At 61.5% G+C, this 115,343-nt stretch carries 97 protein-coding genes, 1 other RNA gene, 1 pseudogene and 1 riboswitch (1 of these 100 running past the window's edge); of the genes and pseudogenes, 64 read left to right on the top strand and 35 right to left on the bottom strand.

The features are described from left to right. On the top strand, nucleotides 1-1,364 hold the 3' portion of the coding sequence (locus GVL04_RS19510; RefSeq protein WP_159707592.1) for a gluconate:H+ symporter. Its footprint begins 40 nt before the window's first position; 1,364 of the gene's 1,404 nt are visible here — the last part of the coding sequence; its start codon lies off the left edge, out of view; its stop codon occupies nucleotides 1,362-1,364. Between the two features lie 90 nt (nucleotides 1,365-1,454). Here the strand turns inward: GVL04_RS19510 and GVL04_RS19505 are convergent, their stop codons facing one another. The 4 genes from GVL04_RS19505 to GVL04_RS19490 form a co-directional block, all read right to left on the bottom strand. Further along, complete coding sequence (locus GVL04_RS19505) at nucleotides 1,455-2,288, bottom strand: anti-sigma factor (protein ID WP_159707590.1); 834 nt, start codon at nucleotides 2,286-2,288, stop codon at nucleotides 1,455-1,457. A gap of 1 nt (nucleotide 2,289) precedes the next feature. Then, nucleotides 2,290-3,006, bottom strand: a complete 717-nt coding sequence (sigK, locus tag GVL04_RS19500) for an ECF RNA polymerase sigma factor SigK (RefSeq protein WP_159707588.1) — start codon at nucleotides 3,004-3,006, stop codon at nucleotides 2,290-2,292. Nucleotides 3,007-3,083: 77 nt separating this feature from the next. Continuing rightward, a complete protein-coding gene (locus tag GVL04_RS19495) occupies nucleotides 3,084-3,551 on the bottom strand; it encodes a tRNA (cytidine(34)-2'-O)-methyltransferase (RefSeq protein ID WP_159707586.1) in 468 nt (155 codons plus the stop codon). A 62-nt stretch (nucleotides 3,552-3,613) separates the two neighbouring features. Further along, complete coding sequence (locus GVL04_RS19490) at nucleotides 3,614-4,558, bottom strand: J domain-containing protein (RefSeq protein WP_159707584.1); 945 nt, start codon at nucleotides 4,556-4,558, stop codon at nucleotides 3,614-3,616. 120 nt (nucleotides 4,559-4,678) lie between these two features. Between GVL04_RS19490 and GVL04_RS19485 the strand changes: the two genes are divergently transcribed. From GVL04_RS19485 to GVL04_RS19470, 4 genes are all read left to right on the top strand, one after another. Continuing rightward, the gene (locus GVL04_RS19485; RefSeq protein WP_159707582.1) at nucleotides 4,679-5,608 is read left to right on the top strand and encodes a diacylglycerol kinase family protein; all 930 of its coding nucleotides are present in this window, start codon (nucleotides 4,679-4,681) and stop codon (nucleotides 5,606-5,608) included. Nucleotides 5,609-5,668: 60 nt separating this feature from the next. Continuing rightward, on the top strand, nucleotides 5,669-6,346 hold the full coding sequence (locus tag GVL04_RS19480; RefSeq protein ID WP_235036361.1) for a hypothetical protein: 678 nt from the start codon (nucleotides 5,669-5,671) through the stop codon (nucleotides 6,344-6,346). Between the two features lie 73 nt (nucleotides 6,347-6,419). After that, nucleotides 6,420-7,097 (top strand): metalloregulator ArsR/SmtB family transcription factor, encoded by a 678-nt coding sequence (locus GVL04_RS19475; RefSeq protein WP_159707580.1) that lies wholly within the window; start codon nucleotides 6,420-6,422, stop codon nucleotides 7,095-7,097. A gap of 22 nt (nucleotides 7,098-7,119) precedes the next feature. Further along, entirely contained in the window at nucleotides 7,120-8,352 is a 1,233-nt protein-coding gene (locus GVL04_RS19470; RefSeq protein WP_159707578.1) for a cysteine desulfurase family protein, read from the top strand. A 9-nt stretch (nucleotides 8,353-8,361) separates the two neighbouring features. Here the strand turns inward: GVL04_RS19470 and GVL04_RS19465 are convergent, their stop codons facing one another. Continuing rightward, nucleotides 8,362-9,597: an NAD(P)/FAD-dependent oxidoreductase gene (locus GVL04_RS19465; protein ID WP_159707576.1), complete on the bottom strand. Its 1,236-nt coding sequence runs from the start codon at nucleotides 9,595-9,597 to the stop codon at nucleotides 8,362-8,364. Nucleotides 9,598-9,775: 178 nt separating this feature from the next. Between GVL04_RS19465 and mnmA the strand changes: the two genes are divergently transcribed. Together mnmA and GVL04_RS19455 are read left to right on the top strand one after the other, a co-directional pair. After that, the gene (gene mnmA, locus GVL04_RS19460) at nucleotides 9,776-10,897 is read left to right on the top strand and encodes a tRNA 2-thiouridine(34) synthase MnmA (RefSeq protein WP_235036366.1); all 1,122 of its coding nucleotides are present in this window, start codon (nucleotides 9,776-9,778) and stop codon (nucleotides 10,895-10,897) included. A 93-nt stretch (nucleotides 10,898-10,990) separates the two neighbouring features. After that, nucleotides 10,991-12,616: a hypothetical protein gene (locus GVL04_RS19455; RefSeq protein ID WP_159707572.1), complete on the top strand. Its 1,626-nt coding sequence runs from the start codon at nucleotides 10,991-10,993 to the stop codon at nucleotides 12,614-12,616. Nucleotides 12,617-12,655: 39 nt separating this feature from the next. Here the strand turns inward: GVL04_RS19455 and GVL04_RS19450 are convergent, their stop codons facing one another. Further along, entirely contained in the window at nucleotides 12,656-13,483 is an 828-nt protein-coding gene (locus GVL04_RS19450) for a caspase family protein (RefSeq protein ID WP_159707570.1), read from the bottom strand. A 247-nt stretch (nucleotides 13,484-13,730) separates the two neighbouring features. Here GVL04_RS19450 and GVL04_RS19445 point away from each other — a divergent pair, with 247 nt between their 5' ends. From GVL04_RS19445 to GVL04_RS19430, 4 genes are all read left to right on the top strand, one after another. Then, nucleotides 13,731-15,359 carry an ABC transporter substrate-binding protein gene (locus GVL04_RS19445; protein WP_159707568.1) on the top strand — a complete coding sequence of 543 codons (1,629 nt, stop codon included), beginning with the start codon at nucleotides 13,731-13,733 and terminating at the stop codon, nucleotides 15,357-15,359. Nucleotides 15,360-15,488: 129 nt separating this feature from the next. Beyond that, nucleotides 15,489-16,580 carry an ABC transporter permease gene (locus tag GVL04_RS19440; protein WP_159707566.1) on the top strand — a complete coding sequence of 364 codons (1,092 nt, stop codon included), beginning with the start codon at nucleotides 15,489-15,491 and terminating at the stop codon, nucleotides 16,578-16,580. Between the two features lie 2 nt (nucleotides 16,581-16,582). Beyond that, the gene (locus tag GVL04_RS19435; RefSeq protein ID WP_159707564.1) at nucleotides 16,583-17,596 is read left to right on the top strand and encodes an ABC transporter permease; all 1,014 of its coding nucleotides are present in this window, start codon (nucleotides 16,583-16,585) and stop codon (nucleotides 17,594-17,596) included. After that, the gene (locus GVL04_RS19430) at nucleotides 17,593-19,299 is read left to right on the top strand and encodes an ABC transporter ATP-binding protein (RefSeq protein ID WP_159707562.1); all 1,707 of its coding nucleotides are present in this window, start codon (nucleotides 17,593-17,595) and stop codon (nucleotides 19,297-19,299) included. The genes GVL04_RS19435 and GVL04_RS19430 overlap by 4 nt, the downstream gene beginning before the upstream one ends. Nucleotides 19,300-19,371: 72 nt before the next feature. Here GVL04_RS19430 and GVL04_RS19425 read toward each other — a convergent pair whose 3' ends face one another. Continuing rightward, the gene (locus tag GVL04_RS19425; protein WP_159707560.1) at nucleotides 19,372-20,028 is read right to left on the bottom strand and encodes an NADPH-dependent F420 reductase; all 657 of its coding nucleotides are present in this window, start codon (nucleotides 20,026-20,028) and stop codon (nucleotides 19,372-19,374) included. A 150-nt stretch (nucleotides 20,029-20,178) separates the two neighbouring features. On the opposite strand from GVL04_RS19425, the gene GVL04_RS19420 reads away from it, so the two are divergent. Beyond that, nucleotides 20,179-20,568 carry a chorismate mutase gene (locus tag GVL04_RS19420; RefSeq protein ID WP_159707558.1) on the top strand — a complete coding sequence of 130 codons (390 nt, stop codon included), beginning with the start codon at nucleotides 20,179-20,181 and terminating at the stop codon, nucleotides 20,566-20,568. A gap of 3 nt (nucleotides 20,569-20,571) precedes the next feature. Then, nucleotides 20,572-21,606 (top strand): hypothetical protein, encoded by a 1,035-nt coding sequence (locus GVL04_RS19415; RefSeq protein ID WP_159707556.1) that lies wholly within the window; start codon nucleotides 20,572-20,574, stop codon nucleotides 21,604-21,606. 44 nt (nucleotides 21,607-21,650) lie between these two features. On the opposite strand, the gene GVL04_RS19410 is transcribed toward GVL04_RS19415, so the two are convergent. Genes GVL04_RS19410 through GVL04_RS19385 form a run of 6 tightly spaced genes read right to left on the bottom strand, consistent with a single transcriptional unit; the run spans nucleotide 21,651 to nucleotide 27,674 of the window. After that, the gene (locus GVL04_RS19410; protein ID WP_159707554.1) at nucleotides 21,651-22,376 is read right to left on the bottom strand and encodes a DUF4166 domain-containing protein; all 726 of its coding nucleotides are present in this window, start codon (nucleotides 22,374-22,376) and stop codon (nucleotides 21,651-21,653) included. Between the two features lie 25 nt (nucleotides 22,377-22,401). Then, nucleotides 22,402-23,694, bottom strand: coding sequence for a DUF58 domain-containing protein (locus GVL04_RS19405; RefSeq protein ID WP_159707551.1), 1,293 nt, complete (start codon nucleotides 23,692-23,694; stop codon nucleotides 22,402-22,404). A gap of 32 nt (nucleotides 23,695-23,726) precedes the next feature. Beyond that, nucleotides 23,727-24,830 (bottom strand): MoxR family ATPase, encoded by a 1,104-nt coding sequence (locus GVL04_RS19400; RefSeq protein WP_200846904.1) that lies wholly within the window; start codon nucleotides 24,828-24,830, stop codon nucleotides 23,727-23,729. Further along, the gene (locus GVL04_RS19395) at nucleotides 24,827-26,023 is read right to left on the bottom strand and encodes a DUF4350 domain-containing protein (RefSeq protein ID WP_159707549.1); all 1,197 of its coding nucleotides are present in this window, start codon (nucleotides 26,021-26,023) and stop codon (nucleotides 24,827-24,829) included. Before GVL04_RS19395 ends, GVL04_RS19400 begins: the two co-directional genes overlap by 4 nt. Further along, nucleotides 26,020-26,703 (bottom strand): DUF4129 domain-containing protein, encoded by a 684-nt coding sequence (locus tag GVL04_RS19390; protein ID WP_235036360.1) that lies wholly within the window; start codon nucleotides 26,701-26,703, stop codon nucleotides 26,020-26,022. The genes GVL04_RS19395 and GVL04_RS19390 overlap by 4 nt, the downstream gene beginning before the upstream one ends. Nucleotides 26,704-26,708: 5 nt before the next feature. Continuing rightward, nucleotides 26,709-27,674: a hypothetical protein gene (locus GVL04_RS19385; RefSeq protein ID WP_235036359.1), complete on the bottom strand. Its 966-nt coding sequence runs from the start codon at nucleotides 27,672-27,674 to the stop codon at nucleotides 26,709-26,711. A gap of 535 nt (nucleotides 27,675-28,209) precedes the next feature. Between GVL04_RS19385 and mtrA the strand changes: the two genes are divergently transcribed. The 7 genes from mtrA (at nucleotide 28,210) to secA (ending at nucleotide 38,600) form a co-directional block, all read left to right on the top strand. Further along, the gene (gene mtrA / locus GVL04_RS19380; protein ID WP_014922244.1) at nucleotides 28,210-28,884 is read left to right on the top strand and encodes an MtrAB system response regulator MtrA; all 675 of its coding nucleotides are present in this window, start codon (nucleotides 28,210-28,212) and stop codon (nucleotides 28,882-28,884) included. Nucleotides 28,885-29,026: 142 nt separating this feature from the next. Beyond that, nucleotides 29,027-30,823, top strand: a complete 1,797-nt coding sequence (gene mtrB / locus GVL04_RS19375) for an MtrAB system histidine kinase MtrB (protein WP_235036365.1) — start codon at nucleotides 29,027-29,029, stop codon at nucleotides 30,821-30,823. Beyond that, on the top strand, nucleotides 30,820-32,532 hold the full coding sequence (locus GVL04_RS19370) for an LpqB family beta-propeller domain-containing protein (RefSeq protein ID WP_159707541.1): 1,713 nt from the start codon (nucleotides 30,820-30,822) through the stop codon (nucleotides 32,530-32,532). Before mtrB ends, GVL04_RS19370 begins: the two co-directional genes overlap by 4 nt. Before the next feature lie 85 nt (nucleotides 32,533-32,617). Further along, nucleotides 32,618-33,610: a ComF family protein gene (locus GVL04_RS19365; RefSeq protein WP_159707539.1), complete on the top strand. Its 993-nt coding sequence runs from the start codon at nucleotides 32,618-32,620 to the stop codon at nucleotides 33,608-33,610. Between the two features lie 158 nt (nucleotides 33,611-33,768). Continuing rightward, a complete protein-coding gene (raiA, locus tag GVL04_RS19360; RefSeq protein ID WP_159707537.1) occupies nucleotides 33,769-34,497 on the top strand; it encodes a ribosome-associated translation inhibitor RaiA in 729 nt (242 codons plus the stop codon). Between the two features lie 29 nt (nucleotides 34,498-34,526). After that, on the top strand, nucleotides 34,527-35,816 hold the full coding sequence (locus GVL04_RS19355; RefSeq protein WP_159707535.1) for a winged helix-turn-helix domain-containing protein: 1,290 nt from the start codon (nucleotides 34,527-34,529) through the stop codon (nucleotides 35,814-35,816). A 42-nt stretch (nucleotides 35,817-35,858) separates the two neighbouring features. Next, nucleotides 35,859-38,600 (top strand): preprotein translocase subunit SecA, encoded by a 2,742-nt coding sequence (gene secA, locus GVL04_RS19350; RefSeq protein ID WP_159707533.1) that lies wholly within the window; start codon nucleotides 35,859-35,861, stop codon nucleotides 38,598-38,600. A 109-nt stretch (nucleotides 38,601-38,709) separates the two neighbouring features. Here the strand turns inward: secA and GVL04_RS24725 are convergent, their stop codons facing one another. Both GVL04_RS24725 and GVL04_RS19345 read right to left on the bottom strand, forming a co-directional pair. Beyond that, nucleotides 38,710-39,132: an Rv3235 family protein gene (locus GVL04_RS24725; RefSeq protein ID WP_235036358.1), complete on the bottom strand. Its 423-nt coding sequence runs from the start codon at nucleotides 39,130-39,132 to the stop codon at nucleotides 38,710-38,712. 159 nt (nucleotides 39,133-39,291) lie between these two features. Then, nucleotides 39,292-40,065: a LysM peptidoglycan-binding domain-containing protein gene (locus GVL04_RS19345; protein ID WP_159707531.1), complete on the bottom strand. Its 774-nt coding sequence runs from the start codon at nucleotides 40,063-40,065 to the stop codon at nucleotides 39,292-39,294. 149 nt (nucleotides 40,066-40,214) lie between these two features. On the opposite strand from GVL04_RS19345, the gene GVL04_RS19340 reads away from it, so the two are divergent. Then, on the top strand, nucleotides 40,215-40,802 hold the full coding sequence (locus GVL04_RS19340; RefSeq protein WP_159707529.1) for a hypothetical protein: 588 nt from the start codon (nucleotides 40,215-40,217) through the stop codon (nucleotides 40,800-40,802). Here GVL04_RS19340 and GVL04_RS19335 read toward each other — a convergent pair. Next, the gene (locus GVL04_RS19335; protein ID WP_159707527.1) at nucleotides 40,799-41,020 is read right to left on the bottom strand and encodes a helix-turn-helix domain-containing protein; all 222 of its coding nucleotides are present in this window, start codon (nucleotides 41,018-41,020) and stop codon (nucleotides 40,799-40,801) included. The two genes, GVL04_RS19340 and GVL04_RS19335, sit on opposite strands and share 4 nt — an antisense overlap. Nucleotides 41,021-41,176: 156 nt before the next feature. Here GVL04_RS19335 and GVL04_RS19330 point away from each other — a divergent pair, with 156 nt between their 5' ends. From GVL04_RS19330 to GVL04_RS19315, 4 genes are read left to right on the top strand one after another with little or no spacing between them, the layout of a single operon-like run. After that, nucleotides 41,177-41,821, top strand: coding sequence for an SAF domain-containing protein (locus GVL04_RS19330; RefSeq protein ID WP_159707525.1), 645 nt, complete (start codon nucleotides 41,177-41,179; stop codon nucleotides 41,819-41,821). After that, entirely contained in the window at nucleotides 41,818-43,128 is a 1,311-nt protein-coding gene (locus GVL04_RS19325) for a P-loop NTPase (protein WP_159707523.1), read from the top strand. Before GVL04_RS19330 ends, GVL04_RS19325 begins: the two co-directional genes overlap by 4 nt. Nucleotides 43,129-43,185: 57 nt before the next feature. Continuing rightward, the gene (locus GVL04_RS19320; RefSeq protein ID WP_159707521.1) at nucleotides 43,186-48,042 is read left to right on the top strand and encodes an NAD-glutamate dehydrogenase; all 4,857 of its coding nucleotides are present in this window, start codon (nucleotides 43,186-43,188) and stop codon (nucleotides 48,040-48,042) included. A gap of 32 nt (nucleotides 48,043-48,074) precedes the next feature. Continuing rightward, complete coding sequence (locus tag GVL04_RS19315; RefSeq protein WP_159707519.1) at nucleotides 48,075-49,544, top strand: sensor histidine kinase; 1,470 nt, start codon at nucleotides 48,075-48,077, stop codon at nucleotides 49,542-49,544. Between the two features lie 68 nt (nucleotides 49,545-49,612). On the opposite strand, the gene GVL04_RS19310 is transcribed toward GVL04_RS19315, so the two are convergent. Further along, nucleotides 49,613-49,861 (bottom strand): WhiB family transcriptional regulator, encoded by a 249-nt coding sequence (locus GVL04_RS19310; RefSeq protein WP_003804966.1) that lies wholly within the window; start codon nucleotides 49,859-49,861, stop codon nucleotides 49,613-49,615. Between the two features lie 368 nt (nucleotides 49,862-50,229). Here GVL04_RS19310 and GVL04_RS19305 point away from each other — a divergent pair, with 368 nt between their 5' ends. Then, complete coding sequence (locus GVL04_RS19305) at nucleotides 50,230-50,601, top strand: hypothetical protein (RefSeq protein ID WP_235036364.1); 372 nt, start codon at nucleotides 50,230-50,232, stop codon at nucleotides 50,599-50,601. Here GVL04_RS19305 and GVL04_RS19300 read toward each other — a convergent pair. Then, a complete protein-coding gene (locus GVL04_RS19300) occupies nucleotides 50,598-54,764 on the bottom strand; it encodes an FtsK/SpoIIIE domain-containing protein (protein WP_159707515.1) in 4,167 nt (1,388 codons plus the stop codon). The genes GVL04_RS19305 and GVL04_RS19300 overlap by 4 nt on opposite strands. Before the next feature lie 221 nt (nucleotides 54,765-54,985). Here GVL04_RS19300 and GVL04_RS19295 point away from each other — a divergent pair, with 221 nt between their 5' ends. The 10 genes from GVL04_RS19295 to GVL04_RS19250 all read left to right on the top strand — a co-directional run bounded on the left by GVL04_RS19295 (nucleotide 54,986) and on the right by GVL04_RS19250 (nucleotide 66,237). After that, a complete protein-coding gene (locus GVL04_RS19295) occupies nucleotides 54,986-55,576 on the top strand; it encodes an acyltransferase (protein ID WP_235036363.1) in 591 nt (196 codons plus the stop codon). Then, the gene (locus tag GVL04_RS19290) at nucleotides 55,573-56,664 is read left to right on the top strand and encodes a DegT/DnrJ/EryC1/StrS aminotransferase family protein (protein ID WP_159707513.1); all 1,092 of its coding nucleotides are present in this window, start codon (nucleotides 55,573-55,575) and stop codon (nucleotides 56,662-56,664) included. Before GVL04_RS19295 ends, GVL04_RS19290 begins: the two co-directional genes overlap by 4 nt. Continuing rightward, complete coding sequence (locus GVL04_RS19285) at nucleotides 56,664-57,650, top strand: Gfo/Idh/MocA family protein (protein ID WP_159707511.1); 987 nt, start codon at nucleotides 56,664-56,666, stop codon at nucleotides 57,648-57,650. The genes GVL04_RS19290 and GVL04_RS19285 overlap by 1 nt, the downstream gene beginning before the upstream one ends. 186 nt (nucleotides 57,651-57,836) lie before the next feature. Continuing rightward, nucleotides 57,837-59,021, top strand: coding sequence for a UDP-galactopyranose mutase (gene glf, locus GVL04_RS19280; RefSeq protein WP_159707509.1), 1,185 nt, complete (start codon nucleotides 57,837-57,839; stop codon nucleotides 59,019-59,021). Further along, nucleotides 59,018-61,015 (top strand): glycosyltransferase, encoded by a 1,998-nt coding sequence (locus GVL04_RS19275; RefSeq protein ID WP_159707507.1) that lies wholly within the window; start codon nucleotides 59,018-59,020, stop codon nucleotides 61,013-61,015. Before glf ends, GVL04_RS19275 begins: the two co-directional genes overlap by 4 nt. 2 nt (nucleotides 61,016-61,017) lie before the next feature. Continuing rightward, on the top strand, nucleotides 61,018-61,875 hold the full coding sequence (locus GVL04_RS19270) for an ABC transporter permease (protein ID WP_159707505.1): 858 nt from the start codon (nucleotides 61,018-61,020) through the stop codon (nucleotides 61,873-61,875). Next, nucleotides 61,876-62,607 carry an ABC transporter ATP-binding protein gene (locus tag GVL04_RS19265; protein ID WP_159707503.1) on the top strand — a complete coding sequence of 244 codons (732 nt, stop codon included), beginning with the start codon at nucleotides 61,876-61,878 and terminating at the stop codon, nucleotides 62,605-62,607. A 73-nt stretch (nucleotides 62,608-62,680) separates the two neighbouring features. Beyond that, the gene (locus tag GVL04_RS19260) at nucleotides 62,681-64,789 is read left to right on the top strand and encodes a DUF6541 family protein (protein ID WP_159707501.1); all 2,109 of its coding nucleotides are present in this window, start codon (nucleotides 62,681-62,683) and stop codon (nucleotides 64,787-64,789) included. Between the two features lie 2 nt (nucleotides 64,790-64,791). Then, on the top strand, nucleotides 64,792-65,277 hold the full coding sequence (locus tag GVL04_RS19255; RefSeq protein WP_159707499.1) for a GtrA family protein: 486 nt from the start codon (nucleotides 64,792-64,794) through the stop codon (nucleotides 65,275-65,277). A gap of 3 nt (nucleotides 65,278-65,280) precedes the next feature. Further along, complete coding sequence (locus tag GVL04_RS19250; RefSeq protein WP_089595595.1) at nucleotides 65,281-66,237, top strand: glycosyltransferase family 2 protein; 957 nt, start codon at nucleotides 65,281-65,283, stop codon at nucleotides 66,235-66,237. Between the two features lie 67 nt (nucleotides 66,238-66,304). On the opposite strand, the gene GVL04_RS19245 is transcribed toward GVL04_RS19250, so the two are convergent. Next, nucleotides 66,305-69,562, bottom strand: a complete 3,258-nt coding sequence (locus GVL04_RS19245) for a chitobiase/beta-hexosaminidase C-terminal domain-containing protein (RefSeq protein WP_159707497.1) — start codon at nucleotides 69,560-69,562, stop codon at nucleotides 66,305-66,307. 349 nt (nucleotides 69,563-69,911) lie between these two features. Between GVL04_RS19245 and GVL04_RS19240 the strand changes: the two genes are divergently transcribed. The 3 genes from GVL04_RS19240 (at nucleotide 69,912) to GVL04_RS19230 (ending at nucleotide 72,937) form a co-directional block, all read left to right on the top strand. Continuing rightward, a complete protein-coding gene (locus GVL04_RS19240; RefSeq protein ID WP_159707495.1) occupies nucleotides 69,912-70,754 on the top strand; it encodes a hypothetical protein in 843 nt (280 codons plus the stop codon). Nucleotides 70,755-70,840: 86 nt separating this feature from the next. Further along, a complete protein-coding gene (locus GVL04_RS19235; protein ID WP_159707614.1) occupies nucleotides 70,841-71,377 on the top strand; it encodes a hypothetical protein in 537 nt (178 codons plus the stop codon). 213 nt (nucleotides 71,378-71,590) lie between these two features. Continuing rightward, on the top strand, nucleotides 71,591-72,937 hold the full coding sequence (locus GVL04_RS19230; RefSeq protein WP_159707493.1) for a hypothetical protein: 1,347 nt from the start codon (nucleotides 71,591-71,593) through the stop codon (nucleotides 72,935-72,937). 98 nt (nucleotides 72,938-73,035) lie between these two features. Here GVL04_RS19230 and GVL04_RS19225 read toward each other — a convergent pair whose 3' ends face one another. Further along, a complete protein-coding gene (locus tag GVL04_RS19225) occupies nucleotides 73,036-75,777 on the bottom strand; it encodes a GH25 family lysozyme (RefSeq protein WP_159707491.1) in 2,742 nt (913 codons plus the stop codon). A 286-nt stretch (nucleotides 75,778-76,063) separates the two neighbouring features. On the opposite strand from GVL04_RS19225, the gene GVL04_RS19220 reads away from it, so the two are divergent. The 14 genes and pseudogenes from GVL04_RS19220 (at nucleotide 76,064) to GVL04_RS19155 (ending at nucleotide 87,524) form a co-directional block, all read left to right on the top strand. Then, on the top strand, nucleotides 76,064-77,287 hold the full coding sequence (locus GVL04_RS19220) for a CpaF family protein (RefSeq protein ID WP_159707489.1): 1,224 nt from the start codon (nucleotides 76,064-76,066) through the stop codon (nucleotides 77,285-77,287). After that, complete coding sequence (locus GVL04_RS19215; RefSeq protein WP_159707487.1) at nucleotides 77,287-78,141, top strand: type II secretion system F family protein; 855 nt, start codon at nucleotides 77,287-77,289, stop codon at nucleotides 78,139-78,141. The genes GVL04_RS19220 and GVL04_RS19215 overlap by 1 nt, the downstream gene beginning before the upstream one ends. Continuing rightward, nucleotides 78,138-79,088 (top strand): annotated as a pseudogene (locus GVL04_RS19210) (type II secretion system F family protein). The gene GVL04_RS19215 and the pseudogene GVL04_RS19210 overlap by 4 nt, the downstream one beginning before the upstream one ends. Before the next feature lie 68 nt (nucleotides 79,089-79,156). After that, nucleotides 79,157-79,396 carry a hypothetical protein gene (locus GVL04_RS19205; protein ID WP_235036367.1) on the top strand — a complete coding sequence of 80 codons (240 nt, stop codon included), beginning with the start codon at nucleotides 79,157-79,159 and terminating at the stop codon, nucleotides 79,394-79,396. Nucleotides 79,397-79,399: 3 nt separating this feature from the next. Further along, nucleotides 79,400-79,825 carry a TadE family protein gene (locus GVL04_RS19200; RefSeq protein WP_159707485.1) on the top strand — a complete coding sequence of 142 codons (426 nt, stop codon included), beginning with the start codon at nucleotides 79,400-79,402 and terminating at the stop codon, nucleotides 79,823-79,825. Further along, a complete protein-coding gene (locus GVL04_RS19195) occupies nucleotides 79,806-80,342 on the top strand; it encodes a hypothetical protein (protein ID WP_159707484.1) in 537 nt (178 codons plus the stop codon). Before GVL04_RS19200 ends, GVL04_RS19195 begins: the two co-directional genes overlap by 20 nt. Next, a complete protein-coding gene (locus tag GVL04_RS19190) occupies nucleotides 80,339-80,812 on the top strand; it encodes a pilus assembly protein TadG-related protein (protein WP_159707482.1) in 474 nt (157 codons plus the stop codon). Before GVL04_RS19195 ends, GVL04_RS19190 begins: the two co-directional genes overlap by 4 nt. Before the next feature lie 65 nt (nucleotides 80,813-80,877). Continuing rightward, nucleotides 80,878-81,996: a peptide chain release factor 2 gene (gene prfB / locus GVL04_RS19185; RefSeq protein ID WP_159707480.1), complete on the top strand. Its 1,119-nt coding sequence runs from the start codon at nucleotides 80,878-80,880 to the stop codon at nucleotides 81,994-81,996. A 190-nt stretch (nucleotides 81,997-82,186) separates the two neighbouring features. Further along, a complete protein-coding gene (gene ftsE, locus GVL04_RS19180; protein WP_017198501.1) occupies nucleotides 82,187-82,951 on the top strand; it encodes a cell division ATP-binding protein FtsE in 765 nt (254 codons plus the stop codon). Beyond that, complete coding sequence (ftsX, locus tag GVL04_RS19175) at nucleotides 82,948-83,862, top strand: permease-like cell division protein FtsX (RefSeq protein WP_159707478.1); 915 nt, start codon at nucleotides 82,948-82,950, stop codon at nucleotides 83,860-83,862. Before ftsE ends, ftsX begins: the two co-directional genes overlap by 4 nt. Before the next feature lie 57 nt (nucleotides 83,863-83,919). Next, nucleotides 83,920-85,335, top strand: a complete 1,416-nt coding sequence (locus GVL04_RS19170; protein ID WP_159707476.1) for a M23 family metallopeptidase — start codon at nucleotides 83,920-83,922, stop codon at nucleotides 85,333-85,335. 74 nt (nucleotides 85,336-85,409) lie between these two features. Beyond that, entirely contained in the window at nucleotides 85,410-85,880 is a 471-nt protein-coding gene (gene smpB / locus GVL04_RS19165) for an SsrA-binding protein SmpB (protein WP_026540087.1), read from the top strand. 113 nt (nucleotides 85,881-85,993) lie between these two features. Next, nucleotides 85,994-86,362, top strand: a transfer-messenger RNA (tmRNA) gene (gene ssrA / locus GVL04_RS19160). Nucleotides 86,363-86,537: 175 nt separating this feature from the next. Beyond that, a complete protein-coding gene (locus tag GVL04_RS19155) occupies nucleotides 86,538-87,524 on the top strand; it encodes a S1C family serine protease (protein ID WP_159707474.1) in 987 nt (328 codons plus the stop codon). Nucleotides 87,525-87,531: 7 nt separating this feature from the next. On the opposite strand, the gene GVL04_RS19150 is transcribed toward GVL04_RS19155, so the two are convergent. Beyond that, entirely contained in the window at nucleotides 87,532-87,906 is a 375-nt protein-coding gene (locus tag GVL04_RS19150; protein WP_235036357.1) for a hypothetical protein, read from the bottom strand. Between the two features lie 31 nt (nucleotides 87,907-87,937). Here GVL04_RS19150 and GVL04_RS19145 point away from each other — a divergent pair, with 31 nt between their 5' ends. Beyond that, on the top strand, nucleotides 87,938-89,392 hold the full coding sequence (locus GVL04_RS19145) for an MFS transporter (RefSeq protein ID WP_159707472.1): 1,455 nt from the start codon (nucleotides 87,938-87,940) through the stop codon (nucleotides 89,390-89,392). An 18-nt stretch (nucleotides 89,393-89,410) separates the two neighbouring features. Here GVL04_RS19145 and GVL04_RS19140 read toward each other — a convergent pair whose 3' ends face one another. The 7 genes from GVL04_RS19140 to GVL04_RS19110 all read right to left on the bottom strand — a co-directional run bounded on the left by GVL04_RS19140 (nucleotide 89,411) and on the right by GVL04_RS19110 (nucleotide 96,686). Next, complete coding sequence (locus GVL04_RS19140; protein ID WP_159707470.1) at nucleotides 89,411-90,124, bottom strand: metal-dependent transcriptional regulator; 714 nt, start codon at nucleotides 90,122-90,124, stop codon at nucleotides 89,411-89,413. A gap of 9 nt (nucleotides 90,125-90,133) precedes the next feature. Beyond that, nucleotides 90,134-90,871, bottom strand: a complete 738-nt coding sequence (locus GVL04_RS19135) for a class I SAM-dependent methyltransferase (RefSeq protein WP_200846906.1) — start codon at nucleotides 90,869-90,871, stop codon at nucleotides 90,134-90,136. 199 nt (nucleotides 90,872-91,070) lie between these two features. Continuing rightward, nucleotides 91,071-92,480, bottom strand: coding sequence for an aminotransferase class V-fold PLP-dependent enzyme (locus tag GVL04_RS19130; protein ID WP_159707466.1), 1,410 nt, complete (start codon nucleotides 92,478-92,480; stop codon nucleotides 91,071-91,073). Nucleotides 92,481-92,512: 32 nt separating this feature from the next. Beyond that, nucleotides 92,513-92,626, bottom strand: a riboswitch (SAM riboswitch). A 185-nt stretch (nucleotides 92,627-92,811) separates the two neighbouring features. Next, on the bottom strand, nucleotides 92,812-93,624 hold the full coding sequence (hisN, locus tag GVL04_RS19125) for a histidinol-phosphatase (RefSeq protein ID WP_159707464.1): 813 nt from the start codon (nucleotides 93,622-93,624) through the stop codon (nucleotides 92,812-92,814). A gap of 54 nt (nucleotides 93,625-93,678) precedes the next feature. Continuing rightward, nucleotides 93,679-94,794, bottom strand: coding sequence for a ribosome small subunit-dependent GTPase A (locus tag GVL04_RS19120; protein ID WP_159707462.1), 1,116 nt, complete (start codon nucleotides 94,792-94,794; stop codon nucleotides 93,679-93,681). Nucleotides 94,795-94,796: 2 nt separating this feature from the next. Continuing rightward, entirely contained in the window at nucleotides 94,797-96,164 is a 1,368-nt protein-coding gene (gene aroA / locus GVL04_RS19115) for a 3-phosphoshikimate 1-carboxyvinyltransferase (protein WP_200846903.1), read from the bottom strand. 6 nt (nucleotides 96,165-96,170) lie between these two features. Then, the gene (locus tag GVL04_RS19110) at nucleotides 96,171-96,686 is read right to left on the bottom strand and encodes a DoxX family membrane protein (RefSeq protein ID WP_159707460.1); all 516 of its coding nucleotides are present in this window, start codon (nucleotides 96,684-96,686) and stop codon (nucleotides 96,171-96,173) included. A gap of 182 nt (nucleotides 96,687-96,868) precedes the next feature. Between GVL04_RS19110 and GVL04_RS19105 the strand changes: the two genes are divergently transcribed. Both GVL04_RS19105 and rsrA read left to right on the top strand, forming a co-directional pair. After that, nucleotides 96,869-97,666, top strand: a complete 798-nt coding sequence (locus GVL04_RS19105; protein ID WP_159707458.1) for a sigma-70 family RNA polymerase sigma factor — start codon at nucleotides 96,869-96,871, stop codon at nucleotides 97,664-97,666. After that, on the top strand, nucleotides 97,663-97,923 hold the full coding sequence (rsrA, locus tag GVL04_RS19100) for a mycothiol system anti-sigma-R factor (protein WP_159707456.1): 261 nt from the start codon (nucleotides 97,663-97,665) through the stop codon (nucleotides 97,921-97,923). Before GVL04_RS19105 ends, rsrA begins: the two co-directional genes overlap by 4 nt. Nucleotides 97,924-98,198: 275 nt before the next feature. On the opposite strand, the gene GVL04_RS19095 is transcribed toward rsrA, so the two are convergent. From GVL04_RS19095 to GVL04_RS19075, 5 genes are all read right to left on the bottom strand, one after another. Next, the gene (locus GVL04_RS19095; RefSeq protein WP_159707454.1) at nucleotides 98,199-98,804 is read right to left on the bottom strand and encodes a PadR family transcriptional regulator; all 606 of its coding nucleotides are present in this window, start codon (nucleotides 98,802-98,804) and stop codon (nucleotides 98,199-98,201) included. Then, a complete protein-coding gene (locus GVL04_RS19090) occupies nucleotides 98,804-99,652 on the bottom strand; it encodes a DUF4097 family beta strand repeat-containing protein (RefSeq protein ID WP_159707452.1) in 849 nt (282 codons plus the stop codon). The genes GVL04_RS19095 and GVL04_RS19090 overlap by 1 nt, the downstream gene beginning before the upstream one ends. 81 nt (nucleotides 99,653-99,733) lie before the next feature. Continuing rightward, nucleotides 99,734-101,005 carry a serine hydrolase gene (locus GVL04_RS19085; protein WP_159707450.1) on the bottom strand — a complete coding sequence of 424 codons (1,272 nt, stop codon included), beginning with the start codon at nucleotides 101,003-101,005 and terminating at the stop codon, nucleotides 99,734-99,736. 2 nt (nucleotides 101,006-101,007) lie between these two features. Then, complete coding sequence (locus GVL04_RS19080; RefSeq protein WP_014922202.1) at nucleotides 101,008-101,607, bottom strand: GDSL-type esterase/lipase family protein; 600 nt, start codon at nucleotides 101,605-101,607, stop codon at nucleotides 101,008-101,010. A 139-nt stretch (nucleotides 101,608-101,746) separates the two neighbouring features. Then, nucleotides 101,747-105,550 (bottom strand): multifunctional oxoglutarate decarboxylase/oxoglutarate dehydrogenase thiamine pyrophosphate-binding subunit/dihydrolipoyllysine-residue succinyltransferase subunit, encoded by a 3,804-nt coding sequence (locus GVL04_RS19075; protein WP_159707448.1) that lies wholly within the window; start codon nucleotides 105,548-105,550, stop codon nucleotides 101,747-101,749. 489 nt (nucleotides 105,551-106,039) lie between these two features. Between GVL04_RS19075 and GVL04_RS19070 the strand changes: the two genes are divergently transcribed. The 5 genes from GVL04_RS19070 to GVL04_RS19050 all read left to right on the top strand — a co-directional run bounded on the left by GVL04_RS19070 (nucleotide 106,040) and on the right by GVL04_RS19050 (nucleotide 111,437). Next, nucleotides 106,040-107,392: a hemolysin family protein gene (locus GVL04_RS19070; RefSeq protein WP_159707446.1), complete on the top strand. Its 1,353-nt coding sequence runs from the start codon at nucleotides 106,040-106,042 to the stop codon at nucleotides 107,390-107,392. Continuing rightward, the gene (locus tag GVL04_RS19065; RefSeq protein ID WP_159707444.1) at nucleotides 107,389-108,459 is read left to right on the top strand and encodes a hemolysin family protein; all 1,071 of its coding nucleotides are present in this window, start codon (nucleotides 107,389-107,391) and stop codon (nucleotides 108,457-108,459) included. Before GVL04_RS19070 ends, GVL04_RS19065 begins: the two co-directional genes overlap by 4 nt. Nucleotides 108,460-108,578: 119 nt before the next feature. Beyond that, on the top strand, nucleotides 108,579-109,580 hold the full coding sequence (locus GVL04_RS19060) for a metal ABC transporter solute-binding protein, Zn/Mn family (protein WP_159707442.1): 1,002 nt from the start codon (nucleotides 108,579-108,581) through the stop codon (nucleotides 109,578-109,580). Nucleotides 109,581-109,730: 150 nt separating this feature from the next. Then, complete coding sequence (locus tag GVL04_RS19055) at nucleotides 109,731-110,546, top strand: metal ABC transporter ATP-binding protein (RefSeq protein WP_200846902.1); 816 nt, start codon at nucleotides 109,731-109,733, stop codon at nucleotides 110,544-110,546. Then, the gene (locus GVL04_RS19050; RefSeq protein ID WP_159707440.1) at nucleotides 110,547-111,437 is read left to right on the top strand and encodes a metal ABC transporter permease; all 891 of its coding nucleotides are present in this window, start codon (nucleotides 110,547-110,549) and stop codon (nucleotides 111,435-111,437) included. It abuts the gene before it with no gap. Here GVL04_RS19050 and GVL04_RS19045 read toward each other — a convergent pair. Beyond that, nucleotides 111,434-111,901 (bottom strand): Fur family transcriptional regulator, encoded by a 468-nt coding sequence (locus GVL04_RS19045; protein ID WP_159707438.1) that lies wholly within the window; start codon nucleotides 111,899-111,901, stop codon nucleotides 111,434-111,436. The two genes, GVL04_RS19050 and GVL04_RS19045, sit on opposite strands and share 4 nt — an antisense overlap. 94 nt (nucleotides 111,902-111,995) lie before the next feature. On the opposite strand from GVL04_RS19045, the gene GVL04_RS19040 reads away from it, so the two are divergent. Beyond that, nucleotides 111,996-112,649, top strand: a complete 654-nt coding sequence (locus tag GVL04_RS19040) for an MBL fold metallo-hydrolase (protein ID WP_159707436.1) — start codon at nucleotides 111,996-111,998, stop codon at nucleotides 112,647-112,649. Here GVL04_RS19040 and GVL04_RS19035 read toward each other — a convergent pair. Continuing rightward, nucleotides 112,646-113,728, bottom strand: a complete 1,083-nt coding sequence (locus GVL04_RS19035; RefSeq protein WP_159707434.1) for a PLP-dependent cysteine synthase family protein — start codon at nucleotides 113,726-113,728, stop codon at nucleotides 112,646-112,648. The two genes, GVL04_RS19040 and GVL04_RS19035, sit on opposite strands and share 4 nt — an antisense overlap. Nucleotides 113,729-113,799: 71 nt before the next feature. Between GVL04_RS19035 and GVL04_RS19030 the strand changes: the two genes are divergently transcribed. Together GVL04_RS19030 and GVL04_RS19025 are read left to right on the top strand one after the other, a co-directional pair. Beyond that, a complete protein-coding gene (locus tag GVL04_RS19030) occupies nucleotides 113,800-114,717 on the top strand; it encodes a sulfurtransferase (protein WP_159707432.1) in 918 nt (305 codons plus the stop codon). Continuing rightward, nucleotides 114,714-115,343: alcohol dehydrogenase catalytic domain-containing protein (locus tag GVL04_RS19025; protein ID WP_159707430.1), on the top strand; the 630-nt coding region annotated here is incomplete at its 3' end. The genes GVL04_RS19030 and GVL04_RS19025, both read left to right, overlap by 4 nt.

Genomic DNA, 115,343 nt, shown 5'->3' with positions numbered 1-115,343 from the left:
CCGGGCACGACACCCAACTTCTTGTCGTGGCCGCCCTGGGCATTGCCCTGATTGTGGTGTTGATTGCCAAGCTCAAGCTTCATCCGTTCCTGGCGCTGGTGCTTGGCTCGGCCTTCGTTGGCCTGGCCTCCGGCGTGGAACTGGGCAAGGTCATCACCAACTTCGAAGACGGGGTTGGTGGTGTCCTCAAGGAAGTCGGGCTGCTCATTGCCCTGGGAGCCATGCTCGGGAAGTTGTTGGCCGATTCCGGGGGCGCCAACCGGGTGGTGGACACTTTGCTGGCCAAAGCCAGCGGCAACAAGTTGGTCTGGATGATCACGCTTGTGGCGGTCATCATCGGCTTGCCCATGTTCTTCGAAATCGGGCTCGTCCTGCTGCTTCCGGTGATTGTCCTGGTGACGCAGCGGTCCAAGATGAAGCTGATGCGCATCGCCATTCCAGCGTTGGCTGGCCTGTCCGTCCTTCACGGGCTCGTGCCGCCGCATCCGGGACCACTCATAGCGATCAGCGCAGTCAAAGCCCAACTGGGAACAACTCTCGGTCTGGGCATCCTCGTGGCGATTCCCACGGTCATCATCTGTGGTCCGCTCTTTTCCCGGTTGGCGGCCCGCTGGGTCCCGGTTGACGCGCCCGCAGTGGCCGGCGGCATCGACACCCAGCACGCGGCCGACATGAGCGAGGTCAAGCGACAGCCCTCGTTCCTGGTGACCCTGTTAACCATCATCTTCCCTGTGGTCCTGATGCTCCTCAAAGCGCTGGGTGGCATCATCTGGCCAAACCCCGAAACGGCACCAGCCATCCGGATTTTCTTCGACTTCGTGGGCCAACCTTTGGTGGCCATGACGCTGGCTGTGCTCCTTGCAATCGTGACGTTCGGCTACGCCGTGGGCTTCACCGGCAGCAAGATCACCTCCAAGTTGGGCGAAAGCCTAGGGCCGATCGCCGCGATCCTCCTCATTGTGGGAGCGGGTGGCGGTTTCAAGCAGACCCTGATCGGTGCGGGCGTGGGGGATGCCGTCAAGAAATGGGCCGAAGGTGCCAACATGTCGGTCCTGGTGCTCGGCTTCATCGTGGCGGTGGCTCTCCGACTGGCCACTGGCTCAGCCACGGTTGCCACGGTAACGGCCGCGGGAATTGTGGCGCCACTGGCGAGCAGCCTGAGCCCGACGCATGCTGCCTTGTTGGCCCTGGCAATTGGCGCAGGCTCGCTGTTCCTGTCCCACGTCAACGACGCCGGATTCTGGTTGGTCAAAGAACTCTTCGGGCTCACCGTCGGGCAGACATTCAAGACCTGGTCGGTCATGGAAACCCTGATCTCCGTGGTGGGCTTCGGGTTCGTGATGCTTCTATCGTTGGTGTTGTAGCTACCCAAAACGCCAACATACGAGCGACGGCGGCCGTCCCCTTGATGGGACGGCCGCCGTCGAGCATTAAGAGCGTTGAACCCCTTGGCGTCAGGCGCTGAGCGCGACCACGAGGACCGGCTCAGTGGTGGGGGCGCTCGATCCGCCTGTGGGTTCCACCGTGATGGCTACGGACGATGCAGATGCCAGGCCCTTCACAACGGCGGGCTTGGAAAGCGTCTGGGCGTCCATGGTGCCCTGGGGTACAGGGGCCGACCCGTCTTTGGGAAGGGTCCACAACTGGTAGACCTTGCCCTCCGGCGCCGGGGCAACACCATCCATCAGGATCACGAACGAGTCTTTGGCTGATGATGCGGAGATGGTGGCAGTACCGCCGCCGGGAACCGGCGCGGACTTCTTCTGGACATCCTGTGCCTGCAGCACCTGGTTGACTGGGTCATTCTGCGCCGAGACGTAGGTGCCCACCCCGATGCCACCGAGGGCAATTACGGCCGCAGCGGCTGCCCCGACGATCCATCTGCGTGCGCCACCAGTCCGGCTGCGCTCCTCGCGCTTCATCCTCGCGGCGGCAAGTTCATCCACGGGCGGGCTTTCAGGCCCGGGCCTTACCGGCTCAGCGGCAGGCTCAACGACGGCATCGTTGGCAATGCGCTCCATAATGTTGTCGAACAGCCCCGCAGGTGGCGCTTCCTCCGGCGCGAAGCTGACTGCCAGAGTCTCCCGGGCTTCACGGACCCGTTCGTGGAACTCCGGACCTTCTGGAGCATCCTTGATGTAGTCGTCTATCAGGGCCCGTTCTTCGTCACTGACAGCGTCCAACGCGTAGATTTCAGCCAGCTCAAGAACGCGGCCCTCGGCGAGGTCGGTAGCGATGTCGTTGGCAAACATTCTGCGGATAAAGCCTCCACTGGTGTTCTCACTCATATCAACCCACCCCCAGGCAGGTCTTCAGGCGCAGCAGTCCATCCCGGATGCGGGACTTGATGGTGGGGACGGCGGCGCCGAGATGTTCGGCGACCTCCCGGTACGTCAGACCGCCGTAGTAGGCGAGGCGGACGGATTCGCGCTGGGTGTCCGTGAGTGTGCCGAGGCATCGGCTGACGGCTTCGGCTTCCAGGTTCGTGTCGGCCTCTTCGGCGACCAGGTCGCGGTCCGGGTCCTGGCTCGCTGCGCCGTATTTGGCTTCGCGGTCCGTTGCGGCCTGAACGGTGCGAACGCGGTCTATGGCCCGTCGATGCGCAATGGTCATGAGCCAGGCCAGTGGGGTTCCGGCCGCGCGATCAAACTTCGCCGCTCCTTGCCACACCTGGATGAAAACTTCCTGGGTGGCGTCCTCGCTCAAGTCAGGGTCTATCAGGACGCGCCTGGCCATACCGAAGACCCGTCTGGAGGTCAGGCGGTAAAACTCGGCAAAAGCCTGCTGGTCGCCGGTGGCCACGAGCTCGAGCAAACCAGTCAACTGCGCATTCAAGTCCGTCGCAGTGCCTGTAGCCTCAAAGACCGGGGGGCCGGGGTTGTTGGGGATGTCCATCACCGTCCAGCATATGTCGTCCCGTTTGAATGCGGCAGCACGTCCATATTGTGTTGCGCACGCGGCAGTGTGGTGCTTTACCGGCATCCCCCTGGTCTGCAGCGCGCTCACGTAGGCTCCTCAACGAATATCCAAGGCAGGACTTGTCCCTGCATAAGGTATTCGGTGCTGCCGTGCCGTTGGATGGGCTAGATCTTGGCGCCGGCAAATCCGTTCTGCCGCCAGGCTTCGAACACGGCGATCGAGGCAGCATTGGCCAGGTTGAGAGAGCGTAGCGACGGCTTCATGGGAAGGCGAACGCGTGCGGTGACGTGGGGGTCCTGCTTCAGCCAGTCCGGCAGGCCAACCGACTCCGGCCCGAACATCAGGACGTCGCCTTCGCGGTAGCTGATATCGGTATAGGACGTCTCGCCATCGGAGGTGTAGGCGAAGACACGCTCGGGTTTCAATGCTGCCCAGGCGGCGTCGATGTCCTTGTGGACAGTGACTACCGCGAGATCATGGTAGTCAAGGCCGGCGCGGCGCAGCTTGGCATCGGAAAAATCGAAGCCAAGGGGCTCCACCAGATGGAGCTCGGCTCCCGTGATGGCGGCCAAGCGGATGGCGTTGCCCGTATTGCCCGGGATTTCTGGGGTGTGGAAGAGGATGCGGAACACTGTCCCATCTTAGTCAGCCTGTCCGGAGCAGCCGCATCCCGGCGATCGGTGGTCCCGGCGGCCTAGTGCATCCCGCGAAGCAGTCGGGCCAGGACCGGCACCACCACAGTATTCGGGGCCGGCCCCGAGCTGAGGAACTGCTTGAGCCCCCTGACGAGCCCGGCACCATTGACTACCTCCACGGCATTGTGGCTGGATTGGCCTTTGCCGTACTGATCGATGACCGGTTCATGGAGGTTGCCGTCGGGACTGTGCAGGACCACCCAGCCCGTGACGTTGAGTTCGGGGAAGATGTCCTGCATATGGCGGACAATGTGGGCAAGTTGCGGGGGAGCCACGGAACGGCCGCCGTGGCGCAAGGAATTGCCGTCCCAGGCGTAGGCGCCTTTGGGCAACAGCATGGACCCGACCAACGCCAGCCGGTAGCCGGAGAGGACAGCGTGGTCGATGTGGTTGTTGTCCGACGGCGAGCGGAGTCCGTTGATGAGCCTCGCGGCGGGAATGGCAGGCAGGACCTGGCGGCTGATGAGCTGGACCGTGCGCATCTCCCTCTGGATCCGCGCTTCGGCACCAAAGATTCCACGTTTGCGGGGGAGTCCGTGGACCTGTTGGGCTGCTTCCGCCGCAGAAATCAGCGGAACTTCATTGGGATCGTCAAAAGCGGGAACATAGACCGCGGGATCACCGGCTGTGTTGCGCTGGGCCTGGGGCCGCCTGACGTTGCTTGTGGCAAAGGGGCCCGGAGCAGCGGTGCCCGTGTAATCGCCAGGCCTTGGCTGGCTGGGGCCCGAGGCGCCGCTGGCGTACCTCCGGTCGTACTCAGCCCTGCGCTGCGGATCGATCAGGGTTTCGTAGGCGAGGGTCACGCGCCTGAACGTCTCCGCTTCTCCACCGTGATCGGGGTGGGCCTTCCGGGCAGCCTTCCGGTAGGCCACTTTGATCTCCTTGTCCGTGGCTGTGACGGAAACACGGAGAACCTGATAGTGCGAATTGCTGCCCTCGGCCAAGCACGGGCCCTTCTCTTAATATCGGTGCGCTCCGAGGAGACGCGGTACTGGCAGTTTATCCAGCCACTATGTGAACGTCGGCATCGGGGTTGGTGGTTCCCGGCTGGCATAATTCAGCCTGTGACTCCACCGGCAACTGAAATCCCGTCCAGCGCGCCGGGGACGATCGCACTGGCGATAAACCCTGCGGCCTCCTTTGGCCGGACCCGCAACGCCGGGGACCACGCCGCAGCCCGGTTCCGCGCCGCCGGAGGGGACGTCGTCGTACTCAAGGCTGACAGTTACGACGACCTGAGGCGGCTTGTTGACCAGACCCTGGCTGGCACCAGGGTGGACGCCCTGGTGGTGGTGGGCGGTGACGGCATGGTCCACCTGGGGGTCAACGCGCTCGCAGGAACCGACATTGCCCTTGGCATCGTTCCCAGCGGAACGGGAAACGATGTTGCCCGGCTGTTGGATTTACCCCTTCATGACACCGCGGCCGCCTGCCGGAGGATCCTGGCCGCGATGCCATCAGGCGGCCGGAAAATCGACGTCGGACGCGTGACAGCGAATGGGCGGGCAACCTACTTTGCCGGCGTTCTCTCGGCCGGGTTTGATGCTGCGGTCAATGAGAGGGCCAACTCCTGGCGCTGGCCACGTGGAAAAAGCCGCTACAACATTGCCATGCTCCGGGAACTGGGCTCATTCCGGCGGATCGAATACAAGGTCACTGCCGACGACGTGACCTGGACCCAGCCTGCGCTGCTCATTTCGGTGGCAAACGGGCAGTTCATTGGCGGCGGTATGCGGATTACCCCTGACGCCTCGCCCGAGGACGGCATGCTGGACCTGTTTGTGGTCAAACCCCTGTCCCGGCTCGGCTTCCTTGCGGTCTTCCCGAAGGTATTCGCCGGCAAGCACACGGGCCATCCTGCCGTGGAGATCAAGCGTGTACGGAAGGTAAGGCTTGAAGCCGACGCCGTGGTGGCGTACGCCGATGGCGAGCGTGTCGCCCCTTTGCCTGTGGACGTCGACATTGTTCCGGGCGGTTTGCGCGTGCTCGCCTAGGCAAACCCGGCGGATAGACTCGATCGCGGAAGATGGCTTAGGCATGGTGACAAAGGAGCGATGGTGGCGCGTAACGTTCGACGACGGTTGGCTGGGATCGCTGCCTTGGGAACCGTTGGTGTCGCGCTGGCTGCCTGCACCGTCAACATTCCGGATCCAGCAGCACCGAAGCCGTCGCCCTCGGAATCGATCCTGGCGACACCCACCATCACGCCCGGGCACGACGCTGCGGCCGTAGCGGCGAAGGATTTGCCCTTTACCGCAGGGAACACATTGGCCCCAGGAGATCCGGTGACGGTCTCCACCCGGTTGGAGGAAGTTCCGGGCTGGGTTGTTGTGCATTCCGGCCTCCAGGGCGAAGTCCGGTACCGGAAGAATGACGGCTGCACGCTGGCTGCCCGCGTCAGCGTCAATCAGGGGCCGTTGGTCGCGCAGGGAGACGATACAGCGTCAACAAAAGAACTCTTCCACTATCTTGACCCTGGCATTGCGCTGGACAACCTGAAGCCGGTGACGCTGCGGTGGGGACAAGACTCGGATAAACCGGCTCACAGTGTCGAATTCCTCGCGTTGGAGTCGTCGGCTGCGTCAGGCGGCAATGCCGCTGTTGTGATGGCCCGTTTGTTCAGCGTCCCGGCTTCCTCTGTGTATGTGTCGCTGGCTTGCCCGGATGATGGTGCCTTGTCCACGGCACGTGCGGAAGCGGTGGCCCGGCTCGTGGTGGTGCCGCCGGGATAACCCTGGCATGACGCGCAATGTGCGGTTCAGGCTATAAAGCAACGAGTCTTGTTTTTAGAGTTACCCTTGCTCCATGAGCGTGTCAGGCCTCACATGGCTCCAACGGCTTTCGGCTATCTCCTCCCTGAACGATGCCTGCCGCAGGGCGTTGTACACATATGTCAGGAGCGCAGGCCACTCTGTGGGGCGCGACGAAGCTGCGCGGGCCATGGCAATTCCGCGCAGTACGGCGTCCTTCCACTTGGACAGGCTGGTGCGTGACGGCCTGTTGCGGCCGGAGTTCAGGAAGACGCCGGATAAGACGGGGCCCGGTTCCGGGCGCCCCGCCAAGCTCTACACCCCGGTGCTCCAAGAGGTGGGCGCATCAGTCCCGGCACGCCAGTACGATCTCGCTGGCGACCTCCTGGCGACGGCCATTGCGCGTTCATCGGCACAAGGTTTGCCGGTAACGGAGGTGCTGTTGGCCGTGGCGGACGCGAAGGGGCGCAAAGCAGGACGTCCCGGTGACTTCCTGGGAGTCCTGACCGACCTTGGATACGAGCCGGCACAAGATGCAACAGGCGGATACCGCCTGCTCAACTGCCCCTTCCACCGGTTGTCGCAGGATCATCAAGCGGTGGTTTGCTCAATGAACGGAGCATTTCTCTCCGGAGTGGCAGCGGCCTCTGGTCGCGATACCGGCGTGGTGTTGCAGGACCCTGGTGCAGGCCACTGTTGCGCCCGTATCGCGGCCGAAACGAACGGGTCCTAAGCCCCGTCGGTAGAATGGCAAGGTGCCTGTATACCTTGACCACGCTGCCACCACGCCCCTGTCGGCCGAGGCGCTCGCCGTTATGACCCGCGAGTTGACGCGAACCGGCAACCCGTCCTCGCTGCACGGTGCGGGTCGCCGCGCCCGGCGCGCGGTTGAGGATGCCCGCGAAACGTTGGCCGCAGCAGCCGGGGCGCACCCTTCGGAAGTTATCTTCACCTCGGGTGGGACAGAGGCAGACAACCTGGCAGTCAAGGGCCTGTTCTGGGCCCGCCACGACCAGGACCCCCGCCGGAAGCGGATCCTGTGCTCCGCCGTCGAACATCATGCGGTCCTTGACACAGTGGAGTGGCTGGAGCGGCACGAAGGCGCGGATGTTGTGTGGCTTCCGGTCGATGGGGCCGGCACGGTGCAGCTTGGGGAAGTCAAGCGGGAAATTGAGCGGGACCCCGAATCCGTGGCGCTGGTGACCGTTATGTGGGCCAACAATGAGGTTGGGACCATCCAGCCGGTGGCGGAGATCGTGGAGCTTGCAAAGCCCCACGGAATCCCGGTCCACTCGGATGCTGTCCAGGCTTTTGGCTCTGTTCCCCTGGATTTCCGTGGGTCCGGCCTCGCTGCGATGTCTGTGTCGGGCCACAAGCTTGGTGGTCCGGTAGGTGTCGGTGCGCTCTTCCTGGGGCGGTCCGTGAAGTTGACGCCGGTTCAGCATGGCGGTGGTCAGGAACGCGACGTTCGCTCGGGAACACTGGACACGCCGGCTATTGCCGCTTTCGCCGCCGCTGCTGAAGCAGTAACCGTGAATCTGGCGCAAGAGGGGGAGCGACTTAGCGCATTGCGCGACCATCTCATCGACGGCGTTCGCGCTTCTATTCCGGATGCAGTCCTGCGTGGTGCCCCGGGCGATGGCCGTCTGCCGGGAAATGCCCACTTCACCTTTCCGGGATGTGAAGGAGATTCGCTGTTGTTCCTCCTGGATCTCGCGGGTGTCGAATCATCCACCGGTTCTGCATGCACGGCCGGAGTCCCGCGGCCCTCGCACGTCTTGTTGGCGATGGGCCTTGATGAGGACACAGCACGCGGAGCGCAGCGCTTCACGTTGGGCCATAGCTCCACGGAAGCGGATGTGGACGCACTGCTGAAGGCGCTCCCCGAGGCTTGCTCCCGGGCGCGGCAGGCCGGAATGGCCGGTCACGAATCCAGCATCCAAACAGCTGCCACGGTAGCGCGGCAGGGTGCGGTTGAACCGAACTAGCACCGGATGCTAGTCGGGCACGAGTTCCTCCAACGGCACCCCGGGATCCGTAAGTCGAGCGACATCAACGCGGACGCGACTCGAAATCAACGCTTTGATGGGCTTCTGCACGCGTCGCTGGTTGACGCTCATGCCGGCAACTACCTGCTGCTCCCGCAACCAGAAGGCTATGAAGCTGCCGTCATCCAGTGAGCCGCGGATGACGGGCCCATCGCCGGATGTCAGGGACGGAAACCCCGAATACTCCATGCTGAGATCGAACTGGTCCGTGTAGAAGTAGGGCACTACGTCCAAGACGGCTTCCTGGCCAAGCATGGACTTTGCGGCCACCTTCCCGCCGTTGAGCGCGTTGGCCCAGTGTTCGCTGCGGTGATGTTCCCCGGTGAAGGGGTGCAAGGCATTTGCCACGTCTCCGGCTGCGAAGACCTCAGGCGCGCTGGTGTGGAGTCCCGCGTCCACCAGGATTCCGTTGCGGACTGCAAGCCCGGCTGCTTCGGCAAGTGCTGTATTCGGCAGAACGCCAACGGCAATGACGACGACGTCGGCCGCCAGCGTTTCCCCGGTATTCGTGCGGACAGCGGTTGACTTGCCCTTCTTGCCCTCGATCCCTGCGGCACTGGCGGGAAGCTGGAAGTTGACGCCGTGTTCCATATGGAGTTTTTGGAAGTATCTGCCAAGCCTGGGCCCGATTGCCGCGCTCAGGGGAATGTCTTCCAGGCCGAGCAGCGTGACCTCGTTGCCGTAAGTGCGCGCGGCCGCTGACAGTTCCATTCCGATCCAGCCTGACCCGATCATGACCACGCTGCGGCCGCCCTCCTTGAGGAGGGATCTGAGCCGCAGGCTGTCGTCAAAGGTCCGGAAGGTCATCACTCCGTCCAGGTCTGCGCCGGGGAGCGGTACTGAACGCGGTTGTGCGCCGGTTGCCAGCAGCAGCTTGGAGTATCCGAGGCTCCGGCCATTGGACAGCGTCACCTCATGGTCTCCACGGTTTATACCGCTCACGGCGCCGGCGAGGAGGACATCGACATCATTGTCCTGGTACCAGCCGGCCGGCATTACCTCTACGGCATCTTCTCCCACCTTTTCCAAAAGGAATTCCTTGGACAACGGCGGGCGGATGTAGGGAATCCGGTTCTCGGCGCCAATCAGTGTGATGGGTCCCGAATAGCCTTCAGATCGCAATGTCCTGGCTGCGGTGGCACCGGCGAGCCCTCCGCCGGTGATGACCATTCTTTCCTGTGCCATGTCAGCTCGATTCTAAAACCAGTAGTTTTGACTTTAGAAGCGCGGGCCCGACCGGTCAAGGGATTTAGCACAGGCGTTGCACGGCAAGCTAGAATAGATGGGCACCCCGGCTGTTCTGAGCCGGAATCGATTGCCAGAAACCCAAAGACAGAAAGCCAGCATGCGAGTACTTGCAGCAATGAGCGGCGGAGTGGACTCCGCCGTGGCCGCCGCCCGCGCCGTAGAGGCCGGACACGATGTCGTCGGAGTCCACCTCGCGTTGTCGCGCATGCCCGGCACCCTGCGCACCGGAAGCCGGGGCTGCTGCACCATTGAGGACTCCCGTGACGCTTGGCGTGCCTGCGACGTCCTGGGCATCCCCTACTACGTGTGGGACTTCTCGGAACGCTTCAAGGAAGACGTCGTCCAGGACTTCATTGACGAATACGCCGCTGGTCGCACCCCTAACCCCTGCATGCGCTGCAACGAGCGCATCAAGTTTGCTGCCTTGCTGGAGAAAGCCATTGCACTGGGCTTCGACGCCGTATGCACCGGGCACTACGCCAAGGTGATCGAAGACGCCGACGGCAACCGCGAACTCCACCGGGCCGCAGATTGGGCCAAGGACCAGAGCTACGTCCTCGGCGTCCTGACCCATGAGCAGCTTAAGCACTCCATGTTCCCTCTGGCAGACACTCCTTCCAAGGCCGAAGTGCGCGCCGAGGCGGAGCGGCGGGGCCTGTCCGTGGCCAATAAGCCCGACAGCCACGACATCTGCTTCATTTCCGACGGCGACACCCGTGGATGGCTCGCCGAAAAGATCGACATGACCACTGGCGACATCGTTGACGAGACCGGGGCCAAGGTAGGCGAACACCCCGGCGCCAACGCGTTCACGGTGGGACAGCGTCGCGGCCTCAAGCTGGGAACGCCCGCGGCTGACGGCAAGCCACGCTTCGTCCTTGAGATCCGTCCCAAGGAAAACAAAGTTGTTGTGGGGCCGGAAGCACTGCTGGCCATCGACGAAATCCGGGGCATCAAGGTTTCGTGGGCCGGGTTGCCCATCTCCGAGGTTGCTACTGGCGCCGAGTTTGACTGCCACGCCCAGGTTCGGGCCCACGGCGATCCCGTTCCAGCGGTGGCACATGTTGAAATGGTTGACGACGAATCGGGTGTTCAGCGGGCCGAGCTTGTTGTCACCCTGACCGATCCACTCCGCGGTGTGGCGCCGGGCCAGACCGTGGTCCTTTACCAGGGCAGCCGGGTCTTGGGCCAGGCAACCATCGACGCCGCCCGCTCCCTTCAGCGCGTAGCCCTCTAGGAGTTATTGCCAGCGGATTGCGCCGCCTCCATACTGGGCTAAGCAGCGCTTCCGCTGCGGTGTTTGGGGTCCGCATTCGGGACGGCGATGACTGTGGCATTTCCAAAGAAGAGCCCGGGAGACATCAAGGCCGGGCAGATGGTCTCTGTGACCGTCCTGGCCGAGGGGCCGATTGGTGCCTCGGGGGCGCCCCCGCTGACAGCCCAGGTTCGTATTCCGGTGGAACGCCTAAGGCGTGGTCCCACGGGCCACCGCTACGCCATCCACATCCGGAAATGGCGCGGCACCACGGTGTCCCCGGTGACCCTGACGCAGCAGGGAGATCCTTGGCAGCTGGTCTCGGAACCTCCGCCAGTGGGCTTACGTGAACTTTTGGATGACACCCGTTTCCTGGCCCAGCACGTCTATGGCGTGGCGATGAGCACCTTGGACATTTTCGAAAGCACGCTCGGCAGGCGTATGCCATGGAATCCTGAGGGCCGGGTGGTTCTCAAGGCGCGGGACTTGATCACCGCCACGGATACCGGCTATGAGCGCGGAACCAACGTCATTCGCTTCGGTTCCGTGGACCGAATGGGCTACAAAGTCCCGACTGCCCTCTATCGGGACATCGTTGCCCACGAAGTGACGCACGCGATTCTGGACGGCTTCCGGCCGGCCTGGGCCGACCAGATGGCCACTATGGAGCAACTGGCCATGCATGAGGCCTTGGCCGACATCGTAGCCATTCTCTCCGTGTTTTCATCCCGTGAGGTGGTCTACCGGCAACTCGAAGCGGCAGGAGGTGGTTTTGAAGCCGGGCAGGTAGTGGATGATGCACTCCTGATGCGTTCCCTCTTCGACTTCGCACGCGACCTCTTTGCCCGCGGACCCTTGCGTGAACCTTTCGTCGGAGCTGTGCCGGAAGACTGGCAGACAATGCCGGAGCCCCATGCGCGCGGTGCCGTTGTGGTAGGAGCGGTGCTCCGGGCCGTCCAACGATTGTGGTCGGAGCGGAACGCGCGCTTCGGTGACAGCCAAAGCCTCCAACAAAAGGCCGAATCGGGTTCGATCGTGGCTATCAGGGTCCTGCGGATGGTGATTCGCGGACTCTCCTATATGCCTCCGGTCGACGTCTCGTGGCGGGATCTCCTGCGCGGCATCATAGCCGCTGACTTGGACATGGTTCCGGAAGATAGCTACGGGTATCGCGAGGCAATCCAAACTGAGTTCTCCGCGATCGGAATCCGTCGGGTTTCAATGAACAACATCAGCGGCGTGGACAACTACCAGGGACTCCGTTATCCCATCAGGCTTTCTGCCCTCGGCTCCGACCCTCAAGAGGTGCAACGCTTTGTCTGGGAGAATCCCCGGCTCCTGGAGGCGGCACGGCTTGAACGGCGAACGCCCCTGAGTTCCACGCGTGTACGCACCTCTGAGCGTGTCTCCCCGGACGGTTTCATCATTTCCGAGATAGGTGCCTCGTTCATCCAGACGGTCCGCATGAGCCGAAGGGAAGCGTACGTCCGCCTTGGATTGAAAACACGGAGGGACTTCGTGGACATCCGTGGGGGAGGGCTGCTGCGCTTCGACGCCGGTGGCCGCCTTGTGTATGCCGCCCTCAAACCAGTAATGGACAGGGAGCGCCAAGGACAGCTGTTTGTTTCCGACCAACGTCATGATGCCGAAGAAGCTGCCTCGTCGGGAGTCCGGGACAAGTTCCATGGCACGGGCGACTAGCTGAAGGGATTGGAGTGGGGATGAAGCGGGCAGCGCGGGTCAGGCGCCCCAAGCAGCCTTGCGTGCCGCCGTCGTGCTTTCCAACTGGGCGATCTGGTCAAAGCCGCCGGATTTCAGTCCCTTGCTGACCAGCTTCAGCACCTCGGCCCGTCCTGCCGTGCCGTCATCCTGCAGGGACTTCACAAAGTTGTAGGTGAACGCGCCGTTGTAACGGCCGTCGATCAAGGCATCGGCTGCTGTCTGGTCGGACCGGCACGCTGCCATCAGGACCGGTGCCGAGAGCTTGGCTGTCTTGACCATGTCCCGCAGGCTTCGGGTGTCTTTGGATTCGTTGGCAATCACGGCCCTGGGTGTGGGCGCCGGGAGGAAGCGGGGGCGGCGGCCGGGAAGCAAGTCCAAGGACTTGAGCCCCGTGCCACTGTGGCAGGTGTCCAGCACAACATCCATGAGAACACCCTTGGGGAGCCGGGCGAACAGCGCTGCCAGCTCGTCGTCCGAGATCACGGTGTCCGGATCCCAGGCATCGCCGGAATTGTTGATGTCGTAGCATGCGAAGGCCTCATCAAGGCTGTCACTTTCATCGCCGTTGGTGTCCGGAATCTGCGTCCCATGGCTTGAGAAGGTGAACACGAGGTGGGTTGCCGTGCCTGCTACGGCGGCGTCCACCAGTTTGTTTAGTTCAGCCATGACCGGCTTCTTGGCAGCCTTGGCATCCCGGAGCACGGTGATGTCGGCGGCGTCGAAGCCATACTTTTTCTCCAGCATGGCGGCCAGGTCCTCGGCATCATTGACACAGCCGTTCAGCCAACTTGATTGAGGAAGAAACTTGAACTTGTTGATCCCTACACAGAGGGCTGCCTTGCTCATGCGCCTGTCCTTTGGGCCGTCGTTCAGTGATTGAAGACTCTTCATCAACGATATTCCCGCACCCCTGCCGGGACAATGGCCCCCGGAGAGAGGAATGAAGCTACTGGAAAGTAAATTTTGTGTCTCAAATCACTAAATCGAGGGTTCGTATCCTTCGAAGTCTGGTTGAATCGAGGCACTAAGAGTGTGCGCCGTCACAAATATCCCACGGCGGCGCGCCGAATCCATCGAACAGAAGGTTCACCAGATGGCACTGAACAAGAAGGCCCTGCACGGCGTTATCGCGCTGGCGGGCATCTCCGCGCTCGCCTTGACGGCCTGCACGGGACCCTCCGGCGGCGGCTCCTCATCCGCGCCGGCCGCCGCGGGCCCCATCGCCTACGGCACTACCGACAAAGTCACGTCGTTGGACCCCGCAGGATCCTATGACAACGGTTCATTCATGGTGATGAACCAGATCTACTCTTTCCTGTTGAACTCCAAGCCCGGGGGAGCGGAACCGGTGCCGGATCTGGCAGAGTCCTCGTCCTTCACGGCTCCTTCCGAGTACACGGTCAAGCTGAAGTCCGGGTTGAAGTGGGCGAACGGCCACACTTTGGACTCCAAAGACGTCAAGTTCTCCTTTGACCGCCAGGTAGCCATCAACGACCCCGCCGGTCCAGCGTCGCTGCTGACCAACATTGAGAGCGTCAGTGCACCCGATGCCACCACCGTGGTGTTCAAGTTGAAAAACGCCAACGACCAAACCTTCAGCCAGATCCTCAGCAGCCCTGCAGCGCCGATCGTGGACGATGAAGTCTTCCCGGCCGACAAGGTCCTCTCGGACGACGAGATCATCAAGGCGAATGCGTTCTACGGCCAGTACACCATTGACAGCTACAAGAAGAACGAACTTGTCAGCTTCAAAGCCTTCGCCGACTACCAAGGCGTCCTGGGCAAGCCGGCGAACGATGCTGCGACCATCAAGTACTACGCCAGCCCCACCAACCTGAAGCTGGAAATCCAGCAAGGAGCAATCGACGTTGCCTTCCGTAGCCTGAGCGCTACGGACATCGACGATCTCCGCAAGGATTCCAAGGTCAAGGTCCTTACCGGACCGGGTGGCGAAATCCGATACATCACATTCAACTTCGACACGATGCCGTACGGAACCAAGGCTGCTGGCGCAGACCCGGCCAAGGCATTGGCCGTTCGCCAGGCCGTGGCCAACCTTGTTGACCGGCAGGCCATTGCCGACCAGGTCTACAAGGGCACCTACCTGCCCCTGTACTCCAACGTTCCGAGCGGATTCCTCGGCGCCAACGAGTCGTTCAAGGATGCCTATGGCGACGCGGGAAAACCGAGCCTGGACAAAGCCAAGAAGGTCCTGACCGACGCCGGGATTACTGAACCCGTAGCCCTGAACCTGCAGTACAACCCGGACCACTACGGCGGATCCTCCGGAGACGAATACGCCATGGTCAAGGAGCAGCTGGAGAAATCCGGCCTCTTCACGGTGAACCTGCAGTCCACCGAGTGGGTGACGTACAGCAAGGCAAGCCGTGCCGACGAGTACCCCTTGTTCCAGTTTGGCTGGTTCCCGGACTTCAGCGACGCCGATAACTACCTCACCCCGTTCTTCCCCGAGGGCGGCTTCCTGAAGAACCACTACAACAACGCTACGGTGAATGACCTCATCGGCAAGCAGCTCACCGAAGCAGACAAGACCAAGCGCGAAGCGGACATCAAGGAAGTCCAGAACGCGCTGGCCAAGGACATCTCCACCCTGCCCCTGCTCCAGGGTGCTCAGGTGGCGGTGGCCGGAAGCGGCGTGAACGGCGTCGACAAGACGCTGGATCCGTCCTTCAAGTTCCGTCTCGGAGTAATTTCCAAGTAGCCGCACCTTTGTGATGAGAAGGGAGGCGGGACACTGATCCGGTGTCCCGCCTCCTTTGCTGACCACCAACATGGCCGGCACGCATGAGACAACCCCGCGTAATCCACGGGCAGGAAATACAGGTAGCAAATGACAACACTTATAGAAGTACCCGAGGCTGAGCCCGGCATCGTTGCTCCCAAGAGCAAGTCCAAAGGCGGGGGAGGGCTGGGCAGATATATCGTGATCAGGTTCTTCCTGATCATTCCCACCGTCTTCATCCTCGTAACGCTGGTCTTCTTCCTGATGAGGGTCATCGGAGACCCCATCACCGCATCCCAAGGCGGACGCCTCCCCCCGGATGTCCTGGCCCAGCGCATCCGCGACGCCGGGTATGACCGGCCGGTCCTGGTCCAGTACTTCGAGTACCTTGGCCAGCTCATCACCGGCAACTTCGGAACCACGATCACCGACCGGCGGCCAGTGGTGGAGGTGCTGACCACCTTTGGCGCGGCCACACTTGAGCTTTCCATCAACGCACTGATCGTGGCGCTGGCGGTCGGCATCCCGTTCGGGCTCATCGCGGCCCAACACCGCGACAAGACTCCGGATGCGCTGCTGAGGTTCTTCGCGATCCTCTGCTACGCCACTCCTGTGTTCTTCTCCGGCCTGCTGCTCAAACTGACCTTTTCCGTGTGGCTCGGATGGTTCCCCGTTGCAGGACGTGCCTCCACCCGGACGGAACTGACTATGAGCGGGCTATCTGCGCCATCAGGAATCTACTGGCTTGACGCGATCCGCAGCGGAAACTTCACCGCACTGGGGGACATCGCTTCGCATGCAGTCCTTCCCGCCATAGCCCTTGGCTTGCTGACAGCTGGTGTCTTCCTGCGGCTCGTGCGTACCAACGTCATCGGCACGCTGGGAAAGGACTACATCGAAGCAGGACGTTCCCGGGGCGTCAGCGAGTACCGGCTCGTGACCAAACATGCTTACAAGCCGGCCCTGATTCCCATCATTACTGTGATGGGCCTGCAGATTGCACTGATGCTGGGCGGCGCAATCCTGACCGAAACCACGTTCGAATGGAAGGGCCTGGGCTACCAACTGGTCCAATACCTGAACGCCCGTGACTTCGTGGCTGTCCAGGGAATCGTTGTGCTGCTGGCTATCATCGTCGCCGTCACCAACTTCATCGTGGATATCATCGCCGCGCTCATCGACCCCCGAGTGAGGTACTGACCATGAGCACTCCTGCATTGACCGCACCCAAGCAGCCGCTGTTCTCCCGGCTGCCCGTCATTTCACATCTCAAGAAGAGCGTGGGCCTGCAGCGCGGCATGCTCGTCGTTGGCGTCGTCCTCAGCGCACTGTTCATCCTGACCAGCATCTTCGCGCCACTCCTGGCGCCCTATGGCTACTCCCAACTCAGTGACGCTTCGGGTTCCTTCCCCACCCAACAGGCCCCAAGCAGCCAGCACCTGCTGGGAACCACAGTGGGTGGCTACGACGTTTTGTCGCGTGTCATCTGGGGATCCCAGACGGCCGTGACAGTCATCATCGTGTCTGTGGCGATGTCCCTGTTCCTCGGCGTGGCTCTTGGCTTGCTCAGTGGCTACTTCGGCGGGTGGCTGGACAGGATCCTGGTGGTTATCGCTGATGCCATCTACGCGTTTCCCACCCTGCTCCTGGCCATCGTCATCTCCATCGTGATCAGCCGGGGACAATCCAGTTTCTGGGGCGGCATCTTCTCCTGTGCTTTCTCCATTACCGTAGTCTTCGTCCCGCAATACTTCCGGGTGATCCGCGCCGAGACCATCCGGCTGAAGGCTGAGCCGTTCGTCGAATCGGCCAAGGTGCTGGGAGCGTCCAGCATGCGCATCATTGGACGCCACATTTTCAAGAATGCCACCCGCACCCTGCCTCTCATGTTCACCCTGAACGCCTCCGAGGCAATCCTCACGCTCGCCGGCCTGGGCTTCCTCGGCTTCGGCATCGAGCCCACTTCCGCTGCTGAATGGGGGTTCGACCTCAATAAGGCCCTGGCTGACACCTCGTCCGGTATTTGGTGGACGGGAGTCTTCCCGGGTATCGCGATCGTCCTCACAGTTCTGGGACTGACATTGGTCGGCGAAAGTATCAATGACCTCAACGATCCCCGGATCCGTGGACGCAAGCGCGCAGGCAGAACACCCGTGCCAGGGACTCCGGCAGCACCAACAACGCCGTCAACCCCGGCAGAGGCAGGTAAGCCATGACCACCAACCTTGGAAATGTGTCTGACCAGGCAGGCAGTGGCCAGCCGGTTCTCACCATCGACCGTCTCCAGGTCACGTTCGCCACCGATGGGGGCGATGTCCACGCCGTCAAGGACGTAAGCCTTGATGTGAAGGCCGGTGAAGTCGTTGCGATCGTGGGCGAGTCGGGGTCCGGCAAGACCGTGACCGCCAAGACCATCCTGGGCCTGCTCCCGGAAACGGCCATCAGCTCGGGCGCGGTGGTGATCAACGGCAACAACGTGATCCGCGTCAGCAAATCCACGCTGCGCAAGATCCGCGGACGCGATGTGGCCATGGTGTTCCAGGAACCTTCCACGGCGTTGAACCCCGTCTTTACCGTTGGCTGGCAAATTGCCGAAGGCATCCGGGCGCACGCAACGGACGGCAAACGCATCTCCGCCAAGGAAGCCAAGAAAAGGGCAACCGAGGCACTGCGCAAGGTGGGTATCCCGGACCCCGAAACCCGGGTCAACTACTACCCGCACCAGTTCTCCGGCGGCCAGAAACAGCGCGTAGTCATCGCGGCGGCGCTGGCCCTGAACCCGGGGCTGATCGTGGCCGATGAGCCGACCACCGCGTTGGATGTCACGGTCCAAGCAGAAATCCTGCAGCTCCTGCGTGATTTGAGGGACAACTATGGGACCTCAATTGTGCTCATCACCCACAACATGGGTGTTGTTGCCGATCTGGCGGACAGGGTAGTGGTCATGTACCAGGGCGACGTGGTGGAGGAAGCTCCTTCCCGGGTCCTCTTCGCCGATCCCCAGGAGGACTACACCAAGAAGCTGCTGGCGGCTGTGCCGCATCTGGGACGCCATTCGGCTTCGGAAGGCGCCAGGGGCCGCCTCCACCAGGACGGCAAAATCCTGGTGGAAGCGAAGAACCTCACCATCGAATACCCGGGCCGGTTTGGCAGGCACGGATTCAAAGCCGTGGACAACGTCAGCTTCACGGTCTCGGAGAACGAGGTCTTTGGTTTGGTGGGCGAGTCCGGCTCGGGCAAGTCCACCATTGGACGGGCCATTGCGGGGCTGAACCGGACAACCGGCGGCAGCCTGAAGGTGCTGGGCTACGAGATGCTGGATTTCAAGGAGCGTACTTTCCGGCCGCTCCGCAAGGAGATCGGCTTCGTCTTCCAGGATCCGGCGGCCTCGTTCAATCCGCACCTCACCATCGGTGAGTGTGTCGCTGAACCGCTCATGATCCACACCAAGCCCAGCGCGGCTGAGGCGAGGAAAAAGGTAGGTGAGCTGCTCGAGTCAGTCCAGCTGCCGGCGTCGTACGCGCAACGCTATCCGCACGAGCTGTCCGGCGGGCAGCGGCAACGCGCCTCCTTGGCGAGGTCGCTGGCACTGAACCCACGCCTCCTGATCGCCGACGAACCCACGTCCGCCTTGGACGTTTCCGTTCAGGCGAAGGTCCTGGACCTGTTCAAGGACATCCAGGAGCAGTTCGGTTTTGCAGCGCTGTTCATCAGCCACGACCTCGCTGTGGTGGACATGTTGTCCCACTGGGTGGGGGTTCTGTACAAGGGCCAGCTGGTGGAGCAGGGAATCGGGAACCACGTGATGGGCTCGCCCCAGCACGACTACACCAAGCGGCTCATTGCGTCCCTCCCGGTACCGGACCCTGACGAACAGGCACGACGACGGGAAGCCCACCGCGCGCTGCTGGGCGGCTAGGCCAAGCCCAGGAACGTGAAAGGCACGCCCCATGACGAGGGGCGTGCCTTTCTTATGCTGGAGGAGATGCGGCTATTCAGAGACGATACCGATGTTGAACATTTTGCCCTGCGGCTGCTGCATGAAGATTCTTAGCCAGAGGGGCAGCCACATCTCCAGGCCGCGGGCAGCGTCGAGGCCGCCAAGGTCCCTGATGTGCTCCGGTGCCCAGCCGAATTCCTGCAACAACACGGATACAGCGGACTTGGCCGCTTGGTCATTGCCCGCCATGAAAATGTCATGGGGACCGTGGAGCCTGGCCGGCTCCACCATGATCGGTGCGCTGACCGTATTCAAAGACTTGACCACCCTAACGTCCGGATATGTCCGTTGGATGGTCTCAGCGATGCTGTCCGTATTACATACGGCCAGTGATGGGGGAAAGCCACTCGAAGAGTCCAGGGCATTGGACACGTCCAGCAGGATCTTGCCGTTGAGATTTGCTTCACCGGCCTCGGCGAGGGCTGCCAGGCTCACCGTGCCCGGTGTGGCATTCACAATCAGCTCGGATTGCCCTGCTGCCTCGGCGAAGGAGCCGGCATGGGCCTGCGTGCCGGCCTGCCGGGCCCATTCCTCGCCCTTCGGATTGCCGGATTCCCTGGATCCCATTGTTACTTCATGCCCCAAGGACACCAGCTTGCCCGCCAAGGCGTGCCCCACCATACCCGTGCCCAGAACAGCGATTTTCATGGAAGCTCCTTTGCCGAACCAGCAGTGATGCTGCCATTGTGCTCCGATACCGGCCGCGGGGAAACCGACATTGCCGCGTTGGCTTGCTTGGGTTCGACGTGCGAAGGTAACACCCGCGGCGGTGCCGCCCGGCACCATAGACTGGGATGCATGACCGAGCACAACAACGCCCTTTCCGATGACGCCGATTCCTTCAACCCGGCAGCGAGTTCCCTGGCCGGCCAGGTGGACCGTGCCGTCATGGATGAGTTGCTGTCCATTCGGTCAAGCATCGACAACATTGACGCAACACTCGTGTTCCTGCTCGCGGAGCGTTTCAAGGCAACCCAAAAGGTGGGGGTCCTCAAGGCCACGCATAAGCTTCCTGCCGGAGACCCGGGCCGCGAGTCTGCCCAGATTGCCCGCCTGCGCCGGCTTGCCGAGGATGCACACCTTGATCCCGCCTTCGCAGAGAAATTCCTGAACTTCATCATCAGCGAAGTGATCCGCCACCACGAAGCCATTGCAGAGGATCACCAGATTTCACGCCAGCAGGCTTAGTCGATGGCGTTAGTGAATGACCTGCGCGCCAGCGCCACCGCACTCGGCCCCTGGCCTGGCAGTGACCCTGCGGAGGCAATCCGGATTATCCGGGGCGAATTGGGGGATCCCCACCTCCCGTTCCTGCCCGAACTGCCGGATAGGGGAGTGGGCTCGGACGCCGTTGGGCGGACCGGCTCCCTGCTTGTTGACTTGGCCCTTGACGTCCAACCGCACGGTTGGCGCCTGGTTGACAGGCCAGGAAAAGACGCCCAACGCGCCCGTTCGGCTTTGTCGACGGACATTAACATCCTTGCCGACGTCGCGGGAGCCGAAGACGTTTCTGCAGCGGAACTCAAGATCCAGCTGTTGGGTCCCATGAGCCTTGCGGCCAATCTCCATCTGCACAACGGCGAACGGGCGCTGCTGGACTACGGAGCCCGCCGGGACATTGCGGAGTCCTTGGCCGCTGGCGTCGCCGATCATGTCCGTCGGGTCTCAGCGGCAGTCCCGGGCGCCGGCATCGTGGTGCAGGTGGACGAACCGGACATCGCCTCGGTCATGGCTGGGACGATCCCGACGGCGAGCGGCTACCGAACGCTCCGGTCCGTGGCCGGCGAAGAAGTCACCGCGGCGTGGCGGCTGGTGATCGAGGCACTTAAGGCTGCCGGCGTCGTCGAGGCCGTGGTCTCCGTCCCGGAGATAGAGGCGCCGATCGAGCGGATTCTTGCAGCAGGAGCAGATGGCGTAGCCGTTCCCCTGAGGGCACTGACCACCCGGCAGTGGGAACAGCTCGCGGCCGCTGTGGAAAGCGGTAAGCGTGTGTGGGCGGGGGCGCTGCACATCAACGACCCTCAAGGGCGGCTGCCCCGGGCTTCAGACGTTGTTGAGAGTATCTGGAAGCCGTGGCGTCAGCTTGGCCTGCCGGCCTCGGGCCTTGCCGGACTCCGAGTCACTCCCTCCTCGGGCCTCGCGGACTTTAAGCCTTCAGCGGCCAAGGACGTGTTGAAAAAACTGACCCAAGTCGCCGACGGGCTGGACCAGTTGGCCCAGGGATGAAGCCCGCACCGGGCTAACGTCGGCAAGGGCTGAAAGCAGCCGCGCTAGATCCTCTTTTCCCAGCGGTCTGGTTCTGCGTAACGCGGCAGGGCTGTACCCGGTGCCGCTCCGGGCAGGTACGGCACCAACCGGTAGTCGAAGCGTCCGGCATACACGAGGACCAAGCCGATCTGTGGCTGGATAACCTTGACCTGGATCCGGTGTTTGCCCTCTGCACTGTCCCACCATTGCTCCGCATAGGCGCGTGCGTCGAGCGCTGCCGGCAAAGGAAGACGAAGGGGGCCCAGAAACAGCCTGCTCGCCTTGGAAACACCACGGAGCCTGCCTTCAGTGGTGACACTGACATCCAGATCCGTCACCAGCCGCCGATACCGTCCCACGTGGTCCACCAAGCGGGTCCGCTCCTGTCCGCCCTGCCGGCCGTGGCCCGGTATGATCGCGCTCGTTGTATCGTGGAACAGCCTTGTCCCGGAGGGAAAATAGATCTCGCGCCGGGCAGTCAGGGCAGGGCGTCCGTAAGGATCGATGTGTGCGTGGTTCTCGATGCGGAACCGGATGCCCTCGCCGTACTCCGGGAAGAAAGCTTCCTCACTCCCCGTCAGGGCGAGCAGCGGACGCAACCACTTCTGCCGGCAACCCACCACATCAAAGGTGCCTTCCCCTATCCCGTAGGAACCGGAACCGGCGGCCAGCGAGAAGTAGTCCTGAAGCTCCGGGGTCAGATTGGTGAAATCATCGCCAAGTGCGAGCTGATAGATCGGGGCGTTCATGGCAGTCCTTTCCGGAGACTGGGAACTAGAGCCGTCCTGCGGCCTTGAGTCGGATGTACGTGTCGGCCAGCAGGGGCGGAACCTCCAGCGGCTCTGCGTCCACCACCTCCGCCCCCAGTTGCCGGAGCTGGGCTGTCACTGCAGCCCTTTCCAACAACGCCCGTTCGGCGGCGGCGGCACGGAACACTTGGCTTGCTGTGGTCCGTTCCTCCTTCATGGCCGCGAGCAAGGGGTCCCGTACAGAAGCAACCACCACCACGTGTTGGCGGGACAATTGCGCCACTGTGGGGAGGAGCCCTTCTTCGGGGGCGCCGCCGTCGAGCGCCGTCAACAGCACCACCAGGGAGCGGTGCGCCGAAACCGCCCGTACTTGCGCCGGGATTTGCTGCCAGTCCAGTTCGATCAGCTCCGCTTCCAAAGGAGCCATGGCCTGGACAAGCTGACCCAGGAGGTTGCCTTTCGACGCCGATTCGACCCGGGCCCGGAGCCGGCGGTCATAAGCAAGGAAGTCAACCCGGTCCCCGCCGCGTTCGGCGAGTACCGAGAGCAACAAGGCTGCTTCGATTCCCGTATCGAGGCGGGGTTCATCCACGATCCTGGCGGCGGCTGTACGGGAGGTATCCAGGACTATGACCACTCGCCGGTCGCGTTCCGGGCGCCACGTTCGGACAACCACTGATGTCCGGCGTGCGGTGGCGCGCCAATCGATGGACCGGACGTCGTCTCCGCGGACATAGTCGCGGAGGGAATCGAATTCTGTTCCGGCCCCGCGAATCTGCACGGCTGCCCTGCCATCCAGCTCCCGGAGCTTGCGGAGCTTGGAGGGCAGATGGCGCTTCGAGTGGAAGGGCGGCAGGACCCTTAGATGACCGGGAAGGACACGGGTCCGTTGCCTGCCTGCCATGCCGAGCGGTCCCAACGAGCGGATGGTTACGTGGGGGCTTTCCAGGTCACCGCGGCGGCTGGGAACCAGGTCCACTCTCAAGCGTCGCCGCTCGCCCGGGGGGACTACCAACGGTTGTACAGGATTAACTGCACCGGCAGAGGGCTGCCACCCGTCCCGGACCTCAGCCCGCAACTTCCGCCGGGTGGGGTTGGTGAGCGTCACAACAGAGTCCGCCCTGCCCTCCAGGGTCACGTTTCCAGGCTGTTGGCGGTCCAAGGCAAGCTTTGCCGGCGACGCCGCCAGGAGCACGTCAAGTACCAGCACCATCAGCAGTCCGACTCCGGTGAACAGAACGGTGCTCCATGCGGGGAGCAACACCAACGGTACTAATCCGGCCAGGGTAAGCAGCACGAAACGACCCGTGATGGCCATTCAGGCCGCCCCGGGCAGGATCAGGCCGGAGCTCACCGCGGCACCGGAACCGAGGCGAGGATGCTGCCCAGGACATCGTCCACCTGGATTCCATCCATTTGTGCTTCCGGACGAAGGGCCACCCGGTGCCGAAGGCACGGCAACGACAACGCCTTGACGTCGTCCGGAGTGACGAAGAACCTCCCGGACAGCCACGCCCATGCTTTGGAGGTGTTGAGCAGTGCCGTCGCACCACGGGGCGAGACCCCCAACTGGAAGGAAGGAGCGGACCTCGTGGCGCGAACGACGTCAACGATGTACCCGAGGATCTCGGGAGCGACAACCACCTGCGCTACTGCTGCTTGGGCAGCGGAAAGCTCGACGGCGCCCGCCACCGGCCGCACACCGGCGGCGGCGAGGTTTCGCGGATCGAAACCGGCGGCGTGGCGCCGGATCACCTCGATCTCCTCGGCCCTTCCAGGGAGGGGCATGGTGAGCTTGAGGAGGAACCGGTCCAGCTGGGCTTCGGGCAAGGGATAGGTACCTTCGTACTCCACCGGGTTTTGGGTGGCAGCCACGATGAACGGACTCGGAAGTCGCCGCGAAACTCCATCCACGGATACCTGACGCTCTTCCATGGCCTCCAGCAGGGATGCCTGGGTCTTCGGCGGCGTACGGTTGATCTCGTCCGCGAGCATGATGTTGGTGAAGACGGGACCTTCCCGGAACGTGAAATCGGACGAATGGGAGTCGTAGACAAGGGATCCCGTAACGTCGCCGGGCATGAGGTCCGGGGTGAACTGAACACGCTTGGTGTCCAGGCTCAACGCGGTGGACAATGCCCGCACCAGCAGGGTTTTCGCTACGCCGGGCACGCCCTCCAGAAGTACGTGGCCACCGCAAAGCAGTGCAATCAGCATGCCAGTGACCGTGGGGTCCTGTCCGACTACCGCCTTCGCCACTTCGGCCCGGACATTCAGCAGTGATTGGCGGGCAGGGTCATCAGTTCGCCGCGGCTCCCCAGCTGCGGGGCGGTGACCGTTTCCCAGGGCATCATTGCCTGGCGCCACGCTCTGCTGCGGGACTCCCTGGTCCTGCGGGATACCGCCCGTGTAGTGGCTGTTGCTGTCCGTGTAGCTGTTCGGCTGACTGCTCATCGGGTGGTCGCCTCCTGTTCGATTCGTTCGATCTTTTGTGCCCACTGCACCAGTTGTCCTTCGTTTTCCGGCATAAAGTCGATCAGGACGGACCGTAGGTCCGCGGCGGGCCGCTCCATGTGTTGGGCACAGGCGTCCACAATTGCGTCCTTGGTTGCGTCTGCGCCGAGGCTGAAGTGCTTGGCCAAGCGGGTCAAGGTGCCTGCCCGGAGGTTGCCGGCGGCACGCCCCACAGCCCGCGAGTCCTGATAAAGGCGTGCCCTGCCTTCTGCAGTTTCTGCGGCCTTGACCACAACGGGAAGTGGCTCGAAAACCAGCGGGCCCAGGCGTCGGCCACGCCAAGCTATGGCCAGGACCACCACAAGGCCCAGCCAAGGTCCGGTGAAAGCCAGCCACCGGGGCGCCAACTCGTTCAGTGTAGGGGCCGAGTCAGTCACCGTGAGGTCCTCGATTCCCGGTAGATACCAGACGAGGTTCGCGTTGGCGCCAAGGGTACGGAGCGCCAAGGCTGCGTTGCCCTCCAATGCGAGGTGTTGATTGTCAAGCAACTCCGCACTGCCAAGGACTATGAGCCGGCCGTCCGTCGACGCCGCATACACACCTGACCCATTGCCCGGCAAGGCATAGCAGACTACCGGGCCTGAATAGATGGAGCCTTGTGCCGAGACCCTGCCTGCCGCCCTGGCGTCATCCTGATCACATCCGGGATCAATGGCTTTTGTTGCTTCGGGAACCACGCCACCGGGGCGGAAGCCTTGATTTACCGCCGTTATTGTTTTCAGCCGTGGCTTGATCAGGACAACTCGATCAGCCCCGGCCATGAGGTCTTCCAGCTGGGTTTGATCAAGGAAGCCCCGGGGGTCATGGAGCAGGACAGTGGCTCCGTTTTTGTTGGCCACCGCCTCCATGGTGTCCCCAAAGGTGTCTGTCGGCGTGACAGATACACCTTGGCGCCCCAGGATTTCGGCCACGGCCATGGCGCCATCGGGAGCTGGATTGTGGGCAGACAGTGGCCGTGGATCCTTCGCGCCGGAGACATTGGAGATGGCAAGAAAAGCCACCAGTCCAGCCAGCAGCGCGCCGATCGCAATCCACGCCAAGTGCTTCCGGAACCAGGTCTTGAACCCCTGGCCCGGGGGAAGCTCGACGGTGGCCGTGTGGCCCTGGGCTTCATCCCTCACATGCGTTGTCATCGGGGCACCGCAAATCCGGCGTGCGCCTGCCCTGCGAAGTCGGGCTTCACCCCAAGAAGGTCACCATCCAACTGACGGACGGCCTCGTAGCCGGATGCAGTGGCGCCCTGTTCGCCGTACAGCACAGCGTCGAAGAGGCGGGCGGCCGCGTCCAGCCTGGCCTGTGCGAAACCGAAGACCTGCCCCAGTTGCCTTGCCGCTTCATCGGCAGTCCTCCCGGCACGGACTTCAATGACGTCACGCTCTTCAGCGGAGCGGACAAGCGCCCGGAATTGGTCGACGACGGCGGTCGGCCAGTCGCCGTCGTCGGCCGCGGTTGCCGCGCGTTTCCTGTAGCCGTCTGAATCCATGCTGTTGTCGTCCCCGTAGATGTCCGCACGGGCGGCCTTTCGCCGCGCGTTCAGCCGGGGCCGGACCACAACAACAGCAACGACGATGAGCGCAACGGCCAACGCGACTATCAAGGGCACCGCGAAGTCCGGGCCGGAGCCGGTTCCACCGCTATCCAAGGACGTCAGCCAGTCCAGGAAATCGCGCCACAGCTGGTCCAACCAGCTGGGTTGGGCGTCAGGGTACTGCTGTTTGGATAGTTCTTCGGCGGCCCAACGCCGGGCCTCGTCCCGGTCGGGTGTCACCGGCGGTTCCATGGCTGCCATGCCAACGGGGACATCCCACGGCATTATCCTCATGCCGGTGGACGCGGTCCGGAAGGAGCCGACGGAAATTGCCCGCCGTTCGGTGGCTGGATTGTGCTTGGGAGCGGACTCGACGGACCGCCCGGTATGCCCTCCGGATCGCCGCCGGTTTCCATCAGCCGCATCAGCTCAACGTCCAAACCATCCCGACGCATGCGGAGGTCCATATAGATCAGGGCGAAGACGGAGGCTTGGAAGGCGAAAGTCACGGACCCGACCAGCGCACCGATTGCCGAGGAAATCACGGTGGTGACCACCATCGTGGAGGCAACGGCCTCGGCATCAGGGTGAGGGGCAACTACCCCACCAATGGCTGCCGCCGCCAAGGAAGCAGGGATCTGGACTATCTGGCCGATGATGCCCACCATGATGGCGACTACAAGGGTGATCCCGAAGATGCGCCACCAGTTGTTCCTTGTCAGTTGCCAGGACCTGAGGAGTCCGTCATAGACGCCAGTCCGTTCAACCACAATGGCGGCAGGGGCGAGCATCAGTTTCAGCCCGATCCAGACAAAGGCAACTATCGAACCGAGGCCCAAAGGCAGGACAACGAGCAAGGCGCCGGGTCCCATGGCAGTAAACAACAGGACCGAAACGCCCACAATGGCCGCGACTGCGAGCATCCCGCCGAATGTCAGTAACACCGCAACGCCCAGCAGCGGCCAGATCCGTCGGCCGGCGAGTTTCCACATCTGCTTGAAGCCGGTCCGTCGGTTGAGGACCGAGCGGGCTACCGGCACTACCAAAACGCCCTGAAGTACCGAGCCCAGAAAACCGATCAGCACCGAAACGCCCAAAGTACTTGCCATGATGGCGAGGAAGGGGCCCATGGCCTCGTTGAATTCCGCTTCGGAGTTCACGGATTCAAAAGACATCGACAGTTGGAACATCCCCACTGTGACGATGCCGACGAACACCGCCCCTATGGCTTGCACAATCAGAGCCGAACCGAACATGGATGCCGCGTTGCGGCGTATTGTCTGGAAGGATCCATCCAGGATCTCTCCGAACTGGAGCGGACGAAGGGGAATAACGCCAGGTTTGGGAGGAGCAACATAGAAGGGTTGTCCATATGGAGGGCCCGGCGGCCATCCAGGGGCGTGCTGGGCTTGGTGGTATTGACCACCGCTTTGCGGTGCCACCCACGCAGGGGGACCTCCCCATTGTGGTTGATCTCCCCATTGTGGTTGACCGCCCCACTGTGGCTGGTTGCCCGGCACGGGCTGACTGCCCGACGATGGATTTTGGCCGTGCTCTGGCTGTGACACGATATCCTCCCCATAAGACCCGGCCCGTCGACATCCGACGTCCCCCATACGGACCTTGGCACCCAGCCTATAGTCCCGTCGTCGTCCCTCATAGCCCGCCGCCCGGCCAGCCAACAAAGGTGGGGTCACCCTGTTGTGCAGTACGGTGGAACTGCCCTTGGGGCGCCATGCCGTGCGCCGCGCCCAACGGGACAAAGACTTGGTGATAAGGGAATATATAACTATGAAGGCACGCATTCTGGTAGTTGACGACGACGAAGCGCTCGCAGAGATGATAGGCATCGTCTTGCGCAATGATGGCTTCGAGCCGGTGTTCTGCGCAGATGGTGGCCAGGCATTGGAGGTCTTCCGCTCTTCCAAGCCGGACCTGGTGCTGTTGGACCTGATGCTGCCCGGCTCGGACGGCATTGAGGTGTGCCGGCAGATCCGTGGTGAGTCCGACGTCCCCATTGTCATGCTCACGGCAAAGTCGGATACCTCCGATGTCGTCCGGGGTCTGGAGTCCGGAGCCGACGATTACGTGCCCAAGCCATTCAAGCCGGCTGAACTCGTGGCGCGCGTCCGTGCTCGACTGCGGCCCGGCGACCAAAAGGCCCCCGAAACCCTGCGTATCGCGGACGTGACCATCGACGTCGCGGGCCACTTGGTGACCCGAGGTGGCGAGAGGATTTCACTGACCCCCCTGGAGTTCGACCTTCTTGTAGCGCTGGCACGCAAGCCGTGGCAGGTCTTTACCCGCGAGTTGCTGCTCGAGCAGGTCTGGGGTTACCGCCATGCCGCGGATACGCGTTTGGTCAATGTCCACGTCCAGCGCCTGCGGTCCAAGATTGAACGTGATCCAGAGGCGCCCGAGGTCGTTTTGACGGTGCGTGGTGTCGGATATAAAGCAGGTTCCTGACTCCCCGGTCGGCAAGGCCGGCGATGCAGAGACGGACCTCGTATCCACGGGTCCGGAAGCGGCCGGTGTCCAGCAAGTGACGCCGGCTCCATCCATCAACCCCGAACAGTCCCCGGAGGGGGCGGGGTCGAAGACTCGAACCCTGTCGTGGCTGCTGTCGCGCGCACGGATCTGGACACGACGCGGTCTCATCCTGGTTCTGCGGGTTTCACGTCTGGTGTCCATCGGCGTGCGCCAGATCAGGCCCGGCCTTCGATACCTCTGGCGCTCGTTACTTCGGCGCTGGCGGAGATCGCTGGAATTTCGAACAGTCCTCACCACTTTGTTGCTCGCAGTGACGTCCTTTGCGATTGTCGGCGCGTACTTGTCCAACCAAATCGCGAACAACCTCTTCCAGGAACGACTGGCCCAGGCCGAGTCCGAATCGCGCTACAACGTCAAGCAGGTGCAGGACACGTTCGACGGCGCGCAAGTCACCGACCAATCCAGTGTCATCACCTTGGTTTACGACACACTGACCGCCGTGGAGGGGCGGGGTTCGGTGATCCAGCGCCGATACGTTTTCGAAGCGAAACCGGAGCAAACCAAACCGCGAAACCGGTGGGTCGAATCACGCGCGTCCGATCAACTGACGGTCCGGGTCATCCCGCCGGAATTGCGCAAGGCTGTCCAAGAGGGCGGCAAGCAGCAGTTCTGGGCCTCCACCCAGTTCCCTGTAGGTAATGAGGATCGCCCCGGCATTGCTGTCGGCAACATGGTGACGTTCAACGGCACGTCCTACGAGCTCTACTTGATCTATGACCTCAACACGGCCCAACAAACGCTGAACGAAATCCAGAACGTCCTCTGGGCAGGCGGGGCAGCACTGGTCCTCATGATCGGAGCCATCGCGTGGTATGTGACGCGCAATGTGGTCAGTCCCGTCAGCCATGCCGCTGTGGTCTCGGAAAAGCTCGCGGCAGGCCAGCTCCAGGAACGCATGGTGGTCAAAGGGGAAGATGAGGTCGCCAGGCTGGGCGCCTCCTTCAACCACATGGCTGCCAGCCTGCAGGAACAGATCACCCAACTGGCAACTCTGTCGCAGATGCAGCAACGCTTTGTCTCCGACGTGTCCCACGAACTGCGCACCCCACTGACCACCGTCCGCATGGCGGCCGAGGTCCTCTTCGAAGCCCGTGAGGACTTCGACCCCATGAACAAAAGATCAGCCGAGCTGCTCTACCACCAGGTGGAGCGCTTCCAGTCGTTGCTTTCAGACCTGCTGGAGATTTCGCGCTTCGACGCCGGAGCTGCCGTCCTGGACGCCGAACCCCAGGATATCTTCCAAGTGATCTCCCACGTCATGGAGGGCGCGGCGCCGGTGGCAGCAGAATACGGCTCGGATGTAAGGCTCAATGCCAGGCAAAAGAGCATCGTGGTGGAAATGGATTCCAGGAGAATCGACCGTATTCTCCGCAATTTGCTGCTCAACGCTCTGGAGCATGGCGAGGGCAAGCCAATCCACATATCAGTCGCCGCCAACCACGATGCCGTAGCTGTGTCAGTGCGGGACCATGGCATTGGGATGAGCCAAGCAGAAGCTGCAAGGGTCTTCGACCGTTTCTGGCGGGCAGACCCTGCACGGGCACGAACCACGGGAGGAAGCGGCCTGGGACTCTCCATCGCGGCCGAGGACACCAAATTGCATAATGGCTGGCTTCAGGCCTGGGGCCGCAAGGGTTCCGGCTCCAATTTCCGGTTGACATTGCCACTCAGGCAAGGAGGCACAATCGTGAAATCGCCCCTGCAGCTTGAACCCGCAGACATTAAATTTCCCGGGGCCGAGAGCGAGCGCCAAATGCTCATACTTGGGACAGAATCCGGAAGTACTGCGCAAAAGTCCAGGGCTGGAACCGGCCAGCCCATGGCGGCCGACGATGGCGCAGGGGAGGGAGCATGATGCATCTCCGGAACTCCAGGGCGTTTGTGGCCGCCCTGGCTGTGCTGATGGTGTTGCTCGCTTCCTGTGCGCAGATTCCCCGTTCCGGCCCAGTTGGCAAGAGCAAGGACGAGGGCGCAGGCAATCCCAATGCCCCCGTGTTTTTTCCTGCGGCCCCACGCGCCGGCTCAAGTCCCGAGACTGTCATTGAGGACTTCTACATGGCAGGCAGCGGTTACGAGGACGACTATCCTGTGGCGCGCCAGTATCTGACGCAAGCGCAGTCGGTTACGTGGAAGCCTGACAAGCGCGCCATAGTTTTCCGTGAGGCGCAGGTGGTCAAGTCAGCCGTAGAGAATGAGTACCTCTACGAACTCGACCTCGCCTATTCGGTGGATGCTGACGGCGTCGCTACCCAGTTTCCGCCGGGAACCAAGGAGACCATCCCGCTGACACTTGAACAGGTGGAAGGAGAGTGGCGGATCTCCAAGGTGCCGGATGGCACAGCCATCCCGGAGGAAACATTCAAGGTCATTTACGGGGCAAATCCCATCTACTTCTATGACCCTACGTTTACTTACGCGGTTCCTGATTACAGGTGGTTCATCAAGAAGAACACAGTCAAGTCCATGACAAGCGCACTTCTGGCCGGGCCGGCTCCCTACCTTCGAGGTGCAGTTGTCAGTGCGTTCCCTTCCGGGATGAAGCTTGCACGGGAATCCGTACCGGTCGTATCCGGCTCTGCCCAAGTGGACCTGTCTGCCAAGGAATTGTTTGATGCTTCCGCGGAAGACCGCCAGAGGATGCAAAACCAGTTGGCTTTGACCTTCCGGGACCAACCCGACGTCATCAACGTCCAACTGCGTGCCGACCAGGACCTGGTGCGGGTTGAAGACAACGGCACTGTATTGCCGCCTGTACTGGACAAAAGTGTTCCCGCCCGCCAGATCGCCGTGAACAACGGTGACCTGGTGCGCTACGAGAACAACCGGATGACTCCGCTGCCGGATATTCAATCGGTCGCTGGACTGGGGCCGCATTCGCCGGCCGAGTCCCCGGTGTCCCAAACGGCCGCGTTCCTCAATGGTGACAGGACAACCCTGTACGCTATCGAACCGGGGGAGCCCGCACGTCAGTTGACCACCAGGAGCACTCTTACCGGCCCCTCTTTCAGCCCGCACGACTGGGTGTGGACGGCGGGACCTGGTGCCAACGGAGCCGCCGAAGTTGTGGCATTCAAGCCCACCGGCGTTGCACCAGGCATGGCCATACCCAATGTCACTTTGACTCCTTCGTGGCTGTCCGGAAGGACGGTCAAGGATTTCAGGGTCTCCAGGGAAGGGACCAGGGCACTGGTCATTTCGGAGGCGAATGGAAAGTCCACGGTGCAGATCACCGGCATAGTCCGGAATCCCGACGGCGTGCCCAAGGACCTCACCACGCCCATCACCTTGCTTAGCACAGCCACGGCTGACCAAGGTGTCTGGGTCAACGGCTCCACAGTGGCGGTGATGTCGAGTTCGACGACGGGAACCGTGGTTCCCGAATTGTTGTCCTTGGCATCAGGAGAGCCTCAGCAATTGGCACCTTGGGACGGACTGACCAGCCTCAGTGCTGGAAACGGCTCCGAGCAGATCTATGGCCAATCGGAGGCCGGCGTTTTCCAACGTGTCGGAAACGGCTGGGAGCTCCAGCTGAAAGGGCCCACGGAGCCAGCCTTCCCGGGCTGACCTGCCGTCCGAAATACCGTGTCGATTGTCCACATATGGCTGAGGGTGGCTTTCGGTCGCGCCGGTAACTGGGCAGGCTTGCAGGATGACCTCCCCAGACATCAGGAGCGGGCGACGTGCGTGGCGGCTCGGGAGCGGCCTCGACCCTGACCTCCATGCATTGGATCCTGTCAGGGCGCGCCGGCGTGGTCGGGACCAGCGTCGCCTCGACCGGCTGCTGTCCGCACTGCGGGGAGCCATAGCTGACCTTATTGCCCTGTTGGTTCCCGTTGAATGCGTTTGCTGCGGCGTGGAGGACACAGTGTTGTGCGGCGGCTGCGCGAAAAGTGTACGTCAACTTTGCAGGCAGCCCTTCCGTGCGGAACAAGAATCGCCTGCATTGGTTGACGTCCATGGCAATGCGAAACTCGGAGTGGTAGCAGCGGGAGCTTACCGGGATGAACTGGCACGATGCCTGCTCTCATTCAAGCACTTTGGCCAGTGGCGCCTGGCAGGTGTTTTGGCTCCGTGCCTCGGCAAGGCGGTGGAAACTGCCATGGGTAGCCAAACCGGTTATTGTCTCGTCCCGGTTCCCACGACTGGCAGGGCCTACCGCAAACGCGGATTCAGCCCCCTCCACCTCTTACTTCTATGCCTGCGAATGCGCCGCATCCTGCCGCAGTGCCCCATCATTGACGCACTTGAGAAGAGGCCGGCTGCACCGGTCCACGCAGTCACCAGAGATTCCTTGCGGGGGCTGACTGCCCGGATGGTCCAGGCCGTGTCGGATAAGGACGGTTCAGGCCGCGAAGCCGGCCAAAAGGGCTTGGGCAGGGGTGCGCGGGCCAGCAGGGTCCGGGGATCCATGCGGGTACGCAGCCGGCGTATGGACGAGATCAGAGGCATGAGGTGCATCCTTGTGGACGACGTCCTCACCACGGGGGCCACTCTCGCTGAGGCAGCGCGGGCCGTCGCGGCAGCGGGTGGAGTCGTGTGCGGCGCCGTTGTGCTCGCGGCCACGAGGCCACCAGCCTACGCTTCAAACAGCACCGCAGACTATCCCCATGAAGTCCTTAAGACTCAATCAAAAAATAAGTGACTAAAGGATGAATAACGCGTGGCGATGAACTAACGTCGGTTGTGGGTACCAAGAACAGATGTACCTGTCGATAGCGGCTCGGAAAGGGGCTCGACTGTCCGTCAGACTAGCCCCCAACAGCGTCGTTGTCGTGTCACCTGAGTTATTTGGAGGGCACCATGGAGTTCATGATCAGCGGACGAAATCTCACAGTTTCTGACCGCTTTCGCGAATACGCCGGCGAGAAAATCTCAAAGATTGAATCGCTGGGGGATAAGGTCCAGCGAGTCGACGCCAAGGTTTCCAAGGAAACCAACCCCCGGCAGACACCGGGCCAGCTCACCGTCGAAGTGACAGTCCTGGGCCGCGGCCCCGTTATCCGTGCCGAGGCCACAGCCGCTGACAAATTCGCAGCCTTCGATCTCGCGTACAACAAGCTTCTTGAGAGGCTCCGGCGTGCGAAGGACCGGAAAAAGGTGCACCACGGCCGCCACACGCCTAAGGCAGTGCGGGAAGCCACAGCAACACTTGAGCCAGCCAGTGCGAGTGAGCCGCTCTACGTTGAAGCGAGCAATCACCAAGAGCCCGCGCCGCAGGCAGATGAGCGTTCTCCCTACGACATCGAGAACGACATTCCGGCAGGCGATTCACCCGTACTGATCCGCCGGAAGGTGTTCCCCGCCGCGTCACTGACCCTCGATGACGCCGTGGACAGTATGGAACTGGTTGGTCACAACTTCTACCTGTTCCTGGACAAGGAAACCAACGCGCCGTCGGTTGTGTACCGGCGCAGTGGTTGGACCTACGGTGTGATCACCCTCGACTCCACATGCGAGCCCGGAGAGGAGGCCGTGGAAGAGAAGATCCACGCCTACCGCTCTGACGATCAGGCTTCGACAGCCAAGTAAGGCAACATTTCCTGCATGAAGGGACGTCCATGACCGCTTCGCTGAGCCTGTCACAGGCACGGCGGATCGCATTGGCAGCCCAAGGATTGGCAAAGGTCCGGCCCACCGGCCCCGTGAGTGCACGGGCGGTGGGCCGGACCTTTGCCCAACTTCGGCTAGTCCAGATCGATTCCGTAAACGTCGTGGCGCGAAGCCACTACCTTCCGTTCTTTTCCCGGCTGGGCAATTACGACCCCCTCATTCTCCAAACGATGGCTGGTAAGAAGCCACGCAGGATGATGGAGTACTGGGCGCACGAGGCAAGCTTTATTCGCCCGGAGCACTTTCAGGACCTGTTGGTGTGGCAAAAGCGGTCGTGGGTGGGAGCCCACCACCTGGATCCCGGCGTCCGTCAGGAGATGGAGGATCGCATCCTCGCAGCCCTCACGGCAGGACGTCCCATGACGGCGTCCGAACTCACGGCAAAGCTCGGACATGCCGAGGCAGCTGAACGTGACAACTGGGGGTGGAATTGGAACATCGTCAAGCGGGTCCTGGAACATCTGTTTGAAGAGGGAAGAGTGTCTGCTGCTTCCCGGACCCCGCAATTCGAGCGCAAGTACACCCTGACATCCAGGGTTGTTCCAACCAAGGCCTTGTCCGGAGGCGATCCGGAAGAGTCACTGGACCGGTTGATGGACGCAGCCGCCCAAGCCCACGGCATTGGTACAGTGCGCTGCTTTTCCGACTACTTCCGGACGCCCTTTAAGGCGGGAGCTGATTCGGTCCAGCGACTGGTCCGTGCGGGTCGCCTTCAACGAGTGTCAGTCCGTGGTTGGGACAGGGAAACCTATAAGCATGTAAGTGCCGGTACACCACGCATAGCCGAAGGCCGGGCCCTGCTGAGTCCTTTCGATTCCTTGGTTTTTGAGCGGCGGCGGCTCGAGGAACTGTTTGGCTTCCATTACAGGATTGAGATCTACACTCCTGCCGCGAAGCGCCGATTCGGCTACTACGTCCTGCCGTTCCTGCTCCGGGACGGGATCGTCGCCCGCGTGGACCTGAAAGCGGATCGGGCGTCCGGCCAACTCCTGGTGCGCTCGGCCTTCGGTGAGGTTGGTGCGCCGGCGGATACCGCCGTCGAACTTGCTGCCGAACTTGACCTCATGGCCGCTTGGCTTGGGCTGCAGGAAGTGGTGGTGTGGCCTGTTGGAGATCTCGCCGACGTGCTCGCGGAGGCCGTTGCACGCCACGGTGATCGCACGAAAGGGCATGGGCATCAGGGCAGTCCGCTCACAGTGGAACGCGGCAACGTGGCGCTGGTCTCTCCCGTAGACTGAAACAGCCAGAATTCGGCAGCATGAGACTGGGAGCAATTTCACGTGGCATCACTAATCGAAAAACTTCTCCGCACGGGTGACAAAAAGACACTCAAGCAACTGCGGAACTATGCCGATTCCATCAATGCCCTGGAAGACTCCTTCAAGTCCTTCACGGACGCCGAACTCCGCGAGGAAACAGACCAACTGCGGTCCCGCCACCAAGACGGCGAAACACTGGAAGCACTCCTGCCGGAAGCGTTCGCCGCTGTTCGTGAGGCTTCATCCCGTACTTTGGGGATGCGGCACTTCGACGTACAGCTTATGGGCGGCGCCGCACTTCATTTGGGCAACATCGCTGAAATGAAAACCGGTGAGGGCAAGACCCTCGTGGCCACGGCACCTGCTTACCTCAACGCCCTCGCGGGCAAAGGCGTCCACGTCGTCACGGTCAACGATTACCTCGCTGAGTACCAGTCAGAGCTCATGGGCCGCGTCTACAGGTTCCTGGGCCTCACCAGTGGCTGCATCCTTTCCAACCAGGACCCATCGGTGCGCAGGCAACAGTACGCAGCGGACATCACCTATGGAACCAACAACGAATTCGGCTTCGACTACCTGCGGGACAACATGGCGTGGGATGCCAGCGAACTGGTCCAGCGAGGCCACAATTTCGCGATCGTGGATGAGGTCGACTCCATCCTGATTGATGAAGCACGTACTCCACTCATTATTTCCGGGCCTGCGCAGGGCGACACCAACCGGTGGTACAGCGAATTCGCCAAGGTCGTGCTCCGGCTGCAGCCAGAGGTCGACTATGAGGTCGACGAAAAGAAGCGAACCGTAGGCGTGCTCGAAGCCGGTATTGAAAAGGTGGAGGACTACCTCGGAATCCAAAACCTGTACGAATCGGCCAACACGCCCTTGATCGGCTTCCTCAACAACGCCATCAAAGCCAAGGAACTGTTCAAGAGGGACAAAGACTACGTCATCCTCGACGGCGAGGTCCTGATTGTTGACGAACACACCGGCCGTATCCTGGCCGGACGACGCTACAACGAAGGCATGCACCAGGCCATCGAGGCCAAGGAAAACGTCGAGATCAAGGCAGAGAACCAGACTCTCGCCACGGTGACCTTGCAGAACTACTTCCGCATGTACTCGAAGCTTGCCGGCATGACTGGTACGGCCGAGACTGAAGCCGCGGAGTTCATGAGCACCTACAAGCTTGGTGTCGTTCCCATCCCCACCAACCGCGATATGCAGCGCATCGACCAATCGGACCTCGTCTACAAAAACGAGGTTGTGAAGTTCGACGCCGTCGTCCAGGACATCGGCGAAAGGCATGAGAACGGCCAGCCCGTATTGGTGGGCACTACCAGTGTTGAAAAGAGCGAGTATCTTTCCAAACTGCTGGCCAAGGAAGGCATTAGGCACGAAGTCCTGAATGCCAAGAACCACGCCCGCGAAGCATCCATCGTGGCCCAGGCCGGACGAAAAGGCGCTGTCACGGTCGCCACCAACATGGCGGGCCGCGGTACCGACATCATGCTGGGCGGCAACGCCGAATTTACGGCCATTGCAGAGCTAGCAAAGCGTGGTCTGGACCCTGAGGAGAATTCGGAAGAGTACGAGGCAGCATGGCCCGAGGCGCTTTCGGCAGCCAAGCAGGCAGTCAAGGATGAACACGAAGAAGTTCTCGACCTTGGCGGACTGTACGTGCTGGGTACCGAGCGCCATGAATCGCGTCGGATCGACAACCAGTTGCGCGGCCGTTCAGGACGCCAGGGCGACCCCGGCGAATCCCGCTTCTACCTTTCGCTGACGGACGACCTCATGAGGTTGTTCAACTCGGGTGCGGCAGAACGGCTCATGAACAGCTCCGTTCCGGATGACGTTGCGCTCGAATCCAAGCTTGTTTCGCGAGCCATCGCATCCGCCCAGGGACAGGTGGAAGGCCGCAATGCCGAACAGCGTAAGAACGTCCTCAAGTACGATGACGTCCTCAACCGCCAGCGTGAAGCGATCTATGGGGACCGTCGTCGAATCCTCGAGGGTGACGACCTCCACGAGAAGGTCCAGTTCTTCCTGGAAGACACCATCAACGCCCTCATCGATGCCGCCACTGCCGAGGGAACTGGTGACGACTGGGACTTCAACCAGCTTTGGGCCAATCTGAAAACTCTCTACCCGGCAACCGTTACCGCGGAGGAAATCATTGAGGAAGCGGGCGGCCGGTCCAGGGTCACGGCCGACTTCCTCAGGGATGAGATCCTCTCTGATGCCCGCCTCGTTTACCAGGCCCGCGAAGAGGCTATCGGGTCTGAGAGCATGCGCGAGCTTGAACGCAGGGTGGTGCTTTCGGTCCTCGGGCGCAAATGGCAGGAACACCTTTACGAGATGGACTATCTCAAGGAGGGAATCGGTCTCCGGGCCATGGCACAGCGCGATCCTTTGGTGGAATACCAGCGCGAGGGCTTCGTGATGTTCCAGAGCATGATGGAAGCCATTCGTGAGGAAAGTATTGGATTCCTCTACAACCTTGAGGTAGAGGTAACACCCGCCGAAGATGTTGTGGTGGCTGACGACACTGCCGCCGGAGCGCACACCGAACATCATGAGCCACAAATCCGGGCGGCCGGCCTGCAGGCGCCGGAGAAGCCGGCGCAACTGCAGTACACGGCTCCGGGCGAGGATGGTGCCACTCAAACGCGCATCGAGGGCCGTGCCTCAGGTCGATCGGGTAACCCGGCCAAGGCAGCAAGCCAGGATCAGCGCAAGCCGGCAAAAAAGAAGCGTCGCTGAGCATTCCGCTGCGGCGGGGCAAGCACGATATGTAAATGGGTGGACCCTGGACTCATCGTCCGGGGTCCACCCATTTCATGCGTAATCACGGTGGCCGGGCCTGATGGTGTTATCCGATTTCCAAAGCGGTGACCCGCCATACACCGTCGAAGCGTTCCAACCTCATGGCGACGGCACGGCATCTCTGTTCTTCTGCAACAACGATGCTCGCTTCGCAAATAGTTGCGGATATGGAACAGACCCTGACCGAGCGGACCATGGGGCTCCGGTGTGGCCGTGAATTCCCCCGGATCCTGGCGGCGTGTTTGCGCGTGAGGGCAGCCCGATGCTGGAGAGAGACGTAACATTCGGGATCCAAGGACCTGGAAAGCTGGCTGACCGGGCGAGTGCCGGCAAGAACCTCCAAAGCTGCCTGGGCGATGGTACGCGCAACCAGCCGTACATCGATATCAGGGGCGTTCGTACCATTCGCGGCGATAGTACGTTTGGGGCTCAGGCGCCCTGCGGCGCGGCTTGCAGCTGCAATGGTCATGGTCATACCTCTGGCATTCACTACTTGAGCCCGGGCGTGGGGACGCTCTGCTCGAATGGCTTCTGCTGGGATGACGCTGGAATTATCTTTGACTTGCGGATCTGGCCCCTGAGCGGGTGTTGTCCAAAATTCGAAAAGGCCGGCAGAGGCCCTGGATGCTTAGCCGGGTAAGGGTGGCCGCAGGACTTGACCCGGAAGCAGCACCGAGGGGTCACCGCCAATGGTGGTCCTGTTGGCGGCATACCATTTGGGCCAGGCCAGCGCGACGTCCACATCCGTGGCAAAAGGTCCCAGCCTTGAAGCGGCAATGGACCAGAGCGTGTCTCCTGATTCAACTACCACGCTGACTTCGTTGGCAGTGATGATCTGCCGGGAGGACTGGCGGCTCAGCAGCCCGGGATCAGTCACTAGGGGCCGAGGCTGCCAGCGCGGATCATCGACCGGAGTTTCAGCTGCTCCGATGCCGGCCGTCTGTGGGACAGGGGCGGAGCCGACCAAGGACATGGGCGTCCACGCTGCGGGTGCAGCCTGCGTGGATTTAGCAGTTTCCGGTTTCCAGCCCGGATCCGGTGGCGCGGCACTGGCCTGCGACATCGTGGCACCGAGCAGATTCAAGCTCAGAACTGCCACAGCCAGTCGCAGCATAAACGCAGGGCTGAATTTGGAGAGAGAGTCAGCACTCTTCTGACGTCCGCCCCGATGCAAGAGCGAGACGAGGAAGGCGATCAGGAGGGAAAGGATCCACCACACTACTATCCCGGCACCGGCGGCGCTCGAAACAAAACCGAGGAGCTGCTCAAACGACATGCTTTGCCCATGGTGCTCCGCGGACTGCCACTGACTCACGAGGATGCGGCCCACATAGGTAAGGAGCAGCCCGAGTCCAAGAATCGATGCAGCCAGGGCAGTGTCTTTACGCAATGCTCGTGCCATTGATGCTCCCCAGGCTTCGTTTGATGCACTTTGATGTCATTTGATCATCTTGGACTATTTTGAGCATATTTGTTAGTGCTTGTCCAATCGGATTCATGGGCCTCTCGTAGGATTCGCCGTACCTATATGTTGCAGCCTAGTCTGACCACATGAGATGGGACTCTCTCTTCGATGACTTGGAAGCACAATTTTCAGCAGAACGCGCCTTGGAAAGGGAATCCGAGATAACGGAGCGGGCCAGAGTCGAACTTGCGGCCATTGAACTGGGTGACCGCCTTCGAGCCGTCGCCGGTTCCGGGATCAAGGTAGTCCTTGTTGATGGCAGCATCATCCGCGGAGGCCTGCGACATGTAGGCGGCGAGTGGTTTGTGTTGGTGGACGGTGCCAGGGAATGGCTGGTCCCCTGCGCTTCGGTGCTCTCATACCAAGGACTGGGCAGGTCGGCCCGAAAGCCTCTGTCCCCGATGCATCGTTCTATGGGAATGGCTACTGCCTTGAGGGCGCTGGCCAGAGACCGCGCCGAACTAAATGTTTACTTGAATGCGCGGACGGGTAATGGTCACAAAGTCCAAGGTGTCATCGACAGGGTCGGCCGGGATCATTTTGATCTCGCGGTCGTCCCCGAGGGGGAGGTGCGGCGGGTCGGCAACGTGATGGCAGTGTTGACCATCCCTTTCAGCTCGCTGGCAGCACTGTCCTCGGCCGGCAGCCAAGACGTGCCGTACGGTGACTCCTAGGACTGGGTGGTCTTCGTCCTAGCCTCTTCGATCATCCGGCCGGCTTCTGCATAACGTTCCTGGATGTATTCCTCAAGCATTGTTTCCTCGATACGCCATTGTCCCCGGCCCCCTACCTGGATGGCTTTCAATTCCCCGCTTCGAACAAGGGCATACGCCTGTGGGGAGTTGATTTGGAGTTGTTCGGCGACGTCCGCCAGAGTCAGGAATCGGGGCATGGCTCCATTTTGCCATTGTTGACCCCGTTTGGTGCACTTATCCACAGTTTTAGGCCATTTGGCCTCAGTGGCTTTGATCCATCAGAAGCTGCCGGTAAAGAATGGTGTAGCGGGTCAATAGACCTTGCCGTTACTCATGACGGGGGGAGCAGGGAAATGGGTTCACCAGCCATCGTTTCCGGCCAGAGATTGAAGAAGCCATCGTGGAAGGATCCCCGCCTTCTTATTGGTGTGTTGCTGGTATTGGCCTCCATTGCGGGCGACATAGCCCTGGTTGGCACAGCTGACAGGACGACGCAGGTTTATGCCGCGCGGGAAGACATCGCCGTGGGCCAAACGGTGACTGAAGCGGACCTGTCTATTGTCAAAGTCCGGCTTGACGATATTGAGTCCAGTTACGTAACCGTGGAAGGGGGACTTGCCACAGGCAAGGTTGCGCTGCAGAGAGTGGCGAAGAACCAGCTTATTCCCCAGCAAAGCCTGGGCAAGGCCGACGCCCTGAACAGGAAGCCAGTCGCCATTCCAATGGATGAGGAACTCCCCGCGCAAGCAACGCCTGGTGCGCGCGTGGACGTCTGGGTTTCCATGCCGGGTTCGAACAATGCGTACGACAAACCGCAGCTTTTGCTGCCGGGCGCTGAAATTGCCAACGTGGCCTCGGGGTCCGATACCTTGGGCGCCTCGAAAACCACCGTGGTACAGGTGTTGGTGACTGATGAACAGATGCCAAAACTGTTGGGCGCCCAGGCAAACAAGGCGAACATCTCCGTCGTTTGGAACCCGGCAGGCTCAAGCCAATGAGTATTCCAGTTGTTACTGTCGGCACCGCGCAAGAGGCTGTAGTCGGAGGGCTGGAACGACTTCACGGCCCAGTGACGGTGGTGCGTCGTTGCTCGGAGCTTGCCGAACTGATGGCCGCCTGCCAAAGCGGCCTCGCGATGGCTGCTGTCGTGGCGGAGGGCTCCGAGGAACTAACCACAACTTTGGTCGATCGGCTTGGGGCGGTTGGAGTTTCCATCGTGGCTTTGACGGACGATCCAGCCGAGGCCCACCGTCTGCACTCCATCGGAGTTGTCGCAGCAGCCTCCGGAATAGAACCTTCCGCACTCGCAGCCAGAATTTCCGAGGCTGTTGCCCGCGAGGACACTCGCGGCCGTCTCGGTTCGGGGCATGACGCAGGGTTCGCGGACGCCGGGGAGGACTTGGTCTTGCTGCCGGCAACCGCAACAGCGGACGAATCGTCAGGAGGCTCAGGCCAGGTCTTTGCTGTCTGGGGACCTGTAGGTTCACCAGGCCGGACTCTTGTCGCGGTCAATATCGCAGCGGAATTGGCAACGAACGGTCAATCCGTCCTCCTTGTCGATGCTGATAGCTACGGGGCCAGCGTCTCTGCAGTGCTAGGCCTCTTGGATGAGTCCGCTGGCTTGGCCCAAGCGTGCAGGCTTGCAGATCAAGGCATGCTTGACGTCAGCTCGCTGAAGGCAGCGGCCATCCCGGTCTTCATCAAGAGTGGCTCATTCCGCGTACTCACGGGAACGACACGCGCGGACCGTTGGACCGAACTCAGGGCGGCGGCACTCTCACTGGTCCTCGAACGGGCCAGACAATTGGTAGACGTTGTGGTTGTGGATACGGGGTTCTGCCTCGAATCAGATGAAGAGCTGAGCTTTGACACCATGGCACCGAGGCGAAACGCTGCAACTCTCCGCAGCCTGGAAATAGCTGATGTCGTCTTCGCCGTGGGGGCAGCAGATGCGATCGGGGTACCGCGCTTGGTTCGTGGACTGGCCGAACTTGAAGCAGCAGTTCCGCAAGCATCCCCGCGTATTGTGCTGAACAAGGTCAAGCGCTCCACCGTGGGCCATTCACCCAAGCAGCAATTGGAGGACGCCTGGGACCGCTACGGTCCGGGGACCGGAATCCATGCCTACCTGCCGGCCGATCCAGTGGCCTGCGACGCCGCATTGCTCTCCGGATCAGTTCTCCTGGAAGTCGCACCCGAATCGGCGCTTCGTGTCGCTATTGCCAATTTGGTCTGTGCGCCTGCCCAGCAAAATCGAAATTCTTCTGTACGAACCACCAGAGCCGCCCGCCTCCTTAAGCGCTAGGCTCACCATGTGGGCTGCAGAGTCGCAGCAATCAACATGTGATGGAGGCGTTTGTCGATGTCGTCAGGATCCAGCGTAGAGGATCGGTCCGATGCAGCAGTTGTCCGGGAGGGGTTCTTTGGTGACTACTATGAGCACCTCGCAGAGGAGGACTCACGTGCATACTCGCCTGAGCTGCTGATATCGCGGGCAACGAATCACAGACGTGTCGCGCAGTCCCGATTGCCGGGGAACGCCGTCGTCGAGATCGGCGGTGAGGCTGACCGAAGCGTCGTCTATATCGTCACGGACGATATGCCGTTTCTTGTCGACTCAGTCAATGCAGAACTCGTTCGCCAGAACTGCGCCATCAGGTTGGTAATGCACCCCTTGTTCGTGGTCACCCGCGACAGGGTGTCAGGCGAACTGCGCAATATTTCGAGAGTTCCCTCCAACGTCGGAATATCCAGCGGCGACACAGCCGCTTTACCCAGCATTGCCCATCTTCTTGGTGACGGCGACAACGCATCACACATGGAGTCGTGGATCGCGGTGGAAATTGACCGGGTCAGCGACGAAGCCCGCGCAGAATTGATCGCAGGATTGCAACGTGTCCTCGGCGATGTCAGGGCGGCGGTCGAGGACTGGCCAAAGATGCGCAGCAAAGCACTTGAACTGGCTGAGGCGCTGGGGAGCGTATCCCACCCTGAGCAAGTCGCCGAACTCCGACAGGCCCAGGACCTCCTGCGGTGGCTGGACAACGGTAACTTCACTTTCCTGGGATACCGCGAATACGATCTCGTTGACGAAGACGGTGAGGACGTCCTTCAACTGCGTGAAGACAGCGGTCTTGGGCTGCTCCGCGCGGGCGACACCACACGCCAGGTCCAGCATCTGACCGATGCCGGTCGCAAGCGTGCCCGGGAAAAGCGGGCCTTGGTGATCACCAAGGCGAACTCCCGGTCCACAGTGCACCGGCCCGCATATCTCGACTACATCGGAGTCAAGAGCTTTGACGCTTTGGGCAACGTCAATGGGGAGCGGCGCTTCATCGGGCTGTTCGCAACCAGTGCCTATACCGGATCTGTCCGTAATATCCCGATCGTTCGCGACAAAGTCGATGCCGTGCTGCGAAACGCAGGGTTCCCGATTGACTCTCACTCGGGCAAGGACCTCCTCGGTATTCTGGAGACGTACCCGCGTGACGAGCTGTTCCAGATCGAAATAGCGGACCTGGCCGCCACAGCTACCGGTATTCAGCGCCTGCAGGAACGCCGCCGGACCAAGCTTTTCCTTCGGCCTGACATCTATGGCCGCTTCATGTCGGCAGTTGTATACCTGCCCCGCGACCGTTACACCACCAGCGTTCGCCTCCGGATCGAGCAAGAACTACGGGAAACCTTCCAAGCCGAGAGCATTGACTACGAGGCCCGGATAACCGAGTCTGCCTTGGCCCGTGTCTTTTTCCGGATCAGGCTTCCCCGCGCAGCTGAACTCGCAGAAGTCAACGTGGCGGAGCTCGAACACCGGCTGATGAGGGCATCCCGGTCCTGGAGTGAAGGTGTGGCCGAGGTCCTCCGCGAGCACCGTCCTGCGGAAAATGCCGACATCCTGTCTGCGCTGTGGGCCGAGGCGTTCCCGGCGGGCTACCGCGTTGACTACGAGGTCGAGGATGCGCTGGAGGACATTGAACGCTTCGAGAAATACGGAGCGCAGGCCGAGCGTGCCGGGGAAGCAACCAAGCAGGTCAAACCCGGTGTTCACGTGTACCTTCCCGAAGGTGCCGGCGAGGCCTTGGAGGAGGACGCCCGCGTCAAGCTCTACCTCATGGAGCCCAAGAGCTTGAGCCAGATCCTTCCCTACTTCCACAATCTCGGCCTTGAGGTATTGGACGAGCGGCCCTTTGAAATCGAAACCGCTGATCACCGCGACTTCTTCCTTTACGACCTCGGGCTGAAGTATCCCGCCGGCGTCGATCCCCTCGCCACCGGGGACCTCCTCGGTGATTCCTTTGGAGCTGCCGTCACAGGGGCCGTCGAGTCGGACAACTTTGACCGTCTGGTGCTGCGCGAAGGCATGCATTGGCGGCAGGTAGTGGTACTCCGCGCGTACGCCAAGTACATGCGCCAAATGGGCAACACCAACTCGTTCGGTTTCATAGCCGACACGCTTCTGGGCAACCCCGATGTTGCCCGGGGGCTTAACGCCCTTTTCTCAGCCCGCTTCGATCCTGCGGTCGCAGAGGATCTCCGGCCTGAACGCCAAGCCGCCGCCCGGGCAGCCCTCGCGGAGTCCATTGAGCAGGTTGCCACCTTGGATGCGGACCGTGTATTGCGCACGTTCGTGAACCTGATTGAATCCACCCTTCGGACCAACTACTTTCAGAACAAGGAATACCTCAGCTTCAAGCTGGACCCTACATCGATTGACGGGTTGCCTTTCCCACGTCCCATGTTCGAGATCTGGGTCTACTCACCGCGGGTAGAGGGCGTTCACCTGAGGTTCGGGAAGGTGGCCCGCGGCGGCCTTCGCTGGTCGGACCGCAGGGAAGACTTCCGGACCGAGATCCTTGGCCTCGTGAAGGCACAGACTGTCAAGAACGCGGTCATCGTCCCCACGGGCGCCAAGGGTGGGTTCTTTGCAAAGAAACTTCCCAATCCTGCAGCCGACCGCGCAGCCTGGATGGCCGAAGGAATTGAGAGCTATAAGACTTTCATCCGGGGTCTGCTCGACATCACCGACAACCTCGTAACCTCGGCGGATGGCGAAAGGCTTGTACCGCCGTCGGACGTTGTTCGACACGACGGCGACGACTCCTATCTGGTGGTGGCAGCGGACAAGGGAACGGCGACGTTCTCCGACACCGCCAACGGGCTGGCTGCCGAGTATGGCTTCTGGCTGGGCGACGCCTTTGCATCCGGCGGATCTGTCGGCTATGACCACAAGGCCATGGGCATCACGGCACGTGGTGCTTGGGAGTCGGTCAAGCGTCACTTCAGCGAGCTCGACCTGGACACCCAGACCGAAGAATTCACCGTAGTCGGAGTTGGCGACATGTCCGGTGACGTCTTCGGCAACGGGATGCTGCTTTCACGGCACATCCGGCTTCTGGCTGCATTCGACCACCGGCACATCTTCCTTGATCCCACGCCCGATGCCGCGGCATCCTTTGCCGAACGGCAGAGACTGTTCGAATTGCCGCGGTCGTCCTGGGATGACTATGACAGGTCACTCATCAGCGAAGGTGGCGGTGTCTACCCGCGCCAGGCAAAGACCATCCCGGTTTCCGACCAAGTCCGCAAGGCCCTGGGCCTGCCCGATGGCACGACGCAGCTTAGTCCGCCGGAACTTCTTCGCGCGATTTTGTTGGCTCCGGCAGACCTTCTCTACAACGGTGGCATTGGCACTTATGTCAAGGCCAGCACGGAGACCCATGCGGCCGTTGGTGACAAAGCAAACGATGCCATTCGTGTGGACGGGCGAGACCTTCGGGTCAAGGTTGTCGGCGAAGGCGGAAATCTCGGTTTGACGCAGCGAGGGCGCATTGAAGCGGCCTTGCAAGGGGTCATCCTTAATACGGACGCGATTGATAACTCGGCGGGAGTGGACTGCTCCGATCACGAAGTCAACATCAAGATCTTCGTTGATCGTATGGTCGCGGCCGGAAAGCTGGATGCCACAGAGCGTGCGTCCTTCTTGGCGGCCATGACGGACGAAGTGGGACGCCTCGTTCTGCAGGACAACATCGACCAAAATATCCTGCTCCTGAACGATCGCACACGGGTTGCCGACTGGAGCCCGAGTTACGAGCGCCTGATGGACTGGCTGGAGAAGTCTGCCGACCTCAAGCGTGAACTTGAAGCGTTGCCCACCACGGATACCCTTCGTGCAAGGTTGGAGCAGGGCCAGGGGTTGACGTCGCCCGAACTGGCGGTCTTGGCCGCCTACGCCAAGATCGAGCTCGGCGCTGCATTGCGTGACAGCAACCTTGCCGACGATCCTTGGTTTGCGGACACCATCCGCGACTACTTCCCCAAGCAATTACGGGAGAAATTCGACGCCGAGCTGGACACACACCCCCTACGCCGCGAGATCATCGCAACCGTTGTAGCCAATGACATCATCAACCTGGGCGGCATTACCTTTGCTTTCAGGGCGATCGAAGAGACGTCGGCGAACGAGGTAGCAGTCGCCAAGGCATTTGTGGCGCTGCGTGAAATCTATGACCTCGATCCCATGGTTGCGGAGCTGAACGCACTCCCGGCATCTTTCCCGACGGAACACTGGAGTGAAGTCCACCTGGATATCCGTCGACTGCTCGACCGGGCAGTGCGATGGGTGCTGGGGCAAGGCATGGCGTCACAACCGATTTCCAAGGTCGTCGAATCATTCAAGCCGATGATGGCCCCGTTGAGGGCGAAACTTCTGGACTACCTCCGTGGCGAGGACAAGATTCGCATCACTGGTTGGCTCGAGAAGGCCCGTGGCTGGGAACTGCCTGAACATCTTGCCCACAGGTGGGTGGAACTCTTCGAGAGTTACGCGCTTTTGGACATCTCCAGGATTGCCCAAACGGGCGGCGACAGCGTCGAGGATGTTGCGCACGTCTACTACACCGTGTTCAACCGCTTCCACGTGGACTCGCTGCTGGAACGAATAAGTTCATTGCCACGGGACGACCGTTGGCAGGCGCTGGCCCGGGCGGCCCTTCGGGATGACTTGTACTCAACAGTGGCGGATATGACGACGTCGGTCCTGGAGTCGACGGAGTCCGGCACCGTGGCCGAAGACCGGCTGAGGGCATGGGAAGGCCAGAATGCCGAGCAACTCGGACGTGCCAAGACCATGTTTGACGAGGTCAACGCACTGGAAGCCGACGACATGGCTTCACTGTCGGTAGCATTAAGGCTCTTGAGGTCAATCGTTCGACGCTAGGGGCAATACCCGGCGTCGCAAATGGAGGTGCAGTGGCAATCTTTACAGACCCCATCAGGGAACACGCTGATTTCGGGCCTGGAGATGCCGAATGGCTGCACCTCCTCGTCGGTGACTGGCAGATGGTCGCTGACTTGGCTTTCGCGGACCTCGCATTGTGGTTCCCGCATCCGGAGTTTGGGTACATCGCCCTCGCCCACGTTCGTCCGTCGACATCACATACGGTGTTCCACGCGGACTTCGTGGGGGAGGGCATCCGCTCTGACCTCCGCCCCTTGGTGGACAAGGCATGGAACAGCCGTTCGATCGAACGTTCCAGCGAAACAAGCTGGAGCAGCGAGATGGCCCTTAGAGTGGAAGCTGTTCCCATGGTGCGCAACGGCAGGACACTTGCCGTGGTCACGTCCCACATGGACTTATCCAGTTCCCGCATGCCGTCAAGGCTGGAACTGACGTATCGCCAGTGCGCGTATGACCTCTTGCGGATGGGGACGCTCGGGCTGTGGCCCGATTTCGCTTCTCCGACGGGCTCCCGGCGAGGAGCGCCGCGTGTGGGCGACGGGCTTATCAGGCTCGACGCCGAAGGCATCGTGCAGTACGCCAGCCCGAATGGCGTCTCTGCCTTCCGACGACTCGGTGAAGTTGAGTCACTGGAGGGCCGTTCGCTGGCCGAGGTGACTGCCGGCCTGCTCAAGGACCGCCGAATGGTGGATGAGACATTGCCGTTGGTTGTCACCGGCCGAATGCCGTGGCGCAGCGAGATTGAATCACGGGGCGTCAGTCTTTCCCTGCGAGCCATTCCTTTGCGCGATGAGCAGCATCGATTCGGCGCCCTCGTCTTGTGCCGTGACGTCTCGGAACTGAGGCGAAGGGAAATGGAGCTTGTCACCAAGGACGCCACTATCCGGGAAATCCATCACAGGGTGAAGAATAATCTTCAAACTGTGGCGGCCCTACTGCGAATGCAATCGCGGCGCATGGTCAGCGACGAAGCGAAACAAGGTCTCGAACAGGCGATGCGACGCGTGGCCACCATCGCACTCGTGCACGAGACTCTCTCCCAGGGCCTAACGCAGAGTGTCGATTTTGACGAGTTGATTGGACGGCAGTTCCGGTTGTCTGCCGAGGTGGCGTCCCCGTCCCAGCAAGTACGCACGGAACGTTCGGGGCTGTTCGGCGAGTTGCCCAGTGATTTCGCCACTCCTTTGGCGCTGGTTATCAACGAGCTTGTCACCAATGCCGTGGAACATGGTCTTGAGGGGCGCACTGGTACGGTGTGGCTGTTGGCTGACCGGGCAGATGGGGACGGCGACGACGAATTTCTCACCGTAACCATTGCCGACGACGGCGTGGGCCTGCCGGACGGACAGTACACGGAGGGCCTGGGCTTGCAGATTGTCCGCACCTTGGTGACGAGCGAGCTCGGCGGATCCATTCAGTGGAGCCCACGCGAAGGAGGCGGGACCGCCGTCGAAATCGTGCTGAACCTCGCACGGGCGTAGGCACCCGGTGGCTTAAACCAAGGAAGGCCGCGGACCAATTGGTCCGCGGCCTTCCTTAATTCCGAGGGCTAGGAAGCGCGGCGTGCGCGGGCGGCACGGCGTTTGAGGGCACGACGCTCGTCTTCACTCATGCCGCCCCAAACGCCGGCGTCCTGTCCGGACTCCAAGGCCCACTGCAAGCAGGTGTCCACGACAGGGCAGCGGCGGCAGACGCTTTTGGCTTCCTCGATCTGCAGAAGTGCTGGTCCCGTGTTGCCGACTGGGAAGAAGAGCTCCGGGTCCTTGTCGAGGCAGGCTGCGCGATTACGCCAATCCATGCTGATCAGTCACTCCATTCCTGAGAACTAGATAGGGCCTTTTGTGAAAACATTCACGAGAGGCTCCAAAGGAAAGGGGCCCGCATGGGCCCCCTTGGTCGTCTGAGTCAAGCGTTTCATGTTAACGCCTTGTAAACAAGGGGTGTTAGTGGTCGAAATGCCCGGAATCCGTGAGCGATGCATCACATCAGCTGCCAGTGCCCTCACTGCTAGATGACTATGTCCGGTAGTGTGCCAGTGTGTCAAGACCTCCCGTAAACCCTGCCCAACCCGCCTCCGGGGCGGAGCGCCCTGACGATTCTGATGTGCAGGCGCACCACCAAACAAGCAGCTCGGGCGGCAGTCGACGACCCCGGGGAATCCTCGTGATTGCGGCTGTTGTCCTCTTGGAAGCACTGGCTCTCCTCGGTGCGGCCGCTTGGTATGCGTTCGAGCTCCTCACTGGGGCTCCCGTGCTGACCTTCTGGGGAGCCGTCTTCACGCTGGGGCTCCTTCTGGCTTTCTCGACGTGGTTGTTCGCGGTGGGGCACTACCTGTTCCGCGGATACAGATGGACGAGGGCTGCGGCCTTGGTTGCCCAGCTGTTTGTCCTGACCATCGGGTTCCCCACTATGACCGCCGGCCTGGTAATGCCAGGCCTGGCGATGATCGTCCCCGCTGTTGCAGCGATCATCTTCCTCTTCCACAAGGACGTCATCGCGTACGCATCACGCACAGGCTCTACCCCCGGGGTCCTTTAGGGCAACTGTTTCGCCGAATCATGCCCTTCCGCGGGTGGAAAGCCCGTTGTCAAGACTCCTTGAAACGGCTTCACATCCGCTCCATTCACGAGATAGCCGCGACCCGGCAGAGCTGTCCGGTCGACTTCAAGACGCACCCCAAGGAGTTCGCCGTCGTGGGGCGTTAACGGTGCCAGGACCAAACCCATGCGCGAGGTTTGCACCTCCCGGACAAACGGCAGTTGCTGGACCAGCGCTGGCCCTGGAGTGGCCGTTATGACGACGCCGCTGACGCTTCCCGCCAGGCCGGCGAGGGCCTGGCGGCCTTGAGCATCCAAAGAGTCAGCGTCGTCCACCAATAGGATGCTGTCGGGGTTCAGGCCTCCTTCGGCTGCCCCTCGTGCGACGGACGCCCAAAATGGGGCAGGGGATGCCCCCGCTGGCGGGAAGACCCATGGAACAGAGGGATTCAGCCTGTGGAGCGAGGCCAGCGTCGAGCTCTTCCCGGAGAGATGGCTTCCGAGAATAACGGTGACACCGTGTAAACGGAGGGGCAAGGACAGCGGGATGGCTTCGTCACCTCCAATGCCGACCCACAGTGGCGTCCCCGAACAGCCTCCAGGTTGGCCAAGGACGCTTGTGGTGGTGCCTCCTTGATCGATCCGAAGCGCTGAACTCTTCCCCGCCAGCATCCGCTGAACGTTGGATGACTGTAGGCGATCGCGGAATTCGTGTTCGCTGAGGCGGCCCGGGAGCGACCGTATGCGGAATGGCGGTTCCGATGACGCCACGTTCGCAAACGGCCAGCCGCCTTTATCCGGGGCCTCACGAAAGTGTGCGACCGTAAGCCCTTCTCCGACGAAGCTGCCTGTGGTTACCGCTCGCCCCGGAAGTGGTTCCACGTCAGGAAGGCGCGGCCAGTGAAACCTTGATTCTTCCGTGGACCCGAGAGGGAAATAGGCTCGATTCTGTATCGCGGCAAAAAAGCGTGAGGTGACCAGTTCCCTGTCGCCACAAATCAGCACCGTGATGCCGAGCGGGCAGCCATCCCTCACGATGTCCTGCAGGACAGTCTCTGCCCATGCTGAAGGCCCGGACCGGAACGAGGTTGCCCACGAGCACCATCCGGTGATTATTAGCGCCAGTGGTTTGGTCCTTTCAGCTTCGTGGACCGTGCGTCGATGGTCCATTTCCTCTGACAGGCGCCTCAGGACACTGACCGCGAGCGGCAACTCGTGCAGGCCCACCTTGGCGCCGACTCCTTCCCGGTCATAGAGGTCGCCCAGTATTCCGGCCCCATCCAGAATGTAGAGGTGTGGTTGAGGCAGATGTGTTGCCAGCATGGCAGAGACCGCCCTGAAGCAGTTGTGCATTCCCCCTGAGGGACTCCCGATCATAGCCAGATGACCGTGCTCGGCCGGTAACCACAGCAAAGGCTCCACGATTTGCCACGCCGGCCTGTCAACCAATGCCAACGGCCCAACTGCCCAGGGTGTCGCTGCCCGGGGCGAATCGTCTGAACCCGGCAGTTCCTCATGCCATCGGATCAACGACGGCAGTGGGACAGCTACAGGATGTCTTGGGAGCGGTCTGCCGAGCCGATGCCATGCATCCAGGACTGCGGAAGCGAGCTGCTGGACACCTGCATCGGATGGAGCATTTTGGCGGTTTGCCAGTGTTTGCGCATCGGAACGGCGGTTCAAGCCCTCCTCGGCCGTATGGACGAGAAACCGGGAGACTCCCACCTGTCCCTCGGTAGCCGTGGAATCGCGTGAAACGGCCAAAGACGCAGCCTGGAATTGCTCCGGATTGCCCGAGGCCCGGGCCAAATATGCCCGGCCCGGCGTGTCTGTGCGTATTGAGGCAGCAGCCTTGGAATTGACGATGTCCACGGACTCAGCCTCCGATTGCACTCGTAGGGCGATACTTGAGGTGACGTTTGCCCGGATATCCGCGGTCAGGGCCCCTTGGGGCCTTTGCGTGGCCATCACCAGATGAATACCAAGGGAGCGACCGATGGCAGCGACTCTCATGAGCTCGCGAAGAGCGCCGGGAGCCTCGTCAATCAGCATCCGGAATTCGTCGATTACCAGTACTAGATGCGGAATAGGCTGAAACTCGCGCGAAGGGGCCCGTTGATATTGGGTTATATCCATGACCCCTGCCGCTGCGAACAGTTCCTCGCGATGCCTGACCTCTCCGCGTAGAGAAGCCAGGGCGCGATCCAGCTGGTGCCTGCCAAGGTCCGTCAGGAGGCCTACGCAGTGTGGCAGTCCTGAAAGCGGCCCCAACCCTGAACCGCCTTTGAAATCAATAAACAGGAAAGTTGTATGGTCGGGAGAATAGCTCAGCGCTATTGAAGCGACGAGTGTCCTGAGGAGTTCCGACTTTCCGGATCCTGTGGTGCCGGCAACCAACAAGTGGGGACCATCGAGCGTGAAGTCGAATCCCACCCGCCCCTTGGCGCCCTGGCCCAACACAGCCGAAAGTCCGTCCAGCATTGCGGTTTCTTCCCAACGAAGGAGGATTCTCCGCGGTCCGTGTGGCAGCAGTTCGGTCAGGGAACACTGGACGGGAATATCACGGCTGGTGCCTGCACTTACAGGGCGGGGTTTCGACGCCAGGTTTCGGCAGAATGCGTCGAAAACTCCCTCAGGGACCAGATCCGGAACGAAACTCCGGCGTTCGCCGGCCAGTTCCAGATATCCCTTTGTCCCCGATTGTGAAATTTCGATGAGCGTTCCAGTGCGTTCGGCTGGTGTCCCGCAATGCATTATTTGCCACCCCGCCAGTCGGGCTGCATTGAACATGGCTGTCAGGACGTCCTCTTCACAGTCCGGATGGTCCAGCACGATCAGCCGGCCGTTCGGGCTGTCATTTTGTTGGTCAAGGACTGCGAGGGCGGCCTCAGGATTGGTCGTGAGAGTCACTTCCGGCAGGAATCTGGCGCCCATGGGCAGCCTCCCGACACGTCCAAGAAAGATGACAGGGGACTCTGCCGCGCAGGGGTAGGCGGCAAGCTGCATCACAATGAAACGGAGCAGGGCGTCCACGTGACTGTTCGGCCCGCACAGAGTCACCTCAGCGTGCCGTGGATCCAACGTCACGGGCGCGATGCCGATTGTTGGCGGATGGAACAGGGGATCATCGGGTGCCAGTCGGATGTTCGCCAACTCCTCCGCCGTGCCGAGCCGGATCCATACCCCTGATGGCTCACTTCCTGATTGTGGTGATGAACCTTGCACTGCTGCTGAAACGGCCGGCTCCTGGGCTGTTTCACGAATCAGCCCGCCTAAGTCCTCGGACCTTCCATGCGCAGCAAGCACTAGTTCTGCTGCAGACGGCGAGCACCGACGGCGCCGGTCAGCATCTTCGCGTGCTGCGCGCGCTACAGCGAGTCTGCACTCCCGTCGGCTCTTCCGGCCCGTGACGAATGGGACAAGGAGGCTGACCGCTGAGATGGCGGTGAACCCCAGGTACATCCACATCCCCGTGGCAACAGCCAGTCCGATCCCTGCAATCAAGGGCAGCCCCGCCGTCAAGATCATTGCCGCACGATTTCCAGGCCTCCCCGCATGCGTTACCTCCAAGGCTTCTTCCACAGAGCGGCCGGCCTCGGTTGAAATATCCGGCAGTGGACCGCTCTCCGCGGAGACCGTGAACGTGGAGTTGCCGCACAGAATCATTGATTCGGAGGTAACTGATGTGTGGCGGATGGGCCGCCCATCCACGAGGACCGGATTGGCAGCATCGACGTCCGTCAGGGTGAGGGCCGTGCTGGATACCTCCAAGACGGCGTGCTCTCGGGACATGCCCGGGTCTGGTACGGACAGATCGACCGGACCCCTGCCTATGCGGAACCGGCCGCGTTGAATCCGGAAGACCGCACCTGCGCTGGGGCCGGAGTGGGTGAGAAGTATCAAAGACAGGCATTCCGGTCCGAAGTCGCGCTTCGGCGCGGTGCCATCCACGACGACGGCGCCTGACACCAGGGGCGGCAAGCCAACCGTAAGGGTGGACAGACTCTGTCCCTCAACGGATAACCTGCCAGTTCCACGTTCGCGCATGAGAATGGATTCAACGTGGGCGCCGGACGTGCCTTCAGGAACCTCGATGGTCAGTTCCTCCGGAGCGGGGGACTCCGCGGCAACGGGGCCGCGCACCAATGTGCACTCCAATGTCATTGCTTCCCTCTCCCGCGTCATCAATGGTGGTCTTGTCCCTCGCTGGCCTGAACGCTATGGCCGACGTTATGGGCTCGGAACCGGGACCGCAGCACCCAGTGCACCGTATGTGGACAACCCGGGCCGGGCCACCACGCTTGTGTGTTTGACGCTGGGGCATGGTGTCTCGGCTAAGATGAATCTCGTTGTCGCGTGTGCTCAATGAGGAAGGACCTTCACCGGTGATAGTGGTTGCGGAGAGCGCCGATGTTTCAGACAAGGCGGTAATTGGTGATGGATCAAAGATTTGGCATCTGGCCCAAGTCCGCGAGCAGGCCGAATTGGGCGTCAATTGCATCGTAGGACGGGGTGCCTATATCGGCACCGGGGTCAAGATGGGGGATAACTGCAAGGTCCAGAACTACGCACTTGTCTACGAGCCCGCGGAACTTGAGGCCGGAGTTTTCATCGGTCCTGCGGTCGTGCTGACAAACGACACATACCCCCGTGCGGTCAGCCCGGATGGCAGCTTGAAGAGCGCCCACGATTGGGAGCCGGTAGGCGTCACTATTCGTGAAGGTGCATCAATCGGTGCACGTGCCGTCTGCGTCGCTCCAGTGACCATTGGCCGTTGGGCCACAATTGCCGCCGGAGCCGTCGTGGCCAAGGATGTCCCTGATTTTGCCCTGATGGTCGGAGTTCCGGCCAAGCGCCACGGCTGGGTCGGCAAAGCTGGTTTCCCGCTGCAGCGCAGCGGTGAGAACTGGGTATGTCCGGAAACCGGCGCAACGTATGTTGAACAGAACGAGACCCTTCGAGAGGTAGAGGCATGAGCCCCGAATTCATTCCCCCCGCCAAACCCATCATCGGCGATGAAGAGCGCAAGGCCGTTGATGCCGTGCTGGCTTCCGGCCAGCTCGCCCAAGGCACGGAGGTAGCCTCTTTCGAGCAGGAATTCTCCCAGGTCCTCCTCGATGGCAGGGCCGCCGTTGCCGTTAACTCCGGAACTTCGGGTCTTCACCTGGGCCTGCTGGCTGCCGGCATCGGCGCTGGAGACGAGGTCATCGTTCCGTCGTTCACGTTCGCAGCGACGGCCAACTCGGTGGCGCTGACTGGTGCCACTCCCGTTTTCGCTGACGTGGACCCGGACCACTACACGCTGGACCCGGCTTCCGTCGAGTCGAAAATCACGGACCGTACGGCTGCCATCATGCCCGTCCACCTTTATGGGCACCCGTTTAACGTTGACGCCATCGGCGCACTCGCTGCTAAACACGGAGTCAAGGTCTTCGAGGACGCGGCCCAAGCTCACGGTGCAGCCGTCAACGGGCGCAAGGTGGGTACATTCGGCGACTTTGCCATGTTCAGCCTTTACCCCACGAAGAACATGACGTCAGGCGAAGGCGGCATGGTCAGTACTGGTCTGGCAGATGTTGAACGTCGCCTGAGGTTGCTCCGCAACCAAGGCATGGAACGCCAGTACGAAAATGAACTGGTCGGTTTCAACTGCCGCATGACCAACATCCACGCTGCCATCGGCCGCGTTCAACTCACCAAGGTTAATGGCTGGACGAAGACCCGTCAGGAAAACGCGGCGTTCTTTGACGCAAACATCGAAGGCGTAGTGACCCCCAAGGTCGCCGAAGGCTACGAGCACGTTTACCACCAGTACACGATTCGCATTGCCGAGGACCGTGACGGCTTCGCGAAGGCTCTCCGCGAGGAGTACAACGTTGGGTGCGGTGTCTACTACCCGATCCCCAACCACCGTCTTGCGCCTTTCCAGACCTCGGATGATCTCCCCGTCACGGAAGAAGCAGCAGCAAGCGTGCTGTCGCTCCCGGTGCACCCGTCCCTGAGTCAGGACGACCTTGACCGGATTGTTGCCGCTGTCAACGCCGTGGCCAAGGCAGGTAGCTAGTGGCGAATCTGCGCGCCGGCCTTATTGGACTGGGCATGATGGGTCGCCACCACGCCCGCGTCATCCGTGAGTTGGAGGGCGTTGACCTTGTTGCAGTCGCCGACTCCTTCGGGGACCCACACAATGTGGCGGACGGCCTGACTGTCTTCAACACGGTCGAAGAGCTTATTGCCCAGGGCATAGACATGGCCGTAGCGGCCGTGCCAACCATCCTGCACGAGGAAGTGGCACTGCAGCTGGCCGAGGCCGGCGTCCACTGCCTCGTGGAAAAGCCAATCGCGAACGATTCCGAGTCCGGCCGTCGCATTGCCGAAGCCTTTGAATCCAAAGGCCTTATCGGTGCCGTCGGGCATATTGAACGGTTTAACCCTTCGCTGCAAAGCCTCCGGGACCGTTTGGAGAATGGTGACCTGGGTGAGGTCTACCAGATCAGCACGAGAAGGCAGGGACCGTTCCCGGCGCGCATCGCGGACGTAGGCGTGGTCAAGGACCTGGCAACCCATGACATCGACCTCACGGCGTGGCTGGCTCAGAGCAACTTCATCAACGTCGTTGCCCACACCACCTCCCGTAGCGGACGCGAGCACGAAGACATGGTTACTGCCATTGGCCATCTCAAGAGTGGGGTCGTAACGAACCACATCGTCAACTGGCTCTCGCCCATGAAGGAACGCACCACGGTGGTTCTTGGCGAACGCGGGGCTTTCATTGCCGATACCATTTCCGCCGATCTCACGTTCGTGGAGAACGGAACGTTCCAGACGGACTGGGATTCGGTGGCGGCCTTCCGTGGTGTTTCCGAGGGATCCTCGACCCGTTTCGCGCTGGCGAAGCGCGAACCTCTCAAAATGGAGCATGAGGCCTTCCGTGATGCAGTTCTCGGAAAGTCGCTGAACATCGTCACGATGGCCGAGGGGCTTGAGACTCTAAGGGTTGCGGAGGCTGTTTTGGCTTCGGCAAAATCCGGCTCAGTCATCACTCTCTGAGCCACCCGCATTAATCAAGGCGCTAAAGGGAGGCTGGCCGCTGGCCAGTCTCCCTTTGCCGTTTCCCGACGCCGCCCGTCACCACCGTACGCTGCCCCGGATACGGGGAACGCTCGTCATGTCGGGTAGCCTTGACCAGTAGACGTGGGCATTTCTGTGCCCGCACGCCAATACACAGGAGAGTTTGTGAACGCTGATCTCGTCGTCGTCGGCTCGGGTTTCTTTGGCCTGACCATTGCAGAACGCGCCGCTACCGAGTTGGGGCTGAAGGTCGCGGTGCTTGATCGCCGCCACCATATTGGAGGAAACGCCTACAGCGAGAATGAGGCGCAGACAGGAATCGAGGTACACCGTTACGGCGCGCACCTCTTCCACACGTCGAATGAACGCGTCTGGGATTATGTGAACCGCTTCACCAAGTTCACCAGCTACCAGCACAAGGTTTACACCAGCCACAAGGGCGAGGTTTACCCCATGCCCATCAACCTGGGCACCATCAACCAGTTCTTCCGCTCGGCCATGAGCCCAACGGAGGCGAAGGCGCTTATTGCCGAACAGGCAGGCGAGTTGGCTGGAACTGATCCGCAGAACCTCAATGACAAGGGCATCCAGCTGATTGGCCGGCCCTTGTATGAAGCCTTCATCAAGCACTACACGGGCAAGCAGTGGCAGACGGATCCCAAGGACCTGCCGGCCGAGATTATTTCGCGGCTTCCCGTGCGTTACAACTATGACAACCGGTACTTCAACGACACCTACGAAGGCCTCCCGGTTGACGGCTACACCGCCTGGATTGAGCGTATGGCCGATCACCCGAACATTGAGGTCGTTCTGAATACGGATTTCTTCGACGACGGCGAGTTCGGCAGGTCATCTGTCCTCGGTCAGGTGCCTGTCATCTACACAGGCCCGGTGGATCGTTACTTCGACTACGCCGAGGGTGACCTCTCGTGGCGAACCATCGACCTTGAAGAAGAAGTCCTCCCCATTGAGGACTTCCAGGGTTGTTCCGTCATGAACTACCCGGACGAAGACGCTGCCTACACGCGAATCCATGAGTTCCGCCATTTCCACCCGGAGCGGGATTACACCAAGGACGCCACGGTCATCATGCGTGAGTTCTCGCGCTTTGCTGAGAAGGGCGACGAGCCGTACTATCCGGTCAACACCTCTGATGACCGCCAGAAGCTGCTGGCCTACCGCGATCTCGCCCGCGACGAGAAGTCTGTCCTGTTCGGCGGTCGACTGGGAACGTACAAGTACCTCGACATGCATATGGCCATAGGCTCCGCCTTGTCCATGTTCGACAACAAGATCAAGCCGCACTTCACTGGCGGCGCCAAGCTTGAAAGCGGGGGAGTGGACGCATGACGGCTACTACAAACGAAAGTCAGAAGACTGCGATGACCACCATGGAAGCCCCGGCCAAAGAAAACCTCCGCATCGTTCAGCGTGTGGTCTTCCCTGCCAACCGCGACCTTGACACCCTTCCGCTGTACGTCGACCCTGACACCAGCAAGGTGAAAAAGGAAGATGGCGAAAGCAGCGCCGTCGTGCAGGCAGTAGGCATGGCGCGGAAACTCCACCCGGAAGATATCCTGGACCGTGGTTCCGTGCAGGTTCGTCGTGGGGAACGCCTTTCCTTTGGATCTTACTTCAACGCTTTCCCTGCCAGCTATTGGCGGAAATGGACCGTCGCCACGAAGACAGTCCTGCACCTTGAAACCGAAGGCGAGGGGACGGTCATTGTTTACCGATCCAACGCCCGTGGCGCGTCACAGCGTGTGGATTCCATCCTCGTCGAAGGCGCCGCCAGCAACGACTTCGAGTTGACACTTGCGCCGTTTGGCGACGGCGGCTGGTACTGGTTTGATCTGATCGCCGGCGGCGATGGCATGACCCTCAAGGGCGCACACTGGGCAGTTCCGGACGAAGGCCGCCCGCAGGGCCGGGTCACGCTCGGGGTTACGACATTCAACCGCGCGGACTACTGCCTCGAAACCATCAAGTCGATTGATGCTGACGCTGGGCTGAGGGAGATCCTCGCGGAGTTGATCATCGTCGACCAAGGCAACAAGAAGGTAGCCGACGAAGCCGGATTTGATGCAGTCGCTGAGTCAATGGGTGACCAGCTTCGCGTTATCAACCAGGGCAACCTGGGCGGCTCGGGCGGGTTCGCCCGCAACATGTACGAGATGGTCGTTTCCGACAAGAGCGACTACGTCATGCTTCTGGATGACGATATTGAGCTTGAGACGGAGGGCGTTATGCGTGCAGTGGCGTTCGCTGACCTCTGCCGCAAGCCAACCATCGTCGGCGGGCATATGTTCGATATGTACAACAAGTCTGTCCTCCACGCCTACTCGGAAGTCGTCAACTTCTACCGCTTCCTGTGGGGACCGGTCGAAGGCCTTGGCAACCACGACTTCTCCGCTGCAGGGTTGCGGTCCACACCTCAGCTGCACAGGCGTTGGGATGCCGACTACAACGGTTGGTGGATGTGCCTCATCCCCAAGACCGTGGTGGAAACCATCGGCCTTTCCCTTCCTGTCTTCATCAAGTGGGATGACGCAGAGTATTCCCTCCGCGGCCGTGCGGCCGGCTTCCCGACCGTCACTCTGCCCGGGGCAGCAGTCTGGCATGTTTCCTGGGCTGACAAGGATGACTCAGTTGACTGGCAGGCCTACTACCACGAGCGCAACAGGCTTATTGCTACGCTCCTGCATTCGCCGTTCCCGAAGGGCGGACGCATCCTGCGCGAGAGCCTGAACACAGACGTCAAGCACTTGGTGTCAATGCAGTACTACCCTGAGCAGGCCCGCATCATGGCACTGCGTGATGTCCTCGCTGGGCCGGCGAATCTTCACGAACAGTTGCCCACCACGATGCCTAAACTCCGTGCAATGCGCGAAGAGTTCCAGGACTCGCAGGTCAAGACTGATCCTGGGGCCTTCCCGGAAGTTTTCCGGAAACGTCCCCCCAAGAAGCCGCAATCGTACAAGCAGCCCGGAGCCTTGGGCTTGCTTCCTTGGGCAGTGAAGACTGTCCTGAAGCAAACGTTGGCTCCCGTCCGCGATTCTGCCAAAGAGAATCCTGAGGCGCAGGTTGCCCATCAGGATGGCAAGTGGTGGAGCCTCGCGCACCTGGACAGTGCTGTGGTCTCCAATGCTGACGGCACGGGTGCTTCGTGGCATCTGCGTGACCCCAAGCTGGCTCGTCAACTGGTGGTTGAATCGGCAAAGCTGCACGCCCAGCTTTTCTCCAACTGGGAGACACTGAGGGCACAGTATCGCGAAGCCCTTCCCGAGATCACCTCCATGGAATCCTGGCGGGAAACTTTTGAAGCGTCGGAGCCCAGCAAGTAGCGATGTCGAACTCCACTGATACTTATGCTGTTCCGGGGGTGGGCGCCGGACTGCTGGACGTGTACCGGCGGCGGTACCTCCTCAAACTGATTGTCCGCAAGGAACTCCGTGTCCGCTACCGCGGTTCGGTACTGGGTCTGGCATGGTCGTACGTCAAGCCGCTCGTCCAGTATGTTGTGCTGTTTTTCGCATTGGGCATTGTTCTGCGCGTTGGGGATCAAATTCCGAACTATGCGCTGTACATGTTCTCCGGCGTCATTGTCATCAACTTCTTCTCGGAAGCATTTTCGAATGCCACAAGGTCGATCGTGTCGAATGCGGCACTGGTCAAGAAGATCTATCTTCCGCGTGAGCTGTTTCCCGTAGCCTCCGTATGGGTCGCCGCGGTCCACTTCCTTCCGCAATTGATCGTTCTGCTGGCCGCGGCCCTGCTGAGCGGGTGGCATCCGGATGTCATGCAACTCTTCGGTGCCCTACTTGGCTTTGTCATTGTGGCAGTTACAGCAACAGGCCTTGGCCTGTTGGCGGGTGCCATCAATGTGTTCTTCCGGGACGCCGAGAACATCGTCGACATGTTGATGATGATCGTGACGTGGACTTCGCCGGTCCTGTATGACTGGACGATGATCCGCCGGTTGGCGGCGCCCTGGGTTCTGACCATCTACCAGCTGAACCCCATCACCGTTGCGGTGGAGCTGTTCCACTGGGCCTTCTGGTACCCGACGGTCGACCAGCCCGTCGAATTGCCCCCGCATCTCTTGGTGACGGGCTTCATCGGACTGGGCATGGCAGCCCTGTTCCTTGTTATTGGCCAGATCGTCTTCCGACGGCTCGAGGGCCACTTTGCGCAGGAGGTCTAAATGGGCGCTGCAGTAATCGTCAAAGGCCTGAAGAAAACATTCAACCTTCGTCACTCGCACTCCATGAAGGAAACCCTCGTTTGGCTCGCCAAAGGGCGAAAAGGGGATCTCACGAAGAAGTTCGATGCGCTCCATGACGTGAGCTTTGAGATCCAGTCGGGGGAGACCGTGGCATTGTTGGGCTTCAACGGTTCCGGTAAGTCCACATTGCTGAAGCTGATCTCGGGTGTCATCCTGCCCGACCAAGGGACCGTGCGTACCAAGGGCAGGGTTGCAGGTTTGATCGAGGTGGGAGCCGGGTTCCACCCGGATCTGTCCGGGCGTGAAAACGTCTACCTCAACGCAGCCATTCTTGGGATGACGGAGCAGGAGATCCAGGACAAGTTTGACGACATCGTTGCCTTCTCCGAGATCGAACAGTTCATTGACACTGAGGTGAAGTTCTACTCCTCGGGAATGTTCCTCCGGCTTGCCTTTGCGGTGGCCGTCCATACCCAACCGGATATTTTCCTCGTGGACGAGATCCTGGCCGTGGGCGACGAGCCATTCCAGAGGAAGTGCCTTGCCAAAATCAAGCAACTTTCTGATGAGGGCCGCACCCTGGTGGTTGTCAGCCATGACCTTGACATGATTTCGCGGATTTGCGACAGGGGAGTTGTGCTGTCCTCCGGCACGGTCCAGTTCGAGGGTCCGGCTGACCAAGCTGTGGCGTGGCTGCGGGAACGTAACTAACCCGCATTCAATTGCAAAGAGTCGTCTGTCAACGGATGGCTAGTGGAAGCATCTAAGAAAGGCGATCGTAGGAATGGGTATCGGCCCGCTGCTGTTGTGTGTACTCCTGATCGTTGTGTTGTGGTGGGGCCCGGGCTGGATCCTGGGGGAAGCCTTGGGCGTTCGCCGGGTTCTGCTGCCCGTTGTGGCGCCATTGCTCGGGATGGGCGTATTGACCGTCATCGGCGTCATGGGAAATGCGCTGGGACTCAGCTGGCAGCTGCTTCCAGTGACGGCCGTCCTGCTGGTTCTGTCTGCACTCCTGTTTGCCCTGCGCATCACCTTGCGCCGCTATTTCCCGGACAAGTTCGGCTCCGCCGCCAGGCCGGCCGTCTTTGGCAAGCATCGGTTTGCAGGCTCATGGTGGATACTCCTCGCGGGATTGGTCGCAGGAGGTGCGGTCGCCGCTGTCTCATGGATTGTTGGAACTGAAGGCCTCCAGGGGATCAATCAGGACTGGGATATTCCGTGGCACGCCAACATGATCCGGCTGATCTCCGTGAACCACGAGTGGGATCCGAGTATCGCGGGCAACTTCGCCTACTACGACACCAATATTCCTGAAGCTCCCATCCGGAGCTACCCGATTGCCTTCCATGCGGTGTTGTCGCTGTTCTGGCCGATGAGCGGTGTCAGCATCCCCGTGTTCTTGAATGTCTTTGTCCTGGTGATGATGGCAGTTCAACTGCCGTTGAGCACCATGGCACTGACGATGCTGGTCACTCGCCGCCCAATTGCAGTGGCTGCGGCTGCGGCCGTTGCCGGCTGGTTTACGGTCTACCCTTATGACCTCCTGTGGCGCGGCCCGCTGATTCCGTTCTTTGCCGGCATGCTGCTGGTGGGTCCATTCGCCTTGCTGGCAGTGAAGGGGGCGGTGGAACGGCAGAAGTTCTGGATCCCCGGCATCGCGTTTGGGGCAGTAGGACTTATCGCCGTCCATCCTTCGTTGGCCTTCGTTGTACTTCCTGTGCTTCTCTTCTGGTTGCTTTCGGCGCTGGTTCGCCGCAAGGGCAGGATTCTCGGCATTACGGTATACCTTGCCGTATCAGGTGTCCTGGCGGTGATCCTCGGCTGGCCGATCATCGCCCAGATGTTGAAGGAATCCGAGCGTGTTTCCAAGCAGGTGTGGGCAGCGGACACCGACCGCAATGGGGCCATCCAAAACATCATCTTCCTGAACCATGGTTCGATGGCCATGCCGATCCTGACCGCGCTCGTGGCATTCGGTTGCTTGGCCGTGGTCCTCAGGATCCGTATGTGGTGGTATCTCGGTCCTGTGCTGGCCTTTGCATTCCTGTCGGTCTACACCATGGGTACCGACAACCCCAGGTTCATGACGTTGACGGCTCCGTTCTACGATGACCAGTGGCGTATCTTCGGCATCCTCGTAATGCTCCTGGTACCCCTCGCGGGCTTGGGAGTGGCGCAGTTGGCCGAAGCCATTGCATGGCTGGTCGCAAGGATACGCAGCAGGCCGGCGAAATCCACCCCGGATGGAATTCAAGCCGGCCGCAGGCCCAGTCATGTAGTGACTGCTGCGGCGGCCGCGGCCGTGCTCTTGGTAAGCGGGATCGCTGCCATCCCCTACTTCAAGCAGAACGCCGAGCGGATCAATATCAATACCAAGGTTGATGGTGCCACGTTGAGCGCATCTGAAGTTGGGCTTCTCAGCAGGATCGACCAGTACGTGCCGGAGGACGCCACGGTGCTGAACGACTCGTGCGATGGTTCCGTTTGGATGTACGCACTGGGCAACCGCATGCCGATGATCCGGCACTTCGAGATCCTTCCGACAAACCGTCAGTTGCTCGTCCTCCAAAAGCTCCCGGAGCTCGCTACGGATCCGGAGGTACGCGACGCGGCGGCTGAACTGGGCATCGAATGGGTCTACATTGCCGATGGCAGGATCAGGGCATGGGATGAGCCCAAGGCGGGGCTCACGCAGCCTGACTCCATTCCTTACCTCCAGCTTGTGGTGCGTGAAGGAAACGCTGCCCTGTACAAGATCGACTGGTCGCAGTTGCCTGGCGGCAAGGAGGCATTCGATGCCGCTGCGACGGACCGTCTCCAGCTTGACGGCGTGTCGGGGATCCTTGAAAACCGCAACCCGGACGGCATTGCACCGCTAGGAAGGATCTGCTGATCATGAAGGCATTCATCTCCAAGTTCCTGGCATCCAGCTTGTTCAAGTTCCTGCTCATCGGCGGCTTGAGCTTTCTGCTGGACCTTGGTCTTCTGGCCCTGTGCTTCCAGGTCTTTGGCTGGCCGCTGTGGCTGGCCACCGGCGCGGGCTTCTGGGGCAGCTTCTTCTTCAACTACTTCCTGCAGCGCCATTTTGCCTTCAACGGTGGCGGAACTGCCCTAGGCGGAGTGCTTCGGTATTCGGGCCTCCTGGTTTTCAATACGTTGGCTGTGATGGGCATTGTCGAGCTTTTCGAGTTCATAGGCGCCGGCTACGTAGTGGGTAAAGTGGTTGCGACGATCGTGACTATGGGATGGAACTACTTCATTTACAAGCACTGGGTCTTTCCGCAAAAGAAGCAACCGAACAGCGGCAGCGAACAGTTAGATGGCCAGTCGGGCACCGACACGCCAACACAGAAACTCACACCAAACAGCAGCGAAGGATAATCGATGTATCGAGGCGTTCGAATTGCCGCGGTAGTACCGGCCTACAAAGAAGAAAACCACATCGCTCAGGTGATCGAAACGATGCCTGATTTTGTTGATGACATCGTCATTGTTGATGACTGCAGCCCGGACGACACGTCGGGCGCAGCACGCCGCGCCGACGACGGCCGGGTCACCTTGATTCGACATGAAGTCAACCAGGGCGTGGGAGGCGCAGTCCTGACGGCCCACAAAGCCGCGATGGAACTCGGCGCCGACATCAACGTGGTCATGGCAGGCGATGCCCAGATGGATCCTGACTACCTTCCCCAGCTTCTTGATCCGGTGGTTGATGGCTACGGCTTCGCCAAGGCCAACCGATTCTTCTCGGGCGAGTCGTTTGCAGGAATGCCCGGCTACCGTATTTTCGGCAACATCGTGTTGTCCTTCATGACCAAGCTTGCCTCCGGCTACTGGCACATCTTCGATCCGCAGAACGGCTACACCGCCATCCGCACCGAGGTCCTCCGCCGTCTTCCCATGAACAAAGTGGCAGCGCGGTACAGCTTCGAAAACGACCTCCTGATCCACCTCAATATTCTTGATGTTCCGATCGTGGACGTGCCTATTCCTGCGGTCTATGGGAACGAAGTCTCCAGCATTAAGTTGCGGAAAGTCATTCCCGAACTTCTTGCCATGCTCTTTGGCGGCTTCTGGCGCCGTGTGTGGTGGAAATACATGGTGTGGTCCTTCTCAGCTGTCGCACTCTTGCTGATCGCCGGCATTGCCCTCATCGTTATGGGCCTTGTGGCGGGAATCTGGGTCCTCGCGGCAAGCGTGGGATCTCCGACGGCCGGGTCGGTGATGTTGGCTGTGGTGCCCTTTGTGTTGGGCGTCCAGATGCTCCTGGTATCCCTGCAGCTGGATATCCAGGCGAGCCCGAACAGGCCCACCATGCATCCCATGAAGGAACGCACATAGAAGCGTCTCAAAGGTGAAAAGGGAGTGCCCGGACGTTGGACGTCCGGGCACTCCCTTTTTCATGTTCCTATGGAAGGGAAGTGAAGCCTCCCCAACCCCAACCGACCTGGCTGCGGGACAGCCACCCGGATGTTCCGTTGCCGGGATACAGGAACAAGTTGCCACCAGCGTCGCGGGCGAGGACATCGTTCTTGCCGTCGCCGTTGAAGTCGCCCGGTCCAAGAATGGCTGTCATCCCGCTCCAGCCGCTTCCAACCTGGACCCGGCTAAGCCAACCGCCTGTGCCGTTGCCTGGATACAGCCAGAGGATGCCTGACGTGTCCCTGGCCAGCACATCGGTCTTGCTGTCGCCGTTGAAGTCGCCGGTACTCAGGATGGCATTCATGGCGCTCCAACCTGTACCAACCTGGGCGGTTGAGGTGAAACCGCCTGTGCCGTTACCGCGGTACAGCCAGAGGACGCCAGCTGAGTCTCGTGCGAGGACATCGGCCTTGCCATCACCGCTGAAGTCGCCTGGTGCCAGGATGAGCGTCATTCCGGACCAGCCGGTGCCGGCCTGGACGCGTGCCTGGAGGCCACCGGAGCCATTTCCCGGGTACAGCCAGAGCACGCCATTCGTATCCCGTGCCAGGACGTCGCTACGGCCGTCTCCGTTGAAGTCCTTCGTCGGAACGATTGCATTCAGCGAGTTCCAGCCGGTGCCCAGCGAGCGTTGGGTCAACCACCCCCCGGATCCGTTGCCCGGATACAGCCACAGCGTGCCGCCGTTGTCGCGTGCCACGACGTCGTTCTTTGCGTCACCGGTGTAGTCCTTCCAGGTATTCGCCGGTGGGGCTGTCACGGTATAGGCCTGGCTGGCGATGACTGAACTGTTGTTGGACGTGTCCACCGCGAAATACTTCAGAGTCATCGCAGCTGTCAGGATGATCGCTGAGGAGTACTTGTTTGCCGCTGTGGCAGTGGGATTAGTTCCGTTGGTGGTGAAGTAGATGCTGGATCCCGCTTCGTTTGCGGTAAGGGTGATCTGCTGATTGGCAGGGTAGCTGCCGGCAGGTGGCGTCACAGTTACCACTGGAGGAGTCGTATCCAGAACCGTGTAGGCGCGCGTGGTGACCACCGAGACGTTTCCGGAGCCGTCCACGGCCAAGGCCTTAACGGTGGTGTTGGCAGTCAGTGCAAACGCCGCCGTGTAGGCCTTGGTAGTTCCCGATGCGGCAGTTGCCGGGGTCGTGCCGTCTGTTGTGTAGAAGATGCTTCCGGGTTCACTGGAAGACATCGTGACAAGTTGTCCTGAGGGATAGCCCCCTGCAGCAGGAGTGACGGTAAGGGTTGGAGCCGTGGTGTCCAGCACGTACGTCTGGGTGGCCACTGCCGAGGTATTTCCCGCAGTGTCCCGCGCGAAGTACTTCAGGGTCATCGATGACAACGGGATCGGTCCCGAGTAGACGGGACTCGATGTGGTGGGTGTTGTGCCGTTGGTTGTTACGTAGATGGTGGCCGCCTCATTGACCGACAAGGCAATGGTCTTGCCGGCACCGTAGGTTCCGCCGGCCGGATCCACGGAAACAACTGGCGGGGCTGTATCAGCGGCGAAGACCGTCACGTTCCTTGTAGCCGTGGACGTGTTTCCCGCGTTGTCCCGGGCTTCCACCGTGAAGGTGACGGGACCACTTGGAACGTTTGTATAGGCCTTGGGAGATGTGCATGCAGTGTATGCGTTGGAGCCGAGCTTGCACCTGAATCCTGCGATATCCGTGGATGTGGAAGCGAAGGTGAAGGAAGGCGAGATGCCGACTGTTGCGCCTTCCGCCGGCGAACTGATGGATACCTGGGGTGCGGTCAGGTCGGCGGTTACGGTTACTGACGCCAGTGTGCTGACGTTGCCGGCCATGTCTGTAGCCCGGACCCTCAGGATGTGTTGCCCCGCGGTAGCGAGATTGAAAACGTGCCCGTTGGTGCAGGCGGTAAACGCCGTTGTGGAATCGACCGAGCAGGACAACGTCGAATCAGGATCGGAGGTGACGCCGAGGACCGGTGAGCCGTTGACCGTTGCTCCGGCCGCGGGTGAGGTGATAACCGGTGCGCTCGGTGCGGCCAAGTCAACTGTGAAAGTCCGCGACACGGGCAGGCCCGATGGAGCTGCCCTCACCGAGAACGTGTAGGCCCCGTTGGCCAATGCCGTTGACGGCGTGAAGGTGCCGCCGGAACATACCTGCCAGACCGGCGTCGCCGTACTCAGCTGCAGGCTGCACTCAAGGGCGCCGCCCGCCGGCGTCGAAGCCACAGCAAACGTTGGCGTGGAGTCGTTGGTGAACGCCGGGTTGGGGGCCTGGGTTCCATTTGCCGCCGTCGGACCACTGACGATGGAAGGTACAACGCCACCCAAGGTAAGCACCCGTCCGCGCTCAGCGGGCCTGGCAGGATCCAACTGTCCCGGGTCTTCCATGACCAATAGTTTGCCGTCCCGCATGGCCAGGCCGCCGATCTTGCTGAAGCCCAAGGCCCACTGGTTGTCCACGGTGTCCGTGCTCAGGTCGATGCGGGAGACGATGTCCTTCCCGGCATCGGCCGTGGTGGTTCCACCTCCGGTTCCTGTGTAGAGGACCAAGGGCGACTGCCAGTCGTAGTAGATGGCCGTCGGGTTGCCGACGTTATAGAGAGGGGCTGGGACAAAGTTGGTCAGTACGCCGTCTTCGGGGGCTGTGAACACAGTCAATCCCGTGGTTTCGGCGACATACACCACTACGTTGCCCGCACTGTTGCGGTGTGTGGCGGCCAGGCTGAGGGAGTTGGAGTTGACCGACGCAATGGATTCGATGCTCGGATGGAGCGCTGTGGGATCCACAATCTTGACGATTGACCGGGCGTTGGCAAACGACAAGTAGATGTTGCCGTCGGGGCCGTCGCTGACAGCATTTGGCCTCAGGTCGCCGTCGAAGATGGTGAGCGCGCCGTTGTATTCGAACACGCCGCTGCCTGGATTCCAGAGGGCCCGTACGACGTCGGAACTTCCGACGGCGGCATCCGGGATGAAGGCCACTTCGTCACCATCGCCGTGGTTGGCAGGTGAGGGATCGATCATGGCGGGCGTTCCGGCCAAGGCCGGGCCGTTGTCGTGACCAGGCAGGGTTCCGCCGAGACAGGTGTCCGTTTCGAGGCCCCCAGCTGTTGCGCCGGAAGCCTCCGTCACGCGGCAGAACCCTGCGCGCGCATCGGAAACCCACAAGCGTCCGTCCGGGTCCACCAAGGTACCGGCGGCTTTGGTGAGACCTGTGGCCACAGTCTGGCGTGCTTGGTCCGCTGAGGCCGGGCCTGCTGTCAGCATGCCGGTAAGTGCCGCCGTTGCAAGGCTGGCCGTTGCTATTACAGCCGTCAGTTTGTGGCGTTGCCGTCCTCCGACCGCTCTGCTGAGTGCAAAGGGGCGGGGAGTCTTATGAGAGGTTCTTGAGCGACCGGCGAAGGCAAGACATGCCAAACCAAGCTGAAGAACACTGCGATTGCGCGTGTCCACCGAGGGATCCCCACTTCATTCGGATGCTCCCCAGCTCCGCATGCATTGGTTATTCGCCCCACGCCGTTGCCGGCTGCGTCTACGTACATCTTCCACCAATTTTCACATTTGTCACTAGTGAATTCCTGAAAGCGTCCGGATTGGGGGCGCCAAGCGGCCCGTCTTGACCACGCAACCGCCGCACCGCACGATTGAGGTGGAGGTCACGATGCGCAGATATTTCCTAATGGCAATGCCGATGGTGATGCTGTTGGTCGCCTGTACAGCCCCTTCGTCGCAGCCAACCGCTGGGACCAGTACGCCGGCGCCAAGTAGTTCCAGCGCCAGCGCAGCCCCCAGCCACTCGCCGTCGTCCGCTCCAGGAAGCAGCGAAACGGGCGACGGCGGACCGTCAGCAGGCGACGACGAACCGGGCCGGTTTTCCTACCGTTGCACCAGCCTTGACGCATCGCCGGAAGTCCAATTGTCGAGTCTCGCCGAAGTTTGGGCTGCCAGCAACTACACACGCATGGACTCTTGCGAAGTCACCTACGCAGGTAACGAGCCATTTGTTCCAACGGCCCGCGAAGCTGAAGCAATCACTATGGCCGCGCCTCAAGGAGTCGTAGCCGAGGATGGTCTCGCAACCATGCAGGATGTCCTCCGGCTGTGCACGCGGATCAGTGACGAAACGGGGCCCGGCGGATTCGAGGAGGCAAGTCACGGGACATTGCTCGCTGCCGCCGCATTGTGTCCGGATGCTCCACAAGGAAAAATCATCGCTGCCTGGGCTGAAGGCACGAGGGTTGGAGACGGCAACCACGTGGTGGGCGAAACCGTGGCACCTGGCGGAGTCCAGCTCCTAAAGCCGGGCGCTGAGGCCAGCGAATGTACGTGGTCCGTCGCTGCTCCTGACGGTTCGGTCGTTGACAGCGGGGGAGTCCCTGAGGCGGGCAAGAACGTCGAGCTTGAAGCCGGCCAAAATTTTAGTAGTGACAAATGCGGAATTTGGGGGAAGATGTACTAAGACGCAGCCGGAGACGGCTTGGGGCGAATAACCAATGCATGCGGAGCTGGGGAGCATCCGAATGAAGTGGGGATCCCTCGGTGGACATGCGCAGGCGCAGTGTTCTTCAACTCGGTGTGGCAACTCTGGCCCTTGCCGGTTGTTCAGGAACCAAAGTAGATACTTCCCAACCAGCCGCACTCGATTTGGCGCCTGTTGTCGCAAATGACGACAAAGTTCCCATTGAGCGTCCGGAGCCTCTCATCCGGTACCAATTCACTTGTACTGCGGCAGACGGTAGCCTTATCGGCAAATTTTCGAGCCTTGAAGAAGTCTGGGCATCCACGCGGTATATGCACGTCACGGACTGCCAGGTGGCCTACGTCGGAAGTGGCCCGCACACCCTGACTCCCGAGGAGACCGCTGCCGTCAACGCGGCCGTGGCCGCAGGTGCGGCTCCCGGCCAAGCTTCGGCTCTGTGCCTGCTCATCATCAGGGCGTGTACGCGTACGGATCACAGGACGCTGGCAGCCTCACTCGCGGCCTACGGTATACCCGTAGTGAAGGGCGCCCTGACGTTGGCGCCGTTGGCTCCGCAGGCTGCGCTGCTCACTAGATGGCTCAAGACTGCGGTGCCTGGCTAGACACGGAAAAAGCGCAGATCCCGACGTGATTTTTCAGGCCGGGGCGGCGTATTACAGGGCGATATTCATCGCTACCAACCACACAAATCTGCGGGATCACATGGTCTAATGAAGGTGGTCTCACGTATTGGCTGTTCAGCGTATTTGGGAAACTGACTTTGTTTGGGGGCAAACGAAGATCACCCGTTGCGCACAATCAAGGAGTGATCTTTTATGGCGTTTAGAGTAGGAACTGCAAGCGCTGACATAACGCCGTCGCTGAGCACCAATCCCTATATGGCTGGATATGGTTCTACCGACGGCGGACGCGAGGCCACCAGCAGTTCGCCGTTCGAGCCCTTGTACGCTCGGGCCATCCTCATCTGGGAAGACGCCCATCCCCACATCATTATCAGCCTGGATGTCCTGGCGTTGCCTCGATCCATGCACCAACGGATCAGGGACAGGATCATCGGGCTTGCGGATTGGTCTAGCAGCGACATCCTGATCCAGGCGACGCATACGCACAATGGGCCCGCCCTGATTGACACCCTTCATCCCTTCATGGCCTACGGGCTGTCGGATTTGGGCTTGGTGCGCTCTTACAGTGCCGACCTTGAAGACACCATCGTTGACCTTGCCCAGGAGGCCTTGGACGCGGATGAAACGGCAGTGACTTTCGACTACAAGGTTTCCACCCAGAATTTTTCCGCCAACCGCGTGGGACTGCCATATACGGAAACGGCAGTCCCAATCCTCGTAGCCAGGCGAGGCAATGGTACGCCGGCTGCCGTGATTTTCAGCTATGGCTGCCATCCCATCAGTGCAGGTTTGCGCACGCTCTTTGACGGAGACTTTGCTGCAGGCGCCTGCAATTACATCGAAAACCGGAATCCAAATTGTTTCGCGATGTTCGTGCAGGGTCCGGCTGGAGATCAAGACCCTGGGGGAGTCCGCAGTTGGGAACTCAGGGACCAGCACGGAGACGCGCTTGGCGCCACGGTGCATTCGAATATGCAGTCTGCAGGGCGCGCCCTCAGCGGCCCCATGGTGACGCGTTACCAGGAAGTCCAGCTGCCATTGGATATCACTCCGACAGCCGGAAATCTGGCCGCGGTGCGTGCTGCCTACGTTGCCAGGCTGGCCAATCCCAATGGCCAACCCCAGTGGTACCAACGGCACGCGCAGGTAATGATAGGTCGAATTGACAGCAACAGTTTTGATACGGCTGTACCATCCCCGTTCCAAGTGTGGAAATTCAATGGCAGTCCGGAGCTGAAGATTGCCATGATCGGTGGGGAACTCGTCAGTGGCTACGCGGCTTATTTCCGCGGCCGAAATGGGGGGACCAATGGAATTATTGTCGGTGGATATGCAAATGAATCCTGCTGCTATATCCCTAGCAATGAATTCTTTGCACCTTCCATGCCCCTCGGTAGTTATGAGGGCGGATGGGAACCGGACTTCCCCGGAATCGCGGGTGGCTCCATGACTGTCTATGGCCACTTGGCGCATTTCAAGGCCGGCACTAATGGTGTGGAGACCACACTGGTAAATGCCATGAATGCTTTGCTTGCATAGTGTTGGCCCGGTTAAGGGTGCTGATGAATGAGGGGCCTGTCCACGAACTTCCGTGGACAGGCCCCTCATTCATGACACGGTTTGACCGTTGGGCCCTGCTATCCGGCGGCCGGCGCGAGGATTGTGAGGTTGCTCCAGCCTGTGCCGATCCTGGTCGGCGTTCCCCAGGTTTTGTTCGAACCTACAGGGTAGTAGCGCAGTTCTCCGATGGTGGTCCGTGCAATGACGCCGAGTGAGCCCGCACCGGCAAATCCACGGACCGCACCGAATCCGGAAATCACGTTCCAGCCGGTACCTACAACGCTTGGAGCTTCCTGAATGAAGTTGCCGGTACCGTTCGAGCGGTAAAGCTTGAGGTCCCCGGTACCCGTTTTGACGAGGAGATCAGCATTGGAATCCTTGTCGAAGTCCATTTGCACAATGTCCAGGCCGGTCCATCCGACGCCGATGGAGACTCCCGCGGAAACGGTCTTTCCGGTGGGGTTATTGAAGTAGTACAGCCGGCCGGTCGAGTCATAGCCGACAATTCCGGGGTGCGCGTCGGTCTTTTTCCAGGTGCCCACGCTGAGGGTCCAGCCCTTCCAGTTGCTGCCAAGGGCTATGGCTGCCCCGAAACCGCTCCCGTTCCTGCCCGGGTACACGTTCAATCGGCCGTCAGACCATTGCGCAACAATGTCCAGTGCGCCGTCGCCGTTCCAGTCCGTGACAAACCCAGCTTTCAAGCCTGCCCAGCCCGTTCCGATGAGGTCTTCCGGTAACAGTGCTGTGGTGCCGGTCCCGGGATAACGGTAAAGGTTGGCATCCGGACGGACTGCCAGGACATCTTCCTGGTCGATGCCAAGGGTTGTCTCCACATCCAGCGCGGCACCACTGATCTGGCTTGCGTCGTTCCACCCCAACCCTATGAGGCTGCGGTCGCCCCACGACCCGGAGCCTGCAGGATAGTAGTAAAGATCGCCGTTGGCGGTGCGGGCGTGAAGACCTTGGGAGTCCGCTCCATTGAAGTTAATTGCCGAGCTTACTGCCGTCATGCCACCCCAGCCCGAGCCGATGACCCTGCCGGGCTCGCTGATAAAGCTGCCGACACCATTGGAACGGAAAAGGCGGAGGGTTCCGTCCGAAGTGCGTGTGACGATGTCCTGGTTACCGTCGCCGTCGAAGTCGATTTGGTTCAGTTGGTGGCCGCTGAATCCTGTGCCAATCAAGACACCGTTTCCCAGTCCTCCACCTCCGCTGTTCGGGTAACGGTACAGATTGCCCAGGTAGTCCTGTCCGATGACGCCCGGATAGGCATCCTTCGAGTTCCACCAGCCTACTGTCAATGACATTTCCTGCCACCCGGAACCGACTTGGATGGGTGCGTAGAACGAACCCCCAGGGGCGCCCCGGAATACTTTCAGCGTGCCATCGGACCATTGGGACAGGATGTCCTGCACTCCGTCCTGGTTCCAATCCACAACGTAAAGCGACTTCGCGCCGGACCACCCTGAGCCGATGGCGACAGGGCCGGTGATTCGACCCGTCCCGCTGGCAGGGAAGGCGTCCAATCGTCCGCCCGGGTTCGTAGCAAGGACATCGGCAGCAGACTTGATGGACGGATTCGAAGGATAGGAAACCCCGCGGGCGAACGTCCGCAGCTGGTCATAGCTGCCATTGAAAATGTTTGAATCACCCTCAAACGGGCCGGTGCTGCTGTACTGCCACATCGTGTAGTTGCCCCAACTGGCCGGCATGGAGCCCGGTGAATTTGTTGGGTTGTTCCAGTAGGAGGCGATCCACAAGGGGTAGCTCCCGAAGGTGGAGTTGCCTACGCAGGTGTTCCACCAATCGGTGGTGCTGTAAATGACCGGGAAGCGACCCGTCAGGGCCTTGACGGTGTTGCCAAAGTCGGCTGCCCATTGCCCCAACTGCGCTTTGGACATGTCGTAGCACGTGTTACCGAAGAAGAAGCCGTTGATGGTTCGTCCGGCGTAAGGGTTGTACTCGATGTCCAGGACGGGCGGGAGGGTGTATCCGTCGGCCGTCCAGCCTCCACCGTTCGCCACGAAATACCGTGCTTGGTCAGCACCTGAAGACCAGTTGGGGATGGCGAAGTGATAGGCGCCCCGCACCATGCCCACATTGCGGGAGCCGTTGTATTGCTGGGTGTATTGCTCGTTGAGGTAGTAGTTGCCCTCGGATGCCTTGACGTACGCCCAGCGGGACCCTTGGTTCCATTGGCTCTGCCAGTTGATGTTGGGTTGGTGGGCACTGACGTCCTGTCCGGCGATGCCGATGGTGGGACGCCAGTGGCCCGGATCAGCTGCCATGGGGACCGCGGCACCGACCGTGCTGCCAACGGCCCGGGTAGCCGCCGCGGCCAAACCACCGTTGCTTTGTTTCGTTGCCTGGACCCTGGGGGATCGTTGTCCCATTTCTGCGCCGCCTGCGGGAATGGCCGACCGCATCGCTGCCTTCATGGCTTCTGCATCCGGTGCGTTGCCGGGCATTGCTTGTGTCGTGGACTTCTGAGCCTCGGACTCGCTCGTGGGTCCTGCTGCCGGCAGCGGCGCAATGTCTGGTGAAGGCTCGACGGCGGGAAGCGGCTGTTGCTGTGCGGGTGCCTGCGTCTCCAGTGAAGTTTCATTTCTGCCGGGCGAGGCAGACTCTCCACCGGCGGGCTGCGGGCCTCGCGCCGGGCTGGTTTCCTGCGCCTCAGGCGACGGAGCCGGTCGTGGTCCCGAGGACTCTGCCCATGACGGCGAACTAAGGCAGCTGCCCGCTACGAGGGCAATCGTCAGCGCCAGGCCTGCCCGGGCCAGCGGGCTACGGCGGAACGGTGCACTTGCACGTCTTTTCATCTTCACATCCGGCCCTGTACCGCGGCTCAGCGGCGCATGGGGTGGCTTGCGGACAAGCTCCGGGGCGGGCGCTTGCGCATGAGACCAAAGGCCAGCTCCTAACGGGCTTTACCCTAACATTCTGAAACTGGAGTGACTAGTGGGATTTAGGTTGCTGACGTGACTGGTGTTCCTAAGTTATCCACATGCCAACCCAGATGACTTGAGGGCGGGTGGCGGCTCCCTTAGCGTGAATGACTCGAGATATGCCTCTCGTTTTACGGGCTCGGGATCGTTTGGGGAAGATGTGGATGCTGTAAGGATCGTCGAAGGTGAAGTCCGCGAGCTGATTCGACGTCGCGGGCTGGATCCCCTCGAGCAGGCCGCGGATGTCAGGCGGCTTGTGGAAGCGGCCGTCAACGACTACGACGAACGGGCGCTCCTGGGACCCCTTCCTCCTTTGGGGCATCTTGATGCTGCGAGGAGACACATCTTCGATGCCGTTGCCGGATTCGGGCCGCTGCAGCCCCTCCTGGATGATGCCGCGGTAGAAGAGGTGTGGATCAACGCGCCGCACGAGGTCTACGTTGCCCGCAATGGTGAATCCGAACTGACAGCCATCAGTCTCAATGAGCAGCAGGTTCGCGACCTCGTCGAACGGATGCTTAAGAGCTCCGGGCGCCGGCTGGATCTGTCCTCACCATTCGTTGACGCCGCGCTGCCAGACGGTTCCAGGCTGCACGTAGCCATACCTGACATCACCCGGAAGCATTGGGCTGTCAACATCAGGAAGTTCATCGCAAAGGCGAGCCGTCTTGAGCATTTGGTGGAGCTTGGAAGCCTGACCCCGCAAGCCGCCCGGTTTCTGGGAGCTGCAGTGGCCAGCGGGCTCAACATACTGGTGTCGGGTGCCACCCAGGCGGGGAAGACCACTATGTTGAACTGCCTTGCCGCCCACATTGGTTCCCGCGAACGAGTCATTACTGTGGAGGAAATCTTCGAACTGCAACTACCGCTGCGCGACGTGGTCGGGTTGCAGTGCCGCCAACCCAACTTGGAAGGTGAAGGTGAAATACCGCTTCGGCGGTTGGTCAAGGAGGCGCTTCGAATGCGGCCGGACCGGCTGGTAGTGGGCGAGGTGCGTGAGGCGGAAAGCCTTGACATGCTTATTGCCCTTAACTCGGGCTTGCCAGGCATGTGCACTGTCCACGCCAATTCCGCACATGACGCGGTCACCAAGATCTGCACGCTCCCTCTACTGGCAGGTGCCAATATTTCCAGTGCCTTTGTGGTGCCCACGGTGGCATCCTGCATTGACCTCGTAGTGCACTGCAGCCGCCATTCCACGGGGCGCAGACAGGTGACCGAAATTCTCTCCCTGGGGCGAAGGGTGGAGAACGGCATCATTGAGTCCTCAGGCGTATTCGGGATGGTCGCCGGGCAACTGCAGCCTAGGTCCAACTCCATGCCTGCAGCGGAGAAGTTTTCCCGTGCGGGCTTCGATGTAGCCGCGCTTCTGGAGCTGAACTGATGGCGCCCCTGCTCGGTATTCTCTTCGGCCTGGGTGTCTTCCTGGTGTGGTGGTCCGCGTGGGTGCAGCCGCCGGTGGAGACCAAGGAAGCAAGGCCCCGACGCCTGGACCTGCTGCTCATGTCGGCTGGAATTGAGAAAGTAACCGGTGGTGGACTTCTTCTCACCTGCGCGGGCTTCGGCCTTTTCGCACTGCTCGTGTTCTTCGTTGTCACTGGATCGCCCCCGGTGGCCGTGTGCTTTGCGATATTCGGTTCATGGATTCCCCCTGCTGCAGTCCGGTGGCGGGCAAGAAAGCGCCGGGCAGCACTTCGCCTGCTGTGGCCCGATGTTGTCGACCACCTGCGCTCAGCAATACGTGCCGGTCTGGCACTGCCGGAGGCACTCATTCAATTGGGACACAAGGGGCCCGAAGAGCTCCGGGTATTGTTCTTGGATTTTGGGGCCGATTACAGGTCGGGTGGCCACTTTGAAGCCGCGCTGAACAGGCTCAAGGAACGGCTGGCTGATCCGGTGGCGGACCGCATCATCGAGGCATTGAGAATGACCCGTGAAGTGGGTGGCTCGGACCTCGGCCGGATGCTGGGCATCCTCTCGGAGTTCCTCAGGGATAGTGCCCGCACACGCAGTGAGCTTGAGGCTCGACAGTCATGGACCATCAACGCCGCGCGGTTGGCTGTTGCTGCGCCTTGGATAGTGCTGGTTGTCATGGCCAGCCGGCCTGAAGCAATGCTTGCCTATAACTCGGGCGTGGGAGCAATGGTGCTGCTGGGAGGGCTCTTGGTCTCGGTCATCTGCTATTCCGTGATGCTCCGTGTTGGTGCATTGCCTGAAGACGAGCGTGTTCTTCGATGAGCACCTCGATGGCCCTCGCCGTGCTCTGCGGATTAGTGCTTGGGGCCGGTTGTTGGCTCGTCCTGGTGCGGCTGCCTTTCATGCGTGCGACCACATTTTCGGACCGCATCGAGCCCCAGTTGAAGTCCCGCAATCTAGAGTCGCGCCTCCTGCGGAAACCAACTTACAATCTCACGCCGTTCGGGCCGCTGGAACGGATTCTCCGCCCGATCATCGGTGACGCTGTCACGTACCTGTCCCGCTTCAACCTAGGGTCGGCGGCGCTGGGAAAGAAACTCGCTCGCGCTGGTTCTCCGAAGTCCACGCCGGATTTCAGGGCCGAGCAGCTTATGTGCGCCGGTGCAGGCTTTGTGCTCACGGTGCTCACGGTGCTCGTCGTAGCGGTCAGCGCTGCCGCAGGCCAATTCAGCCCGGCGTTCTCATTGGTTTCTGTCGTCGCAGGTGCAGCGGGCGGTTACTTGCTCCGCGACTACGTACTGGGACAGAGAATCAAACGGCGCGAATCAGCAATGCTGTCCTAGTTTCCCAGTCTCGCGGAGTTGATGGCGCTCGCAGTCGCTGCAGGGGAGAGCGCGATGGGCGCCATGGACAGAGTCAGCCGCAGTTCCCACGGTGAGCTTTCGACAGAGTTTGAAATCGTCCTTGCCGACACCCGGTCCGGGAAGCCCCTCGCTGAGGCACTTCAAGCCTTCTCCTCAAGGTCGGAACTGCCTCCCTTAGTCAGGTTCTTCGACGGTCTTGTGGTCGCCGTCGAACGGGGGACACCGCTGGCAGATGTCCTCCGGGCACAGGCTGCAGATGTCCGTGATGCCGCAAAGCGGGAACTCATGGAATCTGCCGGCAGAAAGGAGATTGCCATGATGGTGCCCTTGGTTTTCGGAGTGCTGCCACTCACGGTCGTTTTTGCCGCGTTCCCGGCCCTTGCTGCTCTGGAAATGCGTCTTTAGGACGTCCACAACACCATCTGACCAACTCACGATGAATCCGTATACCGCACTATTCGAATTGGAAAACCATGAAGCAAATTGCAAGATTTCTGTCCACCGCATCGATCATGATCATTGGCTGCGCCTCGTGGCTCATGGCGACCACTCTGAGAGGGATGGCCCGACACGAAGACCGTGATCGCGGCGACGTCCCAGGCTGGGTCATGATTACCCTGATGTCGGCCGTGCTGGTCGCCGGGCTTCTTGCCCTTGCCACGCCGGCACTGAGGGGCATGTTCGAGCAGGCAATGAGCAAGGTGGGCAAGTAGGGAATGTGGTGTACCAGCGCCGCTGCTGCGTCGCTTGCCGCGGGTCAGCGGCAGGGAGCCACCGAGGAGCGCGGGTCGGCCATCGTGGACTTTGTCCTGGTCGGGGCGCTATTGACCGTGTTCTTCATGGCGATCGTTCAGCTCACACTGGTGCTGCATATCCACAACACGCTCATTGATGCCGCAGCTTCCGGCGCGCGCTACGGAGCGCTGGCGGACCGCACGACGGCAGATGCCCGAGCCCGGACTGCGCAGCTCATCGACACGGCGTTGAACAGCGATTTTTCCCGGGACATTTCCTGTTCCGAGGTCACAGTGGACGGCGTTCGTGCCTTGGAGGTGACCGTGAAGGCACCAATGCCGGTTGTCGGCCTCGCAGGTCCGGGGGGATTGCTGGAGGTGAAGGGGCATGCAGCACTCTCCGGATAAGCCAATCAAGAGGGTGCTGGACGCCTTCCTGCGGAGGCTGCGTGAGGCATTGTGCCTGCCTGCCGGGGTGGCCGACGAGATCGGGGACCGGAATCGGACTTGCCAGGCGCAAAAGGGCAGTGCCGTCGTGGAATTCACCTTCCTGGCGGTGCTGCTCATGGTTCCGCTGGTCTACTTCGTGGTGACAGTAGGCCAGATCCAAGCCGGGTCGTTCGCGGTAGTCGGGGCTGCCGACCAGGCCGCCAAAGTCTTTGTGACAAGCACGGACGCCAAGGGTGCACGGGCGGCAGCTGAGGGCACCGTCCTCCTTGCCCTGAAGGACTACGGTCACATAGCGAACCAAGCCAGTATCGAGATCGCATGCGATCGAACGGACTGTTTGTCGGCAGGAGCAAGCGTGACGGTGACTGTGGACCTGGATATACCTCTGCCCCTGATGCCGTTCGCGGACTCGCTGCACTTGAACGCCGCTCGACTGAGTGCGTCGTCGACCCAGATCGTGGGGCGTTACCAATGACATCGCTGCGGCGTCGCGGCGGCTGCCTTCCCGTCGGTAAACCACGCGAAGATGGGCAGATAGGTGTTCTCGTCATTGGCTACGTTGTGTTGGCGCTCCTTCTGGCCACCGTGGTCATGGCTGCTTCGGCGGTCTACTTGGAGCATAAGAAGTTGCTGTCTTTGGCGGACGGAGCGGCCTTGGCGGCCGCTGACTCTTTCATGGTGGGCGATATTGGGGGAGGGAGCGTTCCCTCCCCGTCGCTGGTGGAAGAGCGCGTCAAGGCGGCCGCGGGCTCCTACCTGACGGACAGCGGTGCCTTCGGGCGTCATGATCATCTGGTTCTCACGGCCGGTACGGGAAGCGAACCAGGCGGTACGGCGGTGGTGGTTCTGGCAGCTGTGGCGCATCCTCCGGTGATCAGCTTCCTGTTGCCCGACGGAATCCTCGTTGAGGCCAAGTCCGTCGCCCGGTCATCCTTGACCCAGTAATGGTCCGGCATGGAACCATGGGCGCCGTCGGGGGAGTGCGGTGGATAGCGTACGCTGGGATGACCATGGCTGAGATAGATTTTCCCGCAGAAATCCGCGCACTTCGCGCAACTTACAGCTCCATCGAGAACGTCACTGATGTTGATGCCCTCAAGGTTGAGATCGCAGAACTGAGCGAGCAGGCCGGAGCTCCGGACCTTTGGGACGACCCCGCTTCGGCCCAGGTGATCACGTCGCGGCTGTCCCATAGGCAGTCCGAAGTTGAGCGCCTTTCCAAGCTTGCTTCCAGGATTGACGACCTCGAAGTCCTGGTGGAACTCGGCCAGGACGAGGGCGACGAAGACTCCATGGCGGAAGCTGCGAAGGAACTGTCCTCCATACGCAAGGCTCTGGCGGAACTCGAAATCACCACGCTGTTGTCAGGCGAGTACGACGAACGTGAAGCTGTAGTTACCATCCGGGCCGGCGCCGGCGGCGTTGACGCTGCAGACTTCGCCGAGATGCTCATGAGGATGTACCTGCGTTGGGCCGAACGCCATGGCTATCCCACCACCGTGATGGACACCTCCTACGCGGAAGAGGCAGGCCTGAAGTCCGCCACTTTCGAAGTCAAGGCACCTTATGCATTCGGTACGTTGAGCGTCGAAGCAGGCACCCACCGGCTGGTCCGCATCAGCCCGTTCGACAACCAAGGACGACGGCAGACATCCTTTGCGGCCGTAGAGGTTATCCCGCTGATCGAACAGACCGATTCCATTGAGATTCCCGACAACGAAATCCGCGTCGACGTCTTCCGCTCGTCGGGTCCGGGCGGCCAGTCGGTCAACACCACCGACTCGGCAGTGCGGTTGACTCACATTCCCACGGGCATCGTGGTCTCGATGCAGAATGAAAAGTCCCAGCTTCAGAACCGTGCCGCTGCCATGCGGGTGCTTCAGTCCCGATTACTGCTGGTCAAGAAGGAACAACAGGACGCCGAAAAGAAGGCCCTGGCCGGAGACGTCAAGGCGTCCTGGGGTGACCAGATGCGCTCCTACGTTCTCAATCCGTACCAGATGGTCAAGGACTTGCGAACAGAACACGAAGTGGGGAACACCTCGGCAGTGCTGGACGGCGACATCGATGACTTCATTGACGCCGGCATCCGTTGGCGTACGGGCAACCGTAACGCCGCTGCCAACTAAGACGGTGAGGGCCGGGGTCTGGTTCGTGCTGACCCTGGGGATTCCGCGACACGCCCCTCAAAGGGCCGGAAACCGGGTCCGCCCGTGCGTATAGTCGAGTGGCCGGTGCTCTCACTTCCCCCATCGAAAGCCCGCGCTCCGGCTGTTGGACTGGGCGACTATGTCATGTCCGGCGGGGTTCTAAAGGGCCATGATCAGATTTGAGAATGTCACCAAGGTCTACGAGCAGAATGCCCGACCGGCGCTCGACTCTGTCAGCCTTGAGATCAACCGCGGCGAATTCACCTTCCTGGTGGGCGCCTCGGGCTCAGGAAAGTCAACCTTTCTGCGACTGATCCTGAAAGAAGACAAGGCCTCTTCCGGATCCGTGTATGTTGCCGGCCAGAATGTTGCCAACATTTCGAGTTGGCGCGTGCCCAAGCTCCGGCGCGGCATCGGCGTTGTTTTCCAGGACTTCCGCCTCCTTCCGCAAAAGAACGTGTTCGCCAACGTTGCCTTCGCCATGCAGGTCATCGGCAAGAGCCGCTCAATCATTCGCGAAACAGTTCCTGAGGTCCTGAAAACTGTGGGCTTGGAGGGCAAGGAACGCCGCATGCCCCACGAACTTTCCGGTGGCGAGCAGCAACGCGTGGCGATCGCCCGCGCCGTCGTCAACCGTCCCGGCATCCTGTTGGCGGACGAACCGACGGGAAACCTGGACCCCATCACCTCGATGGGAATCATGGGAGTCCTGGACAAGATCAACCAGAACGGCACCACGGTAGTCATGGCAACCCACGACGACGACATCGTCAATGAAATGCGCCGCCGCGTGGTGGAGCTCAAGAACGGCAAGGTCATTCGAGACGAAGCCAAGGCCCTTTACACCTCGATGATTCCGGTGGTTGGCGAATCCCGCCGGCTGCGGGACGCCAGTGGCGAGGAACTCAACCGTGCACAGGGGGCGCAGCTGTGAGGCTTCTGTTTATCTTGGGGGAAATCGGCAGTGGCCTGCGCCGAAATCTTTCCATGGTGATTTCCGTGGTCCTGGTGACGTTCGTTTCCCTGACGTTCGTGGGTGCTGCCGGGATGCTGCAAATGCAGATCAACCAGATGAAGGGCTACTGGTACGACAAAGTCCAGGTGGCAGTCTTCCTTTGCAACGACGGTTCGACGGCGGTTGGTTGCGCTTCGGGTCCGGCCACCAAGGAGCAGCAGGCCAACCTTCAGGCGATGCTCGAGTCGCCGGCGGTCAAGCAATACATCAACGATTTCCAGTTCGAATCCCAGGCCGAGGCCTACACCCACTTCAAGGAACAGTTCTCCAATTCCCCGATTGTGGATTCGGTCTCTGAGGACCAACTGCCGGCATCCTTCCGGATCAACATGAAGAACCCTGAGAAATACCAGATCATCAGCGAGACGTTCTCTTCCCAGCCGGGAGTCGAGACTGTCAGCGACCAGAGGCAGGTCCTGGAGCGCATCTTCTCCTGGATGAACGGGGCGTCGGTTGCGGCGATGGGTGTGGCCGTGGTGATGATCTTCTGCGCGGTTTTGCTTATCACCACCACCATCCGGCTCTCGGCCTTCAGCCGACGGCGGGAAACCGGAATCATGCGGCTGGTGGGCGCCTCCAAGACGGTCATCCAGCTGCCTTTCATCCTGGAAGGTGTCATCGCAGCTGTTGTGGGGGCGGTGTTGGCTTCGGTCACGCTATGGCTCATGGCACACTTCTGGCTCAACGGCGACTTGTCCACGCAGTTCCTCAACACACCGTTTATTTCCTCTACCCAAGTGCTGGTGATCGCACCGGTGCTTATTGCCCTTGGCGCCGGGCTTGCCGGGATATCCTCGCTTTTGACGCTCCGGCGTTATTTGAAGGTCTAGCGCAATGAAAACTTTGACTCAATTGACAAACACGATGACGACGGAAAAGGACTCCTGATGACCACGTTGGACCCGACATCCCTGCGTCGGCGCCTTGCGTCGGGCAATGCTCGGATTCTAGGTGCAGTTCTCGCTGTGGGTCTGGCTGTCAGTCTCCTGTCCGGCGCTCCGTCGGCGCGGGCCGACAACCTTGAAGACCAGCAGGCCGCACTCGAAGCAGAAGCGGCCCGCGTCCAGGCGTCCCTCGAGTTTGTCGACGCCAACATCGCCAAGGCCGCCGGCGACCTCGTGATCTACCAAGGCCGCCTTCCAGGTGCGCAGCAGGCCCTGCTTGAGGCCCAAGGCAGGGTGGCGAGTGCGGTCAAGGAAGTCGAGGCATTGGCGGCGAGGGTTGAGCTTGCCCAGCAGAACAAGGCCAAGATCACCGAGCAGCTGGAAAGTGATAAGCAGAAAATCACCGACACCAAGAAGCTGATCGGCCAGATCGCGTCACAGGCTTATAAGTCCGGTGGCGTCCCGACCAATATTGCCCTTCTGTTCGGGTCCAGCGAGTCCGGCAACCTTACTGAGTCCATGGATTTGGCAGACCAGGCCATGCGGAGCCAGAACGCTGCAATGACCAAGCTGACCCAGCAGAACGCTACCAACGTGAACTCGCAGGCGAGGCTGGTAGCTGTCGAAGAGGAGATTCAGGACCTCAAAGCGAAAGCGGATGCTGCGCTGGCACGGGAAAAGTCGGCAAGGGACGAGGCGGCGAGCAAGAAAGCCGAAGTCGACAAGCTGATCGAAGACACCACCCGCCTGAACGGGCAACTTCAGGCGGCCAAGCCTGGCATTGAAGCGAACCTTGCCCGAGTGAAGGCCGAACAGGACACGGTTGCCGCCGAGATCGTGGAGCGGGACCGGAAACTCAGGGAAGCCTGGGAAGCAGAGCAGCGTCGTCTTGCCGAAGAAGCTGCCGCTGCCGCAGCAGCCGCAGCTGCCGCCCAAGGGCGGCCTGCGCCTCCGGAGCAGCCGTACGTTCCTCCGGCTGCGGGTTCGCCATCTGCCTTTGGATTGCGTCACCCGTTCGCAAGCTATGTGCCCATCACCTCCGGATTCGGCTGGCGCGCAACCCCGCCCGGCACGATCGACTTCTACGGTACTGGCGGGTACATGCACACCGGCATCGACTTCGGTGCGGCATGCGGCACGCCCGTCTATGCGGCAGCGGCAGGCGAAGTCTTCAACTCAGGCTGGAACTCGGCCGACGGCGGTGGCTGGCGAGTGAAGTTGTCCCACGGTGTTGTCCAAGGGAACTCACTGACCACTATCTACTACCACAACAGCAGCATCGTGGTGGCGAATGGACAGAGGGTCTCTGCAGGCCAGCTCATCGCATACTCGGGAAGCACCGGTAACTCGACTGGCTGCCACGCGCACTTCGAAACGTGGCTGAACGGCTCCGCAGTGGATCCGATGAACCTTCTCTAGCATGGGGTTAGCGCGGGCGCCTCGTCGTGCTGGCGTACACTAGTTGAAATCCGCATCTAACAAGGAGTTCTACCGTGCCCAAGGAAAGTGGCCGTAAGGTAGTGGCCACCAATCGGAAGGCCCGGCATAACTACCATGTCCTGGACACCTATGAGGCAGGTATCGCCCTCATGGGAACAGAAGTGAAGTCCCTCCGTGAAGGCCACGCTTCCATGGTGGATGGCTTCTGTACCTTCTACAACGACGAGTTGTGGATGGAGGGTATTCATATCCCTGAGTATCACCAAGGGAGCTGGACCAACCACGCTGCGCGCCGGCGTCGTAAGCTCTTGCTGCATCGTGAGGAACTGGACAAGATCTCGCAGAAGATCCGCGAATCCGGTTTTACCGTGGTCCCGCTCCAGCTGTACTTCCTGGACGGCCGGGCCAAGGTGGAAATTGCCATTGCCCGCGGTAAGAAGGACTACGACAAGCGCCAGACGCTGCGTGAGCAGCAGGACAAGCGTGAATCCCTGCGTGAGCTGCGGGAACGCAACCGCCGGTAGGCGCCACGCCAACCGCGTCCGGGGAATGTACCAACGGATGAATGCGTTATGATGGGTAGTCCGACGGGAACTCGATTTATTCGATGTCCCAGTCGGGTTTGGTAACAAAATACGGGGATGATCGGTTTCGACGATGTTAGTCGCGACAGGTGAAGCGGGCCGAGGATGCAGAATTATCTCGTAAACGCTGTCTGCAAACCAATAAGTGCCGAATCTAAGCGCACTGACTTCGCTCTCGCTGCCTAAGCAGTAAGACAGTCCGTCAGCCCGGGGTTGCTATCGCCCCGGTTCCTGGCGTCATTTAGATAGCCACTGCTGTTTGCCTTCGTCATTGAGGTAAACGGGACTCTTAGATGACTGGGCCCGGATCAGCCACCTGTTCGCAGGATGGCTGGGGCCGAGAAAATCCGACGCGAACTGCGCCCGGAGAAGCCCTGACAAAACGACATCGGACGGGGGTTCAATTCCCCCCATCTCCACCCCGGAAAGCCCTCGGATCCTCGTGATCCGGGGGCTTTCTTTTGCCCGGGACGCTTTGTGAATGCCCGGGACGCGTTGGCGTTCACCCACGGCGTACCGAACCCAGGACTACCGGAACCGGTTTGGCCGTTGAACTGGATAGGCGCCGAAACATGGTGGAGCGGTGGCAGGAGGCACGTGGTGAGCACTGAGCCGGAGTTCGAACGGCAAGACCAGGAGGACGAGCAAGCCCTGGACGCGTACTCGCGGATCGTGATTCGCGTGGCCGAGTCAGTAACGCCCCATGTTGCCGCCATAGAGATGACCAGCACGGGCCGCCGAGGTCAGGTCCGCGTGGGCAGTGGCTCGGCCGTAGTCTTCACTGGTGACGGGTACATGCTGACGAACGCACACGTTGTGGCGGGTATCCAATCCGGCCGGGCTGTCTTCGCCGACGGCAAGCGTACGGATGTGGAACTCGTGGGCGCAGACCCCTTGTCCGACCTGGCCGTCGTTCGTGGGCTGAAGTCCACCCCGCCACCGGCCTTGTTGGGCAACGCCGACACGCTGCGGGTTGGGCAGCTGGTCATCGCCGTGGGCAATCCGTTGGGCTTGGCCGGTTCGGTGACCGCGGGGGTGGTCAGCGGATTGGGCAGGTCCATTCCTGTCCGGGCGGGTGAGCACAGACGCGTCATAGAGGATGTCATACAAACGGACGCCGCCCTGAATCCCGGGAACTCCGGTGGTGCATTGGCCGACACTAGGGGGCGCATCGTCGGCATCAACACGGCTGTGGCAGGGCTGGGCCTCGGGCTGGCAGTGCCCATCAACACGACTACGCAGCGCATCATCGCCTCGCTGCTCAGGGACGGCCGGGTTCGACGTGCGTATTTGGGTTTGGTGAGCACGCCAATACCACTTGATGCCAGTGCCGTAGTGCGGACGGGGCAGAAAGAGGGCCTGCGCGTGGTGGAGGTGATTCCCAACTCTCCGGCGGAGATGTCCGGACTCCAACCGGGGGACCTGGTGTTGCGCGCCCTAGGGCGGGCAGTGTCGAGCGCCGAGAGCCTTCAGAAGCTGTTGTTCGAGGACGCCATCGGTGAACCCTTCCCTTTGACAGTGCTCAGGGAAGGAAAGGCGCTGCAGATCATCGCAGTGCCCTCGGAAATGAGCCAGCAGCAATGAGGGCGAGCTAGGCCTGGTTCTCCGGAACGTCGACGACGCCAACGAAGCGGCTGCCCACACCTTCGTATTCGCTGCGTACTTCGCCCAGGAAGAGCTTGGGGAGGTCGCTGTTCCGGTGGGTGCCGCAGTAGACGAAGGAAAAGTCCGGCCACCATTTCTTGGGGCGGATCGCCTCGGAGTAGCCGCACACAGCACAGGTCAGATGAACCCAGACGGGGCGTTTGCCGGTCCGGTTGGCACGCGACTGTACCAGCCAGGCCGGGGGATTGTCCTGCATGTCGCGGAGCTCGGCCTCGGAAAGCCGGGACGGAATGCCGTGGCGTTGGGCCATTTCCATCGAAATATCAAGGGCCAATGCGGCATCACGTCTGCTAATCACCATTCAACGATACGGGACTTCCCGGGCGTAGGCTGTGCTCATGACTGACGCAGCGGCCTTGCTACCCAGTACTCCGCTCCAGAAACGCGTACTGGTGGTGGCAATTGTGGCGTCGTTCATCGCCATACTCGATGGATTTGTGGTGAATCTCGCACTGCCGGCCATCGGGAGGGAACTGGGCGGCGGACTGGTGATCCAGCAGTGGGTGGTGGATGCGTATCTGCTCACCCTTGGTGCGCTGATCCTGGTGGCCGGCTCTCTGTCCGACCATTTCGGCAGGGCACGAATCCTTGAATGGGGCCTCGCAGGCTTCGCAGCGACGTCGGTGTTGTGCGGGCTGGCCTGGACTGGAGAAGTACTGGTGGTGTCGAGGGCACTTCAGGGCATTGCCGGCGCCTTGTTGGTTCCGAGCTCGCTGGCCATGATCATCACGTCGTTCTCAGGTCCCGCGCAATCGAAAGCCATTGGCCAGTGGTCCGGTTGGACCAGTGCGGCAGCGATCGTGGGGCCACTGATTGGCGGGATGGCCGTGGATCTGCTCTCCTGGCGTGTCATCTTCTTCATCAACGTCATCCCCGCTGTTGCCATCTGGCCGATGCTGGCCGGACTCCGGACGTCCGACGCAGCGAGGGACAAGAGCAAACGCATTGACTACCTTGGTGCATTTCTGGCCATGGTGGGCCTTGGCGGTCCCGTATTTGCTTTCATCGAGCAAGGGCGTATGGGCTGGGGCAGCATCCAGGTGTGGGGACCCCTCGTGGTGGGCATTGTGGCCATGGCGCTCTTCCTGGTCCACGAAGCCAGGACGGCGGAGCCCATGCTGCCACTCAGACTTTTCGCCATCCGCAATTTTGCTTGGGGGAACCTTGCGACACTCGCCATCTACGGCGGAATTTCCCTCGGATTCTTCGTACTGGGAATCTATCTGCAGCAAGTAGGCGGCATGGCGGCCACGATGGCGGGCATAGCCCTGCTCCCGGGCACGGTCATCCTCATGCTCTGTGCGTCGTATTTTGGTGGCCTTGCCGGAAAATACGGCCCCCGCTGGTTCATGACCGTGGGTCCGCTGCTGTGCGGGGTGGGCTTCCTGCTTTCCCTGTCCGTCCAGGAGCCGCTGGATTATTGGACCCAGGTGCTCCCGGGACAGATCGTCTTCGGCCTGGGCCTTGCGACTCTCGTGGCGCCGCTGACGGCCGCCATTCTTGGTGCTGTCCCACCGGAGGAAGCAGGGATCGGCTCGGCAGTAAACAATGCAGTAGCCCGCATCGCCGGGTTGATCACGATTGCCTTTGCGGGGCTGATCGTGGGACCGGTCTTTACCCGGCAAGGGCTTTACAACGCCCTGCTGGTGACAGCGGGACTGTTCGTGCTCGGGGCGGTGGCATCCGCCGTCGGAATCCGAAACCCTCCAAAGACTGCGGCGCCGGCCGCTGGCAGCGAACCGGATGCAGCGTCCGACGACGGCGGGGCGGTCGGGCTGCCCAACTGACCTCATGCGGGGCTTGGGTCAGTGGGAGGGTAGGACGCAACCTTCGTGGGCTTCAGCGCTCTGAACCCAAAGGGCAGAGGTCACTTCGTCGGCGAGATCGAACTCGCGGCCTTGGGCTCCGGTTCCGATCCGGACCACCAGTGCCCCACCGAACGGTTTGCGTCCGACGACTTCAACCGGAGCGTCCAAGGCAATTTCTTCCGCTGCCAGGTACCTGAGGAGATCGGGGTTCTCATCGCTGATCCGCGTGATACGGCCGGAGTGACCCTGGTCCAGTTCGATCATGCGGTAGGCGTGCGGCAATTCAACCGAGCCATCTGCCGAAGGAATGGGATCGCCGTGGGGGTCCCTGGTGGGATGGCCAAGTTTGGCAGACATGCGCTCGATGAAGGTATCTGACACCGCGTGCTCCAGCATCTCGGCTTCATCGTGGACCTCGTCCCAGCTGTACCCGAGTTCTTCCACCAAATACGTCTCAATAAGGCGGTGCCGCCGGACCATGGACAGGGCAAGGCGCATGCCCTCGGGAGTCAACCTGATGGCGCTGTAGGGCTGGTGGTCCACCAAGCCTTGGTCCTTGAGCTTGCGGACCATCTCAGACACCGACGAGTTGGCCACACCCAGGCGCTGGGCAAGCTGGGAGGACGTAATCGGTTTGTCTTGCCACTCCGTGTAGGAGTAGATGACCTTGACGTAGTCCTCGATCGAGGAGGAGGGCGTACTGGTCTTCACAACCCAAGCCTACCGTGGCGGGGCGGGGGGAACCTTGAGCGCCCGCCAGGTTTGCGTCACGTAGGGCAACTGGACGATCCCACCTGGCGCGTGAGCGAGGTGGTCGTACAGGTACCACTCGAGGTTTCCCATGACTTTGGCCCGCGTTGCTTGGTTGGCCCGCAGGTAGTAGCTGCGCGACTTGCTCAGCTCCATGATCTCTTCCGGCGTCATGGAGTCCTCCCACACCGTGAGGTGGCTCTCCAGCCCGGCGAACTCCGGACCGATGACAGGCCGGAAGCCGGGCTTGTGGACATCGCCGGCATGCATGATGCGCGAAAGCCTGTGGACCCACGGAACCGACGTATCCAACTGGTTCCAGATCAGTCCCAGGATTCCCTGCGGCCGCAGGATCCTGGAGATTTCGGTGCTGGCGATGAGGGGGTCGCACCAGTGCCAGGCCTGGGCAACGCTGACGACGTCGAATGCTGAGTCCGCCAGTCCAGTTGCCTCGGCCGTACCCTCCAATGCCCTTACTTGCGGATAGCTCTTCCGCAGTTGCTCCAGCATGTCAGTGGAAGGATCGACGGCGGCCACCTCAAGTCCGCGTTCGAGGAGGAGGGCAGTGAACTTTCCAGTACCTGCTCCAATGTCTGCAGCTGTCTCTGCCGTGTCGGGAAGGAGCCACCTCAAAGAGTCTGCGGGATAGCCGGGCCGCACGCGATCATAGCGCTCACCGCCGTCTTGAAAGCTCTGGCCGAGTTCCATCCGACGTGTGGCTTGGAGTTTCGGACCGCGCGGTCCAGCGGGTCCGGGAATGCCGGGCTGTCCGCTTGATGCAGCCGGAGAACGCAATGCCACGCAAAGACTCCTTCACAGGGTCGCCAAAATATACCCTACGAATTTACCGCAGCAGTGAAAGCCTGGCCCGCGAGGTTTAGCCGCACGCGCGGTCCACAGTCGCGTATTAGTCCACCGTGCAGGGAGCAGCGCCTGCAGTGCCGGGTGTGTTGGGAGCCCACTCCGGATAGGTTCGGTGGTCATTGGCAGGTACCCAGCGGCCCTCGTCCACCACGTAGTCCCAACCCAGCCCGTTGCGCTTGAGCTCTTCGATGCCTGCAAGCAGCCTCGTGGCGTCCTCCAACCGGGAGCCGACGCCGAAGCTGGCACGCAAGGAGCCTGAGGGCAGGCCGAGCCGCTTGAGCAGGGGGTGGGCGCAGAAGCGTCCGTCCCGGAGACCAACGCCGTGCTCGGCCGCCAGGTAGGCGGCGACCAACCCGGCGTCGAATCCTTCCACGGAGAAATTGACGACGCCAATGGTGTCTTCGGAGTCGCTGAAGATCCGGTGGACCGTCACGCCGTCGATGGCCTCCAGGCCGTCCACCAGGTAGGAGCGGATGGCGGCTTCATGGGCGTGCCAAGCCTCCTGGTCCAGTCCGGCGAGGACTTGCGTGGCGCGGGCGAGGGTTGCGGCACCCAGGACGTTGGGCGAGCCGCCTTCGTGGCGGGCAGGACCGGTTGCCCAGCTGACGGAGTCCAGGCGGGCTTCACGGACGGCGCCGCCACCGGCCAGGTGCGGAGTTCCGGCGTCGAGCCAATCCGGGCGACCAACCACGACGCCAGCGCCGAACGGTGCGTACAGCTTGTGTCCGGAGAAGACGATGTAGTCGACGTCTGCCTCGGTGATGTTGACCCGCCGGTGCGGTGCGAGCTGGGCCGCGTCCACCACGATACGGGCGCCGTATTCGTGGGCGACGGAAGCGAGTTGGGCGATGGGAAGGATTTCGCCAGTGACGTTCGAGGCGCCTGTCACGGCAAGCAGGCTTACGCCGCCCTGGGCCAATTCCGCGCGGAGCTTGTCCAGTGTCGCGGCCAATGTCGAGGCTGCTACAACGCTGCGGTGCGGTACTCCCTGCCAGGGAAGCAGGTTGGCGTGGTGTTCGATGTCCAAGTACAGGACTTCGCCCGTCGGCAGGCCATCGACCTGCGGGAGGCATCCCGCGAGGAGGTTCAAGGAGTCCGTGGTGTTCCGGGTGAAAATCACGGAATCATCGGGGCGTCCGCCGACGAATTCGCGGACGATGTTCCGCGAATTCTCGTACACGGACGTGCTGATTTGGGAGGCATAGCCCGCGCCGCGATGAACGCTGGCGTAATACGGCAGGACTTCGTTGAGGTAGGCCGAAACGATGGTCAGCGCTGGTGCCGATGCTCCGTAGTCGAGATTGGCGTAGCGGACGTGCCCACCTTGGATCAGCGGAGCCTGCAATTCTGCACCTGTAACTGCGGCGAGCGGCCTCGACGCTGCGGCTGCCTGCGCCGGGGTTTCTTCAGCGAAGGACGGAATGATGTTTGAGTCGAATGTGACAGTGCTCATGGGACCTCACTCAGGAGGGACCCCCATAGGGGGATCCGCGCTTGCCGCATCCGTTCCGGACCGGCCGGGTCGTCACCCGGGGCACCCCACCGCGAATGGAGGGTTGCCGGCCAGCAAACCGGGGTTTAGCGCTGGCACTCGTGACCTGTAAAAAGGTTAGGCCACCTCCCGGGACCAGTCCAAAGCCGATCCGTATTGTTAAGCGCTTTGTTACGTCGGTGGCAGAATGAGGAGATTCGGCGAAGAAAAAACGGCGGACACCCCCAAAAGAGGGCATCCGCCGTCGAAAATTCGGAAAACCGACGCCACGGCGCCAGTCCGGAACAGTGCCTCAGAGGAGGTCGTCCAGTCCAGGGTTGAGCCGTTTGAGGACCTCAGAGTGCAGGATCGAGTTGGTGGCCAGGGCGTTGCCGCCGAAGGGGCCGTCTTCGCCTTCCAAGGAAGTAAAGCGGCCACCGGCTTCAGTGACGATCGGGACGAGTGCTGCCATGTCGTAAAGGTTCAGCTCAGGCTCGCAGGCGATGTCCACGGCGCCTTCAGCCACCAGGCAGTAGGACCAGAAGTCACCGTAGGCGCGGGTTCGCCAGATGTCTTCGGTGAGCCCCATGAACTCGTCGAGGTTGCCTCGCTGCTTCCATCCGGACAGGCTTGAATACGACATCGAGGCGTCGGCCAAGCGGGAAACGTTCGAGACCTTCAGGCGCGTAGCGGATGCCAGTGAGCGGCCCATGTAGGCGCCCATGTCCTTGGCCGCCCACCAGCGCTTGCCCAATGCAGGTGCGCTGACGACGCCGACCACCGGTTCCCCCTCATCAACCAGTGCGATCAATGTTGCCCACACCGGCACGCCCCGGACGAAGTTCTTGGTCCCATCGATGGGATCAATGATCCAACGCCGTGAGCCGTGTCCGCTGCTGCCAAACTCCTCGCCAAGGACAGCATCCCGGGGACGGGAACGGGAGAGCTGACCCCGGATGGCCTCCTCCGCTGCTTTGTCTGCGTCGGTGACAGGTGTGAGGTCTGGCTTGGTTTCGATCTTCAGGTCCAGAGCCTTGAAGCGGTCCATGGTCTGGGCATCGACTGAATCAGCGAGGACGTGGGCAAGGCGCAGGTCATCGTTGTAGGTGGAAACGGGATGGGTCATGCCACCAAACTATCCTGAAACGCACGCTGCAGCGGGGACGCGAAGCCGCAACGATCAGTTGACTGTGCCCAGTTCCTTGGTCTCTTTTGCTTCCAACCGGGGGTCGGCACCGAGCAAACGGCGCAACGAGGCCAACCGCGCTACCCCTGACGGTCCTGCGTGGCCGTCGTTCACCCACGGATCCAGCCCGCAGTTGATGGCAGTGGCGTCGTGCTTGCAGCCCCGCTCACAGGCTTCCGTTCCGGGCTCAAGATCCGGGAACGAGTGCAGGATCCGGTCCGGATCCACATGGGCGAGGCCAAAGGAACGGATGCCGGGGGTGTCGATGATCCAGCTGCCGGCCGGCGCGTTGGCGAGTTTCAGGGCCAAAGCGGAGGAGGACGTATGCCGTCCACGGCCCGTCACGGCATTGACGCCTCCGGTGGCACGCTCCGCTCCCGTCAAGGCATTGACCATGGTGGATTTGCCGACGCCGGAGTGGCCGAGCATGACGGTCACCTTGCCGCCGAGGTGGGAGCGCAGCTGGGCCACGGCGTCCTTGTTCAGCCGTGCGGACAGGCCGTCATCGGAGCGGGCGTCGATGCCACCTGCTTCGGAGTCAGCCGTGCGGCTGATGATCACCGGGAAGTCCAGGCTGAGGTAGTTGGCAAGCAATTCCGCCGGATCCTTGACGTCCGCTTTGGTGATGAGCAGCAACGGCTCAATGCCGGCGTCGTAGGCTGCCACCAAGGCGCGGTCTATGAATCCGGTGCGCGGTTCAGGGTTGGCGGCTGCAACAACAATGACCAACTGGTGGGCGTTTGCCACTACCACCCGTTCGATGGGGTCCGTGTCGTCGGCACTGCGACGCAGCAGCGTCCGGCGCTCTTCAACGCGGACCAGCCTCGCCAGCGTGTCCGGCGAGCCGGAGACGTCCCCGACCAAGGCGACGAAGTCCCCGGGTACTACCGGGTTTCGCCGCAGTTCGCGGGCGCGCGCGGCGATGACGACGCGTGCGTTCGCGGAATCCTCGTCCACAATCGCCCTGTAGCGTCCGCGGTCCACGGTGATGATCCGGCCGATAACGGCGTCGTCGTGACTGGGCCTGTCCTTGGTCCGCGGCCTGGAACCTTTTTTATTGGGTCGGATCCGGACGTCGGATTCGTCCCAGGAGCGTGCATCGCGGCCCATGGTCAGTTGCTGGCCTCGTCGGCGCCGGCGGATTCAAGCATACGTGCCCAGATTTCGGGGAACTCGGGCATGGTCTTTGACGTCGTGGCGATATCTTCCACCTGGACTCCTTCGACCGCGAGGCCGAGGATGGCGCCGGCAGTGGCCATGCGGTGGTCGGCGTAGCTGTGGACCACTCCTGAGTGCAGCGAGGCCGGGCGGATGACCAACCCATCGGCGGTTTCTTCGGAGTCTCCACCAAGGCGATTGATTTCGGCAACAAGAGCTGCAAGCCGGTCAGTTTCGTGGCCACGGAGATGGGCAATGCCGGTCAGCTTCGATGGGCTGGCGGCAAGAGCGCACAAGGCAGCAACAGTGGGAGCGAGCTCGCTGGTTTCGTCGAAATCAGCGCCCAGGATCGCCGGCCCGCCGGTCACGGTCAGGGTCCCGTCCGCCAGAGTGACATTGGCCCCCATGGTGGCGAGGATTGTCCTCCACATATCGCCGACCTGGGTGGTGCCAGCCGGCCAGTTGGGGATGCGGACGGTTCCCTGCGTGGCCAATGCTGCGGCCAGGAACGGCCCCGCATTTGAAAGATCCTGTTCGATCCGTTGGTCAAAGGCCTTGATGGATCCGGGGGAGACCCGCCAGTGGTTGGGCACGGAATCGTCCACAGTGACTCCCACGCTGCGGAGGACTTCCACGGTCATGGTGATGTGGTCGAGGCTGGGTACCGGCTTGCCGACGTGCTCCAAGTGAAGCCCCTCGGTGAACCGTGCGCCCACCAGCAGCAAGGCAGACACAAACTGCGATGAGGCGCTGGCGTCGATCACCAAGTGGCCGCCGCGAACCTCGCCGGTGCCGTCCACTGTGAACGGAAGGGCCGACGGCGTCCTGCCGCCATCCGCTGCCACGGGAACGCCGAGCGCGATCAACGCCTCGATGATGGTTCCCATTGGCCGGTTGCGGGCGTGTGGATCTCCGTCGAAGACGGTGGGGCCGTTGCGCAACGCCGCGAGCGGAGGCACGAAACGCATGACGGTTCCGGCCAGGCCGCAGTCGATGGCCGTTTCTGAGCCCGAGGCTGCGGGATCCATGGGCGTAATCTCAAGGTCAGGACCGTAGTCGCCGTCACCGGGGACCTCGGTAACGGAGGCGCCCAAGTGCCGCAGGGCCTGGATCATGAGTGCGGAGTCACGGGAATGCAGGGGAGCGCGCAACCGCGAGGGGCCATCCGCCAAAGCCGCCAACACCAGGAACCGGTTGGTCAGCGACTTTGAACCAGGCACCGTCACCGTGGCGTCCACTGGCCCCTTGGCGTACGGGGCCGGCCAGAGTGGCAGCGCGGCGGCTTCGGTTGATCCGGTGTTTGCGGCGGTGGTACCTGTCATGCTTCCTTATGCTCCAACTGCGTTGTCTACGGCCTTGCGTACTGCTTTGTCTGCCCGCTTAATCTGCTTGCCCGTCACCTTTTTGGCATCGGCGGCCAAGTGTTCTGCGCGCCAGGCGATGCTCGGACGTCCGTCGGTATCAACCGAGGCAAGAAGGACCCCGCCCGTCAGGGAAATGTTCTTCAACAGCTGTGCCTTGCGGGCCCGCCGGCCCTCCTTGGTGCTGATATCGGCCGAACGCCATTCGACGTAGGAGTTCAAGGCCGACGTCACAGCCAGCACAGTGGCGGCGAAACGGGAGAGCTTGCCCAGCCCAAGCAATGCTCCGGCTCCCAGCTGGGCTCCACCGATGAGACGCGCGAGGGTCTTCTCATCGGCCTTGAAGGGAAGGGATTCCGATGCGCGTCGAAGAACGGGGGAGAGCTGCTTGGCGGTGTCGTCCGCGTTCCTGAGCTTGTCCAGACCTGCGACGACGAAACTGGACGCGAGCATGGGACGGGCGAGAAAACGGATAACGGACATGTCTTGCCTCCTGGATGGCTTGCCACACGATGTCAATGAGTGTTGTGTTCAAAGGGTGCAGTCTGCTCTAGTCTTGCACCTTTGCGGAATAATTACCCAGCGGCGGCCGTTGTGAACTAGTGGTGCGGTGGAGACCGGACTGCGGCAGGGTGTTGCCGCCTTGGTGAACGGAGTTGGTTTTTTTGACTTTGGTTAAGGACCGCGTGGTTCTACCGGAGCTCGGGTACGGTACGCAGCCGGAATCCCGGCAGCTGACAGTAGACTTGGCAACGATGAGCACCACGGAACCGGCCGCAGCGGCCATGGACCAGGCAGCCGGCGCGAATGACGACGCAGTGGCCGCGACCGACGTCGACCTTGCCACGGAGACTACCGAACAGCGGCGGGAGCGCTTCGAACGCGACGCCATGCAGTACGTGGACCAGTTGTATTCGGCTGCCATGAGGATGGCCCGGAACCCCTCGGACGCCGAGGACCTGGTTCAGGAGGCCTACACCAAGGCTTTCTCGGCTTTCCATCAGTACAAGCCGGGAACCAACCTTAAGGCGTGGCTTTACCGCATCCTGACCAACACCTATATCAATCTCTACCGGAAGCGTCAGCGCGAGCCGTTGCAGTCCAACTCGGACACGATCGAGGATTGGCAGTTGGCCAAGGCGGAATCGCACACGTCGGCAGGCTTGAGGTCCGCCGAAACTGAAGCGCTGGACCACCTTCCGGACTCCGACGTCAAGAACGCGTTGCAGTCGATCCCGGAAGAATTCCGTCTGGCTGTCTACTTCGCAGACGTCGAGGGCTACGCGTACAAGCAAATCTCAGAAATTATGAACACCCCCATTGGCACGGTCATGTCACGGTTGCACCGCGGCAGGAAGATGCTGCGGGACATGCTGGCGGACTACGCCACCGAACGGGGCTTCAGGGCCCATACCGAAGATCAGGCCGCGGCCGGAAGCAACAATCAGGAGAAAGAGAAATGAGCGACTGCCAGGGATTGGGCGATTGCGACGATACGCGAATGCAGCGGATCTACGAGTACCTCGACGGCGCTTTGACCCGCGAGGACCTCACTGAGATCAAGCAGCACTTGGACACCTGCGAGGAATGCTCTGAGCAGTATGACCTCGAGTGCCTTATCCGCACCATGGTCAAGCGCTCGTGCACCGAATCGGCACCGGAGAACCTGAAGAACTCGATTCTTGACAGGATCCACTCCATCAAGCCGGTAGAGGCCTGATCAGAGCCGGCCACAACGCCAAGGGCCCCGGAAACCGCATGGTTTCCGGGGCCCTCGCTCTTAAGCCTGTGACACTAAGCCGCTGGCTTAGGTGTTGGGACGCTTGCCGTGGTTCGCGCCGCCGCGCTTACGGTCACGACGCTTACGTGCACGCTTGCTCATAGCTGGCCTCCTTCAATGATTGATACTCAATAGAGCTGCCCTCCAGTTTCGCACATCCGGGTGCCGCGTCGCGAACCGGGCGCGGTGGTGAACAGGCCAGATCCGGAAAGAGGTCAATTCCGCAACGAATTCCGAATGGAGATACGGGCCTGGTCCAACACGGTGCGCACGGTTTCAAGTGCCACGGGCGTCAACGGATGCGAGGCGCCGTGTTGGCGCAGCTCGATGCGGATATCGTCCCTGAAAGCCTGAACCATCAACTCGGCCTCCTTCAGCATGCGCTGGCCATCTGGAGTGTAGCCCGCGGTACGGCTTCGGAAAGTCGCGCTGGTGCGCGCCGCTTCCGCGGTGGCCGCCAGGTCTGCCCGCAGGCCACGCATGTTGGTCCGGATGTCGTCCCGCAGGTTGTCCGCGAGCCTCCTGACCGAGGCCGAGATGGTGTCTTCTACGTCAGCCAATTCCTCGCGCCGCCCATCAAGTTCGGCGCGGCCCGCATCGGTGATGAAGTATTTGGTGCGGCGGCCCTCAGTCTCAGTTGCGACGAGGCCTTCTTCTTCCAGCTTGCCCAGACGCGGATAGATGGTTCCCGCGCTGGGCGAATACGTACCGCCGAAGCGGTCGCCGAGGGCCTTAATCAGTTCGTATCCGTGTTTGGGGCCAGTCTCGAGCAGTGCCAGAAGATACAGGCGCAAGGCTCCATGGGCGAAGACCGGAGGCATCAGAGGCCCGCTTCGCCGGGGACGTGGTGGTTGTTGTCCGCTGCCGGCGCCGACCCGTGCATGATGTACGTCTTGCCGGAGACTGTATTGGTGCGCACCACCATGAGCCGTTCGTCCGGGCCGACGATCGTGTGCACGTTGCTGCCGGGCTGGGCATACATCTGATCGTCGATGACCACGGTCCCGCTGGCTGATTTTGCCACGATGTCAAGGCCGACATCATGGGGCAGCCGGATGGTCAGGTCGCCGGAAACGGAGTTGGCCCCGAGGTCGTTGGTGTAGTCCTGGAGATCGAAGCTGAGGTCGCCACTAACGGTGTTGGCCCGGATGTTCTTGAACTTTCCCGAAGCGGTCACCTCGCCTGACACGCTCTTGGCGGTCAGGACGCCGTCGTGGTTCCTGGCGATGACCTCCCCGCTGACGGTGTTCACGTGCAGTTCGCCACTGGTGCCGTCCGCCAAGACAGAGCCGGAGACGGTGTTCAGTCGCGTCCGTCCACTGATCCCGGAGACCATGCCGTCGCCGCTGACCGTTCCCGCTTCGACGTCGATGCCGGGCGGAAGGGCGATCCCCACCACCACCGAGTTGGTGCTGGTGTTGTTGACGGTCCCCATCAGGTTGCGGAACCAACCCTGCGGCCCTTGCAGCTGATGGCGCACTTCCAGGCGTCCGTCCACCAGCGTCACCGTCAGCGGGTCGCCGGTGATCTCGCTGACTTCGATGCGGACGAATGGTTCGTCATGGGTCATGACATCAAAGCGGCCCTTGACGATCCCCAGCCTGAGAGAGCGGACATCGTCCACATCAATGGTTTGCGGACCCGTTACGGTCCATAGTTCGTCAGACATGATCCCTCCGGATTGCGATATATCGCGTTGATGAATTCACGATATATCGCGAATCTTTCGGGGGCAAGGGTCTGTGGAAAATCAGGCAGCCGGGCGGTACAACTTTCCGATCAGCGTGCGTGCAATGGTGGTCGCAGGGTCCCGGCCGTCGGCAGCGGGCGCCAGATTGGTCCACACAACCAACGACACTGAATTGACGGGGTCTTGACCCATGAAGGTATTGAAGCCCGGCAACTCGCCGGTGTGCCCGTACAAGTTACCGAACTTTGCAATTCCCAAACCATAGGAAGCGCCGGCTGGGTTGTCCGGGTTGGTAGGCGTGACGCTTTCAAGCCGCTTCTGCTGCAGTTCCGGTTTAAGAAGTTTGCCGTTGACCAGGGCCTCACCCAAAACCTTAAGGTCCTCGGCTGTAGATATGCCCGACCCCGCGGCCCAAGCCCACGATGGATTGACGTCGGTGACATCGCTTGGCGCCAGAGTGCCGGCCGTTGCTTCCTTCTGCATGTCCTCGGGAAGGGCCGGATTGGTCATGGTCAGGACGTTGTCCCCGTAGAAATAGCCTTGGGGATGGGGCTCCGGAATCGCGTTGGACGAAACCTCGGGGAAGACCGTTCCCTTTAGTCCGAGTGGCTCGAAGATCCGTTCCTTGAACAGCGTTCCGAGCGGCTTTCCTTCCGACTTTTCGGCGATCAGCCCCAGGAGAACCGTGTTCGTGTTGGAGTAATGGAAGCCTTGGCCCGGCTCGAAGTACGGCGGATGGGCGAAGGCCAGGGCAAGGAGTTCTTCGGGCTGCCACACTCTTTGTGGATCCTGGTCCATGGCCGTGTTGAGTTCAAGGGTCTCGGTGTAGTTGAACAGGCCGCTGCGCATGGTCAGCATCTGTTCCAAGGTGATCGCCTCGCCGTTGGGGACGTCGGGACGGTACTTCGACACAGGATCGGCCAGAGAAAGCTTGCCTTCCTGCACCAGTTGCAGAATGACTGTGGTGGTCCAGGTCTTGGTGACGGAACCTACCCGTATGTGGTCCTGGGCAGAGACCGGGCGGTCAGCGCCGCGGGTCCCCGTGCCGTACGACGCGGTCAGTGATCCTTCGGGAGTCTGCAGCAGCACCACGGCACCGGGGACCAGGAGTTCTTTTGCCGTGCGTTCGAATTCGGCACGCAAAGTGGCCGCGTCGAACGGGAGCAGCGCGGCGGAAGATGTGGTGGCCGACGACGGTGTGGACGATGCAGGCGCCGTGGACGAAGTGGCGGGAGCGGGAGGACCGGAACTGCAGGAAACTGTGGCTGCCACTGCTGCAACAACGACCGCTGTGACTGTTGCTCTGACAGAAACCTGCATGTTCCGCGTCATGGCTACTCCGGTTGAGCGATATTAAGCCACTGGAACCAGCCGCGGTGCAGGACCAGCCACGCAATCAATCCGTAGCCTGCCTGGCCCGGTGTTCCCCCATTGGCTGCGAGGTCCGTCCTCCACTGCTCATGATTGAGCAAGGGGGAGAACGTGTCAACGTAATGGTGGTTCCGTCTGGTGGTGACATCGGCAAAGGCCGTGTTGAGTTCAGCGAGGCGTTTGTTCCGTGCCGGGTCCAGGGTGGGGGGTGGGCCCACCACAAAGACCTCCACGCTGCTGTGGGAGGCGCCGTCGAGGATGTTGGCCAGGTTCAAGCGGCTGCGCGCCGTGGACAGGCCAAACTCCAGGTCCCGCCCAGAGAGGCCGATGACCAGGCGGTTCTCGTGGGTATCGCTGAAGCGCCTTCCGGCTTCGTCCTGCCAGCGGGCGGCCAAGCCCTCTGTGCCTTCCATGGGGCAGGGGAGCGGGAAGCTTTCCACCACGACGGAGTCCTGGGGCGTGCGGGCCAGCACTCGTCCGAGCCAACCCAATGCGCGGGGATCCCCCAGGCCCGCGAGCAGTTCATCTCCTACAGCCGCGATGCGCAGCTTCCTGTCTTCCACGGTTACCTCTTCACACTCGTTACGGACCTTGCCCGGTTTGCCGGATCATCGGCCGGTTCTGGAACCGGGTACCTGTCCCATTAAACAGAACTGCCCGGCCTGAGGCGCGCATTCGCTCCTCAGGCCGGGCAGTTTCGCTTTACTTGCGTTCGAATGCCTGCTTGATCAGGGCATCCTGCTCAGCGGCGTGGCGCTTCATGGAACCGGCAGCCGTGGAGGCCGAAGCCGGGCGCGAGACCAAGCGCAGCTTGCGGTCAAGCTCCGGTGCCAGGTTCAGGCCCATGAACGGCCACGGACCCTGGTTGGCAGGCTCATCCTGTGCCCAGACGATGTCAGCGTTCGGGTACTTGGCCAGCTCGGCGTCAATCTCAGCCTTGGGCAGCGGGTACAGCTGCTCCACGCGGATAATCGCGGTGGAGGTATCGCCGGACTTCTGTCGGTTGGACAGGAGGTCGTAGTACAAGCGACCCGAGACCAGGATGACCCGGTCCACGTTTGCCGGCTGTACTTCCGGATCGGCAATGACCGGCCGGAAGCCGCCCGTGGTGAAGTCTTCGACGGCGGACGCGGCGCCCTTGAGGCGCAGCAGCTGCTTCGGCGTGAAGATGATCAACGGCTTGCGCGGACGGCTGTAGGCCTGGCGGCGCAACAGGTGGAAGTGCGAGGCCGCGGTGGTGGGGTTGGCCACGATCATGTTGTCCTCGGCGCACATCTGCAGGAAGCGCTCGATGCGTGCCGACGAGTGGTCCGGGCCCTGGCCTTCGTAGCCGTGCGGGAGCATGAGCACCAGCGAGGAGCGCTGGCCCCACTTCTGTTCTGCCGAGGAAATGAACTCATCAATGATGGTCTGGGCGCCGTTGACGAAGTCACCGAACTGGGCTTCCCACAGGACCAGGGCATCCGGGCGCTCCACTGAGTAGCCGTATTCGAAGCCCATGGCTGCGTATTCGGACAGCAGGGAGTCGTAGATCCACAGCTTGGCCTGGTCATCAGAAAGGTTGCCCAGCGGCAGCCACTCGTTGCCGTTGGCGCGGTCATGGAACACGGCGTGACGCTGCACGAACGTGCCACGGCGGGAGTCCTGGCCAGCCAAACGAACAGGTACGCCTTCCATGATCAGCGAGCCGAAAGCTGCAATTTCGCCGAAGCCCCAGTCGATGCCGCCTTCACGGGACATCTGTTCGCGCTTTTCCAGGAGCTGCTTGAGCTTGGAGTGGACCGTGAAGCCATCCGGAATTTCCAGGTGCGCCTTGCCGATGCGTGCAAGGGTGTCAGCGGAAATGGCGGTGGACGCGGGGGAGTTGGTCCCGAAGTCGGCCTGCTGGGCGATGGGACGCTCGATGTCCGAGACCGCCGCGGAATCCGCGGTGATGATCGGGATCGGCGAGGTCTGCGCTGCGTGCGTCTCAGCGAAGACACGCTCGAGGCGTTCCTGGTAGTCGCGGAGCAGTTGCTCTGCTTCTTCCTCGGTGATGTCGCCACGGCCGATGAGCGACTCGGTGTACAACTTGCGGACGGAGCGCTTGGCTTCGATCAGGTTGTACATGAGCGGCTGGGTCATCGAGGGGTCGTCGCCTTCGTTGTGGCCGCGACGGCGGTAGCAGACCATGTCGATGACGACGTCCTTGTGGAAACGCTGACGGAACTCGTAGGCGAGCTGCGCAACACGCACCACGGCTTCAGGGTCATCGCCGTTCACATGGAACACCGGGGCCTGGATCATCTTGGCAACGTCCGTGGAGTACGTGGACGAACGCGATGACGACGGCGCCGTGGTGAAGCCAACCTGGTTGTTGACGATCACGTGGATGGTACCGCCGGTGCGGTAGCCACGCAGCTGCGAGAGGTTGAGGGTTTCAGCCACGACACCCTGGCCGGCGAACGCGGCGTCACCGTGGACCATGATTGGCAGGACGGGGAACGACTCGCCCTGGTCCAACCGGTCCTGCTTGGCGCGGACGATGCCCTCAAGGACGGAGTCCACAGCTTCCAGGTGCGACGGGTTGGCGGCGAGGTAGACCTTGGTCTGCTTGCCGTTGTCCGAGGTGAAGGTGCCTTCGGTACCGAGGTGGTACTTGACGTCGCCCGAGCCCTGGACGGAGCGCGGGTCCTGGGTGCCCTCGAACTCGCGGAAGACCTGTGCGTAGGTCTTGCCGGCGATGTTGGTCAGCACATTGAGGCGGCCGCGGTGTGCCATGCCGATGGCAACCTCGTCCAGTCCGTCGTCGGCTGCGTCCGAGATGACGGCGTCGAGCAGCGGAATCAGGGACTCGCCGCCCTCGAGGGAGAATCGCTTCTGGCCGACGAACTTGGTCTGCAGGAACGTCTCGAAAGCCTCCGCGGCGTTGAGCTTGGACACAATGCGCAGCTGTTCTTCACGGCTCGGCTTGGAGTAAGGGTGCTCCAGTTGGTCCTGGAACCACTTGCGTTCCGCTGGCTCCTGGATGTGCATGTACTCGATGCCCGTGGTGCGGCAGTAAGCGTCACGCAGAACCCCGAGGATGTCGCGGAACTTGAGCTGCGGCTTGCCGCCGAAACCGCCGGTGGGCCATTCGCGGTCCAAGTCCCACAGGGTCAGGCCATAGGTCAGCACGTCCAGGTCGGGGTGCTTGCGCTGCACGTACTCCAGGGGATCGGTATCCGCCATCAGGTGGCCGCGCACGCGGTAGGAGTGGATCAGCTGCTGGATGCGGGCAACCTTATTGATCTCGTCGGCAGGATCCACCTGGAGGTCCGGGCTCCAGCGGACGGGCTCGTACGGGATACGCAGGGCTTCGAAGATCTCATCGTAGAAGTTCTGAGCACCGAGCAGGAGCTGGTGGACAAGCTTGAGGAACTCACCACTGCCGGCACCCTGGATCACGCGGTGATCGTAGGTGGAGGTAAGGGTGAGGATCTTGCTGATGGCGTTCTGGGCAATGATCTTCTCGCTGGCACCCTGGAACTCTGCCGGGTAGTCAAGGGCGCCGACGCCGATGATGGCAGCCTGCCCCTTGGAGAGGCGCGGCACCGAGTGAACGGTACCGATACCGCCGGGGTTGGTCAGCGAAACGGTGGTGCCTGCGTGGTCATCTGCCGTCAGCTTGCCGTTGCGGGCACGCTTGATGAGGTCCTCGTAGGTGTGCCAGAACTCGGCGAAGTCCATGGTCTCCGCCTTCTTGATGTTGGGAACCATCAGGAGGCGGGTGCCGTCGGGCTTGGGCATGTCAATCGCGATGCCAAAGTTGACGTGTGCCGGCTGCACGGCGCTCGGCTTGCCATCGATTTCGTCGTAGTAGACGTTCATCGACGGGAACTGGGAAAGTGCGCGAACAACGGCGTATCCGATGAGGTGCGTGAAGGAGACCTTGCCACCGCGGGCCCGTGCAAGGTTGGAGTTGATGACCACCCGGTTGTCGATGAGCAGCTTGGCGGGAACTGCCCGGACGCTCGTGGCGGTAGGTACTTCCAAGCTGGTCACCATGTTGGTGGCGATGGCCTTGGCCGGACCCCGGAGAACGGAAACGACGTCTTCCTCGGGCGCGGTGGGGGCCTTGGTGCTCTTGGGCAACTGGGCAGGAATGGGCTGGGCAGTGGTGCCGGCAGCGGGCTTCTTTGCTCCGTCCCGGGCAACAGTGGCCGGTGCCTTCTTCGCCGGGGCGGGAGCCGCCGGTGCAGCAGGTTCCGCGGCGGGGGCCGCTGCAGGAGCGGCCGGCGCCGGTGCCGGAGCCGCTGCAGCCGGAGCTACCACGGGAAGTACTTGGGTAGGGGGATTGGCAGCTGCTGGAGCTGCGGAGGTTCCGTTGGAAGAAGTGCCGTCAGCAGAAGCAAAGGATTCAAAGAGCGGCCACCACTTGGTGTCGACCGAATTCTTGTCCTGTTGGTACCGCTCGTACAGTTCGTCAACGAGCCACTCGTTTCCGCCAAATTCCTCTGGTAGACGGTGGCTGGGCTGCTCTGGCACTTGAAATACGCCTCTTCCATGAGTGTTGTTTTCCCGCTGGCCAAGGTTGCTTTTCCGCAACAATGGGACAGGGTCCGGGTCCCGCGAACTCAGACCCCTGACAGTCTAGTTAGGATCGTTGGTTAACTGCCAATAGTGGTGACCTAAATCATGTTGCGGCTGACTTAGTGGGGAACCTCTTATTTTTTGTCGCGGAGTTAAGCCCGCCGTTGGAGGCGCTCGGCCGCTGGACTGTAGACTGGAACCCTTATGGACAGTAAATCTAGGTGCCGGCCTGGGAACTGTCGGGGGAGCCAATCTGGCAACTCCGCGCAGCGTGCCCGTCGAGCCGGCAATACCCGTTCACATGCCCATCACGCGCCGGCGCTCACAGCCGGTGGTTCCACGGACCACGCGTCCGCGGGGCCCGATCAGCCTCCGCCGGGGCGACTTCCCGCGCCACAGGCCTTCCCCCCATTGCACGCGCCCACTCATGGAGTGATGCGCTAAGTGGAATGGATTCTTCTTCTCGCCGGCTTTGCCTTGATCCTGGGCACCGGCTTCTTTGTAGCAGTTGAGTTTTCCCTTGTTGCGTTGGACCAAGCGAGCGTTCAGCGTGCGGTTGACAACGGCGACCACGCGGCCGCGCCGCTGCTGAAGTGCCTCAAATCGCTCTCCACCCAGCTCTCGAGCTGCCAGTTGGGCATCACCCTGACCACGTTGCTGACAGGGTTTGTGATGGAACCATCGGTGGGGCAGTTGCTCTTGGGCCCGCTCGGCCTGCTGGGCCTTTCCACGGAAGCGGCACATTCGGTCGCGCTGATTGTGGCCATGGCATTCGCCACGCTCCTGTCGATGCTTCTGGGTGAGCTGGTTCCCAAGAACATGGCCATTGCCCTGGCGTTCCCTTTGGGGAAACGACTGGCACGTCCGCAGCTGATGTTCACGGCCGTCTTCAAGCCGGCCATCGTGGTCCTGAATGGTTTCTCGAACAAGGTGTTGAACCTGTTCGGCCTGGAAGCCAAGGAGGAGATCTCCGGGGCAAGGACCCCCGCTGAACTTGCTTCCTTGGTGAGGCGTTCAGCTGAGCTGGGGACCTTGGATGCCGGTACCGCCAACTTCGTGGCCCGTACCCTGAACTTTTCCGGGCGCACGGCGGCTGACGTCATGACGCCACGCATCCGCATGGAAACGATCGACGCCGACCAGCCGGTGGCTGACATCCTCGACGCCGCGCGGCGAACCGGATATTCACGGTTCCCTGTCATCGGTGATTCCACGGACGACATCCGCGGAGTGGTGCACGTCAAGAAGGCCGTGGCGGTCCCGGCGGAGCGTCGGGCCAAGCTGGAGGCCGGAGCGATCATGACCGACGTCCTCCAGGTTCCTGAGACCATCCATCTGGATGCGCTGCTGTCTGAACTGCGTGAGGGCAATCTTCAACTTGCTGTCGTGCTGGACGAGTACGGCGGGACCGCGGGCATCACCACTTTGGAAGACCTGGTGGAGGAGATTGTCGGCGAAGTCGCTGACGAGCACGACAAGGTCCGTCCGGGAGTGCTGCAGAGCGCGTCCGGCGACTGGTACTTCCCGGGGCTCCTCAGGCCGGACGAAGTATCGGAGCAGATCCCCAATCTCACAGTTCCTGACGAGTCTGCCTATGAAACCGTGGGTGGTTACGTCATGAGCCAGCTCGGCCGCATTGCGAAGACGGGCGACGTCGTGGACACAGTGGGCGGGACGCTCACTGTGACCAGGATGGATGGCCGGAGGATTGACAGAATCTGCTTCCATCATGTGGAGATGGACGAGTCCACAGCAGAGCATGCGGATAAGCCGCGCCATGAAGCGGGTGCCGTATGAGCGACTGGGTAGGAATCGTATGGCTCGTCGTTCTCCTGATCGGCAACGCCTTCTTCGTGGGTGCGGAGTTTGCCGTCATGTCGGCACGCCGCAGCCAGATCGAGCCATTGGCCGAAGCCGGGTCCAAGCGGGCGCAGACAACACTGCGTGCCATGGAAAACGTTTCGCTGATGCTCGCCTGTGCACAGCTGGGTATCACCGTTTGCTCCCTGTTGATCCTTCAGGTTGCCGAGCCTGCCATCCACCATTTGTTGGCTGAGCCTCTTGAACTGGTTGGTGTTCCGGTTGAACTTGCGGACATCATCGCGTTTGCGATTGCCCTGCTGTTTGTCACGTTCCTGCATGTCACCTTCGGCGAGATGGTTCCCAAGAACATCTCGGTTTCCGTGGCGGACAAGGCTGCGCTTTTGTTGGCACCCCCGTTGATGTTCATTGCACGCGTGGTGAACCCGATCATCTGGACGCTGAACTGGCTGGCCAACCACATCCTGCGGCTGATGAAGATCGAGCCCAAGGATGAGGTGTCCTCGTCGTTCACGCTGGAGGAGGTGCAGTCGATCGTGCAGGAATCCACACGCCATGGCCTGGTGGACGACGAAGCGGGCTTGTTGAGCGGTGCCTTGGAGTTCTCGGAGCACACGGCCTCGCACATCATGGTTCCACTGGACAAGCTGGTGGTGCTAAAGACGGCGTCCACACCGGTGGACTTGGAAAAGGCGGTCAGCCGCACGGGATTCTCCCGTTTCCCGATGGTGGACGACGACGGCGAACTTGCCGGCTACCTCCACGTGAAGGACATCCTGTCCATCCCGGATGAGGGCAGAAGGCATCCCATTGCCGAAGGGCGCATTCGCTCTCTGGCCAACCTGGCGCCGGATGACGAGATCGAGCAGGCAATGTCCGTCATGCAACGCACCGGCTCCCACCTCGCCCGCGTCATCGGCGCGGGCGGAGAAACGCAGGGTGTCCTGTTCCTTGAGGACGTCATTGAACAGTTGGTTGGCGAGATCCGCGACGCTACGCAGGCGACCGGCATCCGCCGCTACGGAGACCAACAAACGAAATAAACGAGTGCAGTAGATAAGACAGAACAGGCTGGCACCGATCGAAACCGACCGGTGCCAGCCTCGTCTAAATAGGAATCATTCCCATTTAGGGCTACACTGAAACCTGCCAGTAATTGTGTTTGATTCTCATTTTGAGTAGATCCGAGGTCCTCGTGCGTCGTTCCGCCGCCCGCCTGTCCATGGCCGCTTCCGCAGGTATTGCCGCCCTCCTGCTTACTTCTTGTGCCGGAAATGCCGGGGCGAACAATGCGTCGGCGTCGGGTGCCATTGAGGTGGTCACCTCCACGAATGTGTATGGCGACGTTGTAAAAGCAATCGGTGGGGACAAAGTCAATGTCAGCGCCATCATCACCAAGACGAGCCAGGACCCGCACTCGTATGAGGCATCCGCCCAGGACAAGTTGGTCATCTCCAAGGCAAAGCTCGTAGTGGAGAACGGCGGAGGCTATGACGAGTTCCTCCACAAGATTGCTGATGAAACCAAGGTGGGCCACGAGAACATGATCAGCGCAGTAGAAATCTCCGGTCTTGCTCCGGAAGAAGAAGGGCACAGCGAGGAAGCCCATGGCGAAGAGGGCCACGCGCACAATCACGGTGAGTTCAATGAGCACGTCTGGTACAGCCTGGACACCATGGGCAAGGTGGCTGACGCAGTTGCTGCCAAGCTCGGCAGCCTGGATGCGGAATCGGCCGGGACGTTTACAGCCAATGCCGACGCGTTCAAAGCCAAGCTCACTGACCTCTCTGGAAAACTCGACGCCGTCAAAGCGGCCAACGAGCACGCGCCGGTAGCGGTCACTGAGCCCGTGCCGCTGTATCTCCTGGAAACGGCGGGCCTGGAGAACAAGACTCCCGAGGCATACAGCGCTGCAATTGAAGAGGAAACCGATGTCCCAGCCTCTGTACTGAAGGAAACCACGGACTTGGTCAGTGCCAAATCCGTGCGGTTCCTGGCGTACAACGAACAGACCGAAGGGCCCCAGACAGAAGCCGTCAAGCGGGCCGCCGAAGCTGCCGGCGTGCCGGTGGTGAACTTCACGGAAACCCTGCCTGACGGCAAGGACTACGTCCAGTGGATGACGGATAACGTGGAAGCCGTCACTGCAGCATTGAAGAAGTAGCGTTACCAGCATCCAATTGCGGTGAAGGGCCCCGCCGGCGTCCTAAGATATTCAGGGATGGCGGCGGGGCCTTTTGCTGCCACCACCCCAGCCGCGAACACCTGCGGCATCAGAATGCGTTCCCCGGAGCGCGTGGATTGAGGACAACTTTTGACACCGGTAGTGAGCCTCCGCGGAGCGAGCCTGCAGTTCGGCAAGAGGACGCTTTGGCGGGATCTCGATCTGGACATTAATCCGGGAGAGTTCTTCGCGGTCCTTGGCCCGAACGGCAGTGGCAAGACGAGCTTCCTGAAAGTCCTCCTGGGACTTCAGGAGCTGCATTCCGGATCAGTGACTCTCGGTGGCCACGCCGTGGAGCGCGGCAGTAAACGCATCGGCTACATCCCGCAGCAAAAGTCGTTCGCTCCGGATACGCCTTTGCGCGCCCGGGACCTGGTGGGCCTTGGCATTGATGGGCATCGCTGGGGCATGCGGCTTTCCGGCGGGAAAGTCAACCAGCGGATCGACGAGTTACTGGAGTTGGTGGGGGCGTCGGACTACGCAAAGGTGCCGGTGGGACAACTGTCCGGTGGCGAGCAGCAACGGCTCAGGGTGGCCCAAGCGCTGGCCACGGAGCCGCAAGTACTCCTGTGCGACGAACCGCTCCTTTCCTTGGACCTTCACCACCAGCAGGGCGTGAGCTCGCTGATCAACAAGCAGTGCCATGAGCGCAACAGCGCGGTGGTTTTCGTGACCCACGAGATCAACCCGGTGATGGATTACGTTGACCGCGTCCTGTATCTGGCCGGCGGTCAGTTCCGCGTGGGGACGCCGCAGGAAGTCATGACCACGGAAGTCCTTTCGGAGCTTTACGACAGCCATGTGGAGGTCATCCACACCAACGGAAGGATCGTCGTCGTCGGCCTGCCCGACGCAACCACGCACTTCCATGACGATGCCCACGCGACCGCCGGGGAGGAACTCTAAGTGGATCCCGACAACATCCTGCAGACCATTTTCAACTTCGAGAACTATGGCGAGTTACTGGTGCTTGTCCAGAATTCCATCTGGGCAGGAGCCGTGCTGGGTTTGCTGGGCGGGTTGGTTGGCACCTTTGTGATGAAGCGGGACCTTGCCTTCGCAGTCCACGGCATCTCCGAATTGTCCTTTGCCGGGGCGGCGTTTGCGTTGCTGGTCGGCGCCGACATCATCTTCGGTTCCTTGATTGGGTCCGTGGCGGCGGCTGTGCTGCTGGGCTTCATGGGCGTCCGGGCGCGGGACAAGAACTCGATCATCGGTGTCATCATGCCGTTCGGCCTGGGGTTGGGGATCCTTTTCCTGGCGCTTTATGAGGGCCGCGCGGCCAACAAGTTCGGCCTGCTCACGGGCCAGATCGTTTCCGTGGACACCGTGCAACTGCAGGTTCTTGCCGGGACAGCGGTGGTGGTGATGGCGGTGTTGGCTGCTATCTGGCGGCCGCTGAGCTTCGCCAGCGTAGACCCCGAAATGGCCGAAGCCCGGGGCGTTCCAGTCCGGGGACTGGCCATCGGATTCATGGTGCTGCTGGGTGTCAGCGTGGCGCTGTCCATCCAGATCGTCGGCGCGCTGCTTGTACTTGCTTTGCTTATCACCCCTGCGGCTGCCGCGCTGCGCGTGACGACGTCGCCTCGCCTGGTGGTGCTGCTGAGCGTGGTCTTCGCGATGACTGCCACCGTGGGAGGCATACTGCTGGCCCTCGGCAGCCGGATCCCCATCAGCCCCTACGTCACCACCTTGTCATTCCTGATCTACGTGGTGTGCCGGGTAATTGGACGGGTCCGGACCAACAAGGGACTCAACGGCCGGGTGTCACGGGACTTGCCTGCAGGCGCTCACTAGAGCTTGCCGGCTGCTTTCTTCGCCGTGCATTCCGGGCACAGCCCGAAGATTTCCACGGTGTGCGCCACCTCAGTGAAACCGTGTTCGGCAGCAGTTCGTGCAGCCCATGTTTCGACGGCGGGTGCTTCCACTTCGACTGCCTTCCCGCAGTTGCGGCACAGCAAGTGGTGGTGGTGTCCCGTGACGGCGCAGCGCCGGTAGACGGCTTCGCCTTCGCCGTTGCGCAGGACGTCAATGAGTCCTTCATCTGCCAGGGACTGGAGAATACGGTAGGCCGTAGCCAACGAAACGGAAATGCCCTTGTTTTGCAGCAACCGGTACAGCTCCTGCGTGCTGACGAAGTCATCCAATTCGTCCAGTGCGGCGCTGACGGCCAAGCGTTGCTTGGTGACACGCTGCTCCTTGACACCGCTGGTGGCCGGCGCCGCAGGGCCGGTCGTGGCGGAATTGGTGCCGTGTGGCATGGAAAGACTCACTTCCGTGGGGATGCTGGCAAACCCCAATTTTACCAGCAGGGCAGGCTTGGAAACTGTCAGCCGGTGGTCCTAGGCTGTGGACATGCTGCTCACCAAGTACACCCACGCATGCGTCCGGTTGGAGAAGGACGGGAAGGTCCTGGTCATCGATCCCGGAACCTTCTCAGAGTCCGCGGAGGCGTTGGCCGGGGCCGATGCCGTCCTGGTCACCCACGAGCACAATGACCACCTTGACCGCCCGGCCCTGCTCTCTGCGCTTCGGAGCAATACGGCGCTTGAAGTACATGCCCCGGCCGGTGTTGCCGCAGCACTGCGGGATGACACTGATGTCGCGGCCCGGGTGCACGTCGCCGAGCCGGGTTCCGACTTTCAAGCCGCAGGTTTCAGCGTGCGGACGTTTGGCGGCCAGCATGCTGTAATCCACGCGCAAATCCCGGTGGTGGCGAACATCGGCTACCTGGTGGACGAAAATGTGTTCCACCCCGGGGACTCTTTTGTAGTCCCGGATGGGATTGACGTCAAAACACTTTTGGTGCCCATCCATGCTCCATGGTCAAAAGTGGGCGAAGTCGTGGACTTCGTCATCTCGGTCCGTGCTCCCAGGGCGTTCCCTGTCCATGACGCCCTGCTCAACGAGCTGGGACGCGGCATCGTAGAGGGCCACGTAACCCGCATCGGCGCCCTCTACGGGACCAGCTATGAACGCCTTGCCCCACGCGACTCAGTAAAGGTCTAGCCGGTCCAAACCCCTGTGTCGTGGAACCGTTCCAGGACTGCCTCGTGGGGTGAAGGGTCCAGTCCCTTGGCGGCCAGCCAACCGACGTCGTTATAACTGCCTGCATAGCGGTCGCCGCCGTCGCACATCAGTGAAACGATGCTGCCTTGTCGCCCCTCAGCCACCATCCCGGCCACCAACTGCCAGACACCCCACAGGTTGGTCCCGGTGGAGGGCCCTGCGTGCAGGCCAGTGAGCTTCCGGAGATGGCGCATGGCAGCAACCGACGCGGCGTCGGGCACTTGGATCATGTGGTCGATGACCGCCGGCACGAAGCTGGGTTCAGACCTTGGACGGCCGATGCCCTCGATTCGCGATGGCAGGCCCGTGGCTGCGGCGGTGTCACCGTCGCGCCAAGCGGGGTAGAAGGCGGAGTTTTCCGGGTCCACCACGGCAAGGCGCGTGGGGTAGCGGTTGTATCTCAGGTAGCGGCCGATGGTTGCGCTGGTGCCACCGGTGCCCGCGCCCACCACGATCCAGTCGGGAATCGGGTGTTCTTCGAGGGCGAGTTGGTCGAAAATTGACTCCGCGATGTTGTTGTTGCCCCGCCAGTCCGTCGCGCGTTCTGCATACGTGAACTGATCCATGTAGTAGCCGCCGGACGTTGTGGCGGTCTCCTCGGCCACGGCATAGACCTCGGAAGCGTGGTCCACCAACAGGCAGGCGCCGCCGAAGTCTTCAATCAGCGCGATCTTTTCGGGGCTGGTGGTTTTGGTCATGACGGCGATGAAGGGCAAACCAATCAGCCGCGCAAAGTAGGCCTCGGACACGGCAGTACTGCCGCTCGAAGCTTCCACAATGGTGGTGCCCTCCGTGATCCATCCGTTGACCAGGCCGTACAGGAACAACGATCGCGCAAGGCGGTGCTTGAGGCTGCCCGAGCGATGGGTCGACTCGTCCTTCAGATACAGCTGGACCCCCCAATGTTCCGGGAGGGGAACCGCGTAAAGATGCGTGTCCGCCGAGCGGTTGTTCTCAGCCTCGATCTTGCGGATGGCCTCGCTGGCCCATGCTCTGTCCTGAATGCACGAATTGCTCACTGGATAAGCCTAGGCTGGAATCCGGGCGGCGGCAGCACCAGAACAGATGCCGCCGGAATGAAGGAGAACTTATGTCCACGCTGATCAGTTCGTCACAACTGCACGAGCGCTTCCAATCCGGGGAGCGCACTGTGCTCCTGGACGTCCGCTGGGTGTTGGGACGGACTGACGGGCATAGCGAATACCTGGCCGGGCACCTGCCCGGCGCAGTTTTCGTGGACCTCCCCACTGAGCTCGCAGACCACGCGCAGCCTGGGCGTGGCCGGCACCCGTTGCCGTCGCGGGAACACTTCCAGGAGGCCGCGCGAAAGTGGGGAATCAACGACGGCGACACGGTGGTTGCGTACGACAACAGCGGCAGCATGGCCGCAGCACGCGTTTGGTGGATGCTGCGCAACGCCGGGGTTACCTCGGTCTACCTGCTCGACGGCGGCCTGGCGGCCTGGCGTGCGAACGGGTACCCGGGGGAGTCCGGCGAGGTGACTCCCGCCGTCGGGAATGTCTCCTTGGGCGACGGCAACATGCCGGCGATCACCGAGCAGGAAGCGGCGCGGTGGCACAGCAGTGGTGTGTTGTTCGATGCCCGGGCGGGAGAACGCTACCGGGGAGAGGTGGAGCCGGTAGATCCCCGGGCGGGACACATTCCGGGCGCTGTGAGCGCACCGACCACTGGAAACGTCACGGGCGACGGGACCTTTTTGCCGGCCGAGGAGCTCAAGCGGCGCTTTGAGGAGTTGGGCGTGGATGAGTCAGCCCACATTGCGGTGTATTGCGGTTCCGGAGTGACGGCGAGCCATGAGATCGCGGCTCTGGAGATTGCGGGGTACCGGGCGGCGCTCTTCCCAGGGTCCTTCTCGCAATGGTCCAACAACGCCGCGAATCCCGTAGCGGTTGGGAGCGATCCTATTGAGGAAGGCGCTGAGAGTGCCCGTGATCACGCTGGTGCAAGTGGCACAAGCACAGCTGCCGGGAGTAGCGTCGGATCATGACCCCCGGACGCCCTGTGCCCCCGCCCCTTGCTAAACCCATTACCCTGGACACCAGCGAAACCAGTGAGGCAACCCTTGCTGCAGCGTACGGCGCCACGTCCCCCGACAGCGGTTTGGTTCCCCTGACCGTCGCCCGCCGTGCACCTACTGCGGACGACGTCGAGATCGCCGTTGAATTCTGCGGCCTGTGCCACTCCGACGTGCACGCGACGCGGGGTGAGTGGCGAATTCCTCCTTACCCCCTTGTCCCTGGACACGAGATAGTTGGCCGGGTAACCCACGTGGGCACCGCAGTGGAGGACTTTGCGCCGGGTGACCGGGTGGGCGTCGGCTGCATGGTTGACTCCTGCCGCGAATGCGAGAGCTGCCTCGACGGCCTGGAGCAGTACTGCGAGCGGGGCAACATCGGCACGTACGGCGCCGCCGACCCCCGTCACGGTGACGCCATCACCCAAGGCGGCTATTCGACGTCGGTAGTGGTTGACAGGCGCTTCGTGCTGCGCGTTCCAGAAGCCCTCGACCCCGCTGCGGCAGCGCCGTTGTTGTGCGCAGGAATCACTACCTACTCCCCGCTGCGGTACTTCGACGTCGAAGAAGGCGACTCCGTAGGCGTTGTGGGGTCTGTC

Origin of the sequence: Arthrobacter sp. 18067 (genome assembly GCF_902706295.1) — a bacterium.
GTDB lineage: Bacteria > Actinomycetota > Actinomycetes > Actinomycetales > Micrococcaceae > Arthrobacter.
The sequence above is the reverse complement of the archived record's forward strand: the minus strand, read 5'-3'. Positions and strand labels throughout refer to the sequence as shown.

What these genes read in the sequence shown, in the direction of transcription:
- GVL04_RS19415 (WP_159707556.1), top strand. Translation starts at nt 20,572, where the DNA reads ATGGCGTTAGTGAATGACCTGCGCGCCAGCGCCACCGCACTCGGCCCC.
- prfB (WP_159707480.1), top strand. Translation starts at nt 80,878, where the DNA reads ATGGCTGAGATAGATTTTCCCGCAGAAATCCGCGCACTTCGCGCAACT.
- GVL04_RS19345 (WP_159707531.1), bottom strand. Translation starts at nt 40,065, where the DNA reads ATGGCACGAGCATTGCGTAAAGACACTGCCCTGGCTGCATCGATTCTT.
- hisN (WP_159707464.1), bottom strand. Translation starts at nt 93,624, where the DNA reads ATGACCCATCCCGTTTCCACCTACAACGATGACCTGCGCCTTGCCCAC.
- GVL04_RS19410 (WP_159707554.1), bottom strand. Translation starts at nt 22,376, where the DNA reads ATGAACGCCCCGATCTATCAGCTCGCACTTGGCGATGATTTCACCAAT.
- GVL04_RS19085 (WP_159707450.1), bottom strand. Translation starts at nt 101,005, where the DNA reads ATGACGCGGAACATGCAGGTTTCTGTCAGAGCAACAGTCACAGCGGTC.
- GVL04_RS19335 (WP_159707527.1), bottom strand. Translation starts at nt 41,020, where the DNA reads ATGCCCCGATTCCTGACTCTGGCGGACGTCGCCGAACAACTCCAAATC.
- GVL04_RS19190 (WP_159707482.1), top strand. Translation starts at nt 80,339, where the DNA reads ATGACATCGCTGCGGCGTCGCGGCGGCTGCCTTCCCGTCGGTAAACCA.
- GVL04_RS19110 (WP_159707460.1), bottom strand. Translation starts at nt 96,686, where the DNA reads ATGTCCGTTATCCGTTTTCTCGCCCGTCCCATGCTCGCGTCCAGTTTC.
- GVL04_RS19395 (WP_159707549.1), bottom strand. Translation starts at nt 26,023, where the DNA reads ATGACAACGCATGTGAGGGATGAAGCCCAGGGCCACACGGCCACCGTC.
- rsrA (WP_159707456.1), top strand. Translation starts at nt 97,663, where the DNA reads ATGAGCGACTGCCAGGGATTGGGCGATTGCGACGATACGCGAATGCAG.
- GVL04_RS19475 (WP_159707580.1), top strand. Translation starts at nt 6,420, where the DNA reads ATGAGCGTGTCAGGCCTCACATGGCTCCAACGGCTTTCGGCTATCTCC.
- GVL04_RS19385 (WP_235036359.1), bottom strand. Translation starts at nt 27,674, where the DNA reads ATGTTCGGTTCGGCTCTGATTGTGCAAGCCATAGGGGCGGTGTTCGTC.
- GVL04_RS19400 (WP_200846904.1), bottom strand. Translation starts at nt 24,830, where the DNA reads ATGAGCAGTCAGCCGAACAGCTACACGGACAGCAACAGCCACTACACG.
- GVL04_RS19425 (WP_159707560.1), bottom strand. Translation starts at nt 20,028, where the DNA reads ATGAAAATCGCTGTTCTGGGCACGGGTATGGTGGGGCACGCCTTGGCG.
- GVL04_RS19225 (WP_159707491.1), bottom strand. Translation starts at nt 75,777, where the DNA reads ATGAAAAGACGTGCAAGTGCACCGTTCCGCCGTAGCCCGCTGGCCCGG.
- GVL04_RS19275 (WP_159707507.1), top strand. Translation starts at nt 59,018, where the DNA reads ATGACGGCTACTACAAACGAAAGTCAGAAGACTGCGATGACCACCATG.
- GVL04_RS19290 (WP_159707513.1), top strand. Translation starts at nt 55,573, where the DNA reads ATGAGCCCCGAATTCATTCCCCCCGCCAAACCCATCATCGGCGATGAA.
- GVL04_RS19095 (WP_159707454.1), bottom strand. Translation starts at nt 98,804, where the DNA reads ATGCCTCCGGTCTTCGCCCATGGAGCCTTGCGCCTGTATCTTCTGGCA.
- GVL04_RS19480 (WP_235036361.1), top strand. Translation starts at nt 5,669, where the DNA reads ATGGTGGCGCGTAACGTTCGACGACGGTTGGCTGGGATCGCTGCCTTG.
- GVL04_RS19235 (WP_159707614.1), top strand. Translation starts at nt 70,841, where the DNA reads ATGCGCAGGCGCAGTGTTCTTCAACTCGGTGTGGCAACTCTGGCCCTT.
- GVL04_RS19215 (WP_159707487.1), top strand. Translation starts at nt 77,287, where the DNA reads ATGGCGCCCCTGCTCGGTATTCTCTTCGGCCTGGGTGTCTTCCTGGTG.
- GVL04_RS19030 (WP_159707432.1), top strand. Translation starts at nt 113,800, where the DNA reads ATGTCCACGCTGATCAGTTCGTCACAACTGCACGAGCGCTTCCAATCC.
- mnmA (WP_235036366.1), top strand. Translation starts at nt 9,776, where the DNA reads ATGAGCGGCGGAGTGGACTCCGCCGTGGCCGCCGCCCGCGCCGTAGAG.
- GVL04_RS19325 (WP_159707523.1), top strand. Translation starts at nt 41,818, where the DNA reads ATGAGTATTCCAGTTGTTACTGTCGGCACCGCGCAAGAGGCTGTAGTC.
- aroA (WP_200846903.1), bottom strand. Translation starts at nt 96,164, where the DNA reads ATGACAGGTACCACCGCCGCAAACACCGGATCAACCGAAGCCGCCGCG.
- GVL04_RS19430 (WP_159707562.1), top strand. Translation starts at nt 17,593, where the DNA reads ATGACCACCAACCTTGGAAATGTGTCTGACCAGGCAGGCAGTGGCCAG.
- GVL04_RS19440 (WP_159707566.1), top strand. Translation starts at nt 15,489, where the DNA reads ATGACAACACTTATAGAAGTACCCGAGGCTGAGCCCGGCATCGTTGCT.
- GVL04_RS19230 (WP_159707493.1), top strand. Translation starts at nt 71,591, where the DNA reads ATGGCGTTTAGAGTAGGAACTGCAAGCGCTGACATAACGCCGTCGCTG.
- GVL04_RS19120 (WP_159707462.1), bottom strand. Translation starts at nt 94,794, where the DNA reads ATGGGCCGCGATGCACGCTCCTGGGACGAATCCGACGTCCGGATCCGA.
- GVL04_RS19205 (WP_235036367.1), top strand. Translation starts at nt 79,157, where the DNA reads ATGAAGCAAATTGCAAGATTTCTGTCCACCGCATCGATCATGATCATT.
- GVL04_RS19135 (WP_200846906.1), bottom strand. Translation starts at nt 90,871, where the DNA reads ATGGAACTCGGCCAGAGCTTTCAAGACGGCGGTGAGCGCTATGATCGC.
- GVL04_RS19045 (WP_159707438.1), bottom strand. Translation starts at nt 111,901, where the DNA reads ATGCCACACGGCACCAATTCCGCCACGACCGGCCCTGCGGCGCCGGCC.
- ftsE (WP_017198501.1), top strand. Translation starts at nt 82,187, where the DNA reads ATGATCAGATTTGAGAATGTCACCAAGGTCTACGAGCAGAATGCCCGA.
- GVL04_RS19065 (WP_159707444.1), top strand. Translation starts at nt 107,389, where the DNA reads ATGAGCGACTGGGTAGGAATCGTATGGCTCGTCGTTCTCCTGATCGGC.
- GVL04_RS19040 (WP_159707436.1), top strand. Translation starts at nt 111,996, where the DNA reads ATGCTGCTCACCAAGTACACCCACGCATGCGTCCGGTTGGAGAAGGAC.
- GVL04_RS19300 (WP_159707515.1), bottom strand. Translation starts at nt 54,764, where the DNA reads ATGACATTGGAGTGCACATTGGTGCGCGGCCCCGTTGCCGCGGAGTCC.
- GVL04_RS19250 (WP_089595595.1), top strand. Translation starts at nt 65,281, where the DNA reads ATGTATCGAGGCGTTCGAATTGCCGCGGTAGTACCGGCCTACAAAGAA.
- GVL04_RS19265 (WP_159707503.1), top strand. Translation starts at nt 61,876, where the DNA reads ATGGGCGCTGCAGTAATCGTCAAAGGCCTGAAGAAAACATTCAACCTT.
- GVL04_RS24725 (WP_235036358.1), bottom strand. Translation starts at nt 39,132, where the DNA reads ATGACCATTGCAGCTGCAAGCCGCGCCGCAGGGCGCCTGAGCCCCAAA.
- GVL04_RS19450 (WP_159707570.1), bottom strand. Translation starts at nt 13,483, where the DNA reads ATGAGCAAGGCAGCCCTCTGTGTAGGGATCAACAAGTTCAAGTTTCTT.
- GVL04_RS19355 (WP_159707535.1), top strand. Translation starts at nt 34,527, where the DNA reads ATGACCGCTTCGCTGAGCCTGTCACAGGCACGGCGGATCGCATTGGCA.
- GVL04_RS19420 (WP_159707558.1), top strand. Translation starts at nt 20,179, where the DNA reads ATGACCGAGCACAACAACGCCCTTTCCGATGACGCCGATTCCTTCAAC.
- GVL04_RS19320 (WP_159707521.1), top strand. Translation starts at nt 43,186, where the DNA reads ATGTCGTCAGGATCCAGCGTAGAGGATCGGTCCGATGCAGCAGTTGTC.
- GVL04_RS19370 (WP_159707541.1), top strand. Translation starts at nt 30,820, where the DNA reads ATGATGCATCTCCGGAACTCCAGGGCGTTTGTGGCCGCCCTGGCTGTG.
- GVL04_RS19405 (WP_159707551.1), bottom strand. Translation starts at nt 23,694, where the DNA reads ATGGCCATCACGGGTCGTTTCGTGCTGCTTACCCTGGCCGGATTAGTA.
- GVL04_RS19270 (WP_159707505.1), top strand. Translation starts at nt 61,018, where the DNA reads ATGTCGAACTCCACTGATACTTATGCTGTTCCGGGGGTGGGCGCCGGA.
- GVL04_RS19195 (WP_159707484.1), top strand. Translation starts at nt 79,806, where the DNA reads ATGCAGCACTCTCCGGATAAGCCAATCAAGAGGGTGCTGGACGCCTTC.
- GVL04_RS19245 (WP_159707497.1), bottom strand. Translation starts at nt 69,562, where the DNA reads ATGCTGACAGCAGGCCCGGCCTCAGCGGACCAAGCACGCCAGACTGTG.
- raiA (WP_159707537.1), top strand. Translation starts at nt 33,769, where the DNA reads ATGGAGTTCATGATCAGCGGACGAAATCTCACAGTTTCTGACCGCTTT.
- GVL04_RS19130 (WP_159707466.1), bottom strand. Translation starts at nt 92,480, where the DNA reads ATGAGCACTGTCACATTCGACTCAAACATCATTCCGTCCTTCGCTGAA.
- GVL04_RS19445 (WP_159707568.1), top strand. Translation starts at nt 13,731, where the DNA reads ATGGCACTGAACAAGAAGGCCCTGCACGGCGTTATCGCGCTGGCGGGC.
- GVL04_RS19090 (WP_159707452.1), bottom strand. Translation starts at nt 99,652, where the DNA reads ATGTCTGACGAACTATGGACCGTAACGGGTCCGCAAACCATTGATGTG.
- GVL04_RS19200 (WP_159707485.1), top strand. Translation starts at nt 79,400, where the DNA reads ATGTGGTGTACCAGCGCCGCTGCTGCGTCGCTTGCCGCGGGTCAGCGG.
- GVL04_RS19340 (WP_159707529.1), top strand. Translation starts at nt 40,215, where the DNA reads ATGAGATGGGACTCTCTCTTCGATGACTTGGAAGCACAATTTTCAGCA.
- GVL04_RS19505 (WP_159707590.1), bottom strand. Translation starts at nt 2,288, where the DNA reads ATGAGTGAGAACACCAGTGGAGGCTTTATCCGCAGAATGTTTGCCAAC.
- mtrA (WP_014922244.1), top strand. Translation starts at nt 28,210, where the DNA reads ATGAAGGCACGCATTCTGGTAGTTGACGACGACGAAGCGCTCGCAGAG.
- GVL04_RS19310 (WP_003804966.1), bottom strand. Translation starts at nt 49,861, where the DNA reads ATGGATTGGCGTAATCGCGCAGCCTGCCTCGACAAGGACCCGGAGCTC.
- GVL04_RS19255 (WP_159707499.1), top strand. Translation starts at nt 64,792, where the DNA reads ATGAAGGCATTCATCTCCAAGTTCCTGGCATCCAGCTTGTTCAAGTTC.
- GVL04_RS19170 (WP_159707476.1), top strand. Translation starts at nt 83,920, where the DNA reads ATGACCACGTTGGACCCGACATCCCTGCGTCGGCGCCTTGCGTCGGGC.
- GVL04_RS19435 (WP_159707564.1), top strand. Translation starts at nt 16,583, where the DNA reads ATGAGCACTCCTGCATTGACCGCACCCAAGCAGCCGCTGTTCTCCCGG.
- GVL04_RS19330 (WP_159707525.1), top strand. Translation starts at nt 41,177, where the DNA reads ATGGGTTCACCAGCCATCGTTTCCGGCCAGAGATTGAAGAAGCCATCG.
- GVL04_RS19465 (WP_159707576.1), bottom strand. Translation starts at nt 9,597, where the DNA reads ATGGCACAGGAAAGAATGGTCATCACCGGCGGAGGGCTCGCCGGTGCC.
- GVL04_RS19365 (WP_159707539.1), top strand. Translation starts at nt 32,618, where the DNA reads ATGACCTCCCCAGACATCAGGAGCGGGCGACGTGCGTGGCGGCTCGGG.
- GVL04_RS19390 (WP_235036360.1), bottom strand. Translation starts at nt 26,703, where the DNA reads ATGCCGTGGGATGTCCCCGTTGGCATGGCAGCCATGGAACCGCCGGTG.
- GVL04_RS19150 (WP_235036357.1), bottom strand. Translation starts at nt 87,906, where the DNA reads ATGGTGATTAGCAGACGTGATGCCGCATTGGCCCTTGATATTTCGATG.
- GVL04_RS19260 (WP_159707501.1), top strand. Translation starts at nt 62,681, where the DNA reads ATGGGTATCGGCCCGCTGCTGTTGTGTGTACTCCTGATCGTTGTGTTG.